The organism is Micromonospora vinacea, assembly GCF_015751785.1.
Taxonomy (GTDB): Bacteria; Actinomycetota; Actinomycetes; order Mycobacteriales; family Micromonosporaceae; genus Micromonospora; species Micromonospora vinacea.
This window is the reverse complement of sequence record NZ_JADOTY010000001.1, coordinates 2,499,234-2,613,478: the sequence shown is the minus strand read 5'-3', so window position 1 is coordinate 2,613,478 and position 114,245 is coordinate 2,499,234. Positions and strand designations below refer to the sequence as shown.

Genomic DNA, 114,245 nt, shown 5'->3' with positions numbered 1-114,245 from the left:
ATCCGGTTGATGCCGGGCACGTCGGTGGCGGCGACCTTCACGATCGGTTGCCGATGCATTGTCATCCCTTCTCTGCGACGAGCACTCGGAACGGCAGATCCGTCGGGTGGACGGTGGCCGGGCCGAAGCCCGCCGCGGCGAGGGCCCGGTTGTAGGCGGCGACGGAGTGCGACTCCCCCTCGAAGGTCCAGACCAGCATCAGCACCGAGAAGAGGTACGGCGCCGGGTCCAGGGCCGGCGACTCGTCGCCAGTGGTGAAGCCGACGATGACCAGCCGCCCACCCGGCTTGACCACGGAACCGAGCCGGTTCACCAGCTCGTGCACCCGCTCCTCGGAGAAGTGGTGGGTGACGTTGGTGAGCAGCACGACGTCGTAGGGGCCGCCGAGATCGGTGGTGAACATGTCACCCGGCAGGAACGACGCCCGGTCGCGCACACCGAGCCGCTCGGCGTGCTTCTCCGTCACGGCGAGCACGTTGGGCCAGTCCAGCGAGGTCACCGCCGCCTGGGGGTTGTGCTGCGCGAGGGTGTAGCCGTAGACGCCGTGACCGCAGGCGACGTCGAGGATGTCGAGCTCGGCGCGCTCCTTCGTCCACGGCGCGAGCGCCTCGGCCATCACCTCGGCGGTCGGCTGGGCGACCTTCGTCGCGTACGCGGCGAAGTCCTCCCAGTAGGTGTACTCCGGGGTCTCGGCGTGCACGTCGAGCACTGTGCCGCCGGCCCGGACGGCGGCGCTGAGGTCGCGTAGCGCGTCCCACTCCCAGTCGCTCGACATCACCTTGACCATTCCGCCCAGGTAGTCGGGGCGGGTGCTGACCAGGTGGTCGGCGGCCGCCGGGGTGAGCGAGAAGTGCTCGCCGGTCCGGTCGGTGAGACGGATCGCGGTGAGCGCGTCGAGCAGGATCCGCGCGCCTCGCGGGTGGATGCCGAGCTTCGGAGCGAGCCCGCTGGCCGTGGCCGGGCCCGCGGCGAGGGCGTCGAAGACGCCCAGTTCGACAGCGGTGCGCAGCAGGCTCGTCTTCTTGTATGCCTGCATCATGTCGTTGATGTCGCGGCGGGTCAGCGTCACGTGATGCTCCCTGTCTCGGGGCTCCAGGTGTAGAAGGGCGTGGCCTTCGAGTCCTGCAACTCGGTCATGCTGTCCGGCGCGTAGCGCTGCAGGTAGGCCGAGAGGCGCCGGTTGACCTCCTGGAAGTCCGCGCGGGCTCGGGCCGCGAGGAGCTTGTCGAAGACGTCGGTGTCGGCCTCGAGCAGGTGCATGTAGAGGTCCTGATAGCGGAAGAGCGTGCGCCGCGAGATGCCGACGACGTAGGGCATGTCGCCCTTGTCGTGCTCGGCGAAGAGCTCGGCGACCGCGTCGGCGTGGCCGGGGGCCATCCGCATGACCATGAGGGCGCGGTAGGACATGTGTTCACGCTCCCCGCAGGATCGTGGCCAGGGCGGCGGTCAGGGTCTGCGCCTGGTCGTCGACCGGGCCGGCGCTACGCCAGGCGACGATGCCGTCGGGGCGTACCAGCAGCGCCCCGCCGGGGCCGACGCCACAGCTCGCCAGCCACGAACCGTCGTCGGCGAGGTCACCGTCGGGGCCGGCGGTCAGCGCCCTGATCGGGAGCCCGGTCTCCGCCGAGACCGCCTCGGCCGCCGCGAGCCACGCGTCGTCGCCGGGAGCCGTGGCCAACGTCCAGCCCTCGGTCAGCACGTCGATCGTGGAGACCCGAGCGCCGTTCTGGTCGACCCAGCCGTGCGGGGCACGCGATCCGGGCTGGCCGGTGAAGGTCAGCTCGCGGGGCAGCAGCTCGGTGTCGGCGGGCGCGCCGACGATCGCGTTCGAGGTGTACCGGTAGCCCATCGTCACGATGACGAAGTCCCGATAGGCGGCCTTGTCCTCGTCGGCGAGCTGACCCCGGGTGCGGAAGAGCATCCACGCCTGGTCGGCGGTCGCGGCGCCGACCGGACGACGTTCGGCCTCGTAGGAGTCGAGCAGGCTCTCGTCGGCGTGGCCCTGAAGCACGTCGGCGAGCTTCCATGCCAGGTTGTGCGCGTCCTGGATGCCGGCGTTGACGCCGAAGCCGCCGGCCGGCGGGTGGGCGTGACAGGCGTCGCCGGCGAGGAAGACCCGCCCTGCCTGGTACGCGTCGGCGACCATGTGCCGCGCGTCCCAGGGCTGGGCCGACTCGACCTCGACCTCCAGCTCGGGGTCGCCGGCCGCGATCCGGGCCAGCTCGACGCAGCGCTCCGGGGTGAAGTCGGCAGGTGACTGCCCCCGCTCCGGGTAGTAGTTGACGCCGAACATCCACCGCCCCGGCTCGATGAAGAGCAGCAGACCCTGGGCCAGCTGGTTCATCAGGTAGATCAGCGTGAACCGGGGTGCCGTGTCGGGCAGGTCGACCTTGGCGCGGAAGATGATGCTGACGAAGTTCCCGGCGACGCCGTTGCTGCGGTCCCCGATCTGGAGCATGTTCCGGACGGGGCTCTTCACGCCGTCGGCGGCGACGACGTAGCGCGCCCGGATGGTGCGTGTCGTGCCGTTGTCGTTGACCGTCGCGGTGACCCCGTCCTCGTCCTGGGTCAGCCCGACCAGCTCGTTCTGGAAGCGGATCTCCGCGCCCGCCTCGACGGCGGCGTCGTGCAGCAGCGGCTCGTAGTGGTCCTGGCCGCACCAGATCGGCCAGCTCGGCGTGAACGTGTCGTAGGCGACGTCGTGCGCCTCCATGACGAACGACTTGTGGAGGTCGGCCAGCGACTGGGCGCCGAGCATGACCAGTGGTGTGGCGCGGCCGGCGCGGACGAGGTCGAGTTCGGCGCCCGGCCCGACGATCTTCATGCCGGCCTCCTGCACGGCCGGCTCCAGGCCGACGGTGCGGAAGATCTCCACGGTGCGGGCGTGCAGACCGGTGGCGCGGGGGATCGTCGACAGTCGGGGCCGACGTTCGACAAGGATCGGCCGGATCCCCTTGCGGGCCAGGAAGAGCGCGGTCGACAGGCCGACCGGGCCGCCGCCGACGATCAGGACGTCGGTGCTTCCGTCAGACATGAGCGTCCTCCGTGTAGACGACTTTGTAGAGGTGGCGTTCCGGCGTGGCGATCGCGCGTACCTCGCCGAAGTGGGGGTGGACCTCGGGGTTCTTGAGCATCGCTGTGAAGTGCTCTTCGCTCTTCCACTGCGCGTAGTTGACGACCCGGGTCCCGTCGAGGCTGGCGTGGATGTTCGCCGACACGAACCCGTCGACCTTGGACATCACCGCGTCGGTCGCCTCGATCAGGATGTCGACGAGCTTCTGCTGGTTGGCCGGCTCGACGGTGAAGACGTTGACCATCGTCACGACCGGCTGGTCGATGCCGATGTGTGCCATTGCGGGCTTCCTTTCCTAGATCGGACGCGCTTCGAGCAGTGCCCAGCCGCGGGACGCGGGGGTGTTGACCAGCTCGAAACCGGACGCGGTGAACAGCGCCTGCCATTCGCGGAGGTCGCGCTCCTTGCCGCCGAAGAGCACCAACATGTCGATGTCGATGATCTTGGCGTGGTCCCACTGGTTACGCGGCGGCACGATCTGGTCGATCGCGATGAGGCGGGAGTCGGCGTCGCCGATCGCCGCACGGATCCGCCGCAGCAACGTGACGCAGGTGTCGTCCGGCCAGTTGTGGACGATCGACTTCAGGATGTACGCGTCGGCACCGGCCGGCAGGTCGTCGGTGAAGAAGTCGCCGCCCCGCACCTCGACCCGCTCGGTGACACCGTGCTCCTTGAGCAGTGGCTCGGCGTCGGCCACCACCTCGGGCAGGTCGAAGAGGACGCCGGTGCCCTCGGGGTTGCGCTGGAGCATCTTGGCCAGGAAGTAGCCGTTGCTGCCGCCGATGTCGGCGATCCGGCCGAACCGCTCGGGCGCCAACTCCGCCGCAAACCGGTCGGCGAGTCGCCGGCTCCAGTGCGCCATGAAGCCCTCGAAGAACCGGTTGGCCTCCGGGTGGGCCTGGAGGTAGTCGTAGAAGCCCATGCCGAAGACCTTGTTGAAGGCCGGCTCGCCGGTACGGACGCTGTGCAGGATCTCCGCGTACGGGAGGCGGTTGAAGTCGGCGCCGCTGAACTGCACCATCGGCCGCAGCCCGCCGACCCGGGCCGACGTCAGCCCCTCGCCGAGCGGCGTCAGCGCGAACGACCCGTCCTCCTGCTCGTCGAAGATGCCCACCGCCGAGGCGGCGCGGAGGATCCGCCGCAGCGCGTCCTCGTGCGACTCGGTCGCCGCCGCCAGTTGAGCGACCGGCACCGGCCCGTCGACGAGCAGGTCGGCAACGCCGAGCTCGGTGACCACGTAGATCACGTGGGCGATCTGTTTGGCGCTACCCAGCACCGCGATCTGCCGTTCCCGCAGGTCGAGTGCCTGCTGCTCGTCGAAGTTCGCGACGGCGGCAAGGCTGGCGTCGGTCATCGTCCATTCCTTTCGTCGGTCACGACCATGGCCGCGTTGAACCCGCCGTAGCCCCTGGCGAGCACGAGCGCCGCGCGTACGGGTGTCTCCCGCGCGACGTCGCGCACCAGGTCGAGGTGCAGGCCCTCGGCCGGCTGGCGGATGTTTGTGGTTGGCGGGATGACACCGTGTCTGATCGACAGCAGCGCGGAGACGAGGTCGAGCGCCGCCCCGCCCGAGTAGAGCCGGCCGGTCATCGTCTTGGGCACTGTCACCGGCACCCCGCGTGGGCCGAAGACGGCGGTGATCGCCTCGGCCTCGACGCGGTCGAGCTCCGCGACCCCGGCGCCGTCGGCGAAGACGACGTCGATGTCGGCCGGTGTGAGACCGGCGTCGGAGAGGGCCATCTCGGCCGCCCGACGCAGGCCCGGCGGGCGCCCGGAGCCGGGCCGGGGATCGAAGGTCGCGCCGTAACCGGCGATCACCCCGTAGACGGCGGCCCCACGCCGGGCAGCGGCGTGTTCGTCCTCCAACACGAGGATCGCCCCGCCCTCGCCCGGCACGTAACCCGACGCGTTGGCGTCGAACGGCAGGAACGCCGTGGCCGGGTCGCGCCCCGTGCTGAGGAGGCCGTTGGCGAGCTGCGCCGTCCAGCCCCACGGGCAGAGCGACGCGTCGACACCACCGGTCATCACGAGCTGCACGCCCTTGCGCACCTGGCGCCGGGCCTGTGCCACCGCGTCGAGCCCACCCGCCTGCTCGGTGACGAGCACACCGGTCGGCCCACGCATCCCGTGCCGGATCGAGATCTGGCCGGTGTTGACAGCGTAGAACCAGGCGAACGACTGGTACGCGCTGACGTGCTCGGAGCCCTTGCTCCAGAGCTTCTCCAGCTCACGGTGGCCGAACTCGAAGCCACCCGACGCGCTGGCCGTGACGACACCCATGCCGAACTCGGGCAGCGCCGACGGGTCGACCGACGCGTCGGCCAGCGCCCACTGCGCCGCCGTCAGCGACAGTCGGGTCATGTGGTCGGTCTGCGCCATCAACCGGCTCGGGATGTGATCGGCCGCCTCGTATCCGGGAACCTCGCCGGCCAGCTGCGAGGGGTAACCCGAAGGATCGAAACGGCTGATCGGCCCGATGCCACCCACCCCGGCGACGGTGGCCGCCCAGAAGGCGTCGCGACCCAACCCGTTGGGCGCGGCGACCCCGACCCCGGTGACGACAGTGGTCATGCCACACGCGCCAGGAGCATCGCGCTCTGGAAGCCGCCGAACCCGCTGCCCACGCTCAACACCACGTCGGTCTGCTGCTCGCGGGCGGTGAGCGGCACGTAGTCGAGGTCGCACTCCGGGTCGCGCTCGTGCAGGTTGGCTGTCGGCGGCACCACCCCGTGCTTGATGGCCAGGGCCGACGCCGCGATCTCGATCGAACCGATCGCGCCGAGCGAGTGGCCGATCATCGACTTGATCGAGCTGACCGGGGTGCGGTACGCGTGGTCGCCGAGGCTCCGCTTGAACGCCGCCGTCTCGTGCCTGTCGTTCTGCTTCGTACCCGAGCCGTGCGCGTTGATGTAGTCGACGGCGTCGCCGGGCAGCCGGGCGTCGGCGAGCGCGACCCGGATCGCCTCGGCCATCTCCCGCCCGTCGGGCCGCAGGCCGGTCATGTGGAACGCGTTGGAGCGCGAGGCGAACCCGACCAGCTCGGCGTAGATCTGCGCACCTCGCCGGCGGGCGTGCTCGAGCTCTTCGAGGACGAACATGGCCGAACCCTCGCCCAGGACGAACCCGTCGCGGCTGTTGTCGAACGGCCGCGACGCGTGCGTCGGGTCGTCGTTGCGGGCCGTGGTCGCCTTGATCGCGTCGAAGCACGCCACAGTGATCGGCGAGATCGGGGCGTCGGTCGCGCCGGCGATCATCACGTCGGCCGAGCCCTCACGGATCAGCTCCCGGGCGTGGCCGACCGAGTCGAGGCCCGACGTGCAGCCGGTGGAGACCACCGTCGCCGGGCCTTCCGCCCCGACCGACCACGCCACCTCACGGGCGAACGAGCTCGGCACCAGATAGTCGTAGAGGTGCGGGGTGGCGTACCGGTGGTCGGTAAGCCACTTCCGCCCGCCGTCGCTGACCACGACGTACTCCTCTTCGAGGCTCATCGTGGCCCCGACCGCCGTGCCGACACTGACGCCGACCCGGGTCGGGTCGCCGACCTCGAAGCCGCTGTCGGCCAGCGCCTCCCGGGTGCAGACCACCGCCATCTGGGCCGCCCGGTCCATCCGGCGGACCTCCTGCGGCGACAGTCCCTCGGCGACCGGGTCGAAGTCGGCCTCCGCGGCCACCCGCGAGCGGAACGGGGTGTCATCGAAGAACGACAGGGTACGAGTGGCCGTACGGCCAGCGGTCAACAGTTCCCAGAACGCCTTGGTGCCCAGTCCACCGGGGGCGATGACGCCAATCCCGGTGATGACCACCCGACGGTCGGATGTGCTCGTCATGGAAGACCTCCTGGCCGCGATGTCCGTGTGAAAGCTAGGGACGGCCGGTCGAACGGCGCTGGAGCGTCGGTCGAGGGCCTGTCACGAGGCCCTGGCGAGCCCCGGGCGCAGTGGCCCGCCGGCGGCCAGCACCTCCCGCTGGAGCCGCTGGAGGTCAGGCGAAGGGTCCAGGCCCAACTCCTCACTGAGCACCCGGCGCAGGTGGTGGTACGCCTGCAACGCCTCGCCCCGTCGCCCCGAGCGGCTGAGCGCCACGATGAGTTGGCGGTGGAACCACTCGTTGAGCGGGTACGTGCCCACGAGGTAGCGCAGCTCGCCGATCAGCTCGCGGTGCCGGCCGAGCGTGATGTCGGCCTGGATGCGCAGCTCCAGCGCCCGGATCCACTGCTCCTGCAGGTGGATGGCGTGCGCCTCCAACGCCGGCCCGAACGTCACGTTGGCGCCCACCGGCCCCGTCCACATGGCCAGCGCCCGCCGCAGCACCTCGGCGCCCTCCTCGGGCCGGTCCGACTCGATGTGCGAGCGGCCCTGGTCGAGCATCGTCTCGAACACCTCGGCGTCGAGTTGGCCCGGCTCCACCCTGAGCAGGTAGCCGCGGGCACGGCTCTCCAGCACGGTCCGGTCCGGGGTCTCTATGCCCTCCTTCGCGAAGAGCTTGCGCAGGTGGTAGATGTAGGTCTGCACAGTGGTGACGGCGCTGCGCGCCGGATCGTCACCCCACAGTTCCCGGATTATCGAGTCGACCAGAACGACCCGGTTGGCCCGCATCACCAGCAGCGCCAACACGGTCCGCACCTTCGGCGGCGTCGGCGTGCAGATCCGGCCCTCGTGGATCACTTCCAGCGACCCGAGGATCTCGTACCTGACCACAGTGGTCCCCCCATTCCCCATAGCACTCGTCGAGACGCTCTCAAGCTATGGAGGAGCGGGGCGTGTCGGAATGACCGCAGGTAGCGACATCGCGGGTTCTTCCGAGGATCGATGCGTGTCGAAAGTTGTACGACGGATACCCCTTTGATCGCTCGATGCTTCCTCCAGGCAACCTCCACCAGGGGCGGGAAGACTCGCCGGGCCCCCACGCTCCCTGGGTTAGGAGTCACACATGTCGCGCCGCCTCTTCACTTCCGAGTCGGTCACCGAAGGTCATCCCGACAAGATCGCCGATCAGATCAGCGACGGGATCCTCGACGCGCTGCTGGCGCAGGACCCGCACAGCCGGGTCGCCGTCGAGAGTCTGATCACCACCGGGCAGGTCCACGTCGCCGGCGAGGTCACCACGCAGGCCTACGCCGACATCCCCCGCATCGTGCGGGACACGGTGCTGAGCATCGGGTACGACTCGTCGAAGAAGGGCTTCGACGGCGCCTCCTGCGGCGTCAGCATCTCGATCGGCGCCCAGTCGCCGGACATCGCGCAGGGCGTCGACACGGCGATCGAGCTGCGCGACGGCTCGTCCGGCGGCGGGCTCGACGCCCAGGGCGCCGGTGACCAGGGCATGATGTTCGGCTTCGCCTGCTCGGAGACGCCGGAGCTGATGCCGCTGCCGATCGCACTGGCCCATCGGTTGGCCCGTCGCCTGGCCGCCGTCCGCAAGGACGGCACGGTGCCCTACCTGCGGCCGGACGGCAAGACCCAGGTCACCGTCGAGTACGACGGCCTACGCCCGGTCCGGCTCGACACCGTCGTCGTCTCCACCCAGCACGCCGCACACATCTCCCTCGACGAGCTGCTCGCACCCGACATCCGGGACCACGTGATCACGCCGGAGTTGGAGGCGCTCGACCTCGACACCGAGGGTTACCGGCTGCTGGTCAACCCGACGGGGCGGTTCGAGATCGGTGGTCCGATGGGCGACGCGGGCCTGACCGGACGGAAGATCATCGTCGACACCTACGGCGGGTACGCCCGGCACGGTGGCGGTGCCTTCTCCGGAAAGGACCCGTCGAAGGTCGACCGGTCGGCGGCGTACGCGATGCGGTGGGTGGCGAAGAACGTGGTCGCCGCGGGCCTGGCGGAACGGTGTGAGGCGCAGGTGGCCTACGCGATCGGCAAGGCCCACCCGGTGAGCCTCTTCGTGGAGACGTTCGGCACCGAGACGGTGCCGCTCGACCGGATCGAGAAGGCGATCGGTGAGGTCTTCGACCTGCGCCCGGCGGCGATCATCCGCGACCTGGACCTGCTGCGCCCGATCTACCAGCAGACGGCGGCCTACGGCCACTTCGGCCGTGAACTCCCGGACCTGACCTGGGAGCGCACGGATCGTGCCGCCGACCTCAAGGCCGCCTGTTGAGCAACGTCCGCGGTCGCTAGGGCGACGGGCGGCGAGGGCGGGGCACCAACCGGTCGTGTGGCAGCGTCACCAGTGACGCTGCCACCGCCTTGTTGACCGCGTCGATGCGGGAGACCGCGCCGAGCTTGGCGAAGATGCGACGCAGGTGGCTCTTCACAGTGGCCTCGGTCAGGTCGAGCCGGCGCGCGATCTGGGCATTGGTCATCGCCTCGGCCGCGAGTTGAAGGATCTCCAGCTCGACCGGGGACAGGATGGCCGACTCCGCGTTCTGCACCTGCACCAGGCTCTGGCCGGAGACGGAGAGCAGTACCGAGCCGCTGCCGTCCCGTGCCTTGCGGATCGCGGCGACCAGTTCCTCACGACCCACGCTCTTGAGCAGGTAGGCGCGCACCCCGGCGGCGATCAGACGGCGCAGCAGGTCCGGGCTGTCGTACATGCTGAGGATGACGACCGCGCTGTCGGGCGACACCTCACGGATGCGGCGCACCGTGACCACCGGGTCGTCGCCGGGAATCTCGACATCGAGCAACACCACGTCCGGGCGCTCCGACGCCGCCTTGGCGACCGCGGTGGCCGAGTCGCCCGCCTCGTCGACCACGTCGAGGTCGGCGTGGACCTCGAGCACCCAGCGCAACCCCTCGCGGACGAGAGCGTGGTCGTCGACTATGAGGATGGTGGTGGCGCCGGCGGGAGACCCGCCGTCGGACCGCGTCAACCTAACCCCCAGACCCCATCCCCCGCCGCCAGCGTGCACACGATGGCACCGTATCGCGACTGTGTGACACCACAGCTATCGTGGCGTCCTCCCGACACGAAGAACGCCACGATGGCCGCGCGATTCTGTCAGTCTCGTGTGGACAGACGGACCAACTCGCCGATGCCGAGGCCCTTGTTGGCGATGTAGAAGCTGCCGTCCCGAGCGATGGCGAACGACATCGGGGAGTCCAGGCCGGTGCTCGCCAGCTCCCGGTGGCTACCGTCGCGCTCCACCCGGATCAACGCACCGGTGGAATCTCCCGAGCTGAGCCCGTTCTTCGCGATCTCCAGCACGACCAGTCGACCCTGCTTGTCGAAGGCGATGTCGATGATGTTGGTGAAGCCGGTCGCGAAGATGGTCGGCTCCTGCCCGGGCACCAGCCGCCACACCCGGGCGCCACCGTTCGGGAAGGGGTGCCCGGTCAGCTGTCCGATGTAGAGGGCGTTGTCCGGCCCGCGGGTGATAGTGACCGGCACGAACTGGATCGGCGTCGTCGAGCCGGGCGGCAGGCCCCACTCCGGCGGCGCCGGCACCTGCTCCTGCGGCCAGACGTGCTCGGCCGTGACCACGCCACGACGGTCGATCCGGAGCACGTCGTTGGCGGCCGCGTCGAGCGCGTAGACGTCCCGCCCGTCGGCGATGACGGCGTACGGCTGGCTCTCCGGGATGACACCGTCGGGGTTGTTCTGCCCCTCGTAGGCGGAGAGGTCGCCGACGACCGACCAGCGACGCTTCCCCTCGACCCGGAGGATCGTTCCCATCGTGGCCCCGGCCGCGCCGAGCAGGTCCCGCGAGACCGGGTCGGTGCTGTAACCCATCGCCACCAGCAGCTTGCCCTGCCGATCGAAGGCCAGGTCGTGCGCACCGTAGACGGAGAAGCCGCCGCCGGTGCTGCGCAGCGACGGCAGGCCCGTCACGACTCGCTTCTGCCAGCCGTGACGGACCGCCGTGATCGCACCTGTCGAGCCGTAGCAGAGGTTGGTACCGAACGTGCCGGGGATGCAGACGTCGTCGCCGCCGAGCCCGGCCTCGGCGACGTGGACGGTGCCAGCGCGGTCGATGGCGACACCGCGCGGGTTGTCGAGGTTGCGGGCGACGACGGTCAGTCGCCCAGTGGTCGATGTGGCCGCAGAGGCGGGCGCGGCAATGCCGGCCACCAGTACCAGCGGCACGGCCAGCGACAACGTTCGTCGCATCGCGTCGAGCATGGGTTCTCCTCAGCAAGAGGGGTTCGGATGCGAACGACGCTGCCGCCGTCGCCTCGAGGCCCGGTGGAGGAAGGCTCGACGGGCCCACCTACTCCGGCTGGTTGGGAGTGCCCCGCCCCAGCTCATAGGGGGACGTCACGCCCTCGTAGGCGAGGTGCATCACCATCCCGTTGGCCGCGTGGTCGAGGTTGTGACAGTGGTCCATCCAGAGCCCCGGATTGTCCGCCTTGAAGCCGATCTCGTAGATCTCGCCGGGAATCACGTCGAGGCTGTCGATCCACCACGGCGACCCGGTCGCGCGAACCCCGTTGCGGGACAGCACCAACGCGTGATGGCCGTGCAGATGCATCGGGTGGTTCTGGTGGCTGCGGTTGACGATCCGCACCTTGACCACGTCGCCCATCCGGACCATCAGCGTCGGTGTCTTGGGGAAGCTGTGCCCGTTGATGATGGGCACCAGGTGGAGACCGCCGTTGTAGAAGGACAGCCGGTCGTCGAGGAGCTGGGTGAACGAGCGGTCGTACGACGAGCCGGCGTCGAAGGGCCGGGAGCCGCCGGAGCCGTACGACAGCGGGTCGAACTGGTCCCCGTCGTCGACGATCTTCGGCGTCGAGGTGTCACCCGGTGGCGCCAGGACCAGCCCGGCGTCGCGGTTGGCGAGGTCGGTCAGGCGCACCGGGCCCGACGGCATCGTGAACGTCACGTCGTAGCGTCCACCGGTCGCCAACCCGAACCGCGGGTCGGTCAGCGGGGTGGCGCCGTTGACGTCGACCCCGTCGATCGCGGCCACCCGCACCGGCGTGCCGTTGACGGTCAGGGACCGCGGACGACTGTCGGTGGACGGGTTGTTGTCGGTGTTGATCAGGCGCAGCCGCACCGGCGTGCCCGGGGCGACCTCCTGACGCTGCAAGGTGTCACTGGTACCGAACGAGACGATGTTGTCGTCCGGCGTACGCCACTCGTGGGCCTGCACGACGAAGTCCCGCTCGCCGGGTGGTGGGCCGTCGCGCGGCTCGACGATCAGCGCGCCGAACAGGCCCCGCCGGATCGCCTCCAGCGGGTTCTGGTGGGTGTGGTACCAGAAGGTGCCGACCTGCTCGGCGATGAACCGGTAGGTGAAGGTGCCACCCGGCTCCACCGCGTTCTGCGTCGCGCCGGCCACGCCGTCCTCGCCGTTGGGCACGTCGAGGCCGTGCCAGTGGATCGTCACGTTCTCGTCGGGGATCTCGTTGTGCAGCGTCACCTCGACGAGGTCGCCCTCACGGACCCGCAGCTCCGGCCCGGGCGACTCCCCGTTGTACGTCAGCGCCTTGATCTCGGTGCCCGACGAGAGACGTACCGTGGCGTTCTTCGCAGTCAGGGTGAAGGCCTTGTTGGGCTTGCCGGTCCGCGGCCCACGTAGGTCGTCGACGGAGGTCCCACCATGACCGCCGTGGCCGATCGAGGGGCCGCCGCCGTAGTCGACGTTGTCGTGGGACGTCATGGACATCCGGTCGGGCAGCCTGCTGCTCTGGGCCGCGTAGGTGACGCCGGCGGCGACGACGAGGACCGCGACGGCGGCCTGGGCGGTGGCGCGCAGGGCACTGGCACGCCGGCCACGGCGCGCGAAGTCGGTGGCGGTGACGACCCGCAGGCGGTGCCGCTGCCAGAACCACAGCACCACCACGGACAGCAGGATCGGCGCGGCGTGGGTCACGATGTCGTCGAGGTAGGACGGAACCGGACGGGACACGTACGCGAAGTAGACGCCAACGAGGGTCGCCACGGCCGTCACCTGGACCGGCACGATGAATCGGGGATTGGCGGCGGCGGAGCGCGTCTCGACGTCGACCGGCGCGTCGTCGCGGTTGGCCAGGGCGCGCAGGCCCGGCACGGTCCAGACGAGCACGGCCAGCATCGGCAGCAGCAGGAGCGGCATCTGCACGATCACGCGGTTGTCGGCAAAGATCCAGTCGACGGCGAGCATCAGCCCGATCGCGACGCACTTGACGACCAGGACCACCAGCGCGGCGACGAGCAGACGCAGCAGCCGACGGGCGCTCTTGCGCAGCGCCTCGGGCGTCGGCCGCCAGGCCAACCGCGTGGCGAGGATCGCCGCGGACAGCCAGATCAGGAACAGGACCCCGGCCAGGATCCCATCGGCGTTCTCTCCGACCTCAAACATGACGCCAACATACGAAGGACGCGCACCACCCGGCATCCGTTGAGCAACGGCGGATTCGTACGGCGATCACCGTAGCCGGCACCGCCTGCGAAACAGGGGCCGTAGTTGGCTAGCTGCCGGGCGCGACGAGCCCGGTCTGGTAGGCGAGCACGACGAGCTGCGCGCGGTCGCGGACGCGGAGCTTGACCATGGCCCGGTGGACGTGGGTACGGGCCGTGGCGGGGCTCATCGACAGCCGGCGCCCGATCTCCTCGTTCGTCAACCCGCTGGCCACCAGGCTCATCACCTCGCGCTCGCGGTCGGTCAACACCGCCAGCCGGCCGCCGTCGACCGGCGTCGGCGCGACCTTGCTGACGAACGCGCTCACCAACCGGCTCGTCACCCGCGGCGAGATCAACATGTCGCCGCCGGCCACCACCCGCACCGCCTGGCGCAGCTCGTCGGGCTCGATGTCCTTGAGCAGGAACCCGCTCGCGCCGGCGCGCAGCGCCTCGAAGACGTACTCGTCGAGCTCGAAGGTGGTCAGGACGATGACCCGCACGGCCGGGAACCGTTCGACGATCGCGGCCGTGGCCCGCACGCCGTCGAGCACCGGCATTCGCACGTCCATCAGCACGATGTCCGGTCGGGTCGCGGCGACCATCTCGACAGCCTGGGCACCGTTTGACGCCTCGCCGACCACCTCCAGGTCGTCGCTGTGGTCGAGCAGGCCCCGGAAGCCGGCCCGCACGAGCGTCTGATCGTCCGCAAGCACCATCCGGATCGTCACGCTGTCTCCTCCACCTCGACCGGCAGCCGCGCGGCCACTCGGAACCCCCCGCCCTCCGGCCGGGGCCCGGCCTCAAGGGATCCGCCGGCGGCGCTGGCCCGCTCCCGCATGCCGGCCACCCCGTGCCCCCGCCGGTTCGCCGCGGCACCGACCCCGTCGTCGACGATCTCCACAGTGACGGCGTCACCGGCGTAGGTGATGGTGACGTCGACTGTCGTTGCTTCGGCGTGTTTGACGGTGTTGGTGATGGACTCCTGCACGATCCGGTAGACCGAGAGTGCCACCTCCGGCGGGATCCGGCGCGGGGTGCCGGCAATCCCCGACCGCACCTTCACGCCGGCCTGTTCGGCGACCGCGAAGACGCGGGCCAGGTCGGGCACTTCCCCGGCGTCACGGAGCATGCCGATCGCCGAGCGGACCTCGTGCATCGCGTCGCGGGCCGCGCCCCGGATGCTCCGCAGCGCGGCCCGCGCCTCGGCCGGTTTGCTGTCGAAGATGTCGTCGGCGAGGCTCGCCTGCACACTGATCGCGGCGATCGTGTGACCGAGTACGTCGTGGACCTCGCGGGCGATGCGGAGCCGCTCCTGGGCGACCTCGTGCTGACGCTCCTGGCGCATCACGGCGAGACGCTGTTGTGCCTCGGCCAGCCGGACCCGGCGGGTGCGGATCGTCTCGGCGAGCAGCACCACCGCCGCGAGCAGCGAACCCTCTTCGACGGTGGCCGAGAGGGCGGGGAAGAAGCCCTCACCGAGCAGCGTGTACCGCATGATCAGCTCAAGGACCACGAAGAAACCGGCGACGACGAGCGCCCAGGTGAACCGGCCGGCGGCCGCGACGGAGAAGAGCGCGGCGGCCAGCGGGAGGGCGGGCGGAATGCCCGGGTATTCGAGCGCGTAGTAGATCATCAGCGCGGTGACCGAGCCGACCAGCACCAGCAGTGGCCAGCGGCGCCGGAAGACCAACAGGAGCCCGATCACCGCGCCGATCGCGTAGGCGCGCGCGTCGGGCGGCCGGGCGCCGGGCTCGTCGGCGACCCGGATCGCCACCGCCACCACGGCCGCGACGACGATCCCGATGAGGGCATCGATCGCGATTCGTCGAATGGCCGGGTTCATGTCCGCAACGGTACGACCCACGCACGGTCCGTGAGCGAGGGCCCCTTCCTAAGCGGAAACCGTCAGCAAGGGGCCCGTCCCATCAGCCGCGACGAAGAGAGAGCAGGGTCTGCCCGGTGGGGATCACCGTGCTGGAGTCCACCTCGAGCCCGGCCTTCTCGCCCAGTTCTGCGTACTCGCGCCAGGTCCTCGCCTTGCCGGCCATGAGCGAGAGCAGGCGCAGGTCCATCTGGGTGATGAACATCAGCCGGGCCGGGTCGTCGGGGAAGTTGTCGTTCTCGTCCTTGACCAGGATCTGCACGATCAGCACCTTGCCTGTCGTGCCGATCGCGTCGGCCGCCCGCTGGAGGATCTTCTCGGCGGCGCTGTCGTTCCAGTCGTGCAGAACGTTCGACAGGATGTAGACGTCGGCGCCGGCCGGGAGCGGGTCGAAGATGCTCCCGCTGACGACCTCGGCGCGGTCGGCGATGCCCGCCGCCTCGAACCGGGCCCGCCCCTGGTCCACGACGCCCGGCAGGTCGACCACGGTGCCGCGCAGGTGCGGCTGGGCCTTGAGGATCTCGGTGAGCAGGGCGCCGGTGCCGCCGCCGACGTCGACGACGTGGTTGACGGTGCTCCAGTCGTAGCCCTGGACGACCTGGTCGAAGTAGCTCGCGTGGGTGGCCATCAGCGCGCCGAACGACGTGGCCCGGTCGGGGTTGGTGGCCAGGTCGTCCCAGAACTCGATGCCGTAACGCACCGGGTACGCCGCGTCGCCGGTACGGATCGAGTGGGTCAGGGAGCTGAACGTGCCCTCGATCCGGCCGGCCATCGAGTCGACGTCGAGCCAGGGACGTTGGGCGGCCGGGTGGTCGGTCTTGAGGAACTCGGCCGCTTCCGTCAGGGCGTACACCCGCGGCTCGGTCTCCTTGAAGACGCCGCGCACCGAGAGGTAGCGCAGCAGCCGGTGCAGCGCGTCGGGATTGGCCTTCGTCGCCGCGGCGAGCTCGTCGAGCGTGGTGGTGCCCGCGGCGATCAGGTCGGCGAGGCCGAGCGTCGCCGCGGCCCGCACTGCCCACGGCGTGATCGTGTCGGTCAGCGAGTAGAGATTGACCCGATTTTCCGTCATGGCGGCGAGCTTCGACGACGGCGCTCGAGACCGGCTCGAAGCCGCGTCGATCGACCGGTTCTCCAGCCGCATTCGAGTGGGCCGGCGCAGGCTGCGCCTGTCACGGCCGCCATGCGAAGGGGACACGATGGGCGCCAGCCACCAGGAGCGCGGAGCGATCGAGGTCATTCAGGACCTCATGCAGCAGAAGTGGGTCTACGAGCTGTTCGGCGAGATCGGCGCGCGCCAGGGTGCCTCGGCCGCGCACGTCGAGCAACTGAGGGCGGTCGACGCCGCCGCGCACGTGTTCTGGCCGTTCCAGGCGCCGCCGTTTCCGGTCATCGCCGCCACCGCGAGCGGATCGACGTTGACCGACATCGACGGCAACGACTACCTCGACTGCCACATGGGGTACGGGGCCCAGGCGCTGCACGGTCACAACCCGGCCCCGGTCGTCGACTTCGTCCGCGAGCGTCTCGGCAAGGGCACCGGCAACGGCTACACCAACGCGTTGGAGCTGGAGCTCGCGACGCTGCTGCGGGAGATCGTCCCGCACAACGAGAAGTTCGCATTCCAACACTCGGGTACGGGTGCCACCCAGTCGGCGATTCGGCTCTGCCGTGCGTTCACCGGACGGCGGATGGTCGCCAAGTTCGAGGGCACCCTGCACGGGTCACACGACCTGGCCGTCCACAACACCGCGCCCTGGTACCACGGGCATCCCGCGGTGCCGTTCCCGGAGATCGGCAAGGACGGGATTCCGCTGGTCTCGGCGTTCGCCGGCGTCACACCGGCCGAGCCGCGCGACCTTCTGATCCTGCCCAACGACACAGCGCTCGCTGTCGAGTTGATCGAGCGCCACGCGGGCGAGCTGGCCTGCATCCTCGCTGAGCCGGCCGCTTCGTCGTTCCCGTTCGAGGAGACGACGATCCCGATGATCCGCGAGGTGGCGGTGGCCGCCCAGCGGCTCGGGGTGCCGGTCATCCTCGACGAGGTGCTGACGGGCTTCCGTTCGGGGCTCGGCGGCGCCGCGCAGAAGTTCGACATCCCGACCGACCTCGTCACCTACGGCAAGGTGATCAGCGGGCTCGGGCTGCCGCTGTCGGCGATCGGTGGTCGCGCTGACATCCTCGACATCTCGCAGACCAGCGGGCAGTCGTGGACCGACTTCGGCCAGAAGACCGGCCTACAGGGCAGCCACACCGGCAACTACCTGTCGGTGGCGGCGTCGTTGGCCACCCTCCAGCTGCTCCGCGACAAGGGACCGGCGTACTACACCGACCTGCGGGCCAAGGTCGACCGGGTCCAGGCGCGGCTGGCCGCGTTCCGGGCGGCCGAGGGCATCCCGCTGCGCATGGTCGGGTTCGGCGACTACATCGGGTGCTTCCAGTTCCTCCCGGAAGACTCCTACACCGACTACCGGGTCTACTCGCGGGCACTCAACCCCGCGACGTTCATCCTCACGCTGCTGCTGCGCAAGCGCGGCATCTACACGCTCGGCATGCCGATGTTCTTCGCCGGCGGCGCCCACAGCGACGCCGACGTCGACCGGCTGACCGACGCCGTGCTGGAGAGCACTCTGGAGCTGCGCGCCAACGACTTCCCCTTTGACCTGGCGTGGCCGGAGACGTCCTCGTGGGGCTCCGGTTCCTCCGAGTGGGGATCGGCTTCCTCCAACTGGTCGTAGCCGCCTCTGCGTCACCGGGCCCGGGTCAGCTTCTGACCCGGGCCCTCCTCATGTGCCGTACAGGTCATACGCAAATAGCCGTACTTGACTAATCGTACGCGACGGCGTGTAGTCGAAGGGTGGGTCCGCTGTCGACCCCCGTCCGACACCAGGAGGAACACGATGACGGAGAGCTGGACCGACGAACGCAGCGCCGCCCCACCCAATCCGCGCCGATGGCTGATCCTGGCCGTCATTCTGGCCGGGGCGTTCATGATTCTGCTGGCGACGACGATCGTCAATGTGGCGGTCGCGCCGATCCAGCGCGACCTCCAGTCGACCTACACGGCCATGGAGTGGGTCATCGCCGGCTACGCGCTCGGCTACGGCCTGTTGCTCATCCCCGCCGGCCGGATCGGCGACCGTTTCGGCCACCGCAAGCTGTTCCTCATCGGCGTCGCGGGGTTCACGCTCGCGTCGGCGGCGTCGGCACTCGCGGACACACCCGGCCAACTGATCGCGTTCCAGGTCGTGCAGGGCATGATGGCCGGCATCCTCAACCCGCCGGTGCTGGCGCTCATCCAGACCACCTTCCCGGCGAAGGAGACCGGCAAGGCCTACGGGATCTACGGCGCGATCGGCGGCATCGCGACCGCCAGCGGCCCGCTCCTCGGCGGCCTGCTGATCGCGTGGGACCTCAACGGCTGGGACTGGCGACCGGTGTTCCTGCTGAACGTGCCGATCGGACTGGCCACGTTCGTCGCCGCGCTGATCCTGGTGCCCGAGTCGCGAGGCCGCCGCGGTGGCCTCGACGTGATCGGCATGCTGCTCGTCTCGGCCGCCGTTCTGCTGCTGGCCGTCCCCCTGGTCGAGGGCCAGCGCCTGGGTTGGCCGGCCTGGACGTTCGTCTCGATGGCGGCGGCGCTGCCCGCGCTGGCCGTCTTCGCAGTGTGGGAGTTGCGCCGCGCCCGACGCGCCCAGGTCCCGCTGGTCAGCATGCGCCTCTTCGCCCACCGCTCGTTCTCCGCCGGCGTCGGCATCAGCCTCTGCTACTTCGCTGGCTTCATCGGCCTGCTCTTCGCGCTCTCGCTTCACCTGCAGATCGGCCTGGAGAAGTCCGCCCTGACGACGGGCCTCATCCTGCTGCCGTTCTCGTTCGGCACGCTGGTCGGCGCGGCCATCTCCGACAACGTCGCCCGTGCGCTCGGTCGCGGCGTCCTGATGCTCGGCGCGGGCATCGTGATCGTCGGCATGGTGGGCATCATCGCGACGATCCACTGGTGGGGCTCCGGCCTGGAACTACTGCCGGCCCTGCTCTTCGCCGGCTTCGGCTCGGGCCTGGTGATCGCGCCGAGCGTCGAGATCGTGCTGGCCGGCGTGCCCTGGCAGGACGCGGGCGCGGCCAGCGGTGTGCTCGGCACCGCCCAGCGTCTCGGCCAGGCGATCGGCGTCGCGGTGGCCGGCGTGGTCCTCTTCGGGACGCTCGGCTCCTACTCGGCGACGGCCGCGGAGAAGGCGAGCCCTGAGCTCCAGGCCTCACTTGTCGCCGCGGGCCTGCCGCCGGCGCAGGCGAGCGCGGCGACGACCACCTTCGCCGACTGTTTCATCCGTCAGTCACGCGCGTCGGATCCGACGGCCACGCCGCCCGGCTGCGAGGACTCGGCACCGGGTGCGGTCGGCGCGGCCTTCGACAGCGCGGCCACGAGGGCGCTGGAGACCAACTTCAACCGGGCGGTCCAGTGGACGGTCGGCGCCGTCCTGGTTGGCGTGATCCTCACGTTCCTTCTCGTCTACCTGCTGCCCCGTCGACCCGAAGAGCCCTGGGCCGAGGCAAGCAAGCCCGATTGGAACGTGACCAGCCAGCCCGAGCCCGCGAAGTGACATGCCGCCAGCCCTGGCCCCGGGGATGCCACCGGGGCCGGGGCTGGCACCGTCACGAGGTGGTCATCGATGTCGGTTGATTGGCCATCAGCTTGGGCAACTGGTCGAGCAGCTCGTCGTGCCAGGCGAGCTCGGTACGGAGTCGGAGCTCGGTATGACGGAACGTCGTCCACTCCAGACCACGGATGTGCGGCGCCGCGAGCTCCCGGAGCGCGAGCCACGAGTCGAGCTGCGCGGCGAGGGCCTTCCGGCGCGCCACGATGATCACGCGCAGCTCGTCTTCGCCGAGGTCGATCACGTTCTGCAGGGCCAGATCGACAGGGTCGTGCCGGAGCCTGGTGTCACGCAGCGCCTCGTCGCGGTGATCGATCAGCTCCGCGGCACCGGCCGAGGTGAGCGCGTAGATCGTGCGGGCCGGCCGGTTGCCCTCCTGCTCGGTCCGGACCGCCTCGATGACGCCCTCGACCTGCATCCGGTGCAGCGCACCGTAGAGCGACCCCGGCTTGACGTCGCTCCACAGCTCGGTACGGTCGACCTGGGCCGCCCGGCGGATCTGGTGCCCATGCATGGGCCCCCCGCGCGCGAGCGCTCCGAGTACGAACAGGCGAGTGCTATTCACGGCATTAGTCCAACACGAGTGCCCGTTTGCGGGCAAGTTACCCAGAGCAATCCTTGAGCGGCCCGCTATCCGTGAAAGGTCGGATCGCAGAGCCTCGGCAGGACGATCAGCGAGGCCGCGATGGCCCTGTTGACCGCGTCGATCCGGGAAACCGCACCGAGTTTGGCGAAGATGTTGCGCAGGTGGCGCTTGACCGTCGCCTCCGACAGGCAGAGCCGACCGGCGATCTGGGCGTTGCTCATCGCCTGACCGACCAGTTGCAGGACCTCGCGCTCACGGTCCGACAATGTGCTGTGCACCGGCCCTTGCACCTGGGTCAGGCTCTCCCGCGACACCGCCAGCATCACCGGCGCGTCATCGGCGCGGGCGCCGCGGATCGCCGCCACCAACTCCTGGCGGGTCGAGTTCTTCAGCAGGTAGCCGCAGATGCCGAGGGTCAACAACTCGCGCAACAGCGTCGGGCCGTCGAACATGCTGAGGATGATGACCCGGCTCGCCGGCGCCACGTCGCGGATCCGGCGGACCGTGGTGGTCACCCCGTCGCCGGGGATCTGCACGTCGAGCAGCACGATGTCGGGCTGGCGGATTCGGATCTCGTTGATCGCGGCGCCGCTGTCGCCGGCCTCGCCGACGACCACGAGGTCGCGCTGGGCGTCGAGGATCTCCCGGAGGCCGTCGCGCACCACGACGTGGTCGTCGACCAACACGATGCGGGTCGGCTCGATCATCGTGACGGTCACCGGCCGACCCCCGCCTCGACGGCGAGCAGCGGCACGACGAGCTCGACCGAAGCGCCGTGGTCGCCCGTCGCGCGCACCGCGAGGCGACCGCCGACGACGGCCGCGCGCTCAGCCATCGCGCGCAGGCCGGAGCCGTCGCGCACCGTCGCGGGATCGAAGCCCACCCCGTCGTCGGCGACTGTCGCCCGCAACTCGTGCGGGGTGATGTCGATGACCGCGTGGATCACTCGAGCGCCGGCGTGGGCGACCGCGTTGCGCAGCGCTTCACGGACGACCAGGAAGACCTCGTCGAGCACCTCGGGCGGCACCCACGACTCGTCGCCGTTGATCTCGGTGTGCAGACGTGTCTCGCCCGTCTCGACAGTCGACAGGAAGTTGGCCAGCGCCTCGTCGAGTGACCCGAGCGGCTGAGAGAGCCGAAGGTCGGCGATGAGCACCCGCAGATAGCCGACCGCGTCGTGGAGCGACTCACGGGCGATGACCACCCGGCGATCGACGTCGTCGTGGCGACGTTCCTGGGCGAGCTCGTGGGCCTCCAGATTGCGGTACGCCGCACTGAGGCTGTGGCCCAGCCGGTCGTGCAGCTCGCGCGCGATCAGGGAACGCTCGGCGATCTGCGCCTGGTGGACCTCGTTCATCAGGCCGGCGGCGTAGCGCGAACTCGCGTCGAGCAGCCGGGTCAGTGTCGTGCGGGTGAGCGCGTCGGCGACCAGCGCCAGGATCACGCCCTGGTCGGGCTGGCCACCCAGCTGCTCCAGCGCGTCGGCCAACACGATGTCGGCCAGCGCGACGACCGCGCGGAAGCACTCGCGTGGATGAAGCTCGACGCCCTCGGTGGACACCGCCGGCGGTGGTGTCGACAGTGGATTGTTCGTCTCGCGACGTATCTCGGCCATCGTCTCCCGGAGCAGGGCGTCGGCCTGCGTCGGGTAGCTGTCGATCAGGTCAGCGGCCCCGGCAAAGTCGTCACTCGCAGCGGCAAGACGCTGACGGTAGGCGGCAAGAATCGGTTGACGCCTGCGTTCGAGGACCTCGGCAGCGGTCCTCCGCAGCGCATCGTTTTTCCCAACAACCATTGCGGATCCCCCGGTGTGTGCCCTATTGCTCCCCAGGTGCGGGCACGAACGGCTCTCCCCAGCGCCGGCTGCCCGCCGTGTCGCCGACTCCCCCCGTCGTGGGCGACAAAGCACTCAGATCGGATCGGCCTTTTACGAGTTGTCACGGCCGACTACTCGCACGAGTCTACGGTCTCACCGCGCACCGTTGGAAGCATCGAAGCTTAGCTTTTGGTAGTCACACCAAAACTTAAGGTGAAATCCACATTTGGTCGCGACCAGTTTTCGACTGCGCGTCGAGGTGTCTCCCTGACAGTTCACCCGAGACCTCGACCACCAGGAGTGGAGCGACCAATGGTGAGCAGACGCAACGTCATGAAGGCCGGCGCCACCGCGGGAGCAGCCGCGCTGGTCACGGCCACCGCGGCGGCGGCGGCGCGCGGTTCCACCCCGTCCGCGGCGCCGGCCCACGGCACCCACACCGACCACGGAAAGGCGGCACACGTCGCGGCCGTCACCGCCCCATTCGCTGTCCGGATGCCGATACCACCCGTACAACAGCCGATCGCCTCGGTAGCCAACACCGACTTCTACGTCGTTTCCACCCGTAAGGCTCAAGTGGAGATTCTGCCCGGGACGCGTACCGAAGTGTTGACGTATGACGGGCAGTTTCCCGGCCCGACGTTCCGGGTCAAGACGGGCCGGCTCGCGGTCATCGCGCACAGCAACCACCTCGACATGCCGACCGCGGTACACGTGCACGGAGGCCACACACCGTCGAGCAGCGACGGGTTCCCGACCGACGTGCTCGACCCGGGTAGGAGCCGGCTCTACAGCTATCCCAACAAGCAGCGGGCCGCCACGCTCTGGTACCACGACCATGCCCATCACATGGAGGCCGAGCACGTGTTCCGCGGGCTCGCCGGCTTCTTCCTGATCGACGACCCGGCCCAGGCCGAACTCCGGTTGCCGTCCGGCAACTACGACATCCCGATCATGCTGCGCGACGCGCGGTTCGCCGAAGACGCGAGCCTGGTCTTCGAACACGACGACTTCCAGTTCCGCAACACGATCCTCGTCAACGGCAAGCCGCAGCCCTACTTCCAGGTGGCCGCCCGCAAGTACCGGCTGCGCTTCGCCAACGCGTCCAACCTCCGCACGTTCACCCTGCGGCTCGGCAACGACGCCGAGGTCACCCAGATCGCGAGCGACGGCGGGCTGCTCACCGGGCCGACGCCGATCCGCTCGTGGAGCCTCACACCCGGCGAGCGGATCGAGATCGTCGTCGACTTCCGTGCGTTCCCGGTCGGCAGCCAGGTCTTCCTCGACGACGCCGTGGCCGGGCCGGTGCTGCGTTTCGACGTCAACCGGGCCGCCGCCGACACCAGCCGGGTGCCCGACCGGCTGAGCACCATCCCCGCGCTGCCGGCGGCCACCAAGGAGCGGGCGTTCACGCTCAACTTCAACCCGTCGACCGGGCAGTTCCTCATCAACGGGCAGCAGTTCGACGCCGACCGGGTCGACACCGAGATCAAGCGCAACACGACCGAGGTGTGGACGGTGACCAACGGCGACACGCTCTTCGGCATCCCGCACAACTTCCACCCCCACCTGGTCCAGTTCCGGGTGCTGGACCGCAACGGCCAGCCGCCGGCACCGGGAGAGGCCGGAGTGAAGGACACCATCTCGGTGGGGCCGGGCGAGACGGTCCGACTCCAGGCGACATTCGGGCCGTACCTTGGCCGGTATGTCTACCATTGCCACATGATCGACCACTCCGCGAGTGGGATGATGGCACAGATGAAGATCGTTCCCTGACCTCCGGAGAAAGGTTTCTTGTGCCCTCGGCAGAGAAGACAGTGCAGATCGGACGGACCCCCGACGACGTCTTCGCCTTTCTCGCCCGCGGCGAGAACGACGCGCGCTGGCGTCCCAACGTGCTCGACGTCGCGCGCGTCTCCGGCGAGGGGGTCGGCGCTCGCTACAGACAGGGACTCAAGGGCCCCGGTGGGAGCCGCATCCCGGCCGACTACGAGGTGACCGGGTTCGAGCCGGGTCGACGTCTGGCGTTCCAGGCCACCGGCAGCGTGGTACGCACCCAGGGTGAATACACGCTCCGGCCGACCGATGGCGGCGGGACCCAGCTCACCCTGAAGCTGGCGTGGCAGCCGAGCGGGCTGTCCCGCTTCCTCGGCCCGGTCGTCGGCAAGACGTTCGAGGAGGAGATCGCCGCCCTCGACGCCCTCCGCGACCTGCTCGAGGGCGAAAGCTAGTCGCGCGCAGACGAGCACCGAGGCCTTGACCAGCTCACCGCTGGTCAGGGCCTCGGGCAAGCGCCGCCGCTCGGTGTGGGCCGGGCCGGGCTCGACGCGAACCACCAGTGGTTGCCCGGTCGAACTAGTCGCCCGTCAGGTCACGGCCGATGCTGAGGCTTGCCACGACGACGGCCACGCCGGCCCACAGGGAGGCGATCAGGAGGCCGCGGGTGTCGCCGGCGCCGGCGCTGATGAGCGACGTGAACGGCAGTGGCAGCTTCAACCTGCCGATCAGACCCTCGACGAAGACGAACCAGCCCGCACTACCGAGCAGGAGCCACGTCGACCGCCGGACGATGGACGCGCAGGAGGCAGCGAGGATCGCCATGATCGGCACCACCGTCAGCAGGTCCTTGTACGGCCCTGACTCACCCCGGATCAGAACGGCGAGGCCGCTGGTGGCGACGAAGGCGGTGGCCACGACGATGGCCGCCACCAGTTGTCCACCGAGCACCACCATCCGCCTGGGTTGCGAGAGGTAGAGCAGGAAGGCCGTGCGGTGCTGGTAGTGCTGCGCCACCACCATCGCGGCGAACCCGAACGCGCCCATGCCGGCCAACAGGGCCCAGGCGTCGATGTTCACCGCTCCGAGGAGCAGGCCCAGCAGGACGAGCACGGCCAGCGAGATCGAGCTCGACCGGATGGTCGCGGTTCGGTAGAGGTCGCTGCGGAGGATCGAGATCATCGAGCGGCCGCCATGGTGAGGAAGATCTGCTCCAGGTCCGGTGGGTCGACGGTCAGTTCGTGCAGCGGCACCCGCGCCTGGAAGGCAATCTCGCCGACATCCTCGGACGTCAGGCCCACCACCTCCAGAACATCACCATTCCTGGTGACACGCCCGCCGGCGCTCTCCAACACCTGCCACAACCGCCGCTGATCACGGCTGCGGATCCGCAGACGGGAGGCCACGTTGTCGTACAGGCTGGCGAGCGGCGCCTCGCACGTGACCCGCCCCTTGACGATGATCACGACGTCGTCGATGAGATGGGCCAGCTCAGCGAGCAGGTGGCTCGACAGCAGGACAGTGCCTCCCCGGTTGGCGTGGTTGCGCAGCAGAGCGCGAATCCACGCCACACCCTCGGGGTCGAGGCCGTTCGCCGGCTCGTCCAGCACGAGTACCGGTGGGTCACACAGCAGGGCGGTGGCAACCGCCAGCCGCTGCCGCATGCCCAGCGAGTACTGGCCGGTGCGCTGACCAGCCGCCTGCGCGAGATCAACCTCGTCGAGCAGTGCGTCGACCCGTGACCGGCTCGCACCGACGATGAGCGCCTGGGAGACCAGATGCGCTCGGCCGGACTGACCGGGATGGCTGATTCCCTGTTCGAGGACGGCGCCGACCTCCTTCGACGGGTGCTTCAGGTCGCGGAACCGCCGGTGATTGATGCGTGCCTCACCGGAGGTCGGACGTGTCAGCCCGAGAAGCATCCGGAGGGTCGTGGTCTTGCCAGAGCCGTTGAGCCCGAGGAAGCCGGTGACGCGACCGGGCCGCGCCTCGAAGCTGACCCCGTTCACCGCGTGCACGTGGCCATAGGACTTCGTCAATCCAATTGCTTGTATCATCGCTGGTGAAGACCTTCGTGAGGGGTCAATGGGCCCGTTGGCTGCAACGGCCTGCCCGGTGCGGCGATCAAGCCTCTCTTCTACACGAAGCAGCCCTCCCGAATCCATGACGATCTCACGGAGTCGCGGCACCCGCGTCACCATGGGCCCGGAGCCGGTCGGCTCCGGGCCCATGTGCTGGCGAACTCAGGGGCTGGTGCAGGTGACGTTGCTGGGTGCCGTGGCACCGTTGCCCGTGGCGGTGAAACCGAAGTTGGTCGAGGCGTTCGGGCCGACAGTGCCGTTGTAGGCGGCGTTCCTGACTGTGACACTGCCGGTGGTGCCCGTGTTGGTGCCGCTCCAGAGGCTGCTGATGGCCTGACCACTGGCCAGGGTCAGACCGACGGTCCAGCCGTTCAAGGCCGCGGTGGAGTTGTTGGCCACTGTCACCTCGGCCTGGAAGCCGCCGGGCCAGGTGTTGAGCGTCCGGTAGGTGGCGGTGCAGGTGCCGGGCTCGCCGGTCGGCGGCGGGGTGGTCGGCGGCGGATCCGTGGGCGGCGGGTCGGTCGGCGGCGGAGTCGTCGGTGGCGTGGTCGACTCGAACTGGCTGAAGAACCGCCAGATCTCACCCGAGGTCCAGGTCCGGGAGTCGTTGGGGCTGCCCGACCCGTCGACCGGGCTGGGGGTGTGGTCCCCGTCGAACGCCGCCCACTGCACCGGGTAGCCGGCCCGGCATCCCGCGTACGCGGTGGTGATGTGGGTGAGGCTGCCCCGGCTCGGTTCGCGCGGGCTCTGCGCGGTGCAGCCGTTGTTCCGCACGAACGTGTCGCGCAGCTGCCGACCCTGGGAGATGTTCAGCACGCTGTCGTAGATGCCGTGGATGCCGAAGTAGGCGACGGGCTGAGTGCCCCCGTTGCATCCGCTGAGGTTCGCGCCGGAGATGACGGTGACCGCTCGGATGATCGTGGGCCGGGCGCAGGCCACCGCGTAACTCATGGCCCCGCCGTAGCTCCAGCCCAGGGCGAAGCGCTGGGTGGTGTCGACGCAGAGGTCGTTCTCGATCTGCCGGGAGATGTCGTCGAACAGGGTCAGGTCGCGACCGTTGGTGTTGGCCCAGCCGGCGTTGAGACCCTGCGGAGCGACGAAGATGGTGCTGTTGTTCGACAGTGGCTGGAGCCCGTAGTAGCCGGCCGAGGTGACGTTGTTGGCCGAGCCGTTCAACCAGTGGAAGCCGAAGATCAGTCGGTAGGGGCGGTTCCGGTCGTACCCGTCCGGGATCCGCAGGTTGTACGTGCGGCTCTGGCCGCTGCTCTGAATCGTGCGCGTCCCGCTGGCGAGTGTGGGGGCCTTGCCGCAGCCGGCGGTCGCCGCGAGGGTGCCGTAGTCGGCGGCCGCCGCCGTGGCACCGAAGCCGCCGCTCAGCGCGCCGCCGGTGGTGGCCGCGAGGAGAAGCGCCGCGGCCGCGATGGATGGGAGGAAGAACCTACGTCTCAGCATTGCTGGGGCTCCTTGCCGTTCGGCGACCAACAACGGTCGCCTGGCGTCGACGGGGGCCCGGACTGGTCACCGACGGGGAAGGCGGCGGGAGGGTGGGGCCCTCGGCGCGTCTTCGCCGGCCGGCTCGGGTGACCGGGAGCGTGCCCTTCACTCCCGGTCGAAAGATAGCATGTTATCGATAACACACCGAGCCGATCGAGCCTCCCGGGCTCACCCCCCGAGCGGCCGGGCCGCCCACTCGGCGGCCACTTTGTGCAGGTCACCGGTACGGAAGTGCGGCGGTTCGTGCAGCAGGAAGTCACGGTGGCTGATGTTCCAGGCGTACGCGCCGGCCATGGCGAACGCCAACACGTCACCCACGCCGATCGGCCCGGCGGTGGCCGAGCGGGACAACACGTCCTTCGGGGTGCAGAGTTGCCCGACCACTGTGACCGGCCCGCCGTCGGTGCGGGGGCCGCCGGCACCGCGTCGCGGGTGCACTGTGAACGGCTGCGCGTGCCCCTTCGCCGCCGGCGTCCGCAGGTGGTGCGTCCCGCCGGCCACCACCACGAACCACTCGCCGTAGGAGCGCTTCACGTCGACGACCTCGGTGAGGTACGCCCCGCAGTGGGCGGTGACCGACCGGCCCGGCTCGATGCGCAGCCGCACTCCCGGATGCCGGTCCAGGACGTCCGCCAGGGCCCGGCCGTAGCCCTCCCAGTCGAACCGCGCGTCCGGGTCGGTGTAGTCGACGGTCATGCCCCCGCCCACGTCGACCTCGGCGGCGTCGACCTCGGCCGCCGCCCACTCGACGACGGCGGCGGCAACAGTCGCGGCGAGCGGTGCGTCCAACCCACTGGCCAGGTGGGCGTGGATTCCGCGTACGTCGATGCCGGCGGGCGGGCGGCGTGCGCACGCCACCGCGTCGGCCGGGTCCATGCCGAACGGGCTGGGTCCACCGCCCATGACCAGGCTCGCGCCCGGCGCGTCGACCGGCAGGTTCACCCGCAGCAGCACCTGGGCCGACCGGCCCGCCGCGGTGGCCAGCGCGCCGAGTCGCGCCAGTTCGGTGGGTGACTCGACGTGGATGCGGCGCACCCCGGCGGCGAGAGCGGCGGCGAGGTCCGCGTCGGTCTTGCCCGGCCCGGCGTACGCGGCCGGCGCCCGCCCCGGCAGCACCTCGGCCAGCCTTCTCAGCTCGCCCCGGCTGGCGGCCTCGAACCCGTCGACGATCGGGGCGAGGGTTCGCAGCACACCGGGATCCGGGTTGGCCTTGACCGCGTACAGCAGCTCGACCGGCCGGGGCAGCGCCGCCCGGATGGCTCGGGCCTGCCCGGCCAGCGCGTCGAGGTCGTGGACGTAGACCGGTCGGGTCATCGTGGCCCACCCATGGGGTTCGGTACCGGCACGAAGGGTGCGGCCCGGTCGGCGTCGCGCCGCCAGCGGACCAGCAGGTTCGCCTTGGCCAGCAGCGGCTCCCCGGTCAGCAGCGCGCGCAGCTCGGCCGGGTCACCGAGGTCGGCGGCCACCGACTCGACGACCGCACGCAGCTCCTGCCACAGCCGCCGTTCGACTCCCGGCCGCGCGTCGGCGAGGGCGCCGCTGATCCCACCGAGGTGGTTGACGAACAGGCAGTAGACGATTCGGCGGTGGGACGCCCGGGGACCGTAGCGGACCTGCGCCGGGACACCGTCCGGCCAGGCGCCCCACCGGTCGGCGTCCAGCTTCACCCCCTCCAGGTCGCGCAGCAGCATGCGTACCGGGCGGCGGTCCCGGTCGAGCACGACGACCACGTTCTGCAGGTGCGCCTCGTGCACGACGCCGTGGCCGAGCCAACTGCGCAGCACCGCCGGCACCAGCAGGCCGACGTACGCGCGCCACCAGGCCACCGGATCCGGTGTCACCAGCGGGGCCGCGGCCAGCGCCGCTGCCAGCACCGGGGTGTCGCCGGGACGCAGGTGCGGGCGCAGACCGCCACGCAGGATCGTCCCGTACGCCTCGTCCGGGCCGGGGACGTCGACAGTGCGGTAGGCGGGCTCGGCGAGCAGCCGCACCCCGTCCGGCAGCGGCACCCGGGCCAGCAGATCGGTCAGCGCCACAGCGCCGGTGAGTTCGTAGCGGGCGTTCTTGCGCAGGCAGTTGGTGATGCGCACGTGGAGGCTGGTCTTCACGAACAGGTCGGCCTCGGGGGCGTAGAGGGTACGGACGCTCGCCGTGGGCCGTACCGGCACACCGGCCGCCCCCAGGTGGCGCAGCCGTGGGTGGGTGGGCGGGATCAGCGACAGCTGCCAGGGGTGCACCGGCAGGACGCGGTGCCCACGCGGGGGCCGTGGTGGGTCGAGGGCGGCCACCAGCGGATCGAACGGTCCGGCGTCGGCGGTCAGGTCGTCCGGTACGGCGAGCCAGTGCAGCCGGAACGCGGTGCGCAGCTCCGGCGCGTACGCCCGCCAGCTGTCCGGGTCACCGCTGCGCCACTTCGGGGTGGGGTGGTGCGGGTGGCCGAAGACCAGCGACTGTTCGGAGTCGACGTACGCGTCGATGGCGGGCTCACCGGTGGGGGTCGGGTCCTCGGCCGGTCGGTCGGCCAGTAGCCGGGCCACTGTGTCGCGGCTGGCCCGGACCTGCTCGACGAACTCGTCGTTGGCATGTCCGGTACGTGTGGTGAGCTCCGCGGCGACCAGGGCGGCCAACCCGTCGGCGTCCAGGTCTTCCCACCGTCCGCCGCCGGTGGTGCGTTGGACCGGCCCGGTGTAGCGGTGCGCGCCGAGCGGCGAGGTTCGCGCGACCTCGCAGCGCACCGTGACGTCGATGTGCGGCAGCAGCAGCCGTACGGCACCGTCGACCACTGTCGGGGTGGCGTCCGAAGGGGCCAGCTCGCGCAGCAGGCAGCCGAAGACGGCGTGGGCGGCGGCCAGGTCGGCGCGCTGACCGGTGTCGCTGGCCGGCCGGGAGCGCAACTGGGCGCTCGTCATCGTGTCTCCCGCAGGTAGTTCGGGCCGGTACGCAGGTAGTACTTGTTGATGTCGGCGCAGCCCAGCCGCTGTTTGGGCAGCAGGGTGCCGGCGGTGAGCATCGCCTTGATGGGCAGTTGGGTGGCGTGCAGGACCTGTTCGGTGAAGGTCCGCACCGCCGGTCCGTCGCCCCACCGGTCGCGGGCGGCGGCGAGCCGGGGCACCAGCGCCTCGGCGGGTGTCGGCACGGGCAGTCCTCGGGCGGCCAGGGCGACCAGGGGTGCGGCGGCGGCCAGGTGCAGGGTGATGGTGGTGAACACGTCGGCCAGCTCGTGTGGGTCGCGCGCCCACATCCGGTCGTCGTGCACTGTGAGCCCGTTCGGGCCGTCGTGCCGCGGGTCGAGCCGGGCGCCGTCGTTGTCCTTGTAGAGCAGGCCGACAGTGTCGTCCGGGCGCACCAGCAGGTGGATGTTCTGCGGGTGCGCCTCAAGGGCGATTCCGTGGCGGAGCCAGAGGAAGACGTGCCAGTCGAGCAGCAGGTCCAGATAGGACTCCAGCAGTTGGACCGGCCGCTGCGGGCTGATCCGTGCGAGGACGGTGCCCGCCACCGGGTCGGCGGCGGCGAGGGCCGCGACCGGCACCACCTGGACGCCGGCCAGGTCACGCGGAAATCGGCGGAGCAGGAAACCGCGGCGCTCGTCGCCGTCGACGTGCGCCCAGGTGCTCTCGTCGGCCTGCCGGATCCGACCGGCGAAGCTGGGTTCGGCGGTGGCGATCCGGTCGAGCAGTGCGGCGACTGCCGCGCCGTCGGCGAGTGAACCCGGTTGCAGCGTGCGTCGGTTGCGCGCGCCGAGACTCGCGGTCGGCAGCGGCAGCTTGAGATGCAGGTACGGGTCGTCGTCGAGCGCCACCGTCCGCATGGAGAGGGTGGGGCGCACCGGGGTCACCGGCAGGTCGACCAACGGGAGCGCGTCGCGGGCCACTGTGATCGGATGGGCCGGCAGCAGCAGCTGATCCGGTCGTGGCGCGCGCGGCCACCACGCTGGCAGCTCGCCCGCGAGCCGGACGTCCTCGGCCGGGGCGGCGTACCAGCGCAGCGCGAAACGGGGGGCGTGCTCCGGGGCGTACCGGAGCAGTTCGTCGTCGCGCAGACCGTGCCGGCACCGGTCGGTGGGGTAGACGGGGTGGCCCTGGTGGGCGGCGAGCACGTCGTCCAGCAGCGCCCCCGGCAGGCCGGTCGGGGCGTGCGCGCGCTCGGCGGCCACCTCGGTGAGCACCCGCGCCCGGTTGCGGGCGGCGAGCCGTCGGGCCCGCAGGTCGGCGTGGCACTCGACGGCGAAGTCCCGCCAGCCGGCCTCCGCCTCGGCGTTGCCGCGCGGGGCGAGCAGCGTCAACAGCCCGTCCAGCGTCTCCGTACGCCGCACGTCGCCGGCGCCGACCACCAGCAGCACCATCGGCGCGGCGGTGCGCAGGGCCTGCTGGAACCCGTCCGCCCGGACCGGAATGCGCAGCAGGCCGGCGGGGTGCGGCACCTGCCACCAGTCGGGCCCGTCCGGTCGGCCGGCGCTGCGCAGCTCGAGGTGGTCCTCGCGCAGCAGGGCGTCGAGCACCCGGGCGAAGACCTCCCGCTCGCAGTCGTCGCTCACTCGACGATGGTCCACTGGAGGCCACTGCGGAGGGCCGCCAGCGACTGCCGGACGGTGCTCTCGTCGGGGCCGATCCCGTGCAGCACGGCGAGGTAGTCGCGGTTCGTGCCGGTGTGCTCGGCGGTGCGGCCCACCTCGCGCAGCGGACGGCAGCCCAGCCGGACATCGCCGTGGGCGGCGTCCAGAGGGCCCGGTGCGGCGACGAGACGGCCGGACCGGTCCGCGCAGACGTACTCCACCCGGGCGTATCGGTCCACGGTGTCGGGCAGGCCGAGGGCGGCCAGCGGCTCGCCGAGGTGCAGCCGGATGACGTACTCGAACAACGGCACACCGAACAGGTCGGCGAGGATCAGGTCCATCCGGTCGCCGATGAGGCGGTAGTTCACCTCGATGAGCCGGACCCGGCCGTCGGAGACGACGTATTCGGTGTGGCAGGCGCCGAAGCCGACCCCGAGCGCGTCGAGCCGCGCCCGCAGCTGGGTGCGCGCCTGCTCCCCCGGGGGCGACCAGTCGAGACTTTCCTCGGTGAAGGTCGGCGGCGGGCCGAGGCCGGTGCGCCACCCGCCGAGGGAGGCCAGTTCGGTGCCGTCGCCGAGGGTCTCGAAGGTGCGCAGCTCGCCGTCGAGGTACTCCTCGACCACCAGGGCCACGTCGGGCCGCCGGCCACGGATCTCGGCGACCCGGGCGACCAACTCGGCGTGGTCGGCCACCAGGTAGGCATCCTCACTGGCCACTCCCTCGCGGGGTTTGACCACCGCCGGAAACATCAGGGTCGGCACCTCCGGCGCGGCGCCGGGTTCGACTGTGACGGTGCGTACCAGATCGAGGCCCGCAGCGGCGATCGCCCGGCGGGCCGCGGCCTTGTCCTTGCAGAGACGCGCGGTGTCCGGGTCCTTGCCGGGCAGACCGAGCTTTCGGGCGGCGATCGCGGTGGCCTCCTGGAGATGGTCGCTGTTGGACAGTAGCGCCACCGGTCGGGTGGGTGCCGCCGCCGCGACCACAGCGGCCGGGTCACGGACCGCGCACCGCGCCACCCGCACCTCCGCCGGCCATTCGCCCGGCCGGTCGGTCAGCACTGTGGTCGACAGCCCGAGCGACGCCGCCGCCGGGAGAAACCCGTCCAGGACGGCGTCGGTGGGGTTGAGCGCGGTCAGGTAGAGCCGCATGCCGCCTCCGTCGACTACCACGATGTCACTATTAGGGTAGCCTACCCTTATTGGACGGATTTGGTGCGGTCTGCCCGGTGCAGCAACCCGGCGGCCACCAGGCCACCGATCATCACCGCAGCCGCGCCCACCAACTGCCCCGTCTCCAACGCCGAGGCGAAGGCGACAGTCACCGCCTCCCGTTCGGCTCCCTCGCGGGCGGCTGCGAGAGCCGCGGGAAACGATCCGGCACCGGCCAGGGCCGCCGGCAGCAGCGCCGCGAACCGGGCGTTCAGCACGGCACCCAGCACCGCGATGCCGAGGCTGCTGCCGACCTCGGTCATGGTGCCGTCGACACCCGCGCCCGCGCCGGCCTTCGCCGTCGGGATCGCGCTCATCACCGCCTCGACGATGGCCGGGTTGGCCAGCGCGCAACCGACACCCATGACGAGCAGCCCGGCCAGCAGCACCCCGTACCCGTCGGACGGAAAGAGGGTGACCAGCGCGAGGCCAGCCGCGAGCAGCGTCATGCCGACGGCGATGGCGATCGCCAGGCCGAGCCGACGGATCACGCTCGCGACGACGCCACTGACGTTGAGCAGCACGATGGAGAGCGCGAAGGGCGCCATCCGCAGACCGGCCTCCCAGGCGGGATAACCCCTGACGAACTGGAGGTGCTGGGTGAGCAGGAACAGCGCTCCGGTGGCGCCGAACGTGATCAGCACGACGCCGGAGATCGCACCGACGAAGCGCCGGTCCCGGAAGAAGCGCATGTCCAGCATCGGGTGCGCGATCCGTCGCTCCCACCACACGAAGATCCCGAGCAGGAGTACGCCGACGATCGCCGCGCCGACCACCTCGGTCGACGCCCAGCCACGCTCCGGCCCGGAGATGATCGCCCAGACGACTGCTGTCAGGCCGGCGGTGGAGAGCACGGCGCCCAGCACGTCGAGTCGCCCGCCGGCCGGCCCGCGGGACTCCGGGACCAGCGCGCGAGCGACGAGCAGGCAGACCAGCACGATCGGCACGTTCATCAGGAAGATCGCACCCCACGGCAGGTGCGCGAGGATAGTGCCGCCGATGGGTGGCCCGACGGCGAAGCCCAACGCGCTGGTGGCCGCCCAGATGCCGATCGCCCGGGACCGCTCGGCGGCATCGAAGACCTGCATCGCCACCGCGAGCGTCGCGGTGACCAGCAGCGCCCCACCGACCCCCATCCCGGCCCGCGCGGCGATCAGTTGCCCGCTGGTACTGGCGAGCCCGGCGGCCAGCGAGCCGACGCCGAACAGGACCAGCCCGGCGAGCAACATCCGGCGGCGACCGTACCGGTCGGCGGCGCTACCGGCGGTGAGCAACAACCCGGACAGCACCAACGCGTACGCGTTGATCATCCACTGCACCTCGGCGGTGCTGGCGCCCAACTCGGTGGTGAGCACCGGCACCGCCACTGTCAGCACCGTGTTGTCCAGCACCACCACCAACTGCGCGACGCACAGCACGGCCAGAATGAGCCATCGCTGTGGCAGTCGGGCCGATGTCGCGGTGTCGGTGGCCGGCTGGACAGTGGTCACGCCACCGCCTTGACGCCGTCCACTGCGGACTGCTCGGGCGCCGGGCCCGCGGTGGGCTGATCGGCCCCCGGGCCGGGCCGGTGCGGGAACCGCCGCTGGTGGACGAGGCCGAGAGCGACGCCGGCCGCCACCAGCACGATGGCCGCGACCGCGACCGCCGGGTAGCCGATCCGGTCGGCCGCCGCGAGACCGATGGACGCCGCCACGAACGAGCAGACCAGACCGAACGACGACAGGACCGTGAAGTCGGTGCCACCGGTGTCCGGCCGCGAGTAGTCCATGTTGACCGTGTAGAGCACGACGTTGGCGATGGTGTACGCCACCATGAAGCAGCAGAGCGCGGCGACAGTCCCGCCCAGCGGCGCCTGACCGTTCATCAGCGGCAGCAGCAGCAACGTCGACACGGTGAGCGCGACGCCGCCGACCACGAGCACGCCACCGCGCCCGAACCGCCCGATCCCGAGACCCGCGACCAGGCCCGCCACGATGGCCGGGGCGCTGGTCACCACACCGGTGACGACGCCGATCCGACCCAACGACCAGCCGGCGTCGACGAGCGCCGGAGTGACCAGGGCGTACGCCATGCCCGCGCCGACGTAGACCAGCGGCACCACACCGAACGTCCACCACCGGCAGCCCGGCTGGCCGAACACCGACAGCAGCGCCCGGTAGGCGGTGCCGACCCGTTCCACCCGATCGGTACGGGGAGGCTCCTGGAACCGCCACACCACCAGCAGGCCGACCGCCGTCATCGCGACCAGCAGGCCGATCGCCGGCGCCCAGCCGAACTGGTCGTAGACCAGGACGCAGGCGCCGCCACCGAGCAGGTTGCCGAGGTAGCTCGCGGCGACCTGGATGCCGTTACCGGTCCCCCGGGCCGAGTCGGCGAGCATCCGGACCGCGACGGCGTCCACGGCGATGTCCTGGGTGGCCGAGAAGAACACGTACGCGGCGCAGATCGCGATGATCGGGCCGAGTGCGTCGGCCGGGCTGGCGAACGGCAGCAACGCCAGCAGGGCCAGCACCAGGGCGGTCTGGAGCACCAGCAGCCAGGAGCGGTAGTGGCCACGGTGCCGTGAGCCGTACCGGTCGAGGATCGGTGCCCAGAGGAACTTGATGGGCCAGATCAGGCCGACGATCTGCAACAGCGCCAGCGTGTCCAGCGAGGTGCCACCGTCGCGCAGGATGGCCGTGAGCCCGACGGTGATGAAGCCGACGCCGAGGTACTGGGTGACGTACAGCGCGGTCAGGGTGCCGAGCCGGCCCTTCATGCCGCTTTCCAGTAGCCGAGGGAGGTCAACCGGTCCTTGTCGACGCCCAGCGTCTTGCGGAGGTGTCGGGTGATGCCCCGGGTGGTGGCCGCCTCGCAGGCCACCCAGTAGTGGCCCGCGCCGCTGGTCGGCACTGCCGCGCAGACCGTGTCGACGAGGTGCTGACCCTCGTCGCGCCGTGGCACCCAGGTGACGTCGTGGTGTGCCCGGGCCCGCAGCGCGAGCGCCTTCTCGCCCTCGTGGGCGTACTCCAGCCAGACCGTCGCCGGGATGTCGGCACCGGCGTCGAGCAGGCTGTTCACCGCGGGCAGAGAGGCCGCGTCACCGACGAGGTAGAGGTGCTCGGGCGCGGGGTCGGGCAGTTCGAAGGCGCTGCCCTGCACTGTCGCGCCGATGGTGTCGCCGACCTTGGCCGTGGTGGCCCACCGGGCGGCGCAGCCGTCGTGGATGGCGAATTCGAGTGTGAACCGGCCGGTGGTCGGGTCGGGGTCCACCAGCGTGTACGCGCGCTGGTGCGCCCGCCCGTCGTTGTCGAACCACAGCCGGATCCACATCGTGGGGTGCACGCCGCACGTCTCCAGCAGGCCGCCCCCGTCCAGGAGGAGCCGCTGGTAGTGCCCGTCGATCGACTCGGTGCTCAGGACGGTCAACTGAAAGTCCCGCCCTCCCATGGCCTTGAGGACCAGGGCCTCCCAGTTCCGTTTCACGCACCCCTCCAGGTAAGGTCATCCTTGGTTAGGGGAGGTTAACCTAAGTTGCGCCCCGGATGGAACAGAGGACAGCGCCCGATGACGTACCAGGAGAAGATCGCCGGTCTCGGCGAGCTGTCGTTGGTGGCCGTGGACCCGGAACGGGACGCCGCCCTCCTGCACGGTTGGGTGACCCTCCCCCGCAACGCCTTCTGGGGCATGGGTTCGCACACCCTCGAAGAGGTACGCGAGATCTACGCCTTTGTGGACAGTCTGCCCACCCATCACGCGTACCTGATCATTGTCGACGGGGAGCCGGTCGGCCTCTTCCAGAGCTATCAGCCCGAGGCGGACCCGGTCGGCGAGCGCTACCCCGTCCAGCCCGGCGACGTGGGGATGCACCTGCTACTCAGCCCCGACCGACGCCTCGCCCGCAGCCTCACCAACGCGGTCGGCCCGGCCGTTGCCCGCTTCCTGTTCCGCGACCCGGCCGCGCAGCGAATCGTGGTCGAGCCGGACGTCCGCAACCACCTCGCCCTGCGCCGACTGGAGATCGAGGGCTTCACCTTCGACTCCGAGATCGACATGCCGGACAAGCGGGCCCAACTCGCGTTCCTGACCCGCGCCCGGTTCGCGCAGAGACACCCGACGCCGGCCTGACCCACCGACCCGGCCGGCGACCGTCGGCCGTTGGTGACCGTCAGCTGTTGGTGACCGTCAGCTGTTGGCGTTCCAGAAGCCGACGAGGGTCGCGGTCCACCAGGCGAACTGCGAGATCGTCGCGGCGGCGACACCGGGGAGCAGTGCCGACCAGGGCGGGCGACCCTGCACTGCCACGAGTCGATCCCGGACCCGGCCGAGGAACAGCCCGTTGACGCCGACCACCAGCACGGCCAGCAACTTGACCCAGACCAGCCCGGACGACGTGTCCGGCCCGAGGGCGGCCCCACTGGCGAGCAGACCCACCAGGCCCAGCCAGATGAGCAGGTGCGCGCCGCGGGCGGCGGTCAGCACAGTGCCGAGCGGTTCCCGGCGCAGCAGCCAGCGCAGGCTGAACCAGTCCACAGTCAGCACCGCGCCGAAGCCCACCACGAGGCAGGTCAGGTGGCAGAAGAGGGCGACCATCCGCGCACCCGGCGAGAGGGTGACGTGCGGCGCGACGAGGATCGCGAGCAGCCACCCGACACCGACCGTCAGGGTCGAGGCGACGACGGCGGCGCGGCCGGCGGCGCGACGGTGGCCAGCACGCCAACCTGCCGCCGGCACCGAGGCGAGCGCGTCGGGCGGTGCTGCGCTCCGGGGCCGGTGCGTCGCGCGGCGGGCCGGGCGGACGGCGTCGGAGGTGACGGCACGGTGGGCGGGGCGGGACGCCCGGGACGGGGGACGGACGTCGGCGTGCAGGTCAGACGTCCGCATCGGCTGGCCCTCTGGAGGGCATGGTCAGCCGCCCGGCGCGGCGGTGGGCGCGCCGGGCCGGTCGTCCAGCGTGCTCAGCTCGGCGGCCCGCGCCTGCTGGATCCGGCCCGCGAGCGCCTTCAGCTCCGGGCTTCCCCCGGCTGTCTGCTCACCCCGGCACAGCACCACTGTCTGCGCGAGGTGCGCCCGGATCAGGGCGGCCGCCCGGGATGACACCTCGGCGTCCGGAGCGGCACGCAGCTCGGCGAGGGTGACATCGGTGACCATGCCGGGCATCTGATGCCCCTCGTGGATGTTCAGCTCCGGCACGTTGCCCGCGGCCAACAGCCCCCGCAGGTCCCGCAACTCCGCCTGATGAGCCGTGCGGAGTTCGCCGAGGAGGGCCCGCAGCGACGGATCAGCGGCCGCCGGGCGGGTGTCGAGCTGGTCGATCAGCGCGAGCGCGCCCTCGTTCATCGGGATCAGCAGTTGGACGAAGGCGTCGTCGGTGCCGTTGAGCACCACCGGCGCGGTCGGCACCGCGGCGGCCGACGAGGCGGTGGCCGACGAGGCCACGGGGGCCTGGTCGGTGCGGCCCCAACCCTGGCTGAGACCGACGGCCAACGCGGTGGCGACCAGGGTCGCGACGACGCCGACCAGCCGCCCGGTCCGTACGCGAGAGCCGGGGCGCTCTGCCACGAACTGCTCGTCCACCGGTTCGTCCCCGCTCAACGGGCGGCCTGGAACGCGCGGCCGACCACTGTCGCCTCTTTTCCGTCGCGGAACAACCCGGACCGGTCCTTGTCGGTGGCGGGCAGCCCGAACCAGGCGTAGCGGTGCAGGTAGGGGAGTTGGCCGAGCATTGCGGTGGCCGCCGTGAGGAAGGCCGCCTGCTGCTGCTGACTGGGAAACTGCGAACCGCCTCCGGTGAAGCGGATCAACGCGAACTCGGTCAGCCAGATCGGCTTCCGGTACCGCTGGTAGACGGCCTGGAGGTACTGCCGGAGTTGGGCCACCGCTGTGGCGGTGGTGAAGTCGGCGCCGAACCAGTGCAGCGTGATGAAGTCCACCCGGTGGCCGCGGGCCTGGGCGCCGGTCATGAACCTGTCCAGCCAACCCTGCGGGTCCGGCCCGCCCCAGGCGACCGCGGGGCTGCCCAGCTTGCTGCCCGTCGCCATCAGCTGCGGCCACAGGTCCAACGCCTGCTCGACTGTCATGTTCGCCTGCTCGGGCATGTCCGGCTCATTGAAGGTGAGCAGGTACGGCCCGGCGGCCCTGGCCCGGGCCAGCTCATCGGCGGTGACGTTCTCCGCGCTGCGGATCATCGGCACGAACGTCGCACCGCGCGGAGTGCTGATCCCCGGGTGCTGGGTGCCCCAGGTGTAGTACCAGCCAGCCCTCGAGTTCGCCAACGCCTGACTCGCCCCGGCGAAGTTCCACACCCCGACGCCCTTGCGGGTGGAGCTGACCGCCGGCGCGACCGGAGCTCTCGACGAGGGGCGTGCGCTCGGCGAGGGCGCGACGCTCGGGGTGGCGACGGCGGTGGGCGCGGCAGACGGCGGTGCCGCCCACGAGGGCGCGGACGGGTCGTCTGGCTGGATCACCACCGCCATGGTGATGGCCACGACGGCGGCGGCCACACCGGCGGCGAGGGACGGCACGAGGCCCCGGGGCCGGTTCATCGCGAGGTCGACGACGCTCTGGCCACCGCCCGCATCGGTGGCGCCGGGTGGTGTCGTGCCGGCGGCGGGTCCGGCCGTCGGGTTCGGCGGCGCGACCGCCTGCGCGGCGGCTGCCGGGGCGGCCGCGTTCGGCAGGTGGGCGCCGAGACCCGCCGGCAGCGGTAGCAACGGCATACCGGCGAGCAGCCGGTCGATCGGCAGCAGGGTGGTGCCCAGCCGTCCGCAGAACGCGCAGTCGCGGACGTGTCGAGCCAGTCGTTTGCGCCACAGCGAACTGGGCGTGCCGTCCCACTCGGCGGTCACGGCGCCCAGGTCCGGGCAGCCAGGGCGGGCGCGGAGCGCGCGTACGACACCGCGGGCGCTCTGGATCTGCTCCTTCATCCGGTGGATCCGCACCGCGACGTGCCCGGGTGACAACCCGAGCGCGTCGGCGACCTCGTTCCGGGTGATCTCGCCGGTCTCCTCCAGCCACCACAGCGAGAGCAGTTCCTGGTCGTCCGGGTCGAGCCAGCGGGTCGCCTCGGCGACCTCGCGTCGTTGGTCGGTGAGGCCGAGCCGGAGGATGGTCATCCCCGCGAAGTCGGAGGCGGGGTCGGGCACGTTGTGGATCGCGTCCAGCCCGGCGTCGCGGTTGAGCGCGACGCGGCGGCGCGTCTCCCAGTCACGCACCTGGCGGATGGTGATCGCCACCAGCCAGGACCGGTATGCCGCCGGGTCGTTGAGCGCGGGCAGGTACCGGATCACCCGTACCAACGTCTCCTGGACCACGTCGTCGACGTCGGCGTGCCCGCGCAGCGCACGCCCGACGATGTTGTAGACCAGCGGGAGCGAGGCCGCGACGACGTCGTCGAGAGCGCGCTGGTCGCCCTGCCGGGCCGCGACGACCAACCCGACATCGGGCAGTGCTCGACCGGCTGACGACATGGGTCTCACTCCTTGGGTGCTCATCCGCGCGGCGCCCACGCTGGGTGTGCTGACCGCCCTCAAGATCGGAGACTCGCGGCAGCGGGGGGGATTACAGAATTCCCGGGCGACCGGTTCGCCACAAGCGAGGCGGGTCCGTCGGCGGCGCATATGTGGTGGCGGCGCCGGGTATGGTGCGGGGTGTCGGTGTCGCCGGGCGTTCGCCCGTGCACAGGACACCAGCATTCGGGCGCCAGCGTGTGCGCCGAAGCGTCACCAGGTCGCACGGCCGACGTTGCCGAGGCCCCAGACGCACCCCTTCAGTAGAGACAGGATCCCTGCATGACATCGAACGACAGTGGTCGACCCGCCCTGTTCCTCGCCACGTCGAACGGCGACGGGCTGGACGGACCGGCGGTGACCTTCGACAGCAGCGAGGAGGCCATGCGGCAACTGCGTCACCCGTTCGCGGTGAAGCCGGCCCAGCCGGCCGCGACCACTGTCGACGCATCGGACCAGCGCGGCTGATCCCCGCCCGCTCCCTCTCCAAACGCCTAGCCTCATACTTTCGGCTAGGAAATAGTCGGTCTTTCGGGTAGTGTCCGGGTCATCAAGTGAACGACATGACGCGGTGGCGAGGCCCGTGCTCGTGGCCTTGCGACAGCGCACCTTCGCCCGTACGTGCGCCCCGGCGACAGCCGGTTCGGAGACTCTTCCGGTCGACTCGATCGACGGGCCTGCGGGAAGGACCACCCACATGGCCACCATCGTCGACAACGCCACCAGCACCGATCAGCGGATCAGCGAGCAGAGCCCGGACGACCTCCTCGCCGCCCTGGCGGCGACCCCGGCGGACGACCCCCGCCGCCCGGCAGTGCGGGACCGCGCCATCGAGGCGTGGTTGCCGCTGGCCCGGCACCTGGCCCGCCGCTACGGCGGACGCGGCGCTTCCGACGACGACCTGACCCAGACCGCCTGCGTCGGCCTCATCAAGGCCGTGGACAACTTCGACCACGACCGGGGTGTCGACTTCAGCGGGTACGCCATTCCCACAATCATCGGCGAGATCAAGCGGTACTTCCGGGACCGCACCTGGGCGGTGCGCGTCCCCCGTCGCCTCCAGGAGCTGCGCCTGTCGATCACCGCGGCGAACAGCGCCCTGACCCAGAACCTCGGCCGCTCGCCGACAGTCGCCGACATCGCGTCCTACCTCGACGTGTCCGAGGAGACCGTCCTGGAAGGGTTGGAGGGTGCGCGCGCCTACCGGGCCACGTCGCTGTCCACCCCGACCGGGGCTGACGGCAGCCGGGAGCTCGGGGACACCCTCGGCGACGACGACCGCGCGTTCGATCTCGTCGAGATCCGGGTCGCCCTCGGTCCGGCCCTCGCCACGCTGCCGGAACGCGAGCGCCAGATCCTGAGCCTGCGCTTCCACGGCAACCTGACCCAGGCCCAGATCGCCGACCGGATCGGCGTCTCGCAGATGCACGTGTCCCGGCTGATCACCCGGTCGCTTGCCGCGCTGCGCCTCCAGCTCACTCCGGACATCGCCGCCTGAGCTGATCAGAGTTGGACGACGTGGCCCACCCGCGGCGGCGTACGACCGGCGAGAACGTCGAGCCACGCGTGTTGCAGCGCCGCCGGCCCGGCACCCACCCGCACGTCGAGCCACCCGCTCACCACGGCGGCGAAGCGTTGCCAGGCCTCGGTGAACCGCTGGTCGAGGCCGTCACGGCCCCAGTCGTGGCCGCGCTTGCGCATCTGCACCGGCGCGAAGAACACCTCCTCCGCGGCGTCGGCGTTCGGCGTCTGGTTGGTCAGCCCGACCGCGATGTCCCGGACGAGCCGGTCGCCGAGGCGCCCCCGCAGGGCGGCGCGGGTCGAGGGCGCGCCGGACAGGTCGAGGTAGACGGTCGGGACCACGTCGAGGGCGTCGATGTCGTCGTACGACACGACCTCGTCGTAGCAGCCGAGCGACCGGGTGAACGCCAGGTTGCCCGGTGAGGTGAGACCGACCAGGCGCGGCCCACGCCGGTGCAGCTCGAACGCGGCGGCGTACGCGGTCTTGCTCGACGCGGACGACAGCAGCAGGGCCTCGGCACCGTAGAAGTCGTTGTCGACCACCTGGTCGGCCAGCATGAACGAGGTGAAGAACAGCGGCCGGAACAGGATCAGCAGATCCTCCTGGTCACGCTGGTACGCCGGGTCGCCCGTGGTAGACCGGTACGCGTTGTACGGCGAGGGCAGCTCGGCCCGGTGCGGGCTCGCCTCGCGGAACCCGGACGCGTCCACCCGGTCCGGCCGCACCACGAGGTGACCGGCCGGCGGAAGGTAGCCGTAGATCCGTTGCCCCACCTCGACCCCCGCCACCGTCGAGCCGACCACCTCGGCGAAGCCCCAGAGCGGCGGAAGGCCCCACCGCGGCCCGAGCCCCTGGGCCGCCGGCGGAAAGAACTGCCAGTAGCGCATCGAGTCGCCGAGCACCGCGTAGGTCACGTTGTTGGCGGTGAGGCCGACGCGGTCCACCCGCAGCAGCGCCTCGCCCTCGGTCAGGGTGGGGGCGGAGCCATCGACGAGCGTGGTCTGCCCGAGGTCGTCACGCGCCACGGCGAAGGTCCATGAGTCAGCCATGAGGTGACGCTAGACAGCCCCGCAATCGGAGACAAGTGCACTGCGAGTGCAAAATCCCACTGCGCGGTCAGGGTCCGGTGCCAGCGGCGAGATCGCGGAGGTGAGCGAGCGGCAGGTGCGGTGGCCGCCACTCCACGAAGAGGGCCGTCGCGTCGTCGTCGAGCTGGGCGTCCTGGTAGCCGACGACCGCGCGGACCAGCCGACGCATCGTCTCCGGGCTGGGCAACCCGTCGTTGAGGGCACGGTTGACGAAGTCGACGAGCCGGTCCAGCCCGAACTGCTCCCCCTCCGCGCTACGGGCGTCGGTGATGCCGTCGGTGTAGGCGAGGATGCGGTCACCCGGGTGCAGATTCTCCACGTGCACCCGCGGACGGCGCGGGGAGAGGTGGCCCAGGCCGAGCGGCAGCGCTGTCGGCCCCGGAAGCTCCCGAACGGCCTTGCCGTCGCGCAGCAACATCGCACCGGGATGCCCCGCGTTGATCATGCTGAGCCGGCCGGTCTGGCGGTCCAGCTCGATGAGCAACCCGGTCGCGAAGAAGTTCGGGTGCTCGGACCGCACCCAGCGGTCGATGCTGATCGCCGTGTCGACCAGGTCGAGGCCACACCGACGGGCGTTGCGGTACGCGCTGACCACCAGCGAGGCGAGGGTGCTCGCCTTGATGCCGTGCCCACAGGTGTCGAAGAGCCCCACGCTGAGCACATCGTCGTTCAACGCGTAGTCGAAGATGTCGCCGCCGACGTCGTAGCACGGTTCGAGGATGGCGGTGACCACCAGGTCGTCGGTGGCGAAGGTCAGCGGTGGGAGCAGACCCCAGACGATCTCGGCCGCGACCTGCATCGGCATCCGCCGCCGCATCCGCTCGACCACGTCACCGTAGAGCCGGCGGTTGACCAGGATCTGGGCGACGTTGACCGCCACCTCCCAGGCCACGCCGTCCATCGTCTCGTCGGCGGCGGCCGGCGAGACGATCTCCAGTACGCCCATCCGCTCACACCCGAGCAGCAGTGGCACCCACACCCGGTCGGGGCTGTCGGGTGCGCGCTGGATGTCGAGGGTGGTGAAGGCCCGGCCGGCGAGCGTCGTCTCGATCGGCAACTGGTCCCGGTCGAGACCCGCGCCGAGCAGCGGCACGAGCAGGGTCTGCGTGTAGTCGGCCAGATAGATCACGATCTCGCTGGCGTCGATCGCGGGGGCCGCCTGGGCCACCAACTGCGATACCTCGTCCGGGCCACCCCGGGGCGCGTTGAGCTGCAACCAACGAACCACCTCGCCGACGTCGGCCACGCTCCACCTCCCCCTGTCCAGCGGTGAGGCTACCCCGCCCCAGGGCATTCTCCGCCAGCCCCGACCATCGCGCCGAGGAGCGCGGAGAGCGGCACGGTGGCGAATCCCACTCGGGCGTCACTCGCCCCGTACGGCATCCACAGCTCACCGTCGTGCACGAGCGCACCGCAGGAGTAGACGACGTTCGGCACGTACCCGTCCCGGTCGTTCTCGTCGGGTGCGAGAAGCGCGCCGGGCAGGTGGGCGACGACCCGCTCCGGCGTGTGCAGGTCGAGCAGGAGCGCACCGATCGCGTACCGACGCATCGGCCCGACACCGTGGGTGAGCACGAGCCAGCCGACGTCGGTCTCGATCGGTGATCCGCAGTTGCCGACCTGGATCAACTCCCAGCTCTCGCCCGGTGCGTGCAACGGGGTCGGTGCCTGCCAGCGGCTCTCGCCGTCCAGGGCGGTCAGGCCGATGGTCTCGCCGTCGGCACGGCACAGTGCCAGGTGCCGGCCGCCGACGGTACGCGGGAACAGCGCCAGCCCCTTGTTCCGGGCACCCGGCCCGCGCATCGGGGTCATCTCGAACTGGCGCAGGTCGGCGCTGGTCAGCGCCCGGGTGGCGATGTTTCTACCGTCGTAGGCGGTGTAGGTGGCCCGGTACACCGGCCCGGATTCATCGACGAAGCGGACGAACCGGGCGTCCTCCATGCCGTTGCTCTCCGCCGGGGTGGCCGGCCAGAGCACCCGTTGATGCAGGTCCGTGTCCGCGGGGAAGGCAGTGGCGTAGCTACCGGCGTTGGTACGACGCAGTTGTTCGACGGTCCCCAACCCGGTGCTGCGGGAGAGCAGATCGGGTGGCAGGTTGCCGAGCACCCGCTCGAAGGCGGCCTCGTCGTACCACTCGGGCAACGCGTCCAGCACGGTGGCCGCGACCTCGTTGTCGCAGTTCTCCTCGGCCAGGCCGGCGACGAGCAGGTCCCGACGGTGCCGTACGCCCGTCCGCTGCCCGACGGCCAGCGGCCCGGACCGGTCGGCGATCGTGAGCTGTTCCCCCGGACCGACGATCGCCGAGGCGAACCCGATCGAGGACACGTGCCCCTCCCCGACCTGGCGCAGGCTGACAGCGACGCGCAGCTGCCCCGGGCCGAGATCGGTCTGGTCCGGGTGGACCACCATCGACGGGTTGCACAGGGCGGCGGCCTCGACGGCGTACTCGTGGCTGAAGTAGGCGCCGACCAGCAGCCGGCTGTTCGGCGAGAGATCCCGGGCCCGCGCGGCGCGGTGCCGGACCAGGTCGTAGTGGTGGTGGAAGGTACCGGCCAGGTCGCGGTGCCGGGCGCCGAACCGGTCGAGGGTGTCCCGCAGCAGCCGGGCGGTCTCCTCGTCGTCGAGGTGCGCGACCCGGTCGATGAGCGCCTGCGCGCGGGTCCGCACCACAGCGGCGTCCTCACCCGGAACGAAGAGCTTGACGATGACGCGGCGCGGATCCGGGGTGAGGGTGACGTCCTGCCGGACGGCCAGACCCCCTGTCACGACCACCGCCGGGCGTGCTGCAGGGTGGAGATGAGCGCGAGGGTGGACTCGGCGCCCTGGTTGAGGTTGGGCCCGTGCGCGGTCAGCCCGTCGTAGCCACCGCCGGTCGCCGGATCCCACATCGGCGTGCCGAGGTCGTTGTCGCCGAGGAACCACCCGACCGCCTGCCGTACCCCGTCGTCCCACTCCGGGTCCCCGGTGACCACGGCCGCCGTGGCGCAGGCATCGGCGAAGGCGGCCACCTCGATCGGCTGCTGGTCGTGGTGCAGCCGTACGGCGCCGCGCCGCCAACCCCCGGCGGGTACGACAGACATCCGCCCATCGCGGAGCTGGACATCGCGCAGCCAGGTCAACATGCGCAGTCCGTCATCGAGAGGTGGGCCGCCCTCACGGAGCTGACTCGCGGCGATGACCACCTCGGCGAGGGCGGCGTTGGCGTACGTCAACTCCTGCCGTGGCCACGGCCATCCCCGATCGGAGGCCGGCGGGCCGATGGTGCTGGCCGCGTCCGCCAGCAGGGACGCGGCGGCGACGTGACCCGGGTGACGACGGAGCACCTCCGCCGCGCCCAGACCGGCGAAGGCCATCGTGTGCGGGGCCTTCGTCCGCCGGGTGGCGCCCCGGCTGAAGGCGACAAGCGCCTCCTCGCGTACCCATGGGGCGGGGCTGCGGGCGACGGCCGTGCCCAGGCCCCACAGAGCTCGACCCCACCAGTCGCCGAGCCCTGGTGCGTCGACCCAACGCCGGTCGTGCCCGAGCCGGTTGCGGAACGCGCCGCCGGCGTCCTGCGCGTGGGTCAGGAACGCGAGGTACCGCTCTGCCAGCCGGAGCAGTTCCTCGCTCGGCTCCGGCTCACGGCTGACGACCACCAGGCCACGGGCCACGTCGTCGGTGCAGTAACCATGCTCACGCCGGACGATGGCGTGCCGTGCGTGCTCGAACAGACCGGTGTCGTCGCTCAGCCGAGCCAGGTGCGCGAAGCTCGGCGCGGGTGCCGTCGCCCAGCGCCCAACCGTCGACGTCCGGGGGCGTCCGGTGGTCGCCGTCACGCGGGCACGGCGCTGACGGCGGGTGAACGGGCCTCGATGAGCTCGTCGGCGAGAGCGCCGTAGCGGGCCGCCACTGCGGGCCAACGCAGGTGCGCGGCCAGCGGACGAACCCGTCCGGCCAACCGGGCGGCCAGGCCCGGTTCGATCAGGACCCGCCGGATCGCCTTGGCCAGTGCCGCCGGGTTCTGGTGGGGTACGACCAGACCGGGCCCACCGGTCAACAGCTCGACGGCGTGCGGGAACGCCGTCGCCACGACGGGAACCCCGGCGGCCACCGCTTCGATGAGCACCCCGGATGTGACCTGTTCGCGGGAGTCGTAGGGCAGGACGACCACGTCGGCGGAGCGGATCAACCGGCCCAGCGCCTCCTGGTCGTGGTAGACGTCCTGGTAGTCGACGGCATGCGCGACGCCCAACTGGGCACCGAGCTGGTGAAGGCCCGCCCGGTACGCCTCACCGTGGTGCTCGATCACCTTCGGGTGGGTCCGCCCCGCCACCGTGTAGGTCGGAGTCGGTTCCAGATCCTGCAACCGCGCGAGGGCCCGCAACGACCACTCGATGCCCTTCCCCGGCCCGAGCAGCCCCCAGGTCAGCAGGTGCGGGCGGGTACGCCGGTCGACGGGTACACCGGCAAGCTCGTCCGCGCCGTGCGGGATCACCGTCACCTTGCCCGCTGGCACCGCGTACCCGACGAGCAGCCGGTCGCGGGCCGTGTCGGTCATCGTGACGACTGCTCCGGCGGTCGCCACGATCTGCTCCAACAGGGATTTCTGCCGGGCCGAGGGCTGACGGAGCACAGTGTGCAGAACCACGATGCTCGGCACGCTGAGCCGCCGCAGCAACGGCAGGACCTCCTCGCCGTCGGTGCCGGGATAGATGCCGTACTCGTGCTGGACGATCGCCACGTCGTACGCGTTCAGCGCGGCCGCCGCCTCCCGCCAGCCGGCCGGGTCGCGCGCCGACCAGGTGTGCACCACCCCGGGCACGGGCCGCTGGTCGTCGCCGTGATCGGTGACCCGAACGATGCCGCCGCGGGTGCCGTCGGCGGTCAACTGGGCGGCGAGGGCCGCGTTGAAGGTGGCCAGTCCGCACCGGGTCGGTGGGTGGGTGCTGAGGAATCCGTAGCTGGGCATGAACGTCGGGCCTTCCGGTTGTCGGCCACCGCAGGAGTACGGGGTGAGCCTCACGCGGTGACGGCGCACGCCGGTCAGCGTGTGTGACCGGCGGAACGGAGAGCGGTGCGGTTCAGTCAGTTGCGGACGAGCTTGTCGTAGACGTCCAGATAGTCGGTGACCATCCGGTCCGCGCTGAAGCGCTTCAAAGCCCGCGCCCGACATTCCGCCCGATCGAGGCCGGCGGCCCGGGTGATCGCTTCGACCGCCTGGTCGACGGTGGAGACGAGCAGACCCGTCACCCCTTCGTCGACGACCTCGGGCATGGACCCTCGCCGATAGGCGACGACCGGGGTGCCACAGACCATCGATTCCACCACCGACAGCCCGAACGGCTCGTCGAAGGCGATCGGGTGCAGCAGCGCGGTGCTGTCACCCAGCACCTCGGCACGCCGTTGCGGGCCCACCGACCCGAGGAAGACGACCTGGTCGCCGTCGATGTGTGGGGCGACCTGCTCGGCGAAGTACCGCTCGTCCTGCACGATCCCGCAGATGGTCAGGGGTCGGCCGGCGCGGCGGGCGATCTCGATGGCGGTGTGGGTGCCCTTGTCCCTGTGAATCCGGCCGAAGGCTGCCAGCCCAGGACCGGCCTCTTTGGTGAACGGCAGTCCGCCGACGTCGACGCCGTGGTGGACCGTGGCCACGTAGTCGAGCTCCGGCGCCCGGTCGGCGTCGGAGATCGACACGTACGACGAGCGGGCTCGGCCATAGGCGGGCAGGATCCCCGCGCCGGAGAAACCGTGCACTGTGGTCAGCAGTGGCGCTCGGCAGTGTTCAGCGAACGCCAGGGGTAGCCAGTCCAGGTGACTGTGCACCAGGTCGAACTGCGCCGAGCGGGCCATCGCGTGGGAGACGTGCATCGCCTCCCACACCCGGCCGTCCAGGTCCGGGTCGTCCGCGTACCCCCGTGGGCAGACGCCGTCGAGCTGGGCGGAGGTGACCGAGTCCAGTGTCGCGAAGAGCGTCACGTCGACCCCGCGGCTGACCAGCCCCTCGGCGAGCAGGCCGGTCACCTGCTCCCACGGGCCGTAGTGATGTGGGGGCGTACGCCAGGCGACCGGTCCGAGCAGCGCAATCCTCAAGGGGATGACGCGTCGACGAGATCAGCTGGGTTGAGGTTCAGGGTGGCGAGCAGCCCGGAGTGCTTGGCCGGGTCCACCTGCTCCGGCAGCTCGCGCTCGACCCAGTCGGCCCGGGCCTGCTGACCCCGGTCGCGAAGTGCGGTGACGATCCGATCCCTGGCGATCCTCATCTGTTACTCCCTCATTAAGGCGTTCGGAACAATTCGCACGGATGAATGATCCCGAGTGCGCGTCGGGCGACCGACCGCCGGACACCGATGACGCGGCGACCGGTCGGTCGGGACGCGGTCTGCGATCAGCCGACACGACCGGTACGTCGCGGCGATGGAGAAGATGAGCGGTAACGCCCCTGGCGGGCTGGTGGCGACGGCGTCTGGCGGCCACCGGGGTCCCGGGCGACATGTTCACCGTACGCCCTCGCGGCGTCCCGCCGCACCAGCGCCCTGGACGGGCCGAAGGTCAGGGCTCCAGCACCACCTTGCCGGCCCGGCTGCGATTCTCTGCGAACACCAGCGCCGCGGAGACCTCGCTGAGGGGGTAGCGGGCGGCGATCTGCGGCACGATCACTCCCTGCCGCAGCAGGTCGAGCACGATGCCGAGGTCGGTACGCAGGCGACGGCGGAACGCGGCGCGGCGGGTGAGCTGACCGGCCCAGAAGTTGTAGAAACCGGCCCGGTGGCCGTTGGGCAGCGCGTTCCAGGTGTAGAGGCGGGTCAGCAGCTTCACGAAGACCCACGCGACCGACTGCCCGGTGCCGACGGCGGCGGCGTTGCCGTAGACGACCAGCTTGCCGCCGGGGGCGAGCAGGGCGTACGAGGTGCGTACGCCAGTGCCGGCGACCGGGTCGAAGACGGCGTCGACGCCTCGCGGCGACAGCTCGCGGACCCGGGCGGCCATGTCCGGGTCGCGGTAGTCGAGCGGTTCGACGCCGAGTTCGCGCAGCCCGGCGTGGTGCCGGGCGGCGGCGGTGCCGATGACCCGCAGGCCGAGGTGTCGGCCGAGTTGGACGAGCACGCTTCCCACGCCGCCGTTCGCGCCGTGCACGAGGATGGTCTGCCCGGCCGTCAGGTCGGCGTCCCGCAGCATCTGCCAGGCGGTCACCCCGTTCACGACGACGGTCTCGGCCGCGGCGGGGTCCAGACCCTCGGGTACGGGGGCCAGGGCGTCGATGTCGACAAGCGCGTGCGTTGCCCAGGCACCGGTCTTGGTGACCGCCGCCACCCGGGTGCCGACCAGCGCGTCGTCGCCGCCGGGACCGACCGCCCGGACGGTGCCCACCAGGTCGTAGCCGGGCACGAACGGGAACTTCGGCTGGCCGGGGTAGAGCGCGTGGCGCATCTGCTGCTCGGCGAAGGAGATGCCGGTGGCCTCGACCTGGACGAGCGCCTGCCCCCGGGCGGGGACGGGCATCGCGCGTCGGTGCAGCAGGAGGCCGTCGGGCTCCACCACGCCGGGCAGCACCACTTCGGTGATCGTCGTCTCGGTGGTCATCGGTTTCTCCCTTTGTTTGTAAGTGTGCACTCACACACTTATCAGGCTCAAAAACTGGGCCGCCGAGGCGGCCCAGCATCGGGGTCGGTCAGGGGTGGCGAATGCCGGCGGTCAGCGCGCGAGCCCAGGGCTCCGGGACCTGCTCCAGGCCGGCGGTCACGATCAGGTGGCACAGCTGGCCGTACGCGAAGAACTGCTGCACCTGCGCGTCGCTGGCCCGGGCGCGACTCTGCACGAAGGTCGCGACCCGCCGGTAGCCGGCCCGCACCGCCTCGGCGACCTCCGGGATGTCCGTGACGGCCTGCGCCTGCACCTGGAAGAGCAGCAGGTCGCGATCGGCGATCAACTCCGCGTAGGCGCCGCCCATGGCGTCGAGGATCTCCTCCGAGCTGTCGCCCTCGGCGCTCTCCGCACCCGCCTCGATCGCGTCGGCGATCCGGTCGAAACACGCCCCGGCCGCCGCCACGAACAAGCCGAGCTTTCCGGAGAAGAGCCGGAAGACGTACGCCTCGGAGATGCCGGCGGCGGCGGCCACTGCGGTGACCGGGGTGGCGTGGAAGCCGGCGCGTGCGAACACCGACACGGCGGTGTTCAGGACGGTGACCCGGCGGGCCTCGGCAGTCGATCGCATGTTTGTAAGTGTGCACTCACAAACAAGTGCCGTCAAGTCGTCGCTCAGCACGTCAGGGCCGGCGCCCGCCAAGGCCGTCGCTGGTCGTCAGGGTGCGATGCGCAGCAGCCGGATCGCGTTGTCGTCGTAGTCGCCGAAGCGGTACCGGAGGCCGGCGAACGGGCTGCCGGGGAAGTCGCCGGTGATCGTCGCGGTCACGACGGTGCCGGCGGGGGTGTCCTCGACGTCGGTGATCTCGTACGACACCAGCGGCACGGACCGACGCCACTGGCGGATGGCGTCGATGCCCCGGTGCTCGGTCGACTCGTCCTCGACCACGGCGTCCTCCGCGAAGAGGGCGAAGTAGTCCGCGGAGTCGGGCTGGCCGGCCAGCTCGAAGTAGCGGCGGATGATGGCCGGTGCGGCCTGGGTGTCGGTCATGGTCGGAGCCCTTTCCAGACGCGGCCGAACGCCTCGTCGTATAGTTACTTCTGAAATAGCACCTACTAACTTCGACACTAGCACCTACTCAGGAGAGGCACTGTTGTGGCCGGGAAGATCCGCTTGGAGGACCGCGAATGCCCGCTGTCCAGCGCGCTGGGCCACGTGGGCGAGTGGTGGACGCTGTTGATCCTGCATGACGCCTTCGACGGCTACACCCGGTTCGATCAGTTCCAGGCCAACCTTGGCGTCTCGTCGAGCATCCTGACCAGCCGGCTCAAGACCCTCACCGGTCAGGGGTTGCTCGAACGTCGGCGATACCAGACCAGGCCGGACCGCTACGAGTACGTCCTCACCGACCTCGGCCGCAGCCTGCGACCCGTCGTCGTCGCCCTCGCCGCCTGGGGCAACTCACGCCTCGACCCGAGCGAGCGCAGCATGATCCTCGTGGACCGGACCACCGGCATGGAGGCCGATCCGGTGATCGTGGACCGCAGCACCGGTCGCCCGCTCGACGACGCCGACTTCGTCTTCGCCGCCGGTCCGGCCGCCAGCGAGACCATGCGCAAGCGCTACGAGCACATCCCCACCCGGACGGCCCCGCAGCGGCCCTGACCGGCTCACTCCAGCGGATAGAGGCGAGCCGGGTCACCGGGTCGGACGCTCTCCGGCGCGTCGTCCGCGGTGCTGGCGGCAATCGAGCCGAGCAGCGCCAACGAGCGGGCGGACTCCGTACCGGGCTCGGCGTGGTAGATCACCAGAAGCTGCCCGTCGGCGCCCGCCACCGCGAGCTTGTCGCAGTACAGGTCGAGGTCGCCCACCTCGGGGTGGTGCAGCCGGCTGACAATGCCCTCCCGCCGACGCACCTCGTGACGCGCCCACAGCTGGCGGAAGCAGTCGCTCTTGAGTGACAACTCCCCCACCAGAGCCGTCAACCGTGGGTCGTCGGTGGCGCCGCCCGAGTCGGCACGCATCTGCCCCACCACGCTCTGCATCGCCTGCCTCCAGTCGCGGAACAGCTCCCGCTCCGCCTGGTCCAGGAACACCGCGAGAAGTCGGTTGGCGCCCGGGGCGAGGTTCGGCGACAGCGCCCTCGCCATCGGGTTCGAGGCCAGGATGTCGAGGTAGCGATTCTGCACGAACGCCGGCATGGAGAGCTGCCGCAGCAGGTGCAGGATGCTGGCCGGCACCCGCTCGACGGCCGGTCGGGCCGCCCGGCGCGACCGCGCACGGCTCAACCCGATCATGTACGCGGTCGCCTCCGGGTCCAGCCGCAGCACTCCGGCGAGGGCATCGAGGACCTGCACCGAAGGGTGCCGCTCACGACCCTGCTCCAACCGGAGGTAGTAGTCGGCGCTGATGCCGGCCAGCATCGCCACCTCCTCGCGCCGCAGCCCCGGCACCCGGCGCAGGCCCACGCCAGGGCCGAGCCCGACGTCCTCGGGCCGGGTCTGCTCACGGCGGGCACGCAGGAATTCGCCGAGCGGGTTCGTTGCGTCCATGCCACCGACGGTAGATCGCCGGGCGGCCCGGTGACTGGCTGTGTCACTACCAGGAACAGCTCGCCCTGCCGCCGGGGTTGATGCCGGCGCACAGTCGTCGGAGGGCCTGTTCCGAGCGGCCCCGGATGTCACGACGACGACGGACAGAGGATGACATGAGCGAGAATCTTCCCGGCGGTGCCCTCACCCCCGCTGACGGCCTCACACTGAGCCGAATGGGCTACGGGGCGATGCAGTTGGCCGGCCCGGGTGTCTTCGGCCCGCCCCGCGACCGCGAGCAGGCGCTCGCCGTGCTCCGCGAGGCTGTCGACCTGGGCGTCCGGCACATCGACACCAGCGACTTCTACGGGCCCTTCGTGGTCAACGAGTTGATCCGCGAGGCGCTCCACCCGTACCCCAAGGGTTTGCACCTGGTCACCAAGGTCGGCGCGCGCCGCGGCGCCGACGGCTCCTGGATCATGTCGTTGGAGCCGAATGACCTCAAGGCCCAGGTCCGGGAAAACCTCGATCACCTCGGCTTGGACGTCCTCGACGTGGTCAACCTGCGGGTGGGTTCGGCGCACGGCCCCGAAGACGCACCCATCACTGAGCAGTTCGGCGCTCTGGCGGAGCTGCGCGAGCAGGGCCTCATCCGGCACCTCGGGCTCAGCACCGTCACCTCCGCCCAGATCACCGAGGCCCAGGCCATCGCGCCGGTGGTCACGGTGCAGAACCTCTACAACGTCGCCAACCGGCAGGACGACGCCCTGGTCGACAGGTGCGCAGCCGAGAACATCGCCTTCGCGCCGTTCTTCCCGCTCGGCGGGTTCACGCCGTTGCAGTCCGACACGCTCGACAGCGTGGCCGCCCGGCTGGGCGCCTCGCCGCAGCAGGTCGCCCTCGCCTGGCTGCTCCAGCGTTCCCCCACCATCGTGCTGATCCCCGGCACCTCCAGCGTGGCGCACCTGCGGGAGAACATGGCGGCGGCCGACCTGAAACTGCCGGCCGACGCGATCGAGGAACTCGACACCATCGGCGGCTGACGCCGGGGACGCGGACCGCCGCACGGCGGTCCGCGTCACTTGCCCGCTTCGCTCAGGCCCGCCGCCCGGTCCAGATGACTGAGGAACCGCCGCACCGCCGGTGGTCGGCTCCGCCCAGCGACGGTCGCGGCGAAGATCCGCCGGACGGAGGCGTCGTCAGGGTGCAGGCGGAGCAGGGTCAGGTCGGATGGAGCGGCGCGTACGGCCAGGGCCGGCACCAGCGCGACGCCCAGACCGGCCGCGACACAGCCCAGCTTGCCGGTCCACTCGGCCGCGACGATGTCGATCCGCGGGCGAAAACCCGCCGGTAGGGTCGCTCGCAGCAGAGTTTCCTCGGCTGTCGCCGAGCCGGCGATGAACGACTCGTCGGCCAGGTCATGCAGGCGGATGGTCCGCCGGTGGGCGAGCCGATGCGTCCGGGGGACGGCCACCAGAAGCGTCTCGTCGACGAGGTGGTGCAGGTCGAACTGGTCGCCGTCGAGCGGCTGGTCCGACGCGGCGCTCACCACGGCGACGTCGGCGTCGCCGGCGACCAGGCGCTCCAGCAGCCCCGGAGTGAGCCCTTCGACAAGCGACAGGGCCACCTCGGGATGGTCGGACTTGAAGCTGGCCAGAGCACGTGGCACAAGCGCGGCGACCGCCGTGGGGAACGCGCCGACCCGCAACCGGCCGGCGGACAGGTCGCGCAGCGCCGCCAGATCCCGCCGGGCGGTGTCCAGCCGGTCGAGCACCGCCTCGGCGTGGCCGAGCAGGCAACGGCCCTGCTCGGTCAGGGCGACGCCGCGCGGCAACCGGTCCAGCAACGGCGACCCGGTCTCGGCTTCCAGCGCGGCGATCTGTCGGGACACCGCCGACTGGGTGTAGCGCAGGCTGCGGGCCGCAGCCGTGATGGAGCCGTGCTCGGCGACGGCGCGGAAGACCTGGAGCGCGTTCAGCTGCATCGTGACATGCTCCCGCAGCATGGCAACGATGCATAACAGGCGCTGGTGGCATGACTCCCCGCCCCCTAGCGTTGGTGATATGAACAAGATCGCCCTGTTGGGTACGGGCACGATGGGCACCGCGATCGGCCGTCGGCTGCTGGCCACCGGCCATCGGCTCACCGTCTGGAACCGCACGTCCGCCCGCGCGGCGCCGCTCGTCGACGCCGGGGCGCGAGCCGCCGGCAGCCCAGCCGAGACGGTCCGCGACGCCGACGTGGTGATCACCATGCTCACCGATGCGGTCGCCGTCCGGCACACGCTTGTCGACTCCGGTGCGGCACTGGCGCTGCGGCCGGGCACCCCCGTGATCGAGATGTCCACCATCGGTCCCCGGGCCGTGGCCGAACTGGCCACCCTGCTGCCGCCGGGAGTACCGCTGGTTGACGCTCCGGTCGCCGGCAGTGCGGAAGCTGCTGAGACGGGCCGGCTCGTGGTGTTGGCCGGTGGGGAAGAGGCGGTCGTCGAGCGGATCGCCCCGCTGCTGGGGACGTTGGGCACCGTCCGTCGCTGCGGCGGCTCCGGCCGGGGCGCCGCGTTGAAGCTGGTGCTCAACACCGCGCTGATCACGGCGGTCACCGCGGTCGCGGACGCCCTCGCCGTCGCGGACGCCGTCGGCGTCGACAGGCGTACGGCCCTCGAGGCGCTCGCCACCGGGCCGCTCGGCGGCGCGGTCGCCCGGGCGACCGCCACGGACGCCGCGTTCGCCGCCGCCCTGGCCGCCAAGGACGCCCGGCTCGCCCTCGACGTGCTCGGCGACGCTCCGGCGCCCCTGCTGCGCGCCGCCGCATCGGCGTTGGCGGCCGCGCGCCATCCGGAGGGCGACATCGCCCGTCTCACCGACACCGCCGCAGCCGAGGAGAGTTAGTGAACCTGACCCTGGACAACCCCGCGACCGTCGCCGCGCCGTTCGGCGACCGGTTCGCGCACGTCGCCCGCCTCGACCTGCCGGGGGGCGCGCTGTTGATGCTCTCCGGTCAGGTCGGGGTGGACGACGCCGGCGCGGTGGTCGCACCCGGCGACGTGCGGATGCAGTCCGAACGGATCTTCGAGTTGATCGGCGCGCTGCTCGCGGCACACGGTGCCACCTTCGCCGACGTGCTGCACGTCCGGACGTTCATGACCGACCTCGGCGACCTGGCCGGCTACGCGGACGTCCGCAACCGCTACTTCGGGCAGACCAGGCCCGCCAGCACCACCGTCGAGGTGAGCCGGCTCTTTCTCGACGGCGCGGTGCTGGAGGTCGAGGTCACCGCGGCCGTGAACACGGGTTGACCGCCATCAGCTGATCTTCGTGGCGATCGGCGCAGTCGGGGCGCTGGCCTCAGTGCTGGTGGGGCCGGTTGCGGATGAGGGTGAGCGCCAGCACGGCGGTGACGAGGAAGACGACGCCGTTGATCCGCAACCCGGCCTGCACACCGGAGGTCAGGGCCTCGGCGATCGCCGCCCGGACCGGGTCGGGCAGCGGTTGGTCGCTGTTGGCGCCGGAGGCCACCGCCGCCCGCACTGCGGTACGGGTGGGTTCGCCGACCTGGTGCGCGGCGAGCCGGTCCGGCAGGTCGGCGACCATCGTGGTGGTGAGGAGCGTGCCGAGCACTGACGAGCCGAGCACCGAGCCGACCTGGCGGGCGGCGTTGACAGCGCCGGAGGCCATGCCGGCCTGGGCGGGCGCGACGCTGGCCAACGCCGCCGCCGTCGCCGGGGCCACCACCAGACCGCTGGCCGCGCCGAACAACGCGAACAGCGCCCAGCGGTCACCGAACGACGTGGTCGGCCCCTGGTTCGCCAGCGCGAAGCTGGCCACCGCACCGAGGACCAGGCCGAGGGTCAACGGCGCCTTGAATCCGGTACGACGGATCGCCCGCCCGGCACCGAAGGCGACAAGCACGTAGGCGCCGAAGAGCACCAGCATCCGCCAACCGGTGTCCAGCGGGCTGAGCGCCTGGGCGCGTTCGTGGAAGAGGACCAGCAGGATCGCCACGCCGGTGAAACCGAACAGCGACACCGCGCCGACCACCATGACGGCGCTGAACGACGCGGACCGGAACAGCCGTACGTCGAGCATCGGCGCGCCGGTCCGCAGTTCGACAAACACGAACGCGACAAGTGCGACGACAGCGACGACCCAGGCCACTGACACCACCGGACTGGTGTAGCCGACCTTGCCGCCCTGGATCAGCGCGTAGACGGCGGCCGCGATGGCGACGGTGCCCAGCAGCAGGCCGGGCACGTCGAGTCGGGCGGGGCTCGGCTGGGACTCGGCCACCCCGACGATGGCGACGACGAGAGTGACCAGGCCCAACGCGATCGTCGACAGGTAGACGCTGTGCCACTGGTAGTTCCGCAGCAGGAAGCCGGCGATGAGCGGGCCGATCGCGAGCCCGATGCCGGACGCCGCCGACCAGGCGGTGATCACCTCGGTCCGTCGGTGCGGGTCGGTGAAGGTCGCGCCGAGGATCGCCAGGCTGTTCGGCAGGATCAGGGCCCCACCGAGGCCGGCGACCAACTGCCCGACGATCACCCACGCGACTGTCGGAGCGCCGGCCACGACGGCTGCGCCGACGATCATCGCCACGACCCCGGCACCGAACATGCGCTTACGCCCGTAGCGGCTGCCCAGGGTGGCCGCGGACAACACGACGCTCGCCACCATCAGGGTGTAGGCGCTGGGGATCCAGACCACCGTGGTCGGGTCGACCCGCAGGTCCCGCTGGATCGTGGTCAGCGCGGAGACCGTCGCGGTGATCTGCAGGAACGTGATCATCGCGCCCAGGCACATGGCGATCAGGGTCACCGGGCGGGAGCCACGCAAGGATGAGTGGGCGGTGCCGGCCGGGGTCTTCCCGGGTGCTGTCGCTCCGGGTGGGGTCCCGCCGGATGGGGTCTTCCCGGGTGGGGTCGGGGCTGTGGCGCTGGTGGTCACTGAAGATCCTTCAGGCTGGCGGTCTGACTTGCGTCTGCTGAAGTCAGCGCACCCCAGTGAATCACCTGGCTAGCCCTCACGCAAGTCAGGTAGGCTGGATGACATGGAGGACCTACGAGACGATCGCGATTCCTGGACGAGCGAGAACTGCTCGGTGGCCCGGGCGATGGACATCGTGGGCAGCAGGTCGACGGTCCTGATCATGCGCGAGGCCCTGCTGGGCACGCGCCGCTTCGACGACTTCGTCCGCCGGGTCGGCGTCGGCGAGCCCGCCATGGCCGCCCGACTCAAGGAGATGGTCACCGCCGGGCTGCTCGAACGAATCCCCTACCGGGAGCCCGGGCAGCGCACCCGCCACGAGTACCAACTCACCCGCAAGGGCCGCGAACTCCTGCCCGTCATCACCGCACTGCGCAACTGGGGCGACACCTGGGCCGCCACCGACACCGGCCCGTCCATCGTCGCCACCCACCACGACTGCGGCGAGCCCATCCGCGCGGTGCTCCGCTGCGCCGCCGGCCACGAGATCGCGGACGGCGACATCGACATCATCGCCGGCCCCGGCCTCGTCCGGCGCGACTGACGCTCCGGGCCACGACCTCGCCCCGAAGCCACACTGCCGGCACGCTTCCGGCCGGAGTTGGGTCCCGCCAAACTCCGCGCCGGGTGCCGTCAGTCCAATCGATCATGGTGACTGGAAGTGTCATACACCTGTTCTAGTGTCGGGGTATGGTCGAGGAGTTGGCGCAGGCAGACGACGCGGTCGCGGCCTGCATCGACGCCCCCGCCTGGGCCCTGCCGGAACGGGAGCTGATCGCCGCGCTCGACGCCGCGTACCGCCTTCAGCAACGCCTCGCCGCCGTCACCCTCACCCTTATCCGCGAGGTCGACGGGCGCGGCACCGCCCGCACCCACGGCGCCTCCAACACCGCGGTCTGGTTACGCGAACGACTGCGACTGACCGTTCCCGCCGCCCGCCGCCTGATCGACCTCGCCACCGCCCTCGACACCGGCAACCCCGGCATCCGACAAGCGTTGGCTGATGGCGCCATCACCCTGGACCAGGCCCGGGTCATCGCCGACACCGTCGACACCATGAACACGTCGGCCGACGCCGAGACCGCCGACAAAGCGGTCGGTGTGCTCGTCGGCTGGGCCACCCAGTTCGACCCCACCCACCTCCGCAAACTCGGCACCCGCATCCTCGACCACGTCGCCCCCGACATCGCCGACGCCGCCGCCCAAGCCGCCCTCGACGCCGAAGCACGCCGCGCCACCCACGACCGCCACCTCACCCTCTCCGAGCAGACCGACGGCCGACTCCGACTCACCGGCACCCTCGACGCCGAAACCGCCGGCCTGCTCCGCGCCGCCATCGGCCCACTGACCACCCCGTCCGGACCGGACGACACCCGATCCCCCGGACAACGCCGCCACGACGCCCTCACCGACATCTGCCGACTCACCCTCCGGACCGGCGAACTGCCCGACAGCGGCGGCGACCCCGCGCAGATCGTCATCACCACCACCTACGACGAACTAACCCGGCAACTGAGCAGCGGCACCCTCGACACCGGCCTCAGCCTCACACCCGAGGCCGTGCGTCGACTCGCCTGCGACGCGACCCTGCTGCCCGCCGTCCTCGGCAGCGCCAGCCAACCCCTCGACGTCGGCCGACAACGCCGCCTCATCACCGGCCCACTGCGCCGCGCCCTCGTACTCCGCGACCGCGGCTGCGTCTTCCCCGGCTGCGACCGCCCACCCCGCTGGTGCGACGCCCACCACATCCACCACTGGGCCGACGGAGGCACCACCAGCCTGGCCAACGCCGTTCTCCTCTGCGGCCACCACCACCGACACCTGCACCACAGCGACTGGGCCGTCCAACTCGGCAACGACGGCCACCCCGAATTCATCCCACCCGCCTGGCTCGACCCCGAACAACTCCCCCGCCGCAACCACTACCACCGACGAACATAGGGGCAGCCAGCCGAGAACGATCACCCCTCAAGCCGGGCAACCACATCCGCACCTGGGTCGCAGTGAGGGGACTTAATCTCGGTGCCGGGCCCTGGGCCGGTGCTGCGCTCGGCCTGCTCGACGGGGCGTCATGGGCTGCTGTGCATGCTCAACAGCGCGGATGGACGCATTGCCCGCGCGACGAAGCAGGCTGGTCTGCACGCTTGACGACGCGGGCAACGCTCTGCACGCTCGACGACGCGCGCGACGCTCTGCCCGCTGTACGACGTGCGCGACGCTCCAGGCGTCCGGCGACGCGGGAATCCAAGCGGCCGTAGGTCCCCGCCGAACTCCGACGTGACGGCACGCCTGGGCCAACCCCTCGGGAACGCGCCACTGTCTGGTTCAGGGTGTCGCCAGCCGCCAGGCTCGGACCAGTGCTGGTACGTCGGGGTACCGAGCGGCCGGCGCCTGCCTCGTCGCTCGTTCCACGACCCGGCGCTGGTTGCTGTTGCCCCGCCAAGCCTGCGGTGAACGCCGCCGCTCGCCCTCAGGACCCGGCCAGCCCGCTGGCGGATCCCGCCGGTGCGCCGGGGGCCACCTCCGGGTGGCGGCGAAGTCGTACAGGAAGCAGCCGTCGTAGAGGTCCACCGCGACCAGGCCGGCGGCGCTGACGGCGAGGTGGGCGTCGAGGATCGCGTCGAGTGCCACCTCGATCTGCGGTGCCGGCAGGCGCTGGAACCGGGTCAGCGCGCTGCGGTCCACGCCGTGAACTGTGGCGTGGTTCAGGACGCTGCCGTCGTACCAGGGGTAGATGAGCGTCGGACCAGCCGCGCCAGGGATCGTCCGGATGGGACGGACGATGGCCGGGTGGCTGACGGCACGGGCAACCGACCAAATGGCATGGATCCCCCAGGTCGGCGCTCCCAAATGACGCGCAAAGTACCCGTTGTGTTACGAGCTTGTTTCCAAGATGACAGCCAGGTTACGGGTGCTTCTCGATGATCGGTACCGATCCTAGGTTTCGGCCACCGTCATCAGTCGTGACGGCCGGCACCGAACGTGGAGGCAACGACGTGCCACAACCGAACGCAGATCGGACCGGACGGGCCAGGTACGGGGTCAGCATGCTGGCCGCCGTGGCGCTGACCGCGGCCGGCCTGACCAGCCTGCCCGCCAGCGCGAGCGCCGCGCCGGCCAGTAGTGGACCGACCGCCCGCTACCTCGTCCAGCTCGCCGAGGAGCCGCTGGCCACCTACACCGGCGGGGTTCCCGGGATCGCGGCGACCAAGCCGGCCGACGGGGCCAAGCTGAACCGCACGTCGGGGAACGCCAACGCGTACCGGAATCACCTGCGCCAGCAGCGTAGGTCGGTGCTGGACCACGTCGGTGTGCCGGCCGAGCGCACCCGCGTCACCATGGAGACCGCGTTCAACGGCTTCGCCGCCGACCTGACCGGGCCGCAGGCCGCCCGGCTGCGCGCCACCAAGGGTGTCCGAGCGGTGTACGAGAGCCAGAAGGTGCACGCCGCCACCTCACACACCCCCGACTACCTGGGCCTGACCGGCAAGGGTGGGGTGTGGAAGAAGGAGTTCGGTGGTGACTCCCACGCCGGTGAGGGCGTGATCATCGGGGTCATCGACAGCGGCTACTGGCCGGAGAGCGCGAGCTTCGCACCGCTGCCCAGCCCTCGCCCCGACCAGGCCGTCATCGACGCCAAGTGGAAGGGCACCTGCGACGTCGGCGTCGAAGCACCGGTGACCTGCAACAACAAGGTGATCGGGGCGCGCTGGTACAACGACAGCGGCATCGCCGAGGCGTTCCCCGACGACTACTCCTCGCCGCGCGACCGCAACGGCCACGGCACCCACACGGCGAGCACCGCGGCCGGCATCCACGGTGTGCGGGCCACGTCGGGCACCCAGGACCTGGGCATGATCTCCGGCATGGCGCCAGCCGCGCGGTTGGCGATCTACAAGGCTTTGTACGACAACGGTGCCGGCGGAGCGACCGGCACCGACATCGACATCGTGCACGCGATCGACGACGCGGTCGCTGACGGCGTCGACGTCATCAACTACTCGATCGGTGACGACACCGAGCGGTTCGGGGCGGTCGACGCGACGTTCTTCAACGCGGCCGCCGCCGGGGTGTTCGTCGCCGCCGCCGCCGGCAACTCCGGCCCGTTCGCCAACACCGTCGACAACTCGACGCCCTGGCTGACCACTGTGGCCGCGAGCACGACCGACCGGCAGAACACTCGCAAGCTCACCCTCGGCAACGGCACCACCATCGCCGGTGTGGGCATGGGCGAGACCGGTGTCGGGCCGGCCCGACTGGTCTTCGCGAAGGACAGCGCGATCGACCCGGACGGTGCCTACGGTGCCGGCCTCTGCGCCGACGACACGTTGGATCCGGCCAAGGTCAAGGGCGCGATCGTGCTCTGCCTGCGCGGCGAGATCCCGCGTACCGACAAGAGCATCGAGGTGGCGCGGGCCGGCGGGGTCGGCATGGTGCTGTACAACGAGGAACTGAACTCCCTGAACGCCGACGTGCAGGCCGTGCCGACAGTGCACATCAACGAGGTCGACCTGGCCACCGTGACCGCGTACGTCGCCAAGGGCAACGCCACGGCGACCATCTCGCCGAGCACGCTGGAGACGGTCGAGGCGCCCGCGGTCGCCGCGTTCTCCTCGGCCGGACCGTCCAACCTCAACGCCGGTGAGCTGCTCAAGCCGGACATCAGCGCGCCCGGCCAGGACATCGTCGCCGCGTTCTCCCCGTCCATCGGCGGCAACGACTTCGCCCTGGAGTCGGGCACCTCGATGGCGGCGCCGCACATCGCCGGCATCGCCGCCCTGCTGCTGGCCAAGCACCCCGGTTGGTCGCCGGCGGCGGTCCGCTCGGCGCTGATGACCAGCGCGGTCGACAAGACCGACAAGGGCAACCCCATCAAGATCGGCACGTACGACGCGACTCCACTCAACTACGGCGCCGGCCAGGTCGAGCCGGGCAGCGCCTTCGACCCGGGCCTCGTGTACGACTCCAACCAGCAGGACTGGATCCAGTACCTGTGCGGGGTGTCCGCCGACCGCGGCAGTGACTACGGGCTCGGTGACCTGGACGGCTGCGACACGACCGGCGCGATCGACACGGCACAGCTCAACTACCCGTCCATCTCGCTGGGCCGGATGGTGGGCAAGCAGACGGTGACCCGTACGGTCACCAACGTCAGCGACAAGACCAGCACCTACTCCTCGTCGGTGCAGGCCCCGCCGGGCTACAAGGTCAAGGTCACCCCGAAGAAGTTGCAGATCCGCCCGGGTAAGAGCGCCCGCTTCACCGTTGAGGTCACCAACACCGGCGGCGCGTTCGACACCTGGGCCGACGGTTCGCTGACCTGGCGCGACCAGTTCAAGCACGCGGTACGCAGCCCGCTGGTCGTGCACAACTCCGGGTTGGTGGCCCCCGACGCCATCACCGGCAAGGGCACCTTCGGCAGCGTCCGGATCGCCGCCGAGGTCGGCTACCAGGGTCAGCTGATCTCCCAGCTCTCCGGCCTGACCTCGGGCACCAGCAACGTGGTCACACTGAAGGGCGACGGCCCGAGCTGGGACTGGAGCACGTCGAACAACCTGCCGGTGCCGCTGCCCGAGTCGATCAGCAGGACCACACTGCACGTGCCGGCCGGAACCCGCAGCCCACTCGTCCAGGTGACGTCCGAGCGGCCCACCTGCTCCCACATCGACTGGGACGACGAGGAGGGGGTGATGGAGTGCACCGAGTTCAGCCTCAACGTCTACGACAAGTTCGGGAAGTTCGTCACCGCCACGGCCAGCGGCCGGGACGGCGCCAAGGTGACGCTGCCGGACGGTGCCGGGGACTACATCGTGGTCGTCGAGCAGGAGTTCACCGAGAACATCGAGGACGGCGCGAATGCGTACACGGTGACCAGTTACCTGCCGGGTGCGCCGGGCACGTCCACCGGCCGGTTCACCATCGACCCCAAGCAGCGCAGCGTACAGCCGGGCGCGACGGCGAACCTGACAGTGCGCTGGTTCGGTCTCGCCCCGGGTCAGCGCTACCTCGGCGTGCTGGAGTTCCGCAACGGTGACGGGTCGCTGAAGACCGTGCCGGTCACCGTCCAGTCCTGACCGTGCCGACGAGCCGGTGGGCCGGTGTGTGACAGAGGTCACCGCCGGTCCGCCGGCTCACCGTCCCGTCGGACAGAGGTGATCTGCTCGGCCCACGGTGATCGACGGCGACCAGGACAGGACACGGGGCGGCGGGAGCCACACTCCCGTCCGCCCCGAACGTCTGCGCGGGCCCGTCGAGTTCGTCGGCCGGGCGGCGGAGTTGGCACAGTTACGCCGGCTCGTCGCAAACCCGCCCTGCCTGATCCTGCTGGAGGGTGAGCCCGGGATCGGCAAGAGTCGACTCGTCACCGAGTTGCTCGCCGAACTTCCCGGGCGGCACCTCATCGGCGAGTGTGACGACGTGCCCGAGCCCTTCCCGCTCGGCGTGCTGCTGGACGCGATCCGCTGTGGCGCCGACCAACTCGGTCCGCTCAGCCCGGTGGCCGGCGCCCTCGCGCCACTGCTGCCCGAACTGGCCGACGTACTGCCGGACGCGCCGCCCCCGTTGACCGACCCGGCGGCCGAGCGACATCGCCTGCTCCGCGCCGTCGCGGCGGTGCTCGCCGCGTTGAGCCCCGCCACGCTGCTGCTGGAGGACCTGCACTGGGCGGATCCGGCGACCTGCGAACTCCTCGGTTACCTGAGCACCCACCCGGTGGAGGGGCTGGCCGTGGTGCTGACCGCGCGTACGGCGGCGCCGGGGAGCAGTACGCCCATCCACGACGCCCTGGCGCGCACTCCCCCATGGAGCGTCACACGCATCCCCCTCAGCCCGCTGGACGCCGACGACGTACGCCGGTTGGCGGCCCGCACCCTACGCCTCGATGATCCGCCTCAGCAGCTGACCGCCACCCTGCTCGACCGCACCGCCGGCATCCCGTTCGTGGTCGAGGAGGTGCTGCGGACGCTCGCCGAACGGGGCGGCGACCCGATGGCCGACGACAGTGTCCCGTTCGTCCTCCGTGACGTGCTGCTCTGGCGGCTGCGCCCGCTCGACGAGGCCACCCGGGAGGTTCTCGGGGCGGCGGCCGTCCTGGGGATGGCACCCGACCAGCGCATCCTCGCCTCGGTGCTCAGCCTGGACCGGGTGGCGATCGGCGCGGCGTTGACCGCCGCGCACCGGGCGGGCCTGCTGCACGACGCCGGTGACGGTCTGCGGTTCCGTCACGACCTGGCCCGACAGGTGGTGTACGACCTGGTACCCCGGGAGAGCCGCGAGTGGCTGCACCTGCGGGTGGCACGGGTGTTGGAGCAGGTGCTGCCGAGGCCGGTGGCCCAGCTCGCGCACCACTACCGTCGGGCCGGCAGCGGGGCCGACTTCGTCCGCAACGCCGAGGCGGCCGCCGACCTGGCCACCGAACGCGGCGACGACGCAACCGCCGCCAGCTTCCTGCTCCAGACGATGGACATCGCCGAGCTGCCCCGACCGGTACGGGTTCGGCTCGCCGCCAAGCTGGGCCGGTCGGCCATCGACGGGCTCAGCCAGGCCGAGGCGATCCCGGTCCTGGAACGGCTGCTCGCCGACCGACGGCTGCCGCCGGGCGCCCGAGGTGAGCTGGGTCTGGTGCTCGGGCGGATGCTGCGCCAGCAGGGCGAGGCGTTGCGCGGGTACACCGAGATCGAGCGTGCGGTGCCGTACCTGCGCGCGCCGCGTCGCAAGGCTCCGGCGCTCGCGGTGCTGGCGGCCCCCGACACCGTCGTCGGCCGGCACGTCGACGACCACCTGGCCCGGTGTGCAGAGGCGGAGAGCGCCGCGGCGGCCAGCGGGGATCCGGCGGCGCACCTCGCGGTCCGCATCGCCCGTGCCTCGCTGCTGCTGGAGCTGGGCGACCCGGCTGCCTGGGCGATCATCAACGAGCTACGCGCGTCGGCCGAGTTGGCCGACCGGCCCCGCGAGCACGCGCGGGCCTGCCTGAACTGGGCGCAGGGCGCGCTGCACGCCGGCCACCCGGAACAGGCCGAAGCGTTGCTGGCGGCCGGTCGGGCGCTGGTCGACGAGACCGGGTACGAGCGGCTGACGTCCCTGGTGGAGGCGACCCAACTGTCACTGGACCGGACCGCCGGCCGGCTGGACGGGCTCGCCGAACGGCTCGGCCGGCTGGTCGCCAGCGCCGAGCGGATGCCGGTGACCCTGCTGGACGCGCGGGTCGAACTGGCGACCGTTCTGGCGCTCACGGCCACCGCCGAACGAGCTGGCAGGGAATACGACAGCCCCGTCAGCCGCACCGAGGGATGCGCCGGGCTTGGCGGCGGCAACAGAGGCCGCAACGAGGTGGAGTCAGCCGAGCGGGCGCTGCGCGAGGTGGTCGCCGACGCCCGGCGGGTGGGCGCGATCTGGCCGCTGGTGCAGGCACTCTCGGCGCTGGCCCGACTGACGGTGGCCGGGCGACCGGACGAGGCGGTCCGACACGCGGCGGAGGCGCTGTCTGTGGTACGCGGAAAGGGCATCCTGGCGTGGGCCGCCGACGCGGTGCTGGTGCTGGCCGAGGCCGCAGCCGCGCAAGGTGAACCGGCGCGGGCCGCGGCGGCCGTCGCCGAACTGGAAGCCGGGATCGCCGGCCGTGACACGCCCCTCGCCCGGGCCGCCCTGCGCCAATGCCGCGACCTCGTCCCGGCCTGAACCAGGCTGGGTGGGTGGCGGGCCGCCGCCGCAATCTGGCCGGCGGCCCGCCACCCGCGGATCAGAGGACGATCTGGTGTACCCGGTCGTCCACGCCGCGTACCGCCAGCCAGGCGCTGCCGTTGGCGCCGGCGGCGGCCCCGGGCGCACCCCGGAACGCGTCGGTGGCGAACTCACCGCGTCGGAACCAGCCGCCCCACGCGCCGTCGGCCAGGTTGCGCTGCCAGAGGCGGTTGTCGGCGGCCAGCGCGAACAGGTAGACCCGGCCGGAGGTGGCGAGCAGGGTCGGGCTGCCGCTGGTGGTGCCGCCCAGGTTGGTCCAGGCCGACCAGGTGGTGCCGGTCCGGCTGCTCCACCACACCTCGTCGGTGCGGCTGCGGACCGCCACGTGCAGCACACCGGCGTCGTCGACGACAGCGCTCGGCCGACCGTAGAACGGCCGGTTCTCGGGTGCCCCGACGCCGGTCCAGCCGGCGTTCGGCGTACGCGACCAGAGCTTGCCGTCGGCGCCGCGGGCGACGAGGGTCCACTGTGCCGGGTTGGTCCAGGCCACGGTGGGCGCGTCGGTCAGCGTGCCGCCGAGGCTGCGCCACGGTCCCCATCTGCCGGAGACGTAACTGCGCTGCCAGGCGGCGTTGTCGGTGCCGCGGACGAAGACGTCGAGCCGCCCGTCGGCGGAGCCGTACGCCGCCGGCTGGCCGAGGATCCGGCCGCCGACCGGGCCGCCGAGGGAGGTCCACCGGCTTCCCCAGGTCGTACCGGAGCGGGTGTTGACGGCCAGCGCACCGGAAGCGTCGCGGACGAAGGCGGTGGCGTGGGTGTCGTCCACCCGGACCAGTGCCGGGCTGGCGCTGGCGGTGCCGCCGAGGTTGGCGCCGGCGACCTGGTCGGTGCCGGTCAGTCCGAGCATTGCCACCCCGTGCGCCGGCACTTCGACGGTGTACGAGCCGGTGAACGGCTGTACGCCGGGGGTGCCCGGCTGGGCGTCCACTGCGGAGCGGGACCACAGGTCACGGACCCGAACCGACCCGCCGAGGGCGACGTCGGCGAAGTTCACGGTGATCTGCTGGGCGGTGTCGTGCCGGTTGAGCAGTGCGATGGCCCGCTTGCCGGAGCCGGCGAGCACCTTGCTCCAGACCTGCGCGTCGGTGCCGGTGTCGGCGACCTTGATGCCCTGCCGGACCAGCGGGTCCTGGTCCACCGCGATGATCTCCGGGTTGGTCAGCGCGGAGATCATCTCCTTCGGCAGGCCACGCGGGTCGGAGCCGATCACCAGCGGCGCGGCCATGATGGCCCACATGCCGAGCTGCGTCTTGGACTCCTCCAGGCTCAGCTCGTACCCGCCGTCGGGCAGCGGACGCATCGGCAGCAGGTAGTCCGGGTCGTTGTAGTGCCCCGGCCCAGTGGCCGCCGGGTGGTACGCGTTGACGTCCATGTTGCGCAGCACCCACGGGTACGCCCATTGCGGGGTCGGGTCGGTGAGCCCCACGTCGGTGTAGGTCCGCCAGGAGTCGGCGATGGTGGGCGCGTACGTGTAGCTCCAGGTGGAGAGCTGCTCCGGAGGGTACGGGCCGCCGCCCCAGTCCGAGCTGACCGGGTTGCAGATGTTGAGCAGCATCGGCCGGGGCGACTGGCGTACCGCCTCGGCCAGCTCCCGGAAGGTGGCCTCCGGGTCGAGGCCGGCGGCCCGGCCGCAGAGCCAGTCTGCCTTCAGCGCGTCGAAGCCCCAGCCGGCGAACTGGGCGATGTCGGCCCGGTAGTGGCCGTTGCTGCCGAGCCCACACTGCCCCGGCAGGTACGGGCCGGCGTCGGTGTAGATGCCGGCCTTCATCCCCTTGCTGTGGATGTACGCGGCCAACGCGGCCATTCCGCCGGGGAAGCGGGCAGGGTCGGCGACGAGCTGACCGGCCTCGTTGCGCGGCGTGGGCGCGGCCCAGTTGCCGTCGATCCAGACGTAGGTGTAGCCGGCGTCGCGCAGGCCACTGTTGACCATGTGGTCGGTGACCGACCGTACTTCGGCCTCGGTGGGATCGCCACCGAGGCCGAAGTAGGTGTTCCAGCCCTGGTAGGGCGTCGGGGCGAGGCCGCTGTTGAAGAAGGTCGGCGCCCCCTGGTCCTCGGCGCCGGTGGCCGCCGGGGCGTGACCGGGGCGGCCGGGCCCGTGGCCGGCCTGCGGTGGGTTGGCATGGGGTGGGCCGGCCATCGCCGGCATCGGGCTGGCCAGGCCCAGGCCGAGCACGGCCAGGGCGGCGGTCAGCTGTCGGTTCAGGCGCATGGAGGTACTCCTGTCCCTCGGGGGTGGGGGTGGTGGTGCTCCGATCTCAGTCGCGGGTCAGCACGATGAGGTCGGCGTCGTGGGTCGCGCTCCACTGCACGGGCAGGCCGATGCTGGCGAGGTGGCTGCCGGAGTAGTGCTGGTCGCCGTGGGAGTAACGGGCCGCCGGGTCGAGGCCGCGCACTGGCAACCGAACGGGGCGGGACGGGAGCAGCCCGGCGCCGTCGAGCCGGCCGGTGTGCCAGGCCAGGACGACCACCCGGTCCTCGTCCGGCGCGGTGTACTGCACCGCGCAGCGGGCCTGGTCGGGGCCACCGATCAGGTGCACCTCGCCGCGCGTGACGACGTCCCGGATCTCCTTGTAGCGGGCGATCCAGCCGGACGCTTCGGCCCGCTCGGCGGGGGTCCACGCCCGGATGTCAGCGCCGATGCCGAGCACACCGGCCATCGCCAGGACGAACCGGAACGCCAGCGTTCGGGGCCGGCTGTCGAACAGGCCGGGCGCGTCGGTGACCCAGGAGCTGAGCAGGTGCGGGGCGTTGGCGTGCAGGAAGCCGTACTGGATGGCCAGCCGGTCCAGTGGGCCGGTGTTGTCGCTGGGCCAGAAGACGTCGGCCCGGGCGGCCATCGCCAGGTCGGTCCGTGCGCCCCCGCCGGCGCACGCCTCGATCAGCACCCCGGGGTGGTCCCGGCGCAACCGCTCGTAGATGCGGTGCAGGTTGGCGACGTGCGCGCCGTCCAGGTCGAGTGGGCTCACCCCACCGGGTCGACCCGGCTCGGTACGCGGCCGGTTGAAGTCCCACTTCAGGTAGTCGATGTCGTACCGGTGCAGCAGACCGTCGACTGTGGAGTGGACGAACTCGGCGACCTCCGGCCGACCCAGGTCGAGCAGGTACTGGTTACGGACCGGGGTGAGCGGCCGGCCGTCGACGGAGTAGACCCAGTCCGGGTGCTCGGCGTACAGGGAGGACTTCGGGTTGACGCACTCCGGCTCGACCCAGAGACCGAAGTTCAGCCCGAGGGCGCGGACGTCGGCGATGAACGTGTCGAACCCGGCCGGGAACTTCGCCGGGTCGGGTGTCCAGTCGCCCAGCCCGGCGGTGTCGTCGTCGCGGCCCACGAACCAGCCGTCGTCCACGACGAACGTCTCCACGCCCAGCTCGGCGGCGATCCGGGCGAGCGCGAGCTGACTCTGCGCCTCGACGGCGAAATAGGTCGCCTCCCAGGAGTTGTAGAGCACCGGGCGGGGGGTGAGCCGCTCTCCGGCCAGCAACCGCTGGTGGGTGTGCCAGACCCGGGCCAGCCCGTCCAGGCCGTCCGGGCTGTACGCCCCGGTGGCGACCGGCAGGGACAGCCGTTCGCCGGCGGCCAACTCCAGCGGGCCGTCGACCAGCTGACGGCCGACCCGGACCCGGGTCAGGCCGCCGGTGTCCCGCTCGGCGCTGATCTCCCACGAGCCGGTCCAGGCCAGTGCCATCCCCCACGCGGGACCGGCCGGCTCGGCGGCGTCGCGCACGGCCAGCCAGGGCACGTGCAGATGCCCGGGTACGCCCTGGGAGCTGCCGATGCTGAACGTGCCGTGACCCAGCTCGACGTGGGAGAGCTGGAACTCCTGCTCCCACTGCCCCCACTGGTGGCTGAGCAGCGCGCCGTGCGGCGTCGGTACACAGAACCCGCCCGATCCGGCCCGGACCACCCGCAGCGCGTCGCTGCCGCCGTTGGTCAGCTCGACCCACCGCTGCACCACGTCGGTGCTGACGGGCACCCGGTAGTGCACTGTGGCGCGAAGCCCGGTGACCGGGTCGGCGAACTCGACGGCCAACTCCCGCTGGTCGGCGTCGACCCGTACGTCGGTGTGCACGAAGCCCACCCGGCGTTGCCCGTTCGAGGTCTCGATCACCAGGTCGGCGCCGGTGAACGGGCGGTCGGCGTCGGTGGCGTACTCGATGGGGGCGGCGTCCCCGGCGGTCAGGAACGGGACCGGGCCGTCGTAGGCGACCGGCGAGGGCCCGTCGGAGACGCCGTGCGGACCCCACGCGACCAGTTCCAGCCAGCGGCCGTGCGCCGGCACCGTCACCGTGTACTCGGTGTGCGTGCCCCGCAGCGTCCAGCGCCGCCCGGTCTCGGCGGTCACTTGACCGCTCCGAGTGCCAGTCCGGACACGAAGTGCCGTTGGAAGCGGAGGAACACCGCGACGGTGGGGACGGCCGCGATGACAGTGCCGGCGGCGATGACGTTCCAGGACGAGACGAACTGGCCCTGGAGGGCGAGCAGCGCCGGGGTGACCGGCATGTTGTCATCGGTACGCAGCACGGTGATCGCCCAGAGCAGGTCGTTGAAGATCCAGGTGAAGGAGAGCGCCCCGAGCGCGGCCAGCGCGGGTCGGGTCAGCGGCAGCATCACCTTCGTGAAGATCTGCGCGGTGCCGGCGCCGTCGATGGTGGCCGCCTCCTGGATCTCGCCCGGCAGGTCCCGCATGAAGCCGTGCAGGACGAACGTGTAGAAGCCGAGCCCGAAGCCGACCTGCACCGCGATCAGCGCCCAGAGCGTGTCGTACAGGCCGGTCAGCTCGCTGAACTTGGCCACCGGGATGAGCAGGATCTGCGGTGGGAGCAGGTTGCCGGCGAGCATCAGCAGCAGGATGGTCCGCCGCCCGGGGATCCGGAAGCGACTCAGCGCGAACGCCGCCATCGCGGCGAGCCCCAGGCTCAGCGCCACCGACGGGACGGTGACCAGCATGCTGTTGATCAGCGCGCGCAGTTCGCCGCCGTCGGTCCACGCCTGCCGGTAGGTGTCCAGTGTGAACGACCGGGGCAGGCTGCCCACGCCGTGCGCGGCGATGTCGTCGAACGACCGGGTGGACATCACGACCACCCAGAGCACCGGGCCCAGCCAGAGCAGCGAGAGCAGGATCATGCCGGTGTGGAAGGCCCCGGTACGGAGCTTGTTCATGACGCTTCCTCCCGGAACGCGCGGACCAGGTAGCCGAGGATGACTGCCAGCGCGAGCACGAAGATCACGACAGCGATCGCCGAGGCGTAACCCAGCCGCAGGCTCTGGAACGCTGTCGAGTACATGTAGGTGCTGAGCAGCTCCGACGAGTGGTACGGCCCGCCCTTGGTCAGCGACCAGACGATGTCGAACGAGCGCAGCGAGTCGATCACGATGACCGACAGCACCACGGCGTTGACCCCCTTGAGCTGGGGAATCGTGACGTGCCGCAGTCGCTGCCAGGCGTTGGCGCCGTCCATCCGGGCCGCCTCGTGCAGCGCCGGGTCGATCGCTTTCAACCCGGCCAGGAACAGCACCATCACGTACCCGATCTGCCGCCACAGTGCAGGCAGGATCACCGCGTACAGGGCGGTCTGCGGGTCGGCGAGCCAGGGCCGGATCAGGCTCTCCAGGCCGACGGCCCGCAGCAGCGTGTCGGCGATGCCGTCGGGCTGGTAGAAGACCCGCCAGACCAGCGCGGTCACCACCAGTGAGAACACCACAGGGGTGAACAGCGCGGCCCGGTAGAAGCCGACAAAGCGCCGTTCCTTCTGCAGGACGAGCGCCATGCCGAAGCCGCCCAGCACGGAGAGGCCGCCGAAGAGCACCAGCCAGATCACCGTGTTGACCAGCGCACCCCGGAAGGTGGCGTCGCCGGCCAGCTCGACGTAGTTGTCGGTGCCGACGAAGGTCGGCGGTGTCATCCCGTCCCAGCGGGTGAGGGAGAACCAGAAACCCTGGATCGCCGGCCAGAAGACCCAGACGCTCTCGACCGCGAACGGCACGAGGACGAACGCCACCAGCAGCGGCGACAGTCGAGCCGACCGTCGCCGCCGCCGGGTGGGGGTGACCGAAGTCGTGGAGATCGTTGCTGTCACGTCAGCCCTTGAAGACCTTCTCGGCGCCGGCCTGCCACTCCCGCAGGATCGCGTCGATCTGGTCCGGCTTGTCGATGAACTTGGTCAGCGCGGTGTCCGCGGTCGGCTGGAGCGCGTCGCTGGAGTCGCGGTTGAAGAACTGGGTCAGCTCCTTGGCCTCGTCCAGCATCGCCTTGCCCTTGACCACGAGCGGCGAGTCCGACGCCTTGGCCCTGGGGTTGGCCGGCAGCACGATGCCGGAGCTGGCCTTGACGTACGCCTCCTGGGCCTCGACCCCGGCCAGGTAGCTGAGCAGGGCTTTGGTGCCGGTCGGGTTGGCGGTCTTCGCGCTGGCGAAGAAGCCGTCGGTCGGCGCCTCCTCGGCCAGCGGCACCGACGGGTCGATGATCGGGAACCGGAAGAAGTCCAGGTCGCCGAGCGCGTCCTTGGGTGCCGCGTCGGCGAAGAAGGTGCCGATCAGAAACATGCCGGTCTTGCCGGCCAGCAGCGCGGTGGTCGCCTCCTGGAACGGGTACGCCTTGCCCTTGGGGTCGAAGTAGGGCAGGGCCTCGCGCCAGCGGGTGAAGACCGCCTTGACCTTCGGGTCGTCGAAGCGCTGCTTGCCGGCGAGCAGCTCGCGGTGGAACGGCGCCCCGTTGATCCGGATGTTCAGGTAGTCGAACCAGGCCGAGGCCACCCACGGGGTGTCGCCGAGGCCAATGCCGATCGGCGGGACGCCCTTGCTCTTCAGCGTCTCGCAGAGCGCCAGGAACTCGGTCCAGGTCTTCGGCTCCTGCACGCCCCACTTGGCGAAGTTGGACTTGCGGTAGAAGAAGCCCCACCAGTAGTTGTTCATCGGCACGAAGATCTGCTTGCCGCTGGCGTCGGTGGAGAGGGTGCGCAGCGACTGGGGGTAGTCGTCCAGTGACTTCCACACCTCGGAGACGTCCAGCAGCAGGTTCTTGCTGGCGTAGTCGTTGGCCACCGAGCCCGCGTACCAGGTGTAGAGGTCCGGCGGGTTGGCCGAGGTCAGGTAGGTCGGCAGCTGGGTACGGAAGGTCTCCGAGGCGATCGTGTTGAGGCTCGCCGTGCCCTTGCCCTGCGCGTTGAAGGTCTCGATCAGCTTTTCCATCGCCGCCTTGGCCTGCGGCGAGGAGAGGTTGGACTGGATGGTGACCGCACCCGAGCCGTTGCTCGTCGTCGGCCCGCTGGCGGAGCTGGCACACGCGCTGAGGAACGAGCTGGCGCCGAGCGCGCCCAGGCCGGCGAGCCCAAGGTGGCCAAGGAATCGCCGGCGACCGGGGTCGAAGTCGCTCACGGAGGTATCCCTTCCTTTACGACACTCAGCGTCACCGCGCGATGTGTCGTCCATGTGAATGCTGTGACCAGAAGGTTGCATCGACCCTCGCCGGCTGTCAAGATATCTTCGTAATTAATGATTAGACGAGAGCAAGGCGAGGGTCAGGTGGATCAGCCTATGCGCCGGCTTGAAGGCAAGAACGCGCTGGTCACCGGTGCGATGGGTGGGATCGGCGCGGCCACCGCCCGGCGGCTCGCCGCCGAGGGAGCAGCGGTTGCGCTGTTCGACGTGGCCGACTCGGCCCCGCTGGCCGAGGAACTGACCGCCCGAGGCGACCGCGCACTGTCCGTAGTGGGCGATGTCAGCGACGAGGCCGACTGGACGACCGCCGTGAGCGCCGTACGGGACCATCTCGGCCCGATCGACATCCTGGTCAGCACCGCGTACGCCGTGCGGGTCGCACCAGCCCACGAGACCAGCCGACAGTCCTGGGACCACCAACTCGGCGTCAGCCTCACCGGCTCGTTCCTCGGCGTCCGCGCCTGCCTGGACGACCTGCGGGCACGCTCGGGCGCGGTGGTGCTGATCTCCTCGGTGCACGCGCTGGTCGGGTTGCCCGGCCGGCCCGCGTACGCCGCAGCCAAGGGCGGCCTCATCGCGCTCGGCCGCCAACTCGCCGTGGAGTACGGCCCACAGGTCCGGGTCAACACGGTGCTGCCCGGGCCGATCCTCACCGCCGCCTGGGCCGAGGTGTCCGAAGAGGACCGCCAACGCAGCATCGCGGAGACGGTCGCGAAGCGCTTCGGCACACCGGACGAGGTGGCCGCCACTGTCGCCTTCCTCGCCTCGCCGGACGCCGCCTACGTCACCGGCGCGAGCCTCGTGGTGGACGGTGGCTGGACAGCGGTGAAAGCCTCGGCCTGAGAGATCGATACCGACCAGCGAAAAGGCCAGGAGCATTGGCACAGTACGCACGCCGCGGCGTCCACGGGCAGACCGTCGAAGCGATCGCCCGTCGCATCCTCACCGGCGAGATCCCCGCCGGCGCGACCCTGAACATCGTCGCGTTGCAGGAGGAGTTCGACGTCAGCCTCACGGCGCTCCGCGAGGCGCTGAAGGTCCTCTCGGCCAAGGGCATCGTCGACGCCCGGCAGAAGCGCGGCACCTTCGTCCGGCCCCGTGCGGACTGGAACCTGCTCGACGGTGACGTGATCCGCTGGCAGTTCGCCGAGGGCACCGACCAACGGCTCCTCGACCAACTGCACGAGGTGCGCGCCATCATCGAGCCGGCCGCCGCACGGCTGGCCGCCACCCGGGCCACCGAGGACGACCTGACCGCCCTCGACCGGGCACTGGCCGAGATGGCCCAGGCCAACGGTGATCCCGCCGCCGCCATCGCCGCCGACCTCGCCTTCCACCGCGCGTTGCTGACCGCCACCCACAACGAGTTGCTGGAGCGGATGGAGGTGGTGATGGAGACCGGGCTCGCCGAACGGGACCGGCTGGTGCACGGCGGCAGCCCGCACGACGACCCGGTACCCAGCCACCGCGCGGTGGTCGACGCGCTGCGCGATCGGGACGAGACGGCGGCCGAGACCGCGATGCGTCAGTTGCTGGACAAGGCCGTCCGCGACGTCGAGAAGGCACGGGGACGAAGGGGCAGTCAGTGAAGATCGAGCGGATCGAGACCTTCCTGGTCGCGCCACGGTGGTTGTTCTGCCGGGTGGAGACCGACGACGGGCTGGTCGGGTGGGGTGAGCCGGTGGTCGAGGGCCGCGCCGAGGTGGTGCGCAGCGCTGTCGAGGTGCTCTCCGAACATCTGATCGGCGCGGACCCGCTGCGCATCGAGCAGCACTGGCAGGTGCTCACCAAGGGCGGCTTCTACCGGGGTGGCCCGATCCTCTCCAGCGCTGTCGCCGGCCTCGACCAGGCGCTCTGGGACATCGCCGGGCAGGCGTACGGCGCGCCGGTGCACGCGCTGCTCGGTGGGCCGGTGCGTGACCGGGTGCGGATCTACTCGTGGATCGGCGGGGACGAACCCGACGAGGTCGCCGACGCCGCCGCCGCGCAGGTCGCCGCCGGCCTCACCGGGGTCAAGATGAACGCCTGCGGGCGGCTCTCGCCGATCCCCACCTCGGCCGAGGTGGACGCGGTCATCGGCCGGGTGGCCGCCGCCCGCGAGGTGCTCGGCCCCGACCGGGACATCGCTGTGGACTTCCACGGTCGCGCCGGCATGGCCGCCGTCCGCCGGATCCTGCCCGAGCTGGCCGCCCTGCGCCCGTTCTTCGTGGAGGAGCCGGTCCTGCCGGATCAGGCTCACCACCTGCGCGACATCGTCGCCAGCACGCCGATCCCGGTGGCCACCGGCGAACGGCTCTACGGGCGGTCCGAGTTCCTCGGCCCATTGCAGGCCGGGGTCGCCGTGGTCCAGCCTGACCTGTCGCACGCCGGTGGGATCTCCGAGGTCCGCCGGATCGCCGCGCTGGCCGAGACGTACGGCGCGCTGCTCGCCCCGCACTGCCCGCTCGGCCCGATCTCCCTGGCGGCCAGCCTCCAGGTGGCCTTCGCGACGCCGAACTTCCTGATCCAGGAGCAGAGCATCGGCATCCACTACAACGCCGGCTCGGAGTTGCTGGACTACCTGGTCGACCCGGAGCCGTTCCGGTTCGTGGACGGGCACATCGCCCGCTTCGACCGGCCCGGGTTGGGCATCACCGTCGACGAGGCTGCGGTCCGCAAGGCCGCCCAGAGCCCGCACGCCTGGCGCAACCCGGTCTGGCAGCACGCCGACGGGTCGTTCGCCGAGTGGTGACCGGCGCGCGGCCGGTGGCGCTGCGGGTGGCGTACGACGCGGCGCACGGCGGCCGGTGGACGAGCCTGCACGGTGGTGGCCGCGAGTGGCTGTGGCGTGGCCCGGAACCCGGCCGGCACGAGGTACGCCCCGACGACGCGTTCGTCGACGCCGGCGGGCTGGAGGAGTGCCTGCCCACAGTGCGCGGCGAGCCCGACCACGGCGAGGTGTGGTCGCGGCCGTGGCGCAGCGCCGGCCCCGGCACCGTGGTCGTCGAGCGCCCGACGTTCACCCTCACCCGCCGGATCACCGACTCCGGCGGCGTGGTGGTGGCCGACTACCGGCTGGCCGCCGACCCCGGGTACCGGTTCGTCTGGGCCGCGCACGCCCTGCTCGACCTCTCCCCCGGCGCCCGCCTCGACGCGCCCGCCGGCACCCCGACCCGGCTTCACCCGGAGGCCGCCGCGCTCCTGCCGCCGGGCAGCTGGCCCAGCGGCGACCCCTGGTTGACAGGGCCGTGGCCGGCCCCGGCCGGGCTGACAGTGGCCGGGCTGACCCTGGACATGTTCGGGCCGGACGACGGGACGGCGCTCGGCGCGGTGCTGCTCGACTGCGCCAGGGTCCAGGTGGTCGACGGAGCCGACCGGCTGACCCTGGAGCTGGAGTGCGCGGGTCAGCCCCGCAGCACCGCGCTCTGGCGGAACCTGGGCGGCTGGCCGGCGAACGGCCCCTACCGCAGCGTCGGCATCGAACCGATGCTCGGCGCGGCCTTCGACCTCGCCGACGCCGGCCCCGACGACGCGGCGGTCGTCCCACCGACCGGCGAGGTCACCTGGCGACTCACCATCTCCGCACACCGCATCCCCTGAGGACACGTGATGAACCTGCTCGACGAGCTGCGTACCCATCGACTGTTGGCCATCGTGCGCGGCCCGGACCCGGCCGCCGCGCTGGCCGCCGTGCTCACAGTGGCCGAGAGCGGCGTCGCACTGGTCGAGGTCTCGATGACCAGCGCCGACGCGCTCGGCATCATCCGCCGCGCCCGGGCCGCCCTCGGGCCCGACTACGCCCTGGGCGCCGGGACCGTGCTCAGCGCCGAGGACGCCCGCGCGGCGGCCGACGCGGGTGCCGGCTTCCTGGTCACCCCGGCGATCGCACCGAGCCTCGCCGAGGGCGGCCGGCTCGGGCTTCCGGTGCTCGCCGGCGCCCTCACCCCCACCGAGGTGGTGCGGGCCGTCGACGGCGGGGCCACCGCGATCAAGCTCTTCCCGGCCTCGCTCGGCGGGCCCGACTACCTCGGCGCCCTGCGCGACCCGTTCCCGGGCACCGCGTTCGTGCCCGTCGGTGGGGTCGACGCGGACGGTGCGCGGCGCTACCTCGACCGAGGCGCGACAGCTGTCGGCGTCGGTTCCCCGCTGCTCGGCGACGCCGTCCGAGGCGGCGACACGACAGCCTTGCGGGAGCGGGCCACCGCCTTCCTCGCGGCGGTCCGGCCATGACCGACCTGCTCACGCTCGGCGAGACGATGGCGGCGTTCCGCACCACCGGCCCACTGCGGCTGGGCGGCACCGCCGGGATCTCCGTCGCCGGCTCCGAGTCGAACGTGGCGATCGGCCTGGCCCGACTCGGCCACCAGGCCACCTGGGTCGGTGTCACCGGCGCCGACGAGCCCGGCGAACTGGTCCGCCGTACGCTGCGCGCCGAAGGCGTCGACCTGACCTGGTCCCGGGTCGACGAGGCCGCCCCGACCGGCCTGATCATCTTCGAGAACCGGGTCGCCGACATCAACCGGGTCACCTACCACCGCTCCGGGTCGGCCGGCTCGCGGCTGGGCCCCGCCGACGTGACCCGGGCCTTCGACGCTCCCGGGCCACCACCCCGACTGCTGCACGTCACCGGCATCACCTGCGCGCTCGGCGTCGAGCCGTACCAGGCGGTGGTGGAGGCCGTACGGCGAGCCCGTACGGCCGGCAGCACGATCTGCCTGGACGTCAACCACCGCAACCGGCTCTGGTCGGTCTCCGAGGCCGCCGCCGCGCTGCGCCCGCTGCTGCCCTCGATCGACCTGGTGGTCGCCTCCGACGACGAGTTGTCAGTGCTGACCGACGCCGCCGACCCGGCCGCGGCGCTACTCTCGGCCGGCGTCGCCGAGGTCGTGGTCAAGCACGGCGCCGGTGGAGCGACCAGCCACAGCGCCACCGACACGATCCACCGTCCAGCCCGGACGGTGCCGGTGGTGGACACCGTCGGCGCGGGCGACGCCTTCGTCGCCGGGCTGCTCTCCGGCTGGCTCGACGGCGTCGACGCGTCGGGGCGACTGGACCGGGCCGTCACCACCGGCGCGTTCGCGGTCGCCACCCGGGGCGACTGGGAGGGTCTGCCCGACCGGGCCGAGCTGGCGCTGCTCGACCACGGCCCCGGCGGTACGGTCCGCTGACGATCCCCTTTGGAGGAACACCATGGAGCTGACCGAGCCGACCGCCTGGAGCACCGACCGGCTGGAGTTGGGTGAGGGCCTGCGCTGGGTAGACGACCGGCTGGTCCTGGTCGACCTCCTGGCCGGGCGGCTGTTGGAGACCGACGGCGACGCCCCGACCCCGCTGCGGGAACTGCGCCGCCTCGACGTGCCGCTCAGCGCGGTCGCCCCGGTGGCCGACCGACCGGGCGAATGGCTGGCCGCCGCCGGCACCGGCGTCACAGTGCTACCCGCCACCGGCGACCCCCGACCGGTCGCCGAACTGGTCGCCGACGCGCCCGAGCCGACCCGGATGAACGACGCCGTCGCCGACCCGCACGGCCGCTTCTGGGCCGGCAGCATGACGTACGCGATGGTGCCCGGCGGGGGCACGCTGTTCCGCCTCACCCCGGGCGCCGAGCCGGTCCCCGCGGTGACCGGGCTGACCATCCCGAACGGGCCGGCGTTCGACGCGACCGGCACCACCATGTACCTGGCCGACACCCCGCGCGGCGAGATCGACAGGTTCACCGTCGACCCCGCCACCGGGGCCCTGCACGGGCGGGAGCCGTTCCTGCGGCTGTCCCCCGCCGACGGCGGCCCGGACGGCATGACGCTCGACGCGGCCGGCCACCTCTGGATCGCGCTGTGGGGCGGCTCCGCGGTACGCCGCTACCGGCCCGACGGCACCCTCGACCGGGAGATCCGGCTACCGGCCAAGCAGCCGGCCGGCATCTGCCTGGGCGGCCCCGACCTGCGCCGACTCTTCATCGGCACCGCCCGGGTGGGGCTGGACTCGGCGGGCCCGCAGGACGGCGCGCTGCTCGCGGTGGACGTCCCGGTGCCCGGCCTGCCCGCCGCACGGGCCGGTGCGCCAGTGGACTGACCGGAGGCATATCGGACGCCAGGGCGGGAACAACCGCACCGGAGCGCGGTAACAGCCGACCGGTAGGGAGCGAGCCGATGAGCACCGTGGAGCGGACGTCATGAACGGGCCGGTCGGCGACGAGCCGGTGGGCGAACTGGAGCTGGTGCACACCTTCACCGGCCCGATGCCGACAGGGGTGAGCGTCTCGCACCGGGGCCGGATCTTCGTCAACTTCCCGAAGTGGGGCGACGAGGTGCCGGCCACCGTCGTCGAGCTGCGCGACGGCCGGGAGATGCCCTACCCCGACCAGGCGTGGAACGACCCGTCCGGTGACGACGACGCTGGCGCGTTCGTCTCGGTGCAGAGCATCGTGGTGGACCCGGCCGACCGGCTCTGGGTACTGGACACCGGCAGCCCGATGTTCCAACCCACGAAGCCGGGCGGCCCGAAGCTGGTCCGGATCGACCTGGACACCGACACGGTCGCCCAGGTGATCACCTTCCCGACGGACGTGGCGCTGCCGACGACGTACCTCAACGACGTCCGGTTCGACCTGCGGCGGGGTGAGTCGGGGGTCGCGTACATCACCGACTCGTCGAACTCCGGGCCGAACGGGATCATCGTGGTGGACCTGGCCAGCGGGGCCTCCTGGCGGCGACTGCACGACCACCCGTCCACCAAGGCGGAGCCGCTGACGTCGTTCCGCCCGGTGGTCGAGGGCCGGCCCTTCCTCGAACGGCCGGCCGACGGTCCGCCGAAGCCGGTGAGCATGGGCTCCGACGGCATCGCCATCTCCGCCGACGGCGCTCGGCTCTACTACTGCCCGTTGGCGTCCCGACGCTGGTACAGCGTCTCCACCGAGGCGCTGGCCGACCCGGGCGTCACCCAGGAGGCGGTCGCCGAGACCGTGGTCGACGAGGGCGACCGGGGAAGCGCCTCGGACGGGTTGGAGAGCGACGACGCCGGGCGGCTCTACCTCACCGCGTACGAGCAGAACGCGGTGCTGCGCCGACTGCCCGACGGCGAGTACGAGACGCTGGTGCACGACCCGCGACTGCTCTGGCCGGACACCATGTCGGTGGCAACCGACGGGTACCTCTACGTCACCGCCAACCAACTGCACCGGCAACCGCAGTACCAGCGGGGCAAGGACCTGCGGCGCAAGCCGTACGCGCTGTTCCGCACCCGCATCGACGCCGGCCCGGTGCTGCTACGCCGCTGACCGGGTCGGCGCTCCCACCGTTATCAGACGGGCAGGGTGCGGTCCAGGAGGTCGAACAGGGCGGCCCAGTGACGCTCGGTGGCCTGCTCGTCGTACGCCGGGGTGTCGGCCATGGTGTAGCCGTGGTGCGCCCCGGTGTACACCTCGGAGCGGTAGCGCACCCCGGCGGCGTCGAGCGCCTTCTCCAGCGTGGCGATCTGCTCGGGCGTCATCGACTGGTCGGCGTCGGCGTGCCCGAAGTACACCTCGCCGGTGATCGACTCGACGCCCAGGTGCGGGCTGTCCGGAGCCTCGGTGACGATCCGCCCTCCGTGGAAGCTCGCCACCGCGGCGATGCGGTCCGGGTGCGCCTCGATGGCCCGCAGCGCGTTCGTGCCGCCCATGCAGTAACCGGTGATGGCGACCGGGCCCGGTCGGACGTCGTCGCGGGCGGCAAGGAAGTCGAGGAACGCGGCGGTGTCCCGGTTGATCACGTCGGGGGTCAACGCGCCGACCAGCGGCATGATCTTCTCGAAGAGGGCGGCGCGCTGGTCGGCCTCGCCGAGGCGGGACAGGTCGAACAGGGGTGCCCGGCCGGCCCGGTAGAACAGGTGGGGCGTCAGCACCAGGTAGCCCCGTTCGGCGATCCGCTCGGCCATCTCGACGAGGCGCGGGCGCGGCCCGAAGGCGTCCATGAAGAGCAGCACCGCCGGGAACGGGCCGTCGCCGTCCGGTCGGGTCAGGCTCGCGTCCGCCACTCCGTCGCTGGTCGGGATGTCCACCGTCGTCGTCAGCATCGTGCCTCCTCGTACGCCGATCTTGGTCCGTTCGGAACGTTACTCGCCGTATCGGCACCCCCGGCGGGCAGCCGCGTGAACGCAGCGTCAAGAAACGGCGGTGGCCCGTCGAAACCACGTATCGAGTGATGCTCCGTCGTCGCGCGGTGGTGACGATGGGTCCATGAGTCCTTGGCGGATGACACGCTGGGAACGCGGCGAGCCGCCACCCCGCACCGACACGGCCAGCGACCCCGGCGAGCCCGCGACCAGAGCGGACGAGCCGGAGCGGCGGCACGAGGCGCTGGTCAGCGTCCGGCTCGGCCCGTCCGCGCCCGGTAGTCACCTGGTGGAGTACCTGCGGCACGAACCGTGCGCGGTCGCGGCGTGGTGGATCGCCGCCGACGTCGACGCCGTGGTCCGCCTCTCCGCCGACAGCATCACCGTGCTGCACCGCGCCGTGGCCGACCTGCGCCTGCGCGCCGGGGTGGAGGTGGCGGAGGCCAACTACATCCTGCGCGCGCTCGACCTGACCACGCCGGCCGACCCGCGTACCCCGAAGGTCGCCCCGGCGTGGGTGGGGTCCGCCGCATGAACCGCCGCGCCGGTGCCCACCGGATCGTGGTGGGAGTCGACCGCTCGTTCGCCGGGATGCAGGCGCTGCGCCGGGCGATGGAACTGGCCCGCCGCGACGGCGCGCAACTGGACGCCGTCCGCGCCTGGGTCTTCGCGCCGACGTGGCGGCCCGGCACCCTGACCTGGCGGTGGCAGGACGAGTGCGACCGGGCGGCCCTGGCCTACCTGCGCGGCGTCTTCGACGCGGCGCTCGGTGGCCTGCCCCGGGACGTGACAGTGCGGCTGGTGGCGACCCAGGGGTACGCCGGGCAGGTGCTGGTCGACCACGCGCACCGGGAATCCGACCTCTTGGTCGTCGGCAGCCCGGATCGCGGCCGGTTCGGCCGGTCCCGTGGCCACGTCACCCGGTACTGCGTGACCCGTGCGGCCGTGCCGGTCGTCGCTGTGCCCGCGCCGACCTGGGCACGGGCCGCGACGATTCGCCGCTTCGCCCGCGACCTCGAACGATTCAGCCGTTGACCAGTGCCCTGGCGGCGCCGCCGGTGACCGCCGCTCTCGCGACACGTGCGGAAAGGACCGACCCGACAATGGACGAGGCCCCGATAATCTTCGCCGTTCCGGTGCGCGACCTGCCGGGACGGCTGGTGCGGACGGTGCGGACCGGCCGTTCGCCGCAGGGGCAACGGGTGGGCATCGCCTTCACCCGACCGGAGCTGCTGGTCGCCGCGATGGGCGTCGACCAGCCCTGGGAGGAGCTGTGCGAGTCCGCGCTGCGGGGCATGCTGCGCCCGCTCGGCATCGACCGGATCCAGGTCGACCCGCTGCTGGTGGCGCCGCCACTCGACCGGGTCGACCCGGCGCCTCGCGTCGTTCAGGCGGGGACGAGCCGGACCGCGTCGGCTACCACGTATCCGTTGGTGTCCTCGGTACGGATCAGCACGCTGCCGCCGGTGCCCGCCGTGAACGGATAGGTGCCAAGCGGCACCCACTGGCCGCCGGCCTGCCGCTGGTCGACCGTCTTGGTGATCAGCCCGTCGGCGTGCTCGATGTCCACCGGCACGTTTGTCGCCCGGTTCGCATGCGCGGTCCAGCGCAGCTGCACCGTCCAGGAACCGGCGGTGGGCAGCGACGGGCGGAACCGCAGCCGGTTGACCCCCTTGCCGACGTTGCCGTCGTGCTCGTAGTCCGGACCGTAGTAGCCGCCGGTGCTGCTGCTGCGCACCCACGTCCCGGCCCGGGTGATCCCGGCGGTCGCCGCGTTGTCCAGGATCACCTCGCCGCTGGAGCCCCATTCCAGCACCCCGCCGTCCTGGCGCAGCCGGGTCTGAAGGGCGGGCACAGGGACCGCCTGCACGGCGAGGTTCCCGGTGAGCGCCAGGGACGCCGCGGTGGCCGCCGCCTGCCCGAGGATCATGAACACGGGTTCCATCCGGATCGAGCCGTACGCGATGTGGCTCGCCGAGAGACAGACCGGCACCAGCAGGTTGGCGCACTGCGCCTGGTGCGGCACGATCGCCCGGTAGCTCACCGGGTACGGCGCCGGCACGCCGATCTGCACGTCCCCCTCGTTGCGGACCCGGCCGTTGACCACCACCCGCTGACAGTTGTGCGAGTCCATCGTGTAGCTGGCCAGGCCCACCGAGTCGGTGGCGCGTACCCGGCCCCGACAGTCGGCCTCGGTCATCACGTACGCGGAGACCATCCGGCGTGCCTCGCGGATGTAGAGCATCGGTGGCCAGCCGTCAGTGCTGGTGAACTCGTCCACCGGCAGCCCCCACCGGGCGGTCGAGTCGCGTACCGATGCCGGCAGTCGGGGGTCGTTGGCCAGGAACCACATCAGGCCCTGCTGGTAGGTGCGGTGTTCGGCGATGATGCTCTCCCGGGCCGCCCAGCTCGCCGTCGGGTACGCGTAGTTGAAGCCGATGTTGTCGGTCGACACGGCACCGTTGTTGTTGGAGTCGGTCTTGCCGCCGCCGATCGAGTGGGTGGTGAAGTACGGTCCGGCGTAACCGGCCTGGATGTGCCGCAGCAGCAGCTCGTACCGGATCGGGTCGTAACCGGGCGGCTTGCCGAACGGGATCCGGTTGGCCGACTGGGTCAGGCACATCCGAAAGCAGTACGCCTGGATCCGGTCGTCGCCGCTGCCCGGCGGGGCGAGTGGGGTGGTGGAGATGCCCGGCAGCAGGCCACTGGCGGGCGAGCCGGCCGTGACGTACGGGTCGACGGGGTAGGCGAACTGGTGGGTGTTGCGCGACTGCACCCCGTTGATCGTCTCGCCGTAGGTGTCGTTGGACTCCCGCCCGACGGTGAACCCCACCCCGGCCATGGCCAGCAGGTCGCCCTCGTAGGTGGCGTCGACGAACATCCCGCCCCGGTAGATCGACCCGTCCTCGGTACGCAGCTCGGTGATCCGGTTGCCGGTGCGGCCGATGCCGCTCAGCCGGGCGTCGACGACCACCGGAACGTCCGCCTCGGCCAGCATCTCGGCGAAGACGGTGGTGGCGACGTGCGGTTCGAAGGTCATCCGCAGCGGCGACGTCGGCGTGAGGGTTCCGCCGTGGTACTTCACGTACACCCGGCGGTAGAACTCGGCGGCCAGCCCGCCGATGGACGCCTGGACGCCGGTGTCGGTGGCGCCCAGCCCGGCGGTGCTCAACCCACCGACGTGGCTGGTGGGTTCCACCACCACAGCGGTGCGGCCGAGTCGGCGCATGGTGATCGCGGCGGCCAGCCCGCCGGAGGTGGCGCCGTAGACGACCAGGTCGACGGTGGTGACGGCCGCTCGGGCGGGGTCGGCCCGGAACGGGCCGTCGAGACCGGCCAGGACGAGGCCGGCGCCGCCGACGGTCAACAGCCGACGACGGGACAGGTGCAGAGACACGGCGGGGCTCCCGGGGGGTCACCGGTGGAGGGGACGGTACAGAAGCACGCCGCTGCCGCTGCAAACAGAAATTCTTCAATCTCTGCCGGCGGGTGTCAACGGGTCACGGCCGGTAACGGTAGCCCATTCCCGGCTCGGTGATCAGGTGCCGGGGGCGGGCCGGGTCGTCTTCCAGCTTGCGCCGCAGCTGGGCCAGGTACTGCCGCAGGTAGTTCGTCTCGTTCTGGTATTCCGGCCCCCACACGTCCTGGAGGAGCTGACGTTGGCTGATCAGCTTGCCGGGGTGACGCAGCAGCTTCTCCAGCACGCTCCACTGGATGGGGGTCAGCTTGACCTCGGTGCCGTCGTCCTTCCGCACGCTGTGGTCGGCCAGGTCGACCGTGTGCTGACCGATCCGCAGTGCCGGCGCCGCCTCGCTGGGCCCGCCGAGGCGGCGGGTCACCGCGCGGATGCGGGCCAGCAGTTCCTCCACCCCGAACGGCTTGGTGACGTAGTCGTCAGCGCCCGCGTCGAGCGCCGCGACCTTGTCCTCGCTGCCGGCCCGACCGGAGAGCACGATGATCGGCACGGTGGTCCAGCCGCGCAGGCCCCGGATCACCTCCACGCCGTCGATGTCGGGCAGGCCGAGATCCAGCACGACAAGGTCGGGCGGGTGGCTGGCTGCGGCCTTCAACGCGGCGGCCCCGGTGTCGGCGACGTCCACGTCGTACCGGCGGGCCCGCAGGTTGATGCGCAGGGCACGCAGGATCTGCGGTTCGTCGTCGACGACCAGGATGCGCGTCATTCTTGCGACCCCTCCGAGACGGTCGGCGCGGCCGGCAGCCGCAGCACCATGGTGAGCCCACCACCGGGGGTGGTCTCCGGGGTGATGCTGCCACCCATCGCCTCGGCCAACCCCCGGGACAGGGCAAGCCCGAGGCCGACGCCGGTCTGGTTGTCCCGGTCACCGAGGCGCTGGAACGGCAGGAAGACGTGCTCCCACTGGTCCTCCGGGATGCCCGGCCCCCTGTCGATGACCCGCAGCTCGACCTGGCCGGCGTGGGCGCTGGCGGTGATCGTGGGTGGCTGACCGGGCGGGCTGTACCGCAGCGCGTTGGCGACGATGTTGACCAGCACCCGTTCCAGCAGGCCCGGGTCGGCGGTGGCGGCGGGCAGGTCGGCCGGGATGTCCGTGCCGACGGTCGCTGCCGCCGGGCCAAGTTCGTCCAACGCCAGGGGTACGGCGTCCTCCAGGCCGATCGCGGTCGCCGAGATGCCCAGGACACCCGCCTGGAGCCGGCTCATGTCCAGCAGGTTGCCGACCAGCCGGGCGAGGCGGTCCAGTGACTCCTCCGCGGTCTCCAGCAACTCCTCGCGGTCGGACTCGTCGAACTCGATGTCGTGGCTGCGCAGGCTGGTCACGGCCGCCTTCGCGGACGCCAACGGCGTACGCAGGTCGTGGCTGACCGCGGCGAGCAGCGCGGTGCGCATCCGGTCGGCGGCGGCGAGGGGCCGGGCCGTGGCGGCCTCCTCGGCGAGCCGTTCCTGGCGCAGCGCGACGGCGGCCTGGGCGGCGAACGCCTCGACGATCCGCCGGTCGGCGGCCTCCAAGCGTCGTCCGCAGAGGACGACTGTGATCCGGTCGTCGACCGGTACCGCGGTCTCACCGCTTTCGGGTGTGCAGGGCGGCTGGTCGCCGACGCTGGCCACGACAGACCAGGCATGCTCCTCGCGGGCCCGCTCCGGGCGCCCGCTGGCCTCCTCGGCCAACTCCAGCACGCTCACCGCGCGCAGCCCGAAGGTCTCCCGGAGCTGATCCAGCAGGGCGGGCAGGGGACGTTCGCCGCGCAGCACACCACCGGCGACGGCGGCGAGGGTCTGCGCGTCGGCGGCGGCCCGCGCCGCCTCCCGGGTACGCCGGGCCGCCACGTCGACGATCCAGCTCACCGCCAACGCCACCCCGACGAAGACGGCCAGGGCGAGCAGGTTGTCCGCCTCGGCGATGGTCAGCGTGCGGAAGGGCGGGGTGAAGAACCAGTTGAGCAGCAGCGATCCGCCGAGCGCGGCGACCAGGGCGGGCCACACGCCACCGACCAGCGCGACACCGACGACCCCGGCGAGGAACAGCAGGATGTCGTTCGTCAGCGTCAGGTCGGGCAGGGCCTTCAGCAGCACTGTGAGCAGCGGCATGCCCAGCACGGCCAGGCCGAAGCCGAGCAACCGGCGGCGTCGGGACAGCGCCGCCGGCACGGCCGCCGCCCGGCGGCCCTTTCCGGCCTCCTTGTGGGTGACCAGGTGCACGTCGATCGCCCCGGAGAGCGCGGTGGTGGTCACCCCGACACCCCGGGAGAAGATCTGCGCGAAGCGGCCCCGCCGGCTGGCGCCGAGCACCAACTGGGTGGCGTTGACACCCTGGGCGAAGTCGAGCAGCGCGGCCGGCACATCGGTGCCGAGCACCTGGTGGTACGTGCCACCCAGGCTCTCCACCAGCACCCGTTGCCGGGCCAGTTGGGCCGGGTCGGCGCCGGCCAGGCCGTCGCTGCGGGCCACATGCACGGCGAGCAGGTCGGCGCCCTTGCTGCGGGCCGCGACCCGGGCCGCTCGGCGGATCAGCGTCTCGCCCTCCGGGCCACCGGTCAGCGCGACCACGACCCGTTCCCGGGCCTCCCAGGTGGCCGCGATGCCCTGCTGGCTGCGGTACCGGTCGAGCTGCTCGTCGACCTTGTCGGCCAGCCAGAGCAGCGCCAGCTCGCGGAGCGCGGTGAGGTTGCCGACCCGGAAGTAGTTGCCCAACGCGGCGTCGATCTTGTCGGGTCGGTAGATGTTGCCGTGCGCCATCCGCCGGCGCAGCGCCTCCGGGGTCATGTCGACAAGCTCGACCTGCTCGGCGGCGCGGACGATCTCGTCCGGCACGGTCTCCCGCTGGGTGGTGCCGGTGATCTGCGCGACGACGTCGTTGACCGACTCCAGGTGCTGCACGTTGACGGTGGACAACACGTCGATCCCGGCGTCGAGCAACTCCTGGACGTCCTGCCAGCGCTTCTCGTGCCGGGAACCGGGCACGTTCGTGTGCGCCAACTCGTCGACCACAGCGATCTCCGGCCGGCGGGCCAGCACCGCGTCCAGGTCCATCTCGGTGAACTCGACGCCCCGGTACTCCATCGTGCGGCGGGGCACCTGCTCCAGGTCAGCGAGCATCGCGGCGGTGTGCTGGCGGCCGTGGGTCTCCACGAAACCGATCACCACGTCGGTGCCGCGCGCGGCCCGCCGCTGGGCCTCCTCCAACATGGCGTACGTCTTGCCGACGCCGGGGGCGGCCCCGAGATAGATGCGCAGTTCTCCGCGTGGCACGGGGACCATCCTCCCTGGTCAGATCGGCGGGCGGGGCCGCGCCCGGTCGGCACGGCCCCGCCCGCGATGGTGCTCAGCGTGCGGCGAACTGCTTGTCGAGGGCGAGGTTGAGCTCCAGCACGTTGACGCCGGGCTCACCCATGAAGCCCAGCCCACGCCCGCTGGTGTGCTCCTTGACCAGCTTGCGGACCGCCGCCGGGTCCGCGCCGCGCTCCCGCGCGACCCGGTTCACCTGCAACTCGGCGTACGCCGGGCTGATCTGCGGGTCGAGACCGCTGGCGCTGGCGGTGACCGCGTCGGCGGGCACCGCCGGGTCGGCGGGCGCGTCGCCCCGGATCGGGGTGACCACCCCGCCGGCTGCCACGTAGTCCTCGCCGGGCTGGGCCGGCTCCACCGACACCCCCTCGTACGAGGAGACGAACGGCATGGCCGGGGCGGCCTGGTTGACGCTGACCACCCGGGTGACCGGGCCGGTCAGACCGTTGGCGCGGAAGACCGCGAGCACGGCACCCACCCCGTCGTCGGTGCAGTACGGACGTCGGCCGTCGACGCTGTTGAGTTCGCCGACCGACTTGCTGCGCCCGCACACCTGGGTGAGCAGGCTCTCGCTGGACTCCTCCGGGTCGGTGGCGATGGTGTCGACGACGCTCTCCGGGCCCAGGTTGCTGGCCGAGGTGGAGGTCGGGTCGTAGCCGTCGCCGGCGGCGGAGGGGCGGGACTGGAAGTACCGGGCGACGGGGTTGCCGTCCGCATCGGTGAAGGACTGGCCGATCAGGCCGCTGCCGACAGTCGTCCCGCCCGAGGAGATCAACGAGCCGTCGGTCTTGTGGTTGAGGCCGGGCAGCTGACCAACCGCTACCAGGGCCAGCGGGTAGACCAGGCCGAGCAGCACCGTGAAGACGAGTACGGCGCGCAGCGCGGCGAGGTGTTGGGCGATCCAGGTGGGTAGGCGCATCACGAAATCCCCGGGATGAACTGGATGAGCAGGTCGATGAGCTTGATCCCGATGAACGGCACGATGATGCCGCCCAGCCCGTACACCAGCAGGTTGCGGCTGAGCAGCTTCGACGCGGCGGCCGGCCGGTACCGCACGCCCCGCAGGGCGAGCGGGATCAGCGCGATGATCACCAGGGCGTTGAAGATGACAGCGGACAGGATCGCCGACTCCGGGCTGGACAACCGCATGATGTTCAGCGCGTCCAGGCTCGGGTAGAGGCCGGCGAACATGGCCGGGATGATCGCGAAGTACTTCGCGATGTCGTTGGCGATGCTGAACGTGGTCAGCGCGCCACGGGTGATCAGCAACTGCTTGCCGATCTCCACGATCTCGATCAGCTTGGTCGGGTCGGAGTCGAGGTCGACCATGTTGCCGGCCTCCTTGGCGGCCGACGTACCAGTGTTCATCGCCACCCCGACGTCCGCCTGGGCGAGCGCCGGCGCGTCGTTGGTGCCGTCGCCGGTCATCGCGACCAGCCGGCCACCCTCCTGCTCCCGCTTGATCAGCGCGAGCTTGTCCTCGGGCGTGGCCTCGGCCAGGAAGTCGTCCACCCCGGCCTCGTCGGCGATCGCCTTCGCGGTACGCGGGTTGTCGCCGGTGATCATCACGGTCCGGATGCCCATCCGGCGCATCTCGTCGAACCGCTCCCGCATGCCGGACTTGACCACGTCCTTGAGGTGGATGACGCCCAGCGCGCGGGCCGGCTCACCGTCGACGTGCTCGGCGACCACAAGCGGGGTACCGCCGGTGCTGCTGATCCCGTCCACGATCTCGCCGACCTGCTCGGTCGGGTGGCCGCCGTTCTCCCGTACCCACTTCATCACCGCGGCGGCGGCGCCCTTGCGGACCCGGCGGGCCGTGCCCACCGCGCCGCCGTCCACGCTGCCGTCCGGGGTGAGGTCGACGCCGCTCATCCGGGTCTGCGCGGTGAACGGTACGAAGGTGGCGTGCGGCATCACGCCGGGCTCACGCTCGCGCAGTCCGAACTCGTTCTTCGCCAGCACCACCACCGAGCGCCCCTCCGGGGTCTCGTCGGCCAGGCTGGACAGCTGCGCGGCGTCGGCCACTGTCGCGGCGTCGACCCCCTCGACAGGTACGAACTCGGCGGCCTGCCGGTTGCCCAGCGTGATGGTGCCGGTCTTGTCCAGCAGCAGGGTGTTGACGTCACCGGCCGCCTCGACGGCCCGACCGCTCATGGCCAGCACGTTGCGTTGCACCAGCCGGTCCATGCCGGCGATGCCGATGGCGGAGAGCAGCGCGCCGATGGTGGTGGGGATCAGGCAGACCAGCAGCGAGATCAGCACCACGCCGGTGACACCGGAGTCGGTGATCGCGCCGCTGTCCGGCGCGGCCGCCTGGTACGCCTTGGAGAAGATGGCCAGCGGCTGGAGGGTGACCACTGCCAGCAGGAAGATGACAGTGAGCGCCGCCAGCAGGATGTTCAGCGCGATCTCGTTCGGCGTCTTCTGCCGGTTGGCACCCTCGACCAGGGCGATCATCCGGTCGATGAAGCTCTCCCCCGGCTTCTGGGTGATCTGCACGATGATCCGGTCGGAGAGCACCTTGGTGCCGCCGGTGACCGCGCTGCGGTCGCCGCCGGACTCCCGGATGACCGGGGCCGACTCGCCGGTGATCGCCGACTCGTCGACGCTGGCGATGCCCTCGACGATGTCGCCGTCGCCGGGGATGATGCCGCCCGCCTCGACGAGCACGACGTCGCCCTGACGCAGTTCCGGCGCGGGCACCGCCTCGTCACGGTAGGTGTTGGCCCGCGCGCCCGGCTTCCAGTCGATCAGCCGGGTGGCGATGGTGTCCTTCTTCGCCTGCCGCAGGGTCGCGGCCTGGGCCTTGCCCCGGCCTTCGGCGACCGCCTCGGCCAGGTTGGCGAAGACCACCGTCAGCCAGAGCCAGATGGTGATCGCCCAGGCGAACACCGACGGGTCGATCACCGCCAGGACGGTGGTGAAGGCCGCGCCGACCTCCACGATCAGCATCACCGGGTTGCGCCACAGCGTGGTGGGGTTGAGCTTGCGTACCGCGTCCGGCAGGGACCGGATCAACTGCTTGGGGTCGAGCAGGCCCCCGCCGATCCGGTTGCCCTGGGTGGCGGGTGTGCCGGGGAGTTGCTCTGTTGGGGCGGACGTGACGGACATGTCCTCGTTCCTCATGATGGTCAGAGCCCCTCTGCCAGCGGGCCGAGCGCGAGCGCGGGCAGGAAGGTCAGCGCGACGAGGACCACTGTGACGCCGACGACCATGCCGATGAACAGCGGTCGGTGGGTCGGCAGGGTGCCCTCGGACGCGGGGGTGGGTGCCTGGCGGGCCAGCGAGCCGGCCAACGCGAGCACGAAGATGATCGGCAGGAACCGGCCCAGCAGCATGCACAACCCGAGGGCGGTGTTCCACCAGGTGGTGTTGACCGTGATGCCGGCGAAGGCGGAACCGTTGTTGTTGCTGGCCGACGTGAACGCGTACAGCACCTCGGAGAGGCCGTGCGGGCCGACGTTGAGGGCCGTGGAGTTGTTGCCGGTGCCGAACGCCGCCGCCGTACCGACGAGCACCAGGATCGGCGTGATCAGGAAGTAGAGCGAGGCGAACTTGATCTCGCGCGAGCTGATCTTCTTGCCCAGGTACTCCGGGGTGCGGCCCACCATCAGCCCGGCCACGAACACCGTGATCACCGCGAGGATGAGCAGGCCGTACAGCCCCGAACCGGTTCCGCCCGGCGCGACCTCGCCGAGCATCATGTTGACCATCGTCATCATGCCGCCGAGGGAGGTGAACGAGTCGTGGAACGAGTTCACCGCACCGGTCGAGGTGAGCGTGGTGGCGGCGGCGAAGGTGGCCGAGTTCGACACGTCGAACCGCACCTCCTTGCCCTCCATCGCCGCACCGACCGCCTGCGGCACAGTGCCGTGACCGGTCAGCTCGAAGATGTTGGTGATGGCGACGCTGAGGAACGCGAGGATGCCCATCACCGCGGCGATGGCGTAGCCCTGCCGGTTCTGCCCGACCATCCTGCCGAAGACCCGGGGCAGGCTGAACGGGATCAGCAGGAGCAGGAAGATCTCCAGCCAGTTCGTCCAGGTGGTGGGGTTCTCGAACGGGTGGGCGCTGTTGACGTTGTAGAAGCCGCCGCCGTTGGTGCCCAGCTCCTTGATCACTTCCTGGCTGGCGACCGGACCACCGGTGATGGTCTGGGTGCCGCCGGTCAGCGTGCTCACGTCGGTGCCGGCGGACAGGTTCTGCACCACCCCGCCGATCATCAACACGATGGCGCCGAGCACGGCGATCGGCAGCAGGATCCGCAGCACGATCCGGGTCAGGTCGACCCAGAAATTGCCGAGTTGCCCGGTGCGGCTGCGGGCGAAGCCGCGTACCAGCGCGACCGCCACCGCGATGCCGACCGCCGCCGAGGCGAAGTTCTGCACAGCCAGCCCGGCCATCTGCACCAGGTGGCCCATCGTCGACTCACCCGAGTACCACTGCCAGTTGGTGTTGGTCACGAACGACACTGCCGTGTTCCACGCGCCGTGCGGCACCACCGGGTCGAGGCCCAGCGACAGCCACAGGTGGTTCTGCACCCGCTGGAACAGGTACAGGAACAGGATCGAAACCGCGGAGAACGCCAGCACGCTGCGGGCGTACACGCCCCAGGTCTGCTCGGCGGCCGGGTTGACCCCGACCAGTCGGAAGATGCCCCGCTCGACCCGCGACTGCTTCGTGCCGGAGACCGCCCGGAACATGTAGTCGCCGAACGGCTTGTAGACGGCGACGAGGGCCGCCACCAGCGTCAACACGAAGATGACGCCCGCTGTTGTCATGGTCATCAGAAGCGCTCCGGAAACAGCAGGGCGAACACCAGGAACGCGCCCAGGACGACCGCGAGCACCAGACCGACGGCGTTTACCGCGTTCACAGCTTCTCCACCGCCCGGACCACCAGGGCGAGCACCGCGAACAGCGCCACCGTCAGGACCACGAACACCACGTCAGACACGCTGACTCCTCAGCCGGAAAGGTTCGTCGCGACCGCCTTCCGGTCGCGCCGGGCAATCAAAGCCCCACCACCCGCCGGACGGCAGGGGTCATAACGCGACCATGACGGGGGCGAACCTTTTCTTGACGTGGTTTTCACACCTGCCCACTGAACAGGTGAAATACGGCACAAACCCTCTGGCGCCCCGCGGGTTCACAACCGGTTGTCGGCCCTTTGCTCTGCACCCGCGGAGGCGACAGTCACTGTCGGTAGCTGGCGCCTCGGCGGGTGCAGAGCAAAGGACACGCGACAGCGACCATGCGCGACCCGGACGGGTGGCGCGTGGCGCGGCGAGGGCGCAGGTGCGAGGCCGTTCAGGCCGGGCGGCGGGCCACCAACACGTCCCGCATGATCGACTGGTCCACCCGGTGCCGCAGCGCGCGGTAGGGCTCGGCGTCGACAACGCTCAGGCCGGCGTCGGCCAACGCCGCCGCCGCGTCGTCCCGGCTGGCGACGTGGGTGTTCCAGGAGATCCCGAGCGCACCGCCGGGGCGCAACAACCGGGCCCAGACCGGCGCGGCGTCCGCTAGCAACGCCAGCGGGTCGCGGGCCAACCCCTGCCCAGCGGTACGACTGCCGTGCTGCACGCCGTACGGCGCGTCGGCGACGACCAGGTCCACGGTCTCCGGGCGGAAGAACTCCGCCGACCGGGCGGTGTCGGCGTTGACCACGTCCAGCAACTGCGTCTGGCCGGCCTTGTGCTCCTCGCGGGTCGGCGCCAGCTCGATCCGCACCCGTCGGCCGACCACCTTGCGCTCCCGCCGCACCGGCCCCGACTCCAGCACCCGGTGCTTGATCCGCTTCTGCTTCAGCCAGGTGGTGATGAACGCCCGGTACGCCTCGACGTCCTTCTGGTCGCGCTCGATCCCGGCGGCGTCGAAGCCGTACATCAGCGCCTGGTTGAGGGTGGTGCCCCGACCACAGAGCGGGTCGAGCACCCGAAACCGGCGGCTGGTCATCTCGGTGGCCCAGTCCGAGGCGAGCAGAGTGACGTTGAGCAGCAGCTTGGTGAACTGCTCGTTGGTCTTGCCCGGGTACTTCTGGATGGTGAGCAGATCGTCGTCGTAGCGGTCCAGGCGGCTCCACTCGATCGGCCGCAGCAGCTCACCGACGATCTCGAAGAGCGCGTACCCGGCGGAGAGATTGCCCAGGACGGCCAGGTCCCGTGCGGTCAGCCCGTCGCCACTGAAGGTGACGTAGGACGCTCCGCCGACGACCTCGGTGTCCAGCTCGCCGATCCGGCCGTCCAGCGCCGAACGGCCGAAGATCTCCAGCTCGGCGCGGGTGAGGTCCACGGCGGCACGGGCGTACACCCGGTTGGTGGCGGGCAGGATCAGCAGGCCGTAACGCGTCATGATCCGGCGAGTATTCCACAACCAGTCACGGTCGCCGGGAACCGGAGCGGCCGCCGGAGCGACTACCGATACATGGGTTGTGAGCAGTGGCGGGAGGTCCTGTCCGCGCAGCTGGACGGGGAGGAGACCGCCGCCGAACTGACGGCGGTGCAGGGGCACCTCGACGGGTGCGCCGAGTGCCGGGCCTGGTTCACGGCGGCGGCCACGGTGACCCGTCGGGTTCGTACCCGATTGGTCGTTGAGGTGCCCGACCGGACGGCGGCGATCCTGGCCGCCGCCGCGGCGGCACCGGCCCATCAGTCGTGGTGGCGGCGCAGACGTGGCCCGCTCGTCGCCGGCCTGCGGTCGGCGCTCGGGCTGCTCGGCGCGGTGCAACTGGTGCTCGGCCTGGCCCAGGTGGGCCGGGGGGCGACCACCGACCACCTGCACCCCACCGGCCAGCACCTGTGGCACGAGTCGGCGGCGTGGAACGTGGCAGTCGGCGCGGGCTTCCTGTTCGTGGCGCTGCGCCGTAGCCCACCCGCCGGGCTGCTGCCGATGCTCAGCGCGTTCGTCGGCACGCTGCTGCTGCTGTCGGTCAACGACCTGGCCACCGGTTCGGTGGGCGGGGAACGGCTGATCAGCCACGGCTTCCTGGTGGTCGGCTACCTGATCACCGTGCTGCTGTCCCGGCCCGGGCTGCGCCCCGGTGGGCCGGCCCCGCAGCGGCAGCCCACACCGTCCCGCTGGCGGTTCGGGGCCGACGAGGTGGACCGGCCACTGCGGGTGGTTCGCCCCGAGTCCTATCCGGCGCAGGCCGCCGACCGTTTCGCCGCCCCTGCGGCGCAGGCCAGGCATGCCACGCGTAGCGACCAGGCCGGCGGGCGCCGCGCCGCCTGATCTCCGGCAGCCTCGACCAGCCGGCGTGCGCTCAGGCCGTGGGCCTGGTCTCGTCGGTGTGGCACCGCGGATCATGGGCCGCGTAGAGCACTGACAACTGTCGGTGCAGTTGGCGCCGGTCGTCCTCGCCGAGGGGAGCGAGGAAGTCGTCCTCGGTCCGGCGCATCGCCGTGAGGGCTTCCGACAAGATGGTGCGGCCGTCGGTGGTGACGTTTATGAACTGTTTACGGCGGTCGTTGGGGCTGCGCTCGCGCCGGACGTATCCGTTGCGCTCGAGTTCGTCGATGACCGCGACCATCGTGGTGCGGTCGAGTCCGGTTCGCTCACACAGGTCGCGCTGGGACAACTCCCCGTCCTGGACGAAGGCCAGCACTCGCAGGTCCCGGCCGCGTAGGCGGAAGGGCAGGAGCGCCTCTTCCATCCGGGTGCTGGCGAGGTTGGCCAACTTCAGCAGCAGGTACCCCGTGGCAGAGGAGATGGTTTCGGATGAGCGCATAAGCCACAGCCTAGTCTTCCGCTGAGCTGATTATCAGCTACGCTGACGATCAGCGAGCCGACCTCACTAGGAGAGTCGAATGAAGATGCGCGTCATCCTCACCATCGTCGGCGTGATCACCGCGACGCCCGCACTTGCCCTGTTCTGGCCGCAACTGCTGACCAGCAGCTATGGATTGGCCGACCCCGACCGCATGACCACTGCGCTGCTCCAGCACCGAGGTGTGCTGCAGGCAGCCCTTGGCGCGGCCGTCATCTGGGGAGCCTTCCACCTGCCGGCCAGAGTGCCAGCGGCGGCGACCGCCATCATCACCAAGTCGGTGTTTCTCGCCCTGACCGTCGTCGACGTCGGCATGCGGGCCGACATGAACCTCATCTCGCTGGTGTTCGACCCGATCGCCATCGTCATCCTGACCATCGCCATCGTCCTCCACCTCCGCGAAGCGTCCCCCGCCGCCGCACCAGCCTGAAGCCCTGCGCTGGTGCGGCCACGGCAGAACATGGGTTCCGTCAATGGCGATTCGATCGCGCAGGCGCTGGCGGGGCCGGTTCGCCCCTTGCGAGGACCTGCGGGATGACCTGTTCGACGATGGTCAGCAGGGTCGTGGTGAGCAGCAGGTGCACCTGGGCGCGGGTCAGCGCGCCACGCTGGAGCCACTCGCGGGCGGTCGACGTGGCCAGCCCGCCGTACGCCCGGACCATCCCGCGCAACTCCTCGCGGTGCTCCGCCTCGCCGGCCAGCCCGACGGCGACCAGCATCCGGTCCGCCGCGACCTCCTCGGCCTCGGCCAGCACCCGTTCCACGTCGGCGTCGCCGCCCATCCCCCGAGCGGTGACCGCCGCCAGCCACGAGGTGCTGTGCCGGGACACCACGTCGAGGAACCAGGTGACACTGGCGTCGATCCGGGTTCGGAGATCACCCTTGGGCAGACGCTCCAGGGCAACCTCGGGGATGGTCACCATGACCCGGACGACCTCCAGGTAGAGGTCCTTCTTCGCCCCGAAGTAGTGGTTGACCAGGCCGCGAGCGACGCCTGCCTCGCGGGCGACGTCGGTGGTCGACACATCCGCGTACGGGCGCTCACCGAACAGCCGGACCGCGCAGGCCAGGATCTGCCCACGCCGGGCGTCCGGCTCCAAACGGCGGCGGCGCGGAGCCGTTTCGACAGTCACCTGCCCGACCCTATCGACAGCTCACCGACCAACCGCCGCTCCTCACCTTGATCACTTGATGCTCAGCAGTCGTCAGAGCTGCCTCTGAGCTACTCAGCATCAAGTGATCACCGCCCGCCCCGGCGACGCCGAACCACGTGTCGGCCGAGGTGTCGCAGGTTGGACCCCTCGGAGTAGAGCGCCCCGTGCACGATTGATCCGCCGACACAGCCCCGCGCCGAGGACGGCGCACGCCTCACAACGGCGCGAGATCTCGCACTTTTCGTTAGCTCGTAACGGAAACTGTCCAAGATCTCCGCGTACACGGCCACGCGCACCACAGCTCCCTGATCGACGATGCCCGGGCCAGGGCCGCACGATCTCGTGCTGGCGCACCGGGCCAGGCCCGGCGGTCCCGGGCTGCGGTTCCCGAGCCCCCGACGTGCGCCCGGCCACCGGGGCGCGGGAGCTGATCACGACTTATTGACATGCTGCCAACAGCGCGCGAGGGTGATGCACATGCCGACCCCCCCGCCTGACGGCTCCCCCTCACCCTGGCGCGAGCCGGAGCACGACGACCTGGCCGAGCTGGCCCGCACCTTCTTCACCAAGGAGGTGTTGCCGCACGCCGAGCGCCTGCTGACGCAGGGCCATCCGGACCGCGAGCACTACCGGCGCGCCGGTGAGCTGGGGTTGCTCGGCCTGTCGGTCCCGGAGGAGTACGGCGGTGGGGGCGGCGGATTCACCCACGAGGCGGTGCTGCTGCACGAGCAGGCGTACGCCGGGGAGAGCAGCCTCGGCCTGGCCGTCCACAGTGGCATCGTCACCGGTTACCTGGTGGCGTACGGCAGCGAGGAGCAGAAGCGGCGCTGGCTGCCCGGCCTGTGCAGCGGCGAGCTGGTCGGTGCGATCGCGATGACCGAGCCGGACGGTGGTTCGGATCTTCAGGCGATGCGGACCCGGGCGGTCCGTGACGGTGACGACTACCTGGTCACCGGCGCGAAGACGTTCATCACCAACGGCGGGCTGGCCGACCTGGTCATCGTGGCCGTGAAGACGGACCCCGAGCAGCGGGCGGCCGGCGTCTCGCTGCTGGTCTGCGAGGTGGGTGGCGACCCGGAGGGCTTCCGCCGGGGTCGACTGCTGTCCAAGATCGGGCTGCACGCCAACGACACCGCTGAGTTGTTCTTCGACGAGTTCCGGGTGCCGGCGGCGAACCTGCTCGGCGGCGCCGAGGGGCTGGGCTTCATCCAGCTCATGCAGCAACTCCCGCAGGAACGGCTGGTCATCGGCGTCGGCGCGGTCGCGGCCATGGAACGGGCGGTGGCACTGACCGTCGCGTACGCCAAGGAGCGCACCGCCTTCGGCAAGACCCTGATGGGTCACCAGAACACCCGGATGGTGCTCGCGGAGTGCGCCACCCGCGCCCGGGTCAGCCGGGTCTTCCTGGACGACTGCATCGTCCGGCACACGCGTGGCGACCTGGACGTGTCCACCGCGGCGATGGCGAAGTCGTGGCTCACCGACGGGCAGTGCGAGGTCGTCGACAGGTGCCTTCAGCTCTTCGGCGGCTACGGCTACACGACGGAGTACCCGATCGCCCGGATGTACGCCGACGCCCGCGTCCAGAAGATCTACGGCGGCACCAACGAGATCATGAAGGAGTTGATCGCCCGTGCCCTCTGAGGCGTACGTCTATGACGCGGTCCGGACCCCGCGCGGACGCGGCCGGGACACCGGCGCGTTGCACGGGGTCAAGCCGATCTCCCTGGTGGTGGGCCTGATCGACGCGTTGCGCGAGCGCAACCCCGGTCTGGACGTCGGCCGGCTGGAGGACCTGCTGCTCGGCATCGTGACCCCGGTCGGCGAGCAGGGCGGCGACCTGGCCCGGGCGGCAGCGCTGTTGGCTGGGCTGCCCGACCAGGTGGGCGGGGTGCAGCTCAACCGGTTCTGCGCCTCCGGGTTGGAGGCGGTCAACTCCGCCGCCGCGCGGATCCGCTCCGGGTGGGAACATCTGCTGCTCGCGGGCGGGGTCGAGTCGATGTCCCGGGTGCCGATGGGCTCCGACGGCGCGGCCTGGGCCACCGATCCGCAGACCGCGCTGGCCACGTCGTTCGTGCCGCAGGGCGTCAGCGCGGACCTGATCGCCACCCTGGAGGGCTTCACCCGCGACGATGTGGACGGCTACGCGTTGCGGTCGCAGGAGCGGGCCGCCAAGGCCTGGGCCGGTGGGCACTTCGCCCGTTCCGTGGTGCCGGTCCGCGACGGCAACGGGCTGGACATCCTCGCCGTCGACGAGCATCCACGCCCCCAGACCACCCGGGAGGCGCTGGCCAAGCTCACCCCGTCCTTCGCCACGATGGGCGAGGCGGCCGGCTTCGACGCTGTCGCGTTGCAGAAGTTCCACTGGTTGGAGGCGATCGAACACGTCCACCACGCGGGCAACTCGTCGGGCATTGTGGACGGCGCCGCGCTGGTGCTGATCGGTTCGGAGGAGGTCGGCCGGGACCTCGGCCTCGCCCCGCGCGCCCGGATCGTCAGCGCGGCGGTCACCGGCGCCGACCCGACGCTGATGTTGACCGGGCCGATCCCGGCCACCCAGAAGGCGCTCGCCGTCGCCGGGCTGACAGTCGACGACATCGACCTGTTCGAGATCAACGAGGCCTTCGCCGCTGTGGTGCTCAAGTACGTCAGTGACCTGGGCCTCGACCCGGACCGGGTGAACGTCAACGGCGGCGCTATCGCGCTCGGCCACCCGCTCGGCGCGACCGGAGCGATGCTGCTCGGTACGGCGTTGGACGAGTTGGAGCGCCGCGACCTGCGCCGCGCCGTGGTGACCCTCTGCATCGGCGGCGGCATGGGCGTCGCCACCGTTCTCGAGCGCTGCTGACCCGGAGGACGACAATGACCAACACCATCCGGTACGACCGCGGCGCCGACGGCATCGTCACGCTCACCCTGGACGACCCCACCCAGTCCGCAAACACCATGAACCGGGCGTACGCCGCCTCGATGAGCGCGGCACTGGACCGGCTGGAGGCCGAGCCGGATCTCGCCGGAGTCATCGTGACCAGCGCGAAGTCGACGTTCTTCGCCGGCGGCGACCTGCCCGAGATGATCCGGGCCACCCGGGACGACGCGCCCGCGCTGGCCGACCTGCTCGGCACCATCAAACGGGACCTGCGCCGGCTGGAGACCCTGGGTCGGCCGGTGGTCGCCGCGGTCAACGGCTCCGCGCTCGGCGGTGGCCTGGAGATCGCGCTCGCCTGCCACCACCGGATCGCGCTGGACGCGCCCGACAGCCGGCTGGGGCTGCCCGAGGTGACCCTGGGTCTGCTGCCCGGGGCGGGCGGTGTCACCCGGACCGTACGGATGCTCGGCCTGGCCGGCGCGCTGACCACGGTGCTGCTCACCGGCCGGCGGATGCGCCCGGCCGACGCCCTGTCCGCCGGGCTGGTCGACGAGGTGGTCGCCACGCCGACGGAGCTGCTGGAACACGCCCGCGCCTGGATCGCGGCGAACCCGCACCCGGCACAGCCGTGGGACCGGCCGGACTATCGGATGCCGGGCGGCACCCCGGCCAGCCGCTCGCTGGCCGCGCAGCTGCCCGCCTTCCCGGCGACGCTGCGCAAACAGCTCAAGGGTGCCCGGCTGCCCGCGCCCGAGGCGATCCTGGCCGCCGCCGTCGAGGGCGCACAGGTCGACCTGGAGACCGCCCTGACAGTGGAGACCCGGCACCTGATCGGCCTGCTCACCGGGCAGGTCGCCAAGAACATGATCGGCGCGTTCTTCTTCGACCTGAAGGCCGTCAACGGTGGCGCGGCCCGACCTGCCGATGTGGAGGCCCCACCGGCACGCCGGGTGGCGGTGCTCGGGGCCGGCATGATGGGCGCGGGCATCGCGTACGCCTGCGCCAGCGCCGGGTTGGACGTCGTGGTCAAGGACGTCACGCCGGAGGCCGCCGGCCGGGCCCGGGAGCACGTCGAACGGTTGCTGGCCCGCAAGGTACGCAAGGGCCGCGCCACCGAGGCGGACGCCCGCGCCGTGCTGGGCCGGATCACCACCACCGACCAGGTGGACGCCCTCGCCGGCTGCGACGCGGTCATCGAGGCGGTCTTCGAGGACCCGGCGCTGAAGCAGCAGGTCTTCGCCGAGGTGCTGCCCGTGCTGGCGCCCGACGCGTTGCTCGCCTCCAACACCTCCACCCTGCCGATCACCGCCCTGGCCACCGGGGTGGACCGGCCGGCGGACTTCATCGGCATGCACTTCTTCTCCCCGGTGGACCGGATGCCGTTGCTGGAGATCGTGGTGGGTGAGCGGACCGGGGACGTGGCACTGGCTCGGGCCTTCGACCTGGGTCGGCGGATCGGCAAGACCCCGATCGTGGTCAACGACGGCCGGGGCTTCTTCACCAGCCGGGTGATCGGCCAGTTCATCGACGAGGCGGTCGGCATGGTCGCCGAGGGTGTCCCCGCCGCGTCGGTGGAGCAGGCCGCTCTTCAGGCCGGCTACCCGACCGGGCCGCTGGCGTTGGCCGACGAGGTCAGTCTCACGCTGATCCAGCGGATCCGCCGCCAGTTCGAGGCGGCCAGCGACGAGTTCCGGCCCCTGCCGGCGCACCGCCTGGTGGACGAGCTGGTCGACGCGTACGACCGGCCGGGGCGTGCCGCCGGGCGCGGCTTCTACTCCTACGACGACGGCACCCGGGGCCGGCTGTGGTCCGGTCTCGCCGACCTGACCACCGACGCGGGTCGGGCGGTGCCGTTCACCGACCTCCAGGAGCGGATGCTCTTCGCCGAGGCGCTGGACGCGCTGCGCTGCCTCGACGAGGGGGTGCTGCGCACCGAGACCGACGCCAACATCGGCTCGATCTTCGGCATCGGCTTCCCCGCCTGGACGGGAGGGGTGATCCGCTACGTCCGGCAGTACGCGGGCGGCCCGGCCGGCTTCGCGGCCCGTGCCACCGAACTGGCCGACCGCTATGGCGACCGGTTCACACCCCCCACCGACCTGGTCGACCGGCTCGCCGCCTCGGCCGACCGCCCCGCCCAGCCGGCGGACGTCGCGTGACGGCGGCGCGCGGCGGGCCGCTGGCCGGGGTACGGGTCGTCGAGCTGGCCAGCCTCGCGCCGGCGCCGTTCGGCTGCATGGTGCTCGCCGACCTGGGCGCGGACGTGGTGCGGGTGGACCGGCCGGGCGCCCCGGGAGCGGGCCGGCTGGCCGCACCCACCAGCGGGCCGTTGCAACGCGGACGGCGGGTCACCGCACTGGACCTGAAATCCCCGGCCGGGGTGGCCGACCTGCTGCGCCTCGCCGAACGCGCGGACGTGCTGGTCGAGGCGTACCGGCCCGGGGTGGCCGAGCGGCTCGGCTTCGGGCCGGACGTGTGCCAGGCCCGCAACCCCCGACTGGTGTACGCGCGGATGACCGGCTGGGGTCAGGACGGCCCGCTGGCAGCCCGGGCCGGGCACGACATCGACTACATCGCGGTGGCCGGAGCGTTGGAGCCGCTGGGGCGGGCCGGCGAACGCCCGTACGCGCCGATGAACCTGCTCGGTGACTTCGGCGGCGGCGGCATGCTGCTCGCCGTCGGTGTGCTGGCCGCGCTGCTGGAGCGGGAGCGCTCCGGCGTCGGCCAGGTGGTCGACGCGGCGATGGTGGACGGCTCGGCGCTGCTCACCTCGTTCCTGCACGGGCTGCTCGGCACCGGCCTGTGGGCCGCCCCGCGCGGGCGCAACATGTTCGACGGTGGGGCGCCGTTCTACGACACGTACGCCACCGCCGACGGTGGATTCATGGCGGTCGGCGCGATGGAACCGGCCTTCTACGCCGTACTCCTCACCGGCCTCGACCTCGCCGACGACCCGGACCTGCCCGCCCAGTACGACCCGAGCGGTTGGGACGAACTGCGCCACCGGTTCACCGAGCGGTTCGCCGAGCGCACCCGGGACGAGTGGACGGCGGTCTTCGCCGACCTGGACGCCTGCGTCGCGCCGGTGCTCGCCCCCAGCGAGGCGCATGGGCATCCGCACAACGCGGCCCGGGGCACGTTCGTCGAGGTGGGCGGCGAGATCCAGCCGGCCCCCGCACCCCGCTTCGACCGCACGCCGGCCGACCGCCCGGCACCGGCACCGGACCCGGAGCGGGACGCCGTGGCGATCGAGGAGGTCCTCGCCAACTGGCAGTGATCTCGACGATCGACGGCCGAGCCGTTCTACCGGGAGCACCCGGCAGCCAGATCTTCCAAGGGAGTCGACGAGCATGGGTACGGACAGTTGGAAGGGCCACGTGAACGGGATCCTCTACGGGGTTCAGTTCGACCGGGTGCTCGACGACACCGTGGTGACTCGGGTGGCCGACGGGGTCACCGCCGGGCTCTACCCGGGGGGCCGCGCCGAGACGCGGGAGGCGCTGGATCAGGCGCTGCGCTTTCCGGGCCCGCTGACCGACCAGGCTGATACGCACCACAGCGAGGTCGAGCTCCGCTCGTTCTTCCGCCAACTCTCCGCCGCACTGTCCACTCCACCTTCGAGCTGATCAAGAGGTTTGCGTCAAGGAATCGCCTTCCGGTGACGCAAACTTCTTGATCAGCGGAGACGGAGCCGGAGACGGGGGCGGAGACGGAGACGGGCGGGGGCGGCGGGAGTGGTACCAGGTGGCGAAGAGGGCTGCCGCCAGGAGCAGCTCGGCCAGGTCGCCGCCGTAGTACATGAGTTGGGCGGCTGAGCGGAACGCTTCCGGGTCCCGGTCGGTGAGGCCGGGCGGGAGGCTTTCGGCCTTTGCGTACAGGTACTTGGCCAGCACGGCGTGGCCGGCCGCCGCGCCGAGGAGCGCACCGGTGCGTACCGCTAGTCCCGGGCGGCGCGGTGCCGGGTCCGGCCCGGCCAACGACCAGGCGAAGAGGTACCCGGCGGCCAGGTAGTGCAGGTGCACGGCGTGGTGCAGGACGGGTTGCCGTTCGGCCTCCGCGTACAGCGGGGTGAGCAGCACCAACGCCAACCCGCCGGTGGTCAGCAGCGCGGCGGTGACCGGGTGGGCGAGCAGGTGCAGCGGGCGGGCGCGCAGCAGCCGGCCGACCGCCCGGCGTACCGGCGGCGGCGCGACCCGCAGCAGCAGCGTCACCGGGGCGGCGAGCACCAGCCCCAGCGGGGCCAGCATGCCGAGCAGCAGGTGCTGCGCCACGTGCCCGCGCGGGTCGTCGGCGAGTTGGGCCGGCGGCCCGACGGCGACCGCCAGCAGGGCGCAGCCGACCAGCCAGGATGCGGTGCGCCGGTGGTCCCAGCCCCGTGGGTCGCGGACGGCGGCCAGCACGTAGCCGACCGCCAGCAACGCGACCGGGAAGAGCGGGAACCAGGCCGGGCCGGCCGCACCGTGCCCGGCGTGCGCCAGCGGCCCGGCCACCGTCATCGGGGGCCGGCGCCGGGCCGGCGGGACCGGGCCCACCACAGGACAACGACGCCCGCCAGCAGCAGCACCGCGCCGGACGCGATCCACAGCACGTCGTACGGCAGCAGGTGTACGCCGTAGCGGATCTGGTGCAGCCGGAGCACCTTGTGGTCGACCACACCGTCGAAGAGCTGGAATCCTCCGGCGCCGAGCAGGAAGCCGCCCCAGGCCAGCCGGCTCGAGAGGGCGCTCCGTCGACGCAGGTCGGCGAACCAGAAGAACCCGCCGACCAGGGCGGTCACCTCGGCGGCGTGCAGCAGCCCGTCCGAGAGCAACGCCACCGAGGGGGTGGAGCGGTCGTAGAAGTGGTGCCAGGCGAGCAGCTGGTGGAAGACGATCTCGTCGACCGCGGCCATGATCGCGATGCCGATCAGGACGCCAACGAGGGTGGAGGAACGGACGTCGGCGGTAGGTGCCCTCGGCAGGCTCGAATCGACCACCACACACCTCGCAGTCAGTTGGATCAGGTCGGAAATACCCCGAAGCGCATGAAACATGCCGGGTCACAGCGCCGGGAAGGCCCACTGGGCCGGTCACATCCCCGTTTCGTGACTTCCGGGCCACTGACGGCATGATCATGGAGCCTGGAGGGGCAGCGACAGCCAGATCCCGAGAAGGAGGTGCCCGTGCCGGACGCGGACGAACTCGTCGCCAACGCGCTCGCGGCGGTGCGCGGCACTGACGTACGGCAGGCCGAACGGCAGCTGGACCAACTGATGGTCGGCACCGGCGCCGCAGACGGCACCACTGCGGTGGACGCCGCGCTGCTGCGTCGCCTGGTCCGCGGCCTGGGCCGACTCTGGCCGCGCGGTTGGCAGCCGGTCGACGTGGACCGGATCACCAGTCGGCGGCTCGACGCCCGCGCGGCCCGGCTGGTCCGTGCCGCGATGGCCGCCCAGCGGCGCGATCAGACCGAGCCGGTCCCGGCCTGGTGGGACGACCAGCTCCGCGATCTGGCGGCCACCGAGACTGGTGCCGACCGGAGCGTGCTCGCCGGCTGGGCCAGTCGGGAGGGCCTGGACCGGGCCGACGCGCTCCGCGCGGCCGTGGACACTCTCGCGCTGGTGGAGAGCCTGCCGCCGATCGCTGTGCTGCGCCCACCGCCGGGCACGAGCGGCGCGGCGCTGCCCCGCACGGCAGGCTCGGCTCGCAGCGGGTCGCCGATGCTGGACCGGGTACGGGCGCTGCTGGCCAAGGCCGAGTCGACCACCTTCCCGGCGGAGGCGGAGGCGCTGACCGGGAAGGCCCAGGAGCTGATCGCCCGGCACAGCATCGACGAGGCGCTGCTGGCCGCCGGGTCGGAGCGCGGGGACCTGCCCGGCGGGGTACGACTGAGCACCGACACCCCGTACGCGGGCGCGAAGGCGCTGCTGGTGCAGGAGGTGGCGGCGGCGAACCGGTGCGAGGCGGTCTGGTCCGACGATCTCGGCTTCGCCACGGTGCTGGGCTGGCCGGCCGATCTGGTGGCTGTGGAGTTGCTCTACACGTCCCTGCTGGTGCAGGCCACGGCGGCGATGCTGCGGGGGCGTGCCGAGCGGCGGCCGGGGTCGGGGCGGCGGACGAAGGTCTGGGACGAGTCGTTCCTCAACGCGTTCGCGCTGCGGATCGGCGAGCGGCTGCGGGCGGCCACCGAGGCGGCGACCGACGCGGCGGACCAGGCGACGGCCGAGACGGTAGGGGCGGAACGACTGTTGCCGGTGCTCGCGGCGCGGGGCGAGGCGGTCCGGGAACGGCTGGACACGCTCTTTCCCGGCGTCACCCGGCACCGGCTCAGCGTGCGCGACGCGGAAGGCTGGTCGTCCGGCACGTCGGCCGCCGACCGGGCGTCGCTGGACGTCGGCGGTGGCCGGAAGCCCCGACAGGTGCCCGGCCGACCCGATCCGCGCTGAACCACCCGGCGTGGGACCACCCCCGGCGGACGTTTCTGCGATTTTCTTCGGTACGCGGTAGGGATCGGGGGAACGGCTCCGACCCTCCGGTGAGTCGCGCCCCGATCGGGGTGCGACCAGAGCCTGAGGAGCATCGCCGTGAAGTACATGCTGCTGATCTGGAACCGGCCCGGCTTCACCGAGGAGCTGAGCGAGCAGGACCGCACCGCCCTCTTCGGTGAGGTCGACGAGATCATGAAGGAGCTGACCGAGACCGGCGAGCTGATCGGCGGCCAGGCGCTGGCCAATCCGTCGCAGACGTTGACGGTCCGGCTCGTGGACGGCAACCCCGAGGTTCTCGACGGCCCGTTCATGGAGAGCAAGGAGCAGTTCGCCGGTTACCTGGCCGTCGACTGCGACAGCCCGCAGCGGGCCGCCGAGATCGCCGCCCGCTGGCCGGACGTCCGGTACGGCGGCGCGATGGAGGTCCGCCCGATCATGGACGAGGCCGGGACGGAGATGTGACCGGGGACCGGACGGTCGAGGACCTGCTGCGCACGTTCGCGCCGCAGGTCCTCGGCCTGCTGGTCCGCCGGCACGGACAGTTCGACAGGTGCGAGGACGCGGTCCAGGAGGCGCTGCTCGCCGCCGCGACGCAGTGGCCCGGCCAGGGCGTACCCGACAATCCTCGCGCCTGGTTGCTGACGGTGGCCACCCGCCGGCTCACCGACGAGTGGCGCAGTGAGAGCGCGCGCCGGGACCGCGAGCTGGCGGTGGCGCGGCGCGAGCCGGCGTACGCCGGGGTGGTGCCGGCGGCGGACGCGGAGCCCGCCGTTCCGGCCGACGACGACACCCTCACGCTGCTGTTCCTCTGCTGCCACCCGGCGCTGCCCGGGTCGGCGCAGGTGGCGCTGACCCTGCGAGCGGTAGGCGGTCTCAGCACCGCCCAGATCGCCCGGGCGCACCTGGTGCCCGAGGCGACGATGAGCCAACGGATCCGGCGGGCCAAGCAGCGGATCGAGGCCGCCGGGGCCCGGTTCACCATGCCCGGGCCGGCCGAGCGGGACGAGCGGCTGGGAACGGTGCTGCGGGTGCTCTACCTGATCTTCAATGAGGGCTACACCGCGTCCAGTGGCCCGGACCTGCGCCGGGCGGAGCTGACCGGCGAGGCGATCCGGCTGGCTCGCATCCTGCGCGGGCTGCTGCCCGACGACGGCGAGGTGACCGGGCTGCTGGCGCTGATGCTGCTGACCGACGCGCACCGGGCGGCCCGGGTGGGGCCGGACGGGGAGTTGGTGCCGCTGGCCGAGCAGGACCGCTCCCGGTGGGACGCCGCCGCCATCGCGGAGGGGGTCGCGCTGATCACCGAGGCGTTGACCTGGTCGCCGCCCGGCCCGTACCAGCTCCAGGCGGCGATCGCCGCTGTGCACGCCGAGGCGTCGACGGCGGCGGAGACGGACTGGCGGCAGATCGTCGCGCTCTACCGGCTGCTGGCGCGGATCGCGCCGAACCCGATGGTCACCCTCAACCAGGCGGTGGCGGTGGCCATGGTCGACGGGCCCCGGGCCGGGCTGGCACTGCTCACGCCGTTGGATCTCGACGAACGCACGGCCGGACACCACCGGCTGGCCGCCGTCCGGGGTCACCTGTTGGAGCTGGCCGGGGATGTCGGCGCGGCGCGGGAGGCGTACCTGGCCGCGGCGCGGGGCACCACCAGCCGGCCCGAGCAGCGGTACCTGGAGGTGCGGGCGGCCCGGCTGACCGGGTAGGAGTGAGGACCACCTCCTTGCCGTTTCGGCAACAATCTTTGCGCATTGCTCGGGTCGCGGTCACAGTCGTGGGCGACGCGCGAAGGAGCAGGCACAGATGACCGAGCAGCACGAGTTCGACAAGGACTACTGGGAGCGGCACTGGCACCAGACGCACCACGACCGCCCCGGCGCGATGAGCACGAGTCCCGCCCACCCGTACCTGGCCCGGGAGACCGGCGGCCTGGTGCCGGGCACGGCGTTGGACGCCGGGTGCGGCGCCGGCGCGGAGGCGATCTGGCTCGCCACCCACGGCTGGCAGGTCACCGCTGTCGACATCGCACCCGTCGCCCTCGCCCGGGCCGCCGAACGCGCGACGGGAAGCGGGGTCTCCGAGCGCGTGCGGTGGGTGGAGGCGGACCTGACGGCCTGGGCCCCGGAAACGCGGTTCGACCTGGTCACGACGCACTACGCGCACCCCGCGATGCCGCAGTTGGCCTTCTACGACCGCATCGCCGGGTGGGTGGCGCCCGGCGGCACCCTCCTGATCGTCGGACACCTGCACACCTCGGACGCCACCGAGCAGGGGCACGGACACGGCCACGGCCACGGGCACCACCCGCCCGACGAGGCAGCGGTCACCCTCGCGGACATCACCGCGGGCCTGGACAGCGCCACCTGGGAGATCGTCACCGCCGAGGAGCAGCGCCGCACGATGCCGGGCCGGGAGGCCCCGCTGTACGACGTGGTCGTACGCGCCGGGCGACGCCAGTGAGCACAGCGCTGCCGACCGCCGGGCGGCCCGACGGTCGGCAGCGGCGGTCACACCTCGGGTTCGACGGCCGGGCAGTTGGCGCCCCGGGCGGGCACCACCTGGTCGATCAGGTAGGAGTCGACGGCTCGTTGCACGCACGGGCTGCTGCTGTAGCTGCCGTGCCCCCACCCCTGGTAGGTGAGCATCGCGCCGTGCCGGCCCAACTGTCGCGCCACGTTGCGCGCCCAGTCGTAGCCCGTGGCCGGGTCGTGCACTGTGGCGGCGAGCAGCAGCGGCACGTCGGTGCGGACCCGTAGCCGATGCTGCGGGTTGGCCACCGGCGTCGGGGTGCCCAGGCAGGTGACCAGGGCGAACAGCGCCTGCGGGTAGCGCAGGTCCGGCGCGAGCCGGGCCGCCCGGCGCAGGTGTCCGGCGTACTCGCTGTAGTCGCGGACCGGCAGGCTCCAGTCCTGACAGAAGACAGCGAAGGGGTACGGAGCCACGGCCTCGTCCGCCAGCGCGGGGGCGCTCGGCGTGGTGGCGGTGCGCTCCAGTCGGACGATCCACTCGGCCAGCCCCGGCCACCGCCACGTGTCGTAGAGCTTCTTGTGGGCAAGGCGGCTCAGCTCGAACGGGGCGAGCGCGGCCCCGGCCTGGTCCGGGTCGGTCAGCGAGCCACGCTCGGCCCGGGCGTGCAGCCCGGCCCAGATCGCCCGGAAGTCCCGACCGTTCAGGACGCAGTCGGCCGAGCGGGCGCACCAGGCCAGGAACTCGTCGAACGCATCCTCCGCGGTGACGGCCTGGCTGTCGAGGAAGGCGCGGGTGTCGACGCTGTGGTCCATCGTGGCCTCCAGGACCATGGCCCGGACCCGGTCGGGGTACAGCTCGGCGTACCGCTGCCCGAGCAGGGTGCCGTACGAGCTGCCGTGGAAGGTCAGCTGCCGTTCGCCGAGCGCGACGCGGACCGCGTCCAGGTCGCGGGCGGCGCTTGTGGTGTCGACGTGGTCGTAGAGAGACCCGGTGCGGGCCCGGCAGTCGGCGCGCAGCAGCGCGTTGTCGGCCAGGACGGCATCGAACTGGGCCTGGTCGGCGATCAGCTGCGGTTGCCGGGCGAGCAGGTCCCGGGCACAGACCACCGGGTGGCTGTCGCCGGTGCCGCGGGGGTCGAAGCTGACGATGTCGAACCGGGCACGCAGGTCGTCGCTGAACCGGGAGCTGCCGTTCACGACCCGGTCGACACCGCTGTCGCCCGGCCCGCCGGGGCCGAAGATCAGCGTGCCTTCCCGGGTGGCCGGCTTGGCGACCCGGCGGGCCAGCGACAGGTCGAAGCGCTCACCCCGGGGTTGGTTCCAGTCCACCGGCAGCGACAGGGTGCCGCACTCGGCGCTGTTGTCGGTGGCGCAGGGCCGCCAGTCGATAGTCGGGGCGGGCTGTGGTCGGGCGGCGGCCGGGCTCGCCGGGGTCAGGCCGGCGGCCGTGAGGGCCAGGGCGACCGCCCAGCCGACTGCGGATTTGCGTACGCGCAGCATGAGGTGCTGTCCTCTCCTCGAAGGAGCGTTGCGGTGAAACTCGCCCGCTGGGCGAGGTGACGCTGCTTCCACCCGGGCCGTCGAGTAGCCGCTCGACGGCCCGGGGCCTCTCGTCCGCCCTGTCAGTCGACCTCGCGCAGGACGCGTTCGAGCGTGGTCATCCGGGTCTCCATCCCGCCCAGCCGGCCATCCATCGCCGCGAGCAGTCGGGCGTTCTCCGCCTGGGCCTGAGCTGCCGTCTCGGCGAGCCGGCGGTAGTCGTCCGCCCGGTCCGCCTCGTACCGGGCCCGCCGGGTCTTGGCGAGCTGCACGACTGTCACAGTGACCACGCTGATCAGGAAGCCGAAGATGCCGATCGCGCCGACCACCTCGGTCCAGTCGTGCTCGCTCATCGCTGTGCTCCCGGCTGCTCGCCCGAGTCGGGCACTGTCAGCGTCTCGACCGCCGCCGCGATGACCGCGGGGGTGAGTGTGAGCACGAACGGCTCCACCTCGTAGTAGTTCATGGCCTTCCCGTCCTCCGACAACTCCAGGCGGGCGGTGACCAGCCCGGCCGCCGCCAGCTTCCGTAGGTGGACCTGCAACAGCGCCCGGCTGATGCCCAGTTGCCGGGCCAGCCCGCTGACGTACGCACGCTCGCGGGCCAACGCGGCGACGACCCGCAGCCGGTGCGGGTTGGCCAGGGTGGCCAGCACCCGGACCAGGTCGTCGCCGGTCGGCGGTGGAGCGGTGCTCATAACCAGCCCTTGCACATGCCAAGAGAAGTTAGCAGGTGCCGGCGTGCGGCGGTGTGGGACGGAAGCGGAATCAGGGGGATCTCAGGGTCGGCGCAGGAGGCCGGACACACAGCACGCCGGGCCGGTGATGATCACCGGCCCGGCGTGCGGGTTACGTCGTACGTCAGCTCTTGAAGGCGTCCTTGATCTTCTCGCCCGCCTGCTTGAGCTTGGCGGTGGACTGGTCAGCGCGACCCTCCGCCTCCAGCTGCTCGTTGTCGGTGGCCCGACCGGCGCCTTCCTTCAGCTTGCCGGTCGCGTCCTCGGTGGCGTTGTTGATCTTATCGTCGAATCCCATTGCCAACCTCCATTGCGAGCGTCGCTACAACAACAGAGGTACCCCCGCCGTCACCGGCCCAACCATTACCGTCGTCACAGATCGGCAGCGGCCGGGCGAAAGCGACGCAGGCGCAGGCTGTTGGCCACCACGAAGACCGAGGACAGCGCCATCGTGGCGCCCGCGATCATCGGGTTGAGCAGGCCGGCGGCGGCCAACGGCAGGGCCGCCACGTTGTAGCCGAACGCCCAGAACAGGTTGCCCCGGATGATGCCGAGGGTGCGACGGGACAACCGGATGGCGTCCACCGCGGCGTCCAGGTCGCCCCGGACGAGGGTGAGGTCGGCCGCCTCGATCGCCACGTCGGTGCCGGTGCCCATGGCCAGCCCCAGGTCGGCCTGGGCCAGTGCCGGCGCGTCGTTGACCCCGTCACCGACCATCGCCACCGACCGTCCCTCGGCCTGGAGCCGCTTGATCACGTCGACCTTCCCGGCCGGCAGCACCTCGGCGATCACCTCGTCCACGCCCACCTCGGCGGCGACCGCGCGCGCCACTGTGGTGTTGTCCCCGGTCAGCAGGACCGGGGTCAGCCCCAGCCCACGCAGCCGCGCCACCGCCGCCCGGCTGGTCGGCCGGACCACGTCGGCGACCGCGAGCACGCCCCGGGCCCGCCCGTCCCAAGCGGCGACGATCGCCGTACGGCCGGCGGCCTCCGCGTCACGCACGGCCCACTCGACCTCCGGCGGTACGTCGAACTCGCGCTCGCGCAGCAGCCGGACCCGGCCGACCAGCACGGCCTGGCCGTCGACAGTGCCGGTCACGCCCAGCCCTTCGAGGTTGCCGAAGGCGGTCACCGGGGGCAGCGCGCCCGCGTCGGTGGCAGCGGCGGCGATCGCACGGGCGATCGGGTGCTCGGAGGCGGCCTCCACCGCCCCGGTGAGCCGGAGCAGTTCGGCCCGGTCCACACCGCTGGCCGGCACCACGTCCACCAGTGTCATCCGGCCGGTCGTCACGGTGCCGGTCTTGTCGAGCACCACGGTGTCCACCCGGCGGGTCGACTCCAGCACCTCCGGGCCCTTGATCAGCACGCCGAGCTGGGCGCCCCGACCGGTGCCGACCAGCAGCGCGGTCGGGGTGGCCAGGCCGAGCGCGCAGGGACAGGCGATGATCAGCACGGCCACGGCCGCGGTGAACGCGGCGGTCGGGCCGGCCCCGGTGCCGAGCCACCAGCCGAGCGTGCCGACGGCGAGGGTGATGACGATCGGCACGAAGACCCCGGAGATCCGGTCCGCCAGCCGCTGCACGGCCGCCTTGCCGCTCTGCGCCTGCTCGACCAGGTCGGCCATCCGGGCGAGCTGGGTGTCCGCGCCGA

At 71.4% G+C, this 114,245-nt stretch carries 106 protein-coding genes (2 of these 106 cut by a window edge); 38 read left to right on the top strand and 68 right to left on the bottom strand.

Annotated features, from left to right (window positions below; translation table 11 throughout):
• The 9 genes from IW249_RS12555 to IW249_RS12515 all read right to left on the bottom strand — a co-directional run.
• On the bottom strand, positions 1–59 hold the 5' portion of the coding sequence (locus IW249_RS12555) for a cupin domain-containing protein (RefSeq protein ID WP_091394919.1). It extends 403 nt beyond the left edge of the window; the window shows 59 of its 462 coding nt (coding positions 1–59); the start codon lies at positions 57–59; its stop codon lies off the left edge, out of view.
• A 2-nt stretch (positions 60–61) separates the two neighbouring features.
• Positions 62–1,069, bottom strand: a complete 1,008-nt coding sequence (locus IW249_RS12550) for a class I SAM-dependent methyltransferase (RefSeq protein ID WP_238690777.1) — start codon at positions 1,067–1,069, stop codon at positions 62–64.
• Complete coding sequence (locus IW249_RS12545) at positions 1,066–1,407, bottom strand: TcmI family type II polyketide cyclase (RefSeq protein ID WP_196920886.1); 342 nt, start codon at positions 1,405–1,407, stop codon at positions 1,066–1,068. The genes IW249_RS12550 and IW249_RS12545 overlap by 4 nt, the downstream gene beginning before the upstream one ends.
• Positions 1,408–1,411: 4 nt before the next feature.
• Positions 1,412–3,034, bottom strand: a complete 1,623-nt coding sequence (locus tag IW249_RS12540; protein ID WP_196920885.1) for an FAD-dependent oxidoreductase — start codon at positions 3,032–3,034, stop codon at positions 1,412–1,414.
• Entirely contained in the window at positions 3,027–3,353 is a 327-nt protein-coding gene (locus IW249_RS12535) for an antibiotic biosynthesis monooxygenase family protein (RefSeq protein ID WP_130406888.1), read from the bottom strand. The genes IW249_RS12540 and IW249_RS12535 overlap by 8 nt, the downstream gene beginning before the upstream one ends.
• A 15-nt stretch (positions 3,354–3,368) precedes the next feature.
• On the bottom strand, positions 3,369–4,427 hold the full coding sequence (locus IW249_RS12530; protein WP_196920884.1) for a methyltransferase: 1,059 nt from the start codon (positions 4,425–4,427) through the stop codon (positions 3,369–3,371).
• Positions 4,424–5,644: a ketosynthase chain-length factor gene (locus IW249_RS12525; protein ID WP_196920883.1), complete on the bottom strand. Its 1,221-nt coding sequence runs from the start codon at positions 5,642–5,644 to the stop codon at positions 4,424–4,426. Before IW249_RS12525 ends, IW249_RS12530 begins: the two co-directional genes overlap by 4 nt.
• Positions 5,641–6,903: a beta-ketoacyl-[acyl-carrier-protein] synthase family protein gene (locus IW249_RS12520; protein WP_196920882.1), complete on the bottom strand. Its 1,263-nt coding sequence runs from the start codon at positions 6,901–6,903 to the stop codon at positions 5,641–5,643. The genes IW249_RS12525 and IW249_RS12520 overlap by 4 nt, the downstream gene beginning before the upstream one ends.
• An 81-nt stretch (positions 6,904–6,984) precedes the next feature.
• A complete protein-coding gene (locus IW249_RS12515) occupies positions 6,985–7,794 on the bottom strand; it encodes an AfsR/SARP family transcriptional regulator (protein ID WP_196920881.1) in 810 nt (269 codons plus the stop codon).
• Between the two features lie 211 nt (positions 7,795–8,005).
• On the opposite strand from IW249_RS12515, the gene metK reads away from it, so the two are divergent.
• The gene (metK, locus tag IW249_RS12510) at positions 8,006–9,193 is read left to right on the top strand and encodes a methionine adenosyltransferase (protein ID WP_196920880.1); all 1,188 of its coding nucleotides are present in this window, start codon (positions 8,006–8,008) and stop codon (positions 9,191–9,193) included.
• A gap of 16 nt (positions 9,194–9,209) precedes the next feature.
• Here metK and IW249_RS12505 read toward each other — a convergent pair whose 3' ends face one another.
• The 6 genes from IW249_RS12505 to IW249_RS12480 form a co-directional block, all read right to left on the bottom strand.
• Complete coding sequence (locus tag IW249_RS12505; protein ID WP_231392499.1) at positions 9,210–9,908, bottom strand: response regulator; 699 nt, start codon at positions 9,906–9,908, stop codon at positions 9,210–9,212.
• Positions 9,909–10,036: 128 nt separating this feature from the next.
• On the bottom strand, positions 10,037–11,158 hold the full coding sequence (locus tag IW249_RS12500) for a ScyD/ScyE family protein (protein ID WP_196920878.1): 1,122 nt from the start codon (positions 11,156–11,158) through the stop codon (positions 10,037–10,039).
• 88 nt (positions 11,159–11,246) lie between these two features.
• Positions 11,247–13,322, bottom strand: a complete 2,076-nt coding sequence (locus IW249_RS12495) for a multicopper oxidase family protein (protein WP_196920877.1) — start codon at positions 13,320–13,322, stop codon at positions 11,247–11,249.
• A gap of 109 nt (positions 13,323–13,431) precedes the next feature.
• Positions 13,432–14,091 (bottom strand): response regulator, encoded by a 660-nt coding sequence (locus IW249_RS12490; protein WP_112581714.1) that lies wholly within the window; start codon positions 14,089–14,091, stop codon positions 13,432–13,434.
• Positions 14,088–15,206: a sensor histidine kinase gene (locus tag IW249_RS12485; RefSeq protein ID WP_196920876.1), complete on the bottom strand. Its 1,119-nt coding sequence runs from the start codon at positions 15,204–15,206 to the stop codon at positions 14,088–14,090. Before IW249_RS12485 ends, IW249_RS12490 begins: the two co-directional genes overlap by 4 nt.
• 82 nt (positions 15,207–15,288) lie before the next feature.
• Positions 15,289–16,314: a methyltransferase gene (locus IW249_RS12480; protein WP_196920875.1), complete on the bottom strand. Its 1,026-nt coding sequence runs from the start codon at positions 16,312–16,314 to the stop codon at positions 15,289–15,291.
• Between the two features lie 127 nt (positions 16,315–16,441).
• Between IW249_RS12480 and IW249_RS12475 the strand changes: the two genes are divergently transcribed.
• Both IW249_RS12475 and IW249_RS12470 read left to right on the top strand, forming a co-directional pair.
• Entirely contained in the window at positions 16,442–17,980 is a 1,539-nt protein-coding gene (locus IW249_RS12475) for an aminotransferase class III-fold pyridoxal phosphate-dependent enzyme (protein WP_196920874.1), read from the top strand.
• Between the two features lie 162 nt (positions 17,981–18,142).
• Entirely contained in the window at positions 18,143–19,840 is a 1,698-nt protein-coding gene (locus tag IW249_RS12470) for an MFS transporter (RefSeq protein ID WP_196920873.1), read from the top strand.
• A gap of 52 nt (positions 19,841–19,892) precedes the next feature.
• Here IW249_RS12470 and IW249_RS12465 read toward each other — a convergent pair whose 3' ends face one another.
• The 3 genes from IW249_RS12465 to IW249_RS12455 form a co-directional block, all read right to left on the bottom strand.
• Entirely contained in the window at positions 19,893–20,459 is a 567-nt protein-coding gene (locus IW249_RS12465) for a PadR family transcriptional regulator (protein ID WP_307788578.1), read from the bottom strand.
• Positions 20,460–20,524: 65 nt separating this feature from the next.
• A complete protein-coding gene (locus IW249_RS12460) occupies positions 20,525–21,199 on the bottom strand; it encodes a response regulator (protein ID WP_238683696.1) in 675 nt (224 codons plus the stop codon).
• A complete protein-coding gene (locus IW249_RS12455; RefSeq protein ID WP_196920871.1) occupies positions 21,196–22,275 on the bottom strand; it encodes a sensor histidine kinase in 1,080 nt (359 codons plus the stop codon). Before IW249_RS12455 ends, IW249_RS12460 begins: the two co-directional genes overlap by 4 nt.
• Before the next feature lie 333 nt (positions 22,276–22,608).
• Here IW249_RS12455 and IW249_RS12450 point away from each other — a divergent pair, with 333 nt between their 5' ends.
• On the top strand, positions 22,609–24,072 hold the full coding sequence (locus IW249_RS12450) for a multicopper oxidase family protein (protein WP_196920870.1): 1,464 nt from the start codon (positions 22,609–22,611) through the stop codon (positions 24,070–24,072).
• Between the two features lie 20 nt (positions 24,073–24,092).
• Positions 24,093–24,527, top strand: a complete 435-nt coding sequence (locus IW249_RS12445) for an SRPBCC family protein (protein ID WP_307788577.1) — start codon at positions 24,093–24,095, stop codon at positions 24,525–24,527.
• A 124-nt stretch (positions 24,528–24,651) separates the two neighbouring features.
• On the opposite strand, the gene IW249_RS12440 is transcribed toward IW249_RS12445, so the two are convergent.
• The 10 genes from IW249_RS12440 to IW249_RS12395 all read right to left on the bottom strand — a co-directional run bounded on the left by IW249_RS12440 (position 24,652) and on the right by IW249_RS12395 (position 36,875).
• Positions 24,652–25,254 (bottom strand): hypothetical protein, encoded by a 603-nt coding sequence (locus tag IW249_RS12440; RefSeq protein WP_196920868.1) that lies wholly within the window; start codon positions 25,252–25,254, stop codon positions 24,652–24,654.
• On the bottom strand, positions 25,251–26,261 hold the full coding sequence (locus IW249_RS12435; RefSeq protein ID WP_372432958.1) for an ABC transporter ATP-binding protein: 1,011 nt from the start codon (positions 26,259–26,261) through the stop codon (positions 25,251–25,253). Before IW249_RS12435 ends, IW249_RS12440 begins: the two co-directional genes overlap by 4 nt.
• A gap of 54 nt (positions 26,262–26,315) precedes the next feature.
• The gene (locus tag IW249_RS12430; protein ID WP_196920867.1) at positions 26,316–27,605 is read right to left on the bottom strand and encodes a CE1 family esterase; all 1,290 of its coding nucleotides are present in this window, start codon (positions 27,603–27,605) and stop codon (positions 26,316–26,318) included.
• A 210-nt stretch (positions 27,606–27,815) separates the two neighbouring features.
• The gene (locus IW249_RS12425; protein WP_196920866.1) at positions 27,816–28,961 is read right to left on the bottom strand and encodes an alanine racemase; all 1,146 of its coding nucleotides are present in this window, start codon (positions 28,959–28,961) and stop codon (positions 27,816–27,818) included.
• Positions 28,958–30,556 carry an IucA/IucC family protein gene (locus IW249_RS12420; protein WP_196920865.1) on the bottom strand — a complete coding sequence of 533 codons (1,599 nt, stop codon included), beginning with the start codon at positions 30,554–30,556 and terminating at the stop codon, positions 28,958–28,960. The genes IW249_RS12425 and IW249_RS12420 overlap by 4 nt, the downstream gene beginning before the upstream one ends.
• On the bottom strand, positions 30,553–32,181 hold the full coding sequence (locus IW249_RS12415) for an IucA/IucC family protein (RefSeq protein ID WP_196920864.1): 1,629 nt from the start codon (positions 32,179–32,181) through the stop codon (positions 30,553–30,555). Before IW249_RS12415 ends, IW249_RS12420 begins: the two co-directional genes overlap by 4 nt.
• On the bottom strand, positions 32,178–33,347 hold the full coding sequence (locus tag IW249_RS12410) for an ATP-grasp domain-containing protein (protein WP_196924757.1): 1,170 nt from the start codon (positions 33,345–33,347) through the stop codon (positions 32,178–32,180). The genes IW249_RS12415 and IW249_RS12410 overlap by 4 nt, the downstream gene beginning before the upstream one ends.
• A gap of 47 nt (positions 33,348–33,394) precedes the next feature.
• Entirely contained in the window at positions 33,395–34,897 is a 1,503-nt protein-coding gene (locus IW249_RS12405) for an MFS transporter (protein WP_196920863.1), read from the bottom strand.
• The gene (locus tag IW249_RS12400) at positions 34,894–36,168 is read right to left on the bottom strand and encodes an MFS transporter (RefSeq protein WP_196920862.1); all 1,275 of its coding nucleotides are present in this window, start codon (positions 36,166–36,168) and stop codon (positions 34,894–34,896) included. The genes IW249_RS12405 and IW249_RS12400 overlap by 4 nt, the downstream gene beginning before the upstream one ends.
• Positions 36,165–36,875, bottom strand: a complete 711-nt coding sequence (locus IW249_RS12395; protein ID WP_196920861.1) for a siderophore-interacting protein — start codon at positions 36,873–36,875, stop codon at positions 36,165–36,167. Before IW249_RS12395 ends, IW249_RS12400 begins: the two co-directional genes overlap by 4 nt.
• Before the next feature lie 81 nt (positions 36,876–36,956).
• Here IW249_RS12395 and IW249_RS12390 point away from each other — a divergent pair, with 81 nt between their 5' ends.
• The gene (locus tag IW249_RS12390) at positions 36,957–37,517 is read left to right on the top strand and encodes a GNAT family N-acetyltransferase (protein WP_196920860.1); all 561 of its coding nucleotides are present in this window, start codon (positions 36,957–36,959) and stop codon (positions 37,515–37,517) included.
• A 57-nt stretch (positions 37,518–37,574) separates the two neighbouring features.
• On the opposite strand, the gene IW249_RS12385 is transcribed toward IW249_RS12390, so the two are convergent.
• The 3 genes from IW249_RS12385 to IW249_RS12375 are packed head-to-tail and all read right to left on the bottom strand — an operon-like array spanning position 37,575 to position 40,858.
• The gene (locus tag IW249_RS12385) at positions 37,575–38,273 is read right to left on the bottom strand and encodes a hypothetical protein (RefSeq protein WP_196920859.1); all 699 of its coding nucleotides are present in this window, start codon (positions 38,271–38,273) and stop codon (positions 37,575–37,577) included.
• 24 nt (positions 38,274–38,297) lie between these two features.
• The gene (locus IW249_RS12380) at positions 38,298–38,966 is read right to left on the bottom strand and encodes a DUF305 domain-containing protein (protein ID WP_307788576.1); all 669 of its coding nucleotides are present in this window, start codon (positions 38,964–38,966) and stop codon (positions 38,298–38,300) included.
• Between the two features lie 14 nt (positions 38,967–38,980).
• A complete protein-coding gene (locus IW249_RS12375) occupies positions 38,981–40,858 on the bottom strand; it encodes a sigma-70 family RNA polymerase sigma factor (protein ID WP_196920858.1) in 1,878 nt (625 codons plus the stop codon).
• A gap of 321 nt (positions 40,859–41,179) precedes the next feature.
• Between IW249_RS12375 and IW249_RS12370 the strand changes: the two genes are divergently transcribed.
• Positions 41,180–41,365 (top strand): hypothetical protein, encoded by a 186-nt coding sequence (locus tag IW249_RS12370; protein WP_196920857.1) that lies wholly within the window; start codon positions 41,180–41,182, stop codon positions 41,363–41,365.
• A 229-nt stretch (positions 41,366–41,594) separates the two neighbouring features.
• Positions 41,595–42,395 (top strand): SigB/SigF/SigG family RNA polymerase sigma factor, encoded by an 801-nt coding sequence (locus IW249_RS12365; RefSeq protein WP_196920856.1) that lies wholly within the window; start codon positions 41,595–41,597, stop codon positions 42,393–42,395.
• A 5-nt stretch (positions 42,396–42,400) separates the two neighbouring features.
• On the opposite strand, the gene IW249_RS12360 is transcribed toward IW249_RS12365, so the two are convergent.
• From IW249_RS12360 to IW249_RS12315, 10 genes are all read right to left on the bottom strand, one after another.
• Entirely contained in the window at positions 42,401–43,468 is a 1,068-nt protein-coding gene (locus IW249_RS12360; protein WP_196920855.1) for a DUF2855 family protein, read from the bottom strand.
• Between the two features lie 67 nt (positions 43,469–43,535).
• Positions 43,536–44,753, bottom strand: coding sequence for a PP2C family protein-serine/threonine phosphatase (locus tag IW249_RS12355; RefSeq protein ID WP_307788575.1), 1,218 nt, complete (start codon positions 44,751–44,753; stop codon positions 43,536–43,538).
• A gap of 29 nt (positions 44,754–44,782) precedes the next feature.
• On the bottom strand, positions 44,783–46,273 hold the full coding sequence (locus IW249_RS12350; protein WP_196920853.1) for a glycoside hydrolase family 130 protein: 1,491 nt from the start codon (positions 46,271–46,273) through the stop codon (positions 44,783–44,785).
• Positions 46,270–47,322, bottom strand: coding sequence for a glycosyltransferase (locus tag IW249_RS12345; RefSeq protein ID WP_196920852.1), 1,053 nt, complete (start codon positions 47,320–47,322; stop codon positions 46,270–46,272). The genes IW249_RS12350 and IW249_RS12345 overlap by 4 nt, the downstream gene beginning before the upstream one ends.
• Positions 47,319–48,455: a glycosyltransferase gene (locus IW249_RS12340; protein WP_196920851.1), complete on the bottom strand. Its 1,137-nt coding sequence runs from the start codon at positions 48,453–48,455 to the stop codon at positions 47,319–47,321. Before IW249_RS12340 ends, IW249_RS12345 begins: the two co-directional genes overlap by 4 nt.
• A gap of 116 nt (positions 48,456–48,571) precedes the next feature.
• Positions 48,572–49,576: a glycosyltransferase family 4 protein gene (locus tag IW249_RS12335; protein ID WP_196920850.1), complete on the bottom strand. Its 1,005-nt coding sequence runs from the start codon at positions 49,574–49,576 to the stop codon at positions 48,572–48,574.
• Positions 49,573–49,746, bottom strand: a complete 174-nt coding sequence (locus IW249_RS12330) for a hypothetical protein (RefSeq protein ID WP_196920849.1) — start codon at positions 49,744–49,746, stop codon at positions 49,573–49,575. The genes IW249_RS12335 and IW249_RS12330 overlap by 4 nt, the downstream gene beginning before the upstream one ends.
• A 289-nt stretch (positions 49,747–50,035) precedes the next feature.
• Entirely contained in the window at positions 50,036–51,067 is a 1,032-nt protein-coding gene (locus IW249_RS12325; protein WP_196920848.1) for a medium chain dehydrogenase/reductase family protein, read from the bottom strand.
• Positions 51,068–51,155: 88 nt separating this feature from the next.
• Complete coding sequence (locus IW249_RS12320; protein WP_196920847.1) at positions 51,156–51,698, bottom strand: TetR/AcrR family transcriptional regulator; 543 nt, start codon at positions 51,696–51,698, stop codon at positions 51,156–51,158.
• An 87-nt stretch (positions 51,699–51,785) separates the two neighbouring features.
• Positions 51,786–52,118, bottom strand: coding sequence for a nuclear transport factor 2 family protein (locus IW249_RS12315; RefSeq protein ID WP_196920846.1), 333 nt, complete (start codon positions 52,116–52,118; stop codon positions 51,786–51,788).
• A gap of 105 nt (positions 52,119–52,223) precedes the next feature.
• On the opposite strand from IW249_RS12315, the gene IW249_RS12310 reads away from it, so the two are divergent.
• The gene (locus IW249_RS12310; RefSeq protein WP_196920845.1) at positions 52,224–52,733 is read left to right on the top strand and encodes a winged helix-turn-helix transcriptional regulator; all 510 of its coding nucleotides are present in this window, start codon (positions 52,224–52,226) and stop codon (positions 52,731–52,733) included.
• 5 nt (positions 52,734–52,738) lie between these two features.
• Here the strand turns inward: IW249_RS12310 and IW249_RS12305 are convergent, their stop codons facing one another.
• Complete coding sequence (locus IW249_RS12305) at positions 52,739–53,620, bottom strand: helix-turn-helix domain-containing protein (protein ID WP_196920844.1); 882 nt, start codon at positions 53,618–53,620, stop codon at positions 52,739–52,741.
• Between the two features lie 155 nt (positions 53,621–53,775).
• Here IW249_RS12305 and IW249_RS12300 point away from each other — a divergent pair, with 155 nt between their 5' ends.
• On the top strand, positions 53,776–54,642 hold the full coding sequence (locus tag IW249_RS12300) for an oxidoreductase (RefSeq protein ID WP_196920843.1): 867 nt from the start codon (positions 53,776–53,778) through the stop codon (positions 54,640–54,642).
• Between the two features lie 35 nt (positions 54,643–54,677).
• On the opposite strand, the gene IW249_RS12295 is transcribed toward IW249_RS12300, so the two are convergent.
• Positions 54,678–55,583, bottom strand: coding sequence for a LysR family transcriptional regulator (locus tag IW249_RS12295; RefSeq protein ID WP_196920842.1), 906 nt, complete (start codon positions 55,581–55,583; stop codon positions 54,678–54,680).
• Here IW249_RS12295 and IW249_RS12290 point away from each other — a divergent pair.
• Positions 55,531–56,490 (top strand): NAD(P)-dependent oxidoreductase, encoded by a 960-nt coding sequence (locus IW249_RS12290; protein WP_307788812.1) that lies wholly within the window; start codon positions 55,531–55,533, stop codon positions 56,488–56,490. The two genes, IW249_RS12295 and IW249_RS12290, sit on opposite strands and share 53 nt — an antisense overlap.
• Positions 56,490–56,897, top strand: coding sequence for a RidA family protein (locus tag IW249_RS12285; RefSeq protein WP_196920840.1), 408 nt, complete (start codon positions 56,490–56,492; stop codon positions 56,895–56,897). Before IW249_RS12290 ends, IW249_RS12285 begins: the two co-directional genes overlap by 1 nt.
• Before the next feature lie 49 nt (positions 56,898–56,946).
• On the opposite strand, the gene IW249_RS12280 is transcribed toward IW249_RS12285, so the two are convergent.
• A complete protein-coding gene (locus IW249_RS12280) occupies positions 56,947–58,416 on the bottom strand; it encodes an MFS transporter (protein WP_307788574.1) in 1,470 nt (489 codons plus the stop codon).
• A 232-nt stretch (positions 58,417–58,648) separates the two neighbouring features.
• On the opposite strand from IW249_RS12280, the gene IW249_RS12275 reads away from it, so the two are divergent.
• Entirely contained in the window at positions 58,649–59,128 is a 480-nt protein-coding gene (locus IW249_RS12275) for a winged helix-turn-helix transcriptional regulator (protein WP_196920839.1), read from the top strand.
• Between the two features lie 146 nt (positions 59,129–59,274).
• The gene (locus IW249_RS12270) at positions 59,275–60,525 is read left to right on the top strand and encodes an HNH endonuclease signature motif containing protein (protein WP_196920838.1); all 1,251 of its coding nucleotides are present in this window, start codon (positions 59,275–59,277) and stop codon (positions 60,523–60,525) included.
• A gap of 384 nt (positions 60,526–60,909) precedes the next feature.
• Here the strand turns inward: IW249_RS12270 and IW249_RS34230 are convergent, their stop codons facing one another.
• A complete protein-coding gene (locus IW249_RS34230; RefSeq protein WP_231392497.1) occupies positions 60,910–61,269 on the bottom strand; it encodes a hypothetical protein in 360 nt (119 codons plus the stop codon).
• Positions 61,270–61,580: 311 nt separating this feature from the next.
• Between IW249_RS34230 and IW249_RS12260 the strand changes: the two genes are divergently transcribed.
• Complete coding sequence (locus IW249_RS12260) at positions 61,581–64,658, top strand: S8 family serine peptidase (protein ID WP_307788573.1); 3,078 nt, start codon at positions 61,581–61,583, stop codon at positions 64,656–64,658.
• A gap of 97 nt (positions 64,659–64,755) precedes the next feature.
• Positions 64,756–67,260: an ATP-binding protein gene (locus IW249_RS12255; RefSeq protein ID WP_196920837.1), complete on the top strand. Its 2,505-nt coding sequence runs from the start codon at positions 64,756–64,758 to the stop codon at positions 67,258–67,260.
• A gap of 61 nt (positions 67,261–67,321) precedes the next feature.
• Here IW249_RS12255 and IW249_RS12250 read toward each other — a convergent pair whose 3' ends face one another.
• From IW249_RS12250 to IW249_RS12230, 5 genes are read right to left on the bottom strand one after another with little or no spacing between them, the layout of a single operon-like run.
• On the bottom strand, positions 67,322–69,535 hold the full coding sequence (locus IW249_RS12250) for a DUF8189 domain-containing protein (protein WP_196920836.1): 2,214 nt from the start codon (positions 69,533–69,535) through the stop codon (positions 67,322–67,324).
• Positions 69,536–69,581: 46 nt separating this feature from the next.
• Positions 69,582–71,669 carry an alpha-galactosidase gene (locus IW249_RS12245; protein ID WP_196920835.1) on the bottom strand — a complete coding sequence of 696 codons (2,088 nt, stop codon included), beginning with the start codon at positions 71,667–71,669 and terminating at the stop codon, positions 69,582–69,584.
• Positions 71,666–72,487 carry a carbohydrate ABC transporter permease gene (locus tag IW249_RS12240; RefSeq protein WP_196920834.1) on the bottom strand — a complete coding sequence of 274 codons (822 nt, stop codon included), beginning with the start codon at positions 72,485–72,487 and terminating at the stop codon, positions 71,666–71,668. The genes IW249_RS12245 and IW249_RS12240 overlap by 4 nt, the downstream gene beginning before the upstream one ends.
• On the bottom strand, positions 72,484–73,404 hold the full coding sequence (locus tag IW249_RS12235) for a carbohydrate ABC transporter permease (protein WP_196920833.1): 921 nt from the start codon (positions 73,402–73,404) through the stop codon (positions 72,484–72,486). The genes IW249_RS12240 and IW249_RS12235 overlap by 4 nt, the downstream gene beginning before the upstream one ends.
• Before the next feature lies 1 nt (position 73,405).
• On the bottom strand, positions 73,406–74,701 hold the full coding sequence (locus IW249_RS12230) for an ABC transporter substrate-binding protein (RefSeq protein ID WP_196920832.1): 1,296 nt from the start codon (positions 74,699–74,701) through the stop codon (positions 73,406–73,408).
• Positions 74,702–74,860: 159 nt separating this feature from the next.
• Between IW249_RS12230 and IW249_RS12225 the strand changes: the two genes are divergently transcribed.
• The 8 genes from IW249_RS12225 to IW249_RS12190 all read left to right on the top strand — a co-directional run bounded on the left by IW249_RS12225 (position 74,861) and on the right by IW249_RS12190 (position 82,019).
• Positions 74,861–75,607 (top strand): SDR family NAD(P)-dependent oxidoreductase, encoded by a 747-nt coding sequence (locus tag IW249_RS12225; protein WP_196920831.1) that lies wholly within the window; start codon positions 74,861–74,863, stop codon positions 75,605–75,607.
• 35 nt (positions 75,608–75,642) lie between these two features.
• Positions 75,643–76,353: a FadR/GntR family transcriptional regulator gene (locus IW249_RS12220; RefSeq protein WP_196920830.1), complete on the top strand. Its 711-nt coding sequence runs from the start codon at positions 75,643–75,645 to the stop codon at positions 76,351–76,353.
• Positions 76,350–77,495, top strand: coding sequence for a galactonate dehydratase (gene dgoD, locus IW249_RS12215; protein ID WP_196920829.1), 1,146 nt, complete (start codon positions 76,350–76,352; stop codon positions 77,493–77,495). The genes IW249_RS12220 and dgoD overlap by 4 nt, the downstream gene beginning before the upstream one ends.
• A complete protein-coding gene (locus tag IW249_RS12210; protein WP_196920828.1) occupies positions 77,489–78,343 on the top strand; it encodes a hypothetical protein in 855 nt (284 codons plus the stop codon). The genes dgoD and IW249_RS12210 overlap by 7 nt, the downstream gene beginning before the upstream one ends.
• A 9-nt stretch (positions 78,344–78,352) precedes the next feature.
• Entirely contained in the window at positions 78,353–78,973 is a 621-nt protein-coding gene (locus tag IW249_RS12205) for a bifunctional 4-hydroxy-2-oxoglutarate aldolase/2-dehydro-3-deoxy-phosphogluconate aldolase (RefSeq protein ID WP_196920827.1), read from the top strand.
• Entirely contained in the window at positions 78,970–79,911 is a 942-nt protein-coding gene (locus tag IW249_RS12200; protein WP_196920826.1) for a sugar kinase, read from the top strand. Before IW249_RS12205 ends, IW249_RS12200 begins: the two co-directional genes overlap by 4 nt.
• A gap of 22 nt (positions 79,912–79,933) precedes the next feature.
• On the top strand, positions 79,934–80,815 hold the full coding sequence (locus IW249_RS12195) for an SMP-30/gluconolactonase/LRE family protein (RefSeq protein WP_196920825.1): 882 nt from the start codon (positions 79,934–79,936) through the stop codon (positions 80,813–80,815).
• A 100-nt stretch (positions 80,816–80,915) separates the two neighbouring features.
• Positions 80,916–82,019 (top strand): L-dopachrome tautomerase-related protein, encoded by a 1,104-nt coding sequence (locus IW249_RS12190; RefSeq protein WP_196920824.1) that lies wholly within the window; start codon positions 80,916–80,918, stop codon positions 82,017–82,019.
• 23 nt (positions 82,020–82,042) lie between these two features.
• On the opposite strand, the gene IW249_RS12185 is transcribed toward IW249_RS12190, so the two are convergent.
• A complete protein-coding gene (locus tag IW249_RS12185) occupies positions 82,043–82,795 on the bottom strand; it encodes a dienelactone hydrolase family protein (RefSeq protein ID WP_196920823.1) in 753 nt (250 codons plus the stop codon).
• A gap of 163 nt (positions 82,796–82,958) precedes the next feature.
• On the opposite strand from IW249_RS12185, the gene IW249_RS12180 reads away from it, so the two are divergent.
• From IW249_RS12180 to IW249_RS12170, 3 genes are read left to right on the top strand one after another with little or no spacing between them, the layout of a single operon-like run.
• Entirely contained in the window at positions 82,959–83,369 is a 411-nt protein-coding gene (locus tag IW249_RS12180) for a hypothetical protein (protein WP_196920822.1), read from the top strand.
• Positions 83,366–83,869, top strand: a complete 504-nt coding sequence (locus IW249_RS12175; RefSeq protein WP_196920821.1) for a universal stress protein — start codon at positions 83,366–83,368, stop codon at positions 83,867–83,869. Before IW249_RS12180 ends, IW249_RS12175 begins: the two co-directional genes overlap by 4 nt.
• Positions 83,866–84,321 carry an SAV_915 family protein gene (locus tag IW249_RS12170; RefSeq protein ID WP_196920820.1) on the top strand — a complete coding sequence of 152 codons (456 nt, stop codon included), beginning with the start codon at positions 83,866–83,868 and terminating at the stop codon, positions 84,319–84,321. Before IW249_RS12175 ends, IW249_RS12170 begins: the two co-directional genes overlap by 4 nt.
• Here IW249_RS12170 and IW249_RS12165 read toward each other — a convergent pair.
• The 8 genes from IW249_RS12165 to IW249_RS12130 form a co-directional block, all read right to left on the bottom strand.
• A complete protein-coding gene (locus IW249_RS12165; RefSeq protein ID WP_196920819.1) occupies positions 84,222–86,231 on the bottom strand; it encodes an FAD-dependent oxidoreductase in 2,010 nt (669 codons plus the stop codon). The two genes, IW249_RS12170 and IW249_RS12165, sit on opposite strands and share 100 nt — an antisense overlap.
• Before the next feature lie 103 nt (positions 86,232–86,334).
• The gene (locus IW249_RS12160; RefSeq protein WP_196920818.1) at positions 86,335–87,015 is read right to left on the bottom strand and encodes a response regulator; all 681 of its coding nucleotides are present in this window, start codon (positions 87,013–87,015) and stop codon (positions 86,335–86,337) included.
• Complete coding sequence (locus tag IW249_RS12155; protein ID WP_196920817.1) at positions 87,012–89,561, bottom strand: sensor histidine kinase; 2,550 nt, start codon at positions 89,559–89,561, stop codon at positions 87,012–87,014. The genes IW249_RS12160 and IW249_RS12155 overlap by 4 nt, the downstream gene beginning before the upstream one ends.
• Before the next feature lie 73 nt (positions 89,562–89,634).
• On the bottom strand, positions 89,635–90,516 hold the full coding sequence (locus IW249_RS12150) for a potassium-transporting ATPase subunit C (protein WP_196920816.1): 882 nt from the start codon (positions 90,514–90,516) through the stop codon (positions 89,635–89,637).
• On the bottom strand, positions 90,516–92,711 hold the full coding sequence (gene kdpB, locus IW249_RS12145) for a potassium-transporting ATPase subunit KdpB (protein WP_196920815.1): 2,196 nt from the start codon (positions 92,709–92,711) through the stop codon (positions 90,516–90,518). The genes IW249_RS12150 and kdpB overlap by 1 nt, the downstream gene beginning before the upstream one ends.
• Positions 92,712–92,731: 20 nt before the next feature.
• Entirely contained in the window at positions 92,732–94,387 is a 1,656-nt protein-coding gene (gene kdpA, locus IW249_RS12140) for a potassium-transporting ATPase subunit KdpA (protein WP_196920814.1), read from the bottom strand.
• On the bottom strand, positions 94,387–94,476 hold the full coding sequence (gene kdpF / locus IW249_RS34225) for a K(+)-transporting ATPase subunit F (RefSeq protein WP_036410889.1): 90 nt from the start codon (positions 94,474–94,476) through the stop codon (positions 94,387–94,389). Before kdpF ends, kdpA begins: the two co-directional genes overlap by 1 nt.
• A gap of 433 nt (positions 94,477–94,909) precedes the next feature.
• The gene (locus IW249_RS12130; protein WP_196920813.1) at positions 94,910–95,950 is read right to left on the bottom strand and encodes a TRM11 family SAM-dependent methyltransferase; all 1,041 of its coding nucleotides are present in this window, start codon (positions 95,948–95,950) and stop codon (positions 94,910–94,912) included.
• 72 nt (positions 95,951–96,022) lie between these two features.
• On the opposite strand from IW249_RS12130, the gene IW249_RS12125 reads away from it, so the two are divergent.
• Positions 96,023–96,829: a zf-HC2 domain-containing protein gene (locus IW249_RS12125; protein ID WP_196920812.1), complete on the top strand. Its 807-nt coding sequence runs from the start codon at positions 96,023–96,025 to the stop codon at positions 96,827–96,829.
• A 31-nt stretch (positions 96,830–96,860) separates the two neighbouring features.
• Here the strand turns inward: IW249_RS12125 and IW249_RS12120 are convergent, their stop codons facing one another.
• Entirely contained in the window at positions 96,861–97,325 is a 465-nt protein-coding gene (locus IW249_RS12120) for a MarR family winged helix-turn-helix transcriptional regulator (protein WP_196920811.1), read from the bottom strand.
• 85 nt (positions 97,326–97,410) lie between these two features.
• Here IW249_RS12120 and IW249_RS12115 point away from each other — a divergent pair, with 85 nt between their 5' ends.
• Positions 97,411–97,794: a hypothetical protein gene (locus IW249_RS12115; RefSeq protein WP_196920810.1), complete on the top strand. Its 384-nt coding sequence runs from the start codon at positions 97,411–97,413 to the stop codon at positions 97,792–97,794.
• 40 nt (positions 97,795–97,834) lie between these two features.
• Here the strand turns inward: IW249_RS12115 and IW249_RS12110 are convergent, their stop codons facing one another.
• Positions 97,835–98,497 (bottom strand): TetR/AcrR family transcriptional regulator, encoded by a 663-nt coding sequence (locus tag IW249_RS12110; protein WP_196920809.1) that lies wholly within the window; start codon positions 98,495–98,497, stop codon positions 97,835–97,837.
• A gap of 498 nt (positions 98,498–98,995) precedes the next feature.
• On the opposite strand from IW249_RS12110, the gene IW249_RS12105 reads away from it, so the two are divergent.
• From IW249_RS12105 to IW249_RS12085, 5 genes are all read left to right on the top strand, one after another.
• On the top strand, positions 98,996–100,162 hold the full coding sequence (locus tag IW249_RS12105) for an acyl-CoA dehydrogenase family protein (RefSeq protein ID WP_196920808.1): 1,167 nt from the start codon (positions 98,996–98,998) through the stop codon (positions 100,160–100,162).
• Positions 100,152–101,366 (top strand): acetyl-CoA C-acetyltransferase, encoded by a 1,215-nt coding sequence (locus tag IW249_RS12100; protein ID WP_196920807.1) that lies wholly within the window; start codon positions 100,152–100,154, stop codon positions 101,364–101,366. Before IW249_RS12105 ends, IW249_RS12100 begins: the two co-directional genes overlap by 11 nt.
• Before the next feature lie 14 nt (positions 101,367–101,380).
• Positions 101,381–103,546: a 3-hydroxyacyl-CoA dehydrogenase NAD-binding domain-containing protein gene (locus IW249_RS12095; RefSeq protein ID WP_196920806.1), complete on the top strand. Its 2,166-nt coding sequence runs from the start codon at positions 101,381–101,383 to the stop codon at positions 103,544–103,546.
• The gene (locus tag IW249_RS12090) at positions 103,543–104,664 is read left to right on the top strand and encodes a CaiB/BaiF CoA transferase family protein (protein WP_196920805.1); all 1,122 of its coding nucleotides are present in this window, start codon (positions 103,543–103,545) and stop codon (positions 104,662–104,664) included. Before IW249_RS12095 ends, IW249_RS12090 begins: the two co-directional genes overlap by 4 nt.
• A gap of 73 nt (positions 104,665–104,737) precedes the next feature.
• Positions 104,738–105,013, top strand: coding sequence for a hypothetical protein (locus IW249_RS12085; RefSeq protein ID WP_196920804.1), 276 nt, complete (start codon positions 104,738–104,740; stop codon positions 105,011–105,013).
• Here IW249_RS12085 and IW249_RS12080 read toward each other — a convergent pair whose 3' ends face one another.
• Positions 105,014–105,883 (bottom strand): cytochrome c oxidase assembly protein, encoded by an 870-nt coding sequence (locus IW249_RS12080; RefSeq protein WP_196920803.1) that lies wholly within the window; start codon positions 105,881–105,883, stop codon positions 105,014–105,016.
• A complete protein-coding gene (locus tag IW249_RS12075; protein WP_196920802.1) occupies positions 105,880–106,362 on the bottom strand; it encodes a DUF2243 domain-containing protein in 483 nt (160 codons plus the stop codon). Before IW249_RS12075 ends, IW249_RS12080 begins: the two co-directional genes overlap by 4 nt.
• A 186-nt stretch (positions 106,363–106,548) precedes the next feature.
• Here IW249_RS12075 and IW249_RS12070 point away from each other — a divergent pair, with 186 nt between their 5' ends.
• The 4 genes from IW249_RS12070 to IW249_RS12055 all read left to right on the top strand — a co-directional run bounded on the left by IW249_RS12070 (position 106,549) and on the right by IW249_RS12055 (position 110,313).
• Complete coding sequence (locus IW249_RS12070; protein ID WP_196920801.1) at positions 106,549–107,811, top strand: DUF2786 domain-containing protein; 1,263 nt, start codon at positions 106,549–106,551, stop codon at positions 107,809–107,811.
• A gap of 147 nt (positions 107,812–107,958) precedes the next feature.
• Positions 107,959–108,315, top strand: a complete 357-nt coding sequence (locus IW249_RS12065) for a YciI family protein (RefSeq protein ID WP_231393387.1) — start codon at positions 107,959–107,961, stop codon at positions 108,313–108,315.
• Positions 108,312–109,559, top strand: a complete 1,248-nt coding sequence (locus IW249_RS12060) for an RNA polymerase sigma factor (protein ID WP_196920799.1) — start codon at positions 108,312–108,314, stop codon at positions 109,557–109,559. Before IW249_RS12065 ends, IW249_RS12060 begins: the two co-directional genes overlap by 4 nt.
• A 97-nt stretch (positions 109,560–109,656) precedes the next feature.
• Entirely contained in the window at positions 109,657–110,313 is a 657-nt protein-coding gene (locus IW249_RS12055; RefSeq protein ID WP_196920798.1) for a class I SAM-dependent methyltransferase, read from the top strand.
• A gap of 47 nt (positions 110,314–110,360) precedes the next feature.
• Here IW249_RS12055 and IW249_RS12050 read toward each other — a convergent pair whose 3' ends face one another.
• The 5 genes from IW249_RS12050 to IW249_RS12030 all read right to left on the bottom strand — a co-directional run.
• A complete protein-coding gene (locus IW249_RS12050; protein ID WP_196920797.1) occupies positions 110,361–111,821 on the bottom strand; it encodes an alpha/beta hydrolase in 1,461 nt (486 codons plus the stop codon).
• Positions 111,822–111,943: 122 nt separating this feature from the next.
• Positions 111,944–112,213, bottom strand: a complete 270-nt coding sequence (locus IW249_RS12045) for a hypothetical protein (protein WP_196920796.1) — start codon at positions 112,211–112,213, stop codon at positions 111,944–111,946.
• On the bottom strand, positions 112,210–112,557 hold the full coding sequence (locus IW249_RS12040; RefSeq protein ID WP_124818380.1) for an ArsR/SmtB family transcription factor: 348 nt from the start codon (positions 112,555–112,557) through the stop codon (positions 112,210–112,212). Before IW249_RS12040 ends, IW249_RS12045 begins: the two co-directional genes overlap by 4 nt.
• Positions 112,558–112,720: 163 nt before the next feature.
• On the bottom strand, positions 112,721–112,894 hold the full coding sequence (locus tag IW249_RS12035) for a CsbD family protein (RefSeq protein ID WP_036410891.1): 174 nt from the start codon (positions 112,892–112,894) through the stop codon (positions 112,721–112,723).
• Positions 112,895–112,968: 74 nt separating this feature from the next.
• Positions 112,969–114,245, bottom strand: the 3' portion of a protein-coding gene (locus tag IW249_RS12030) for a heavy metal translocating P-type ATPase (protein WP_196920795.1). The gene runs 970 nt beyond the window's last position; 1,277 of the gene's 2,247 nt are visible here — the last part of the coding sequence; the start codon falls outside the window, past its right edge — the gene reads right to left on this strand; its stop codon occupies positions 112,969–112,971.

Coding starts and splice junctions, on each gene's coding strand:
- IW249_RS12545 (WP_196920886.1), bottom strand. CDS start 1,407: ATGTCCTACCGCGCCCTCATGGTCATGCGGATGGCCCCCGGCCACGCC.
- IW249_RS12540 (WP_196920885.1), bottom strand. CDS start 3,034: ATGTCTGACGGAAGCACCGACGTCCTGATCGTCGGCGGCGGCCCGGTC.
- IW249_RS12535 (WP_130406888.1), bottom strand. CDS start 3,353: ATGGCACACATCGGCATCGACCAGCCGGTCGTGACGATGGTCAACGTC.
- IW249_RS12530 (WP_196920884.1), bottom strand. CDS start 4,427: ATGACCGACGCCAGCCTTGCCGCCGTCGCGAACTTCGACGAGCAGCAG.
- IW249_RS12525 (WP_196920883.1), bottom strand. CDS start 5,644: ATGACCACTGTCGTCACCGGGGTCGGGGTCGCCGCGCCCAACGGGTTG.
- IW249_RS12520 (WP_196920882.1), bottom strand. CDS start 6,903: ATGACGAGCACATCCGACCGTCGGGTGGTCATCACCGGGATTGGCGTC.
- IW249_RS12515 (WP_196920881.1), bottom strand. CDS start 7,794: ATGGGGAATGGGGGGACCACTGTGGTCAGGTACGAGATCCTCGGGTCG.
- metK (WP_196920880.1), top strand. CDS start 8,006: ATGTCGCGCCGCCTCTTCACTTCCGAGTCGGTCACCGAAGGTCATCCC.
- IW249_RS12500 (WP_196920878.1), bottom strand. CDS start 11,158: ATGCTCGACGCGATGCGACGAACGTTGTCGCTGGCCGTGCCGCTGGTA.
- IW249_RS12495 (WP_196920877.1), bottom strand. CDS start 13,322: ATGTTTGAGGTCGGAGAGAACGCCGATGGGATCCTGGCCGGGGTCCTG.
- IW249_RS12485 (WP_196920876.1), bottom strand. CDS start 15,206: ATGAACCCGGCCATTCGACGAATCGCGATCGATGCCCTCATCGGGATC.
- IW249_RS12480 (WP_196920875.1), bottom strand. CDS start 16,314: ATGACGGAAAATCGGGTCAATCTCTACTCGCTGACCGACACGATCACG.
- IW249_RS12475 (WP_196920874.1), top strand. CDS start 16,442: ATGGGCGCCAGCCACCAGGAGCGCGGAGCGATCGAGGTCATTCAGGAC.
- IW249_RS12470 (WP_196920873.1), top strand. CDS start 18,143: ATGACGGAGAGCTGGACCGACGAACGCAGCGCCGCCCCACCCAATCCG.
- IW249_RS12455 (WP_196920871.1), bottom strand. CDS start 22,275: ATGGTTGTTGGGAAAAACGATGCGCTGCGGAGGACCGCTGCCGAGGTC.
- IW249_RS12450 (WP_196920870.1), top strand. CDS start 22,609: ATGGTGAGCAGACGCAACGTCATGAAGGCCGGCGCCACCGCGGGAGCA.
- IW249_RS12440 (WP_196920868.1), bottom strand. CDS start 25,254: ATGATCTCGATCCTCCGCAGCGACCTCTACCGAACCGCGACCATCCGG.
- IW249_RS12430 (WP_196920867.1), bottom strand. CDS start 27,605: ATGCTGAGACGTAGGTTCTTCCTCCCATCCATCGCGGCCGCGGCGCTT.
- IW249_RS12425 (WP_196920866.1), bottom strand. CDS start 28,961: ATGACCCGACCGGTCTACGTCCACGACCTCGACGCGCTGGCCGGGCAG.
- IW249_RS12420 (WP_196920865.1), bottom strand. CDS start 30,556: ATGACGAGCGCCCAGTTGCGCTCCCGGCCGGCCAGCGACACCGGTCAG.
- IW249_RS12410 (WP_196924757.1), bottom strand. CDS start 33,347: ATGCGGCTCTACCTGACCGCGCTCAACCCCACCGACGCCGTCCTGGAC.
- IW249_RS12400 (WP_196920862.1), bottom strand. CDS start 36,168: ATGAAGGGCCGGCTCGGCACCCTGACCGCGCTGTACGTCACCCAGTAC.
- IW249_RS12390 (WP_196920860.1), top strand. CDS start 36,957: ATGACGTACCAGGAGAAGATCGCCGGTCTCGGCGAGCTGTCGTTGGTG.
- IW249_RS12385 (WP_196920859.1), bottom strand. CDS start 38,273: ATGCGGACGTCTGACCTGCACGCCGACGTCCGTCCCCCGTCCCGGGCG.
- IW249_RS12375 (WP_196920858.1), bottom strand. CDS start 40,858: ATGTCGTCAGCCGGTCGAGCACTGCCCGATGTCGGGTTGGTCGTCGCG.
- IW249_RS12370 (WP_196920857.1), top strand. CDS start 41,180: ATGACATCGAACGACAGTGGTCGACCCGCCCTGTTCCTCGCCACGTCG.
- IW249_RS12365 (WP_196920856.1), top strand. CDS start 41,595: ATGGCCACCATCGTCGACAACGCCACCAGCACCGATCAGCGGATCAGC.
- IW249_RS12360 (WP_196920855.1), bottom strand. CDS start 43,468: ATGGCTGACTCATGGACCTTCGCCGTGGCGCGTGACGACCTCGGGCAG.
- IW249_RS12340 (WP_196920851.1), bottom strand. CDS start 48,455: ATGCCCAGCTACGGATTCCTCAGCACCCACCCACCGACCCGGTGCGGA.
- IW249_RS12330 (WP_196920849.1), bottom strand. CDS start 49,746: ATGAGGATCGCCAGGGATCGGATCGTCACCGCACTTCGCGACCGGGGT.
- IW249_RS12325 (WP_196920848.1), bottom strand. CDS start 51,067: ATGACCACCGAGACGACGATCACCGAAGTGGTGCTGCCCGGCGTGGTG.
- IW249_RS12320 (WP_196920847.1), bottom strand. CDS start 51,698: ATGCGATCGACTGCCGAGGCCCGCCGGGTCACCGTCCTGAACACCGCC.
- IW249_RS12315 (WP_196920846.1), bottom strand. CDS start 52,118: ATGACCGACACCCAGGCCGCACCGGCCATCATCCGCCGCTACTTCGAG.
- IW249_RS12305 (WP_196920844.1), bottom strand. CDS start 53,620: ATGGACGCAACGAACCCGCTCGGCGAATTCCTGCGTGCCCGCCGTGAG.
- IW249_RS12300 (WP_196920843.1), top strand. CDS start 53,776: ATGAGCGAGAATCTTCCCGGCGGTGCCCTCACCCCCGCTGACGGCCTC.
- IW249_RS12290 (WP_307788812.1), top strand. CDS start 55,531: ATGGAGCCGTGCTCGGCGACGGCGCGGAAGACCTGGAGCGCGTTCAGC.
- IW249_RS12295 (WP_196920842.1), bottom strand. CDS start 55,583: ATGCAGCTGAACGCGCTCCAGGTCTTCCGCGCCGTCGCCGAGCACGGC.
- IW249_RS12275 (WP_196920839.1), top strand. CDS start 58,649: ATGGAGGACCTACGAGACGATCGCGATTCCTGGACGAGCGAGAACTGC.
- IW249_RS12270 (WP_196920838.1), top strand. CDS start 59,275: ATGGTCGAGGAGTTGGCGCAGGCAGACGACGCGGTCGCGGCCTGCATC.
- IW249_RS12250 (WP_196920836.1), bottom strand. CDS start 69,535: ATGCGCCTGAACCGACAGCTGACCGCCGCCCTGGCCGTGCTCGGCCTG.
- IW249_RS12240 (WP_196920834.1), bottom strand. CDS start 72,487: ATGAACAAGCTCCGTACCGGGGCCTTCCACACCGGCATGATCCTGCTC.
- IW249_RS12225 (WP_196920831.1), top strand. CDS start 74,861: ATGCGCCGGCTTGAAGGCAAGAACGCGCTGGTCACCGGTGCGATGGGT.
- IW249_RS12205 (WP_196920827.1), top strand. CDS start 78,353: ATGAACCTGCTCGACGAGCTGCGTACCCATCGACTGTTGGCCATCGTG.
- IW249_RS12200 (WP_196920826.1), top strand. CDS start 78,970: ATGACCGACCTGCTCACGCTCGGCGAGACGATGGCGGCGTTCCGCACC.
- IW249_RS12195 (WP_196920825.1), top strand. CDS start 79,934: ATGGAGCTGACCGAGCCGACCGCCTGGAGCACCGACCGGCTGGAGTTG.
- IW249_RS12190 (WP_196920824.1), top strand. CDS start 80,916: ATGAACGGGCCGGTCGGCGACGAGCCGGTGGGCGAACTGGAGCTGGTG.
- IW249_RS12185 (WP_196920823.1), bottom strand. CDS start 82,795: ATGCTGACGACGACGGTGGACATCCCGACCAGCGACGGAGTGGCGGAC.
- IW249_RS12180 (WP_196920822.1), top strand. CDS start 82,959: ATGAGTCCTTGGCGGATGACACGCTGGGAACGCGGCGAGCCGCCACCC.
- IW249_RS12175 (WP_196920821.1), top strand. CDS start 83,366: ATGAACCGCCGCGCCGGTGCCCACCGGATCGTGGTGGGAGTCGACCGC.
- IW249_RS12160 (WP_196920818.1), bottom strand. CDS start 87,015: ATGACGCGCATCCTGGTCGTCGACGACGAACCGCAGATCCTGCGTGCC.
- IW249_RS12150 (WP_196920816.1), bottom strand. CDS start 90,516: ATGCGCCTACCCACCTGGATCGCCCAACACCTCGCCGCGCTGCGCGCC.
- kdpB (WP_196920815.1), bottom strand. CDS start 92,711: ATGTCCGTCACGTCCGCCCCAACAGAGCAACTCCCCGGCACACCCGCC.
- kdpA (WP_196920814.1), bottom strand. CDS start 94,387: ATGACCATGACAACAGCGGGCGTCATCTTCGTGTTGACGCTGGTGGCG.
- IW249_RS12130 (WP_196920813.1), bottom strand. CDS start 95,950: ATGACGCGTTACGGCCTGCTGATCCTGCCCGCCACCAACCGGGTGTAC.
- IW249_RS12125 (WP_196920812.1), top strand. CDS start 96,023: ATGGGTTGTGAGCAGTGGCGGGAGGTCCTGTCCGCGCAGCTGGACGGG.
- IW249_RS12120 (WP_196920811.1), bottom strand. CDS start 97,325: ATGCGCTCATCCGAAACCATCTCCTCTGCCACGGGGTACCTGCTGCTG.
- IW249_RS12115 (WP_196920810.1), top strand. CDS start 97,411: ATGCGCGTCATCCTCACCATCGTCGGCGTGATCACCGCGACGCCCGCA.
- IW249_RS12105 (WP_196920808.1), top strand. CDS start 98,996: ATGCCGACCCCCCCGCCTGACGGCTCCCCCTCACCCTGGCGCGAGCCG.
- IW249_RS12095 (WP_196920806.1), top strand. CDS start 101,381: ATGACCAACACCATCCGGTACGACCGCGGCGCCGACGGCATCGTCACG.
- IW249_RS12085 (WP_196920804.1), top strand. CDS start 104,738: ATGGGTACGGACAGTTGGAAGGGCCACGTGAACGGGATCCTCTACGGG.
- IW249_RS12080 (WP_196920803.1), bottom strand. CDS start 105,883: ATGACGGTGGCCGGGCCGCTGGCGCACGCCGGGCACGGTGCGGCCGGC.
- IW249_RS12065 (WP_231393387.1), top strand. CDS start 107,959: ATGCTGCTGATCTGGAACCGGCCCGGCTTCACCGAGGAGCTGAGCGAG.
- IW249_RS12055 (WP_196920798.1), top strand. CDS start 109,657: ATGACCGAGCAGCACGAGTTCGACAAGGACTACTGGGAGCGGCACTGG.
- IW249_RS12050 (WP_196920797.1), bottom strand. CDS start 111,821: ATGCTGCGCGTACGCAAATCCGCAGTCGGCTGGGCGGTCGCCCTGGCC.
- IW249_RS12045 (WP_196920796.1), bottom strand. CDS start 112,213: ATGAGCGAGCACGACTGGACCGAGGTGGTCGGCGCGATCGGCATCTTC.
- IW249_RS12040 (WP_124818380.1), bottom strand. CDS start 112,557: ATGAGCACCGCTCCACCGCCGACCGGCGACGACCTGGTCCGGGTGCTG.
- IW249_RS12035 (WP_036410891.1), bottom strand. CDS start 112,894: ATGGGATTCGACGATAAGATCAACAACGCCACCGAGGACGCGACCGGC.